Origin of the sequence: Alloalcanivorax mobilis, from assembly GCF_002864685.1 — a bacterium.
Lineage (GTDB): Bacteria > Pseudomonadota > Gammaproteobacteria > Pseudomonadales > Alcanivoracaceae > Alloalcanivorax > Alloalcanivorax mobilis.
Genome location: NZ_NMQZ01000001.1, coordinates 55,247 through 167,574, shown reverse-complemented (window position 1 = coordinate 167,574; position 112,328 = coordinate 55,247). Strand labels below are relative to the sequence as shown.

The 112,328-nt window shown below is 64.3% G+C and carries 106 protein-coding genes (1 of these 106 cut by a window edge); 54 read left to right on the top strand and 52 right to left on the bottom strand.

Annotation, left to right across the window (positions count from 1 at the left end; translation table 11 throughout):
• The 4 genes from CGS25_RS00815 to CGS25_RS00800 all read left to right on the top strand — a co-directional run.
• Window positions 1–518 carry the final stretch of a COG3014 family protein gene (locus CGS25_RS00815; RefSeq protein ID WP_101674245.1) on the top strand. The gene continues 844 nt to the left of window position 1, outside the view, so 518 of the gene's 1,362 nt are visible here — the last part of the coding sequence; the start codon falls outside the window, past its left edge; the stop codon is at window positions 516–518.
• Window positions 515–913 (top strand): YcfL family protein, encoded by a 399-nt coding sequence (locus CGS25_RS00810; protein WP_089033905.1) that lies wholly within the window; start codon window positions 515–517, stop codon window positions 911–913. The genes CGS25_RS00815 and CGS25_RS00810 overlap by 4 nt, the downstream gene beginning before the upstream one ends.
• Window positions 914–942: 29 nt before the next feature.
• Window positions 943–1,536: a penicillin-binding protein activator LpoB gene (gene lpoB / locus CGS25_RS00805; protein WP_089033906.1), complete on the top strand. Its 594-nt coding sequence runs from the start codon at window positions 943–945 to the stop codon at window positions 1,534–1,536.
• A gap of 78 nt (window positions 1,537–1,614) precedes the next feature.
• Entirely contained in the window at window positions 1,615–2,913 is a 1,299-nt protein-coding gene (locus CGS25_RS00800) for a CsgG/HfaB family protein (protein WP_101674244.1), read from the top strand.
• A 23-nt stretch (window positions 2,914–2,936) separates the two neighbouring features.
• Here the strand turns inward: CGS25_RS00800 and CGS25_RS00795 are convergent, their stop codons facing one another.
• Entirely contained in the window at window positions 2,937–3,659 is a 723-nt protein-coding gene (locus CGS25_RS00795; RefSeq protein WP_101674243.1) for a DUF2726 domain-containing protein, read from the bottom strand.
• Window positions 3,660–3,807: 148 nt separating this feature from the next.
• On the opposite strand from CGS25_RS00795, the gene CGS25_RS00790 reads away from it, so the two are divergent.
• Window positions 3,808–5,577: a monovalent cation:proton antiporter-2 (CPA2) family protein gene (locus CGS25_RS00790; protein WP_101674242.1), complete on the top strand. Its 1,770-nt coding sequence runs from the start codon at window positions 3,808–3,810 to the stop codon at window positions 5,575–5,577.
• Window positions 5,578–5,592: 15 nt separating this feature from the next.
• Here the strand turns inward: CGS25_RS00790 and CGS25_RS00785 are convergent, their stop codons facing one another.
• The 6 genes from CGS25_RS00785 to CGS25_RS00760 all read right to left on the bottom strand — a co-directional run bounded on the left by CGS25_RS00785 (window position 5,593) and on the right by CGS25_RS00760 (window position 12,312).
• Window positions 5,593–6,015, bottom strand: a complete 423-nt coding sequence (locus CGS25_RS00785) for an SRPBCC family protein (RefSeq protein WP_089033910.1) — start codon at window positions 6,013–6,015, stop codon at window positions 5,593–5,595.
• A gap of 80 nt (window positions 6,016–6,095) precedes the next feature.
• Complete coding sequence (gene ggt / locus CGS25_RS00780) at window positions 6,096–7,808, bottom strand: gamma-glutamyltransferase (RefSeq protein ID WP_101674241.1); 1,713 nt, start codon at window positions 7,806–7,808, stop codon at window positions 6,096–6,098.
• Window positions 7,809–7,835: 27 nt separating this feature from the next.
• Window positions 7,836–8,327, bottom strand: coding sequence for a pantetheine-phosphate adenylyltransferase (coaD, locus tag CGS25_RS00775; protein ID WP_089033912.1), 492 nt, complete (start codon window positions 8,325–8,327; stop codon window positions 7,836–7,838).
• Between the two features lie 129 nt (window positions 8,328–8,456).
• On the bottom strand, window positions 8,457–10,100 hold the full coding sequence (locus CGS25_RS00770; protein ID WP_332872149.1) for a GMC family oxidoreductase: 1,644 nt from the start codon (window positions 10,098–10,100) through the stop codon (window positions 8,457–8,459).
• Between the two features lie 139 nt (window positions 10,101–10,239).
• On the bottom strand, window positions 10,240–10,806 hold the full coding sequence (locus tag CGS25_RS00765) for a Tat pathway signal protein (RefSeq protein WP_101674240.1): 567 nt from the start codon (window positions 10,804–10,806) through the stop codon (window positions 10,240–10,242).
• 63 nt (window positions 10,807–10,869) lie between these two features.
• Window positions 10,870–12,312, bottom strand: coding sequence for a coniferyl aldehyde dehydrogenase (locus tag CGS25_RS00760; protein ID WP_101674239.1), 1,443 nt, complete (start codon window positions 12,310–12,312; stop codon window positions 10,870–10,872).
• A gap of 118 nt (window positions 12,313–12,430) precedes the next feature.
• Here CGS25_RS00760 and CGS25_RS00755 point away from each other — a divergent pair, with 118 nt between their 5' ends.
• From CGS25_RS00755 to CGS25_RS00725, 7 genes are all read left to right on the top strand, one after another.
• A complete protein-coding gene (locus tag CGS25_RS00755) occupies window positions 12,431–13,126 on the top strand; it encodes a TetR/AcrR family transcriptional regulator (protein ID WP_089033915.1) in 696 nt (231 codons plus the stop codon).
• A 109-nt stretch (window positions 13,127–13,235) separates the two neighbouring features.
• The gene (locus CGS25_RS00750; protein WP_089033916.1) at window positions 13,236–14,024 is read left to right on the top strand and encodes an IclR family transcriptional regulator; all 789 of its coding nucleotides are present in this window, start codon (window positions 13,236–13,238) and stop codon (window positions 14,022–14,024) included.
• A 218-nt stretch (window positions 14,025–14,242) separates the two neighbouring features.
• A complete protein-coding gene (locus tag CGS25_RS00745) occupies window positions 14,243–15,382 on the top strand; it encodes a TAXI family TRAP transporter solute-binding subunit (protein ID WP_101674238.1) in 1,140 nt (379 codons plus the stop codon).
• An 83-nt stretch (window positions 15,383–15,465) separates the two neighbouring features.
• Window positions 15,466–17,415, top strand: coding sequence for a TRAP transporter permease (locus CGS25_RS00740; RefSeq protein ID WP_232802176.1), 1,950 nt, complete (start codon window positions 15,466–15,468; stop codon window positions 17,413–17,415).
• 10 nt (window positions 17,416–17,425) lie between these two features.
• Window positions 17,426–18,109, top strand: coding sequence for a 3-oxoacid CoA-transferase subunit A (locus CGS25_RS00735; protein ID WP_089033918.1), 684 nt, complete (start codon window positions 17,426–17,428; stop codon window positions 18,107–18,109).
• Window positions 18,096–18,740 carry a 3-oxoacid CoA-transferase subunit B gene (locus tag CGS25_RS00730; RefSeq protein ID WP_089033919.1) on the top strand — a complete coding sequence of 215 codons (645 nt, stop codon included), beginning with the start codon at window positions 18,096–18,098 and terminating at the stop codon, window positions 18,738–18,740. Before CGS25_RS00735 ends, CGS25_RS00730 begins: the two co-directional genes overlap by 14 nt.
• A 1-nt stretch (window position 18,741) precedes the next feature.
• Window positions 18,742–20,079, top strand: coding sequence for a diguanylate cyclase family protein (locus tag CGS25_RS00725; RefSeq protein ID WP_089033920.1), 1,338 nt, complete (start codon window positions 18,742–18,744; stop codon window positions 20,077–20,079).
• A 9-nt stretch (window positions 20,080–20,088) separates the two neighbouring features.
• Here CGS25_RS00725 and CGS25_RS00720 read toward each other — a convergent pair whose 3' ends face one another.
• The gene (locus tag CGS25_RS00720) at window positions 20,089–21,084 is read right to left on the bottom strand and encodes a YheT family hydrolase (protein ID WP_101674237.1); all 996 of its coding nucleotides are present in this window, start codon (window positions 21,082–21,084) and stop codon (window positions 20,089–20,091) included.
• Window positions 21,085–21,161: 77 nt separating this feature from the next.
• Between CGS25_RS00720 and CGS25_RS00715 the strand changes: the two genes are divergently transcribed.
• Window positions 21,162–21,881: a 16S rRNA (uracil(1498)-N(3))-methyltransferase gene (locus tag CGS25_RS00715; protein ID WP_101674236.1), complete on the top strand. Its 720-nt coding sequence runs from the start codon at window positions 21,162–21,164 to the stop codon at window positions 21,879–21,881.
• Window positions 21,882–22,219: 338 nt separating this feature from the next.
• Window positions 22,220–23,932 carry an amidase gene (locus tag CGS25_RS00710; protein WP_101674235.1) on the top strand — a complete coding sequence of 571 codons (1,713 nt, stop codon included), beginning with the start codon at window positions 22,220–22,222 and terminating at the stop codon, window positions 23,930–23,932.
• Window positions 23,933–24,681: 749 nt separating this feature from the next.
• Here CGS25_RS00710 and CGS25_RS00705 read toward each other — a convergent pair.
• The 3 genes from CGS25_RS00705 to CGS25_RS00695 all read right to left on the bottom strand — a co-directional run bounded on the left by CGS25_RS00705 (window position 24,682) and on the right by CGS25_RS00695 (window position 26,720).
• On the bottom strand, window positions 24,682–25,641 hold the full coding sequence (locus tag CGS25_RS00705; protein ID WP_089033924.1) for an SPFH domain-containing protein: 960 nt from the start codon (window positions 25,639–25,641) through the stop codon (window positions 24,682–24,684).
• 14 nt (window positions 25,642–25,655) lie between these two features.
• A complete protein-coding gene (locus CGS25_RS00700; RefSeq protein ID WP_101674234.1) occupies window positions 25,656–26,111 on the bottom strand; it encodes an NfeD family protein in 456 nt (151 codons plus the stop codon).
• Between the two features lie 123 nt (window positions 26,112–26,234).
• On the bottom strand, window positions 26,235–26,720 hold the full coding sequence (locus tag CGS25_RS00695; RefSeq protein WP_089033926.1) for an FKBP-type peptidyl-prolyl cis-trans isomerase: 486 nt from the start codon (window positions 26,718–26,720) through the stop codon (window positions 26,235–26,237).
• A 190-nt stretch (window positions 26,721–26,910) separates the two neighbouring features.
• Here CGS25_RS00695 and CGS25_RS00690 point away from each other — a divergent pair, with 190 nt between their 5' ends.
• The 3 genes from CGS25_RS00690 (at window position 26,911) to CGS25_RS00680 (ending at window position 31,678) form a co-directional block, all read left to right on the top strand.
• Entirely contained in the window at window positions 26,911–28,359 is a 1,449-nt protein-coding gene (locus tag CGS25_RS00690; protein ID WP_101674233.1) for a helicase HerA-like domain-containing protein, read from the top strand.
• A gap of 11 nt (window positions 28,360–28,370) precedes the next feature.
• Window positions 28,371–29,285, top strand: a complete 915-nt coding sequence (locus CGS25_RS00685) for a cation diffusion facilitator family transporter (protein ID WP_089033928.1) — start codon at window positions 28,371–28,373, stop codon at window positions 29,283–29,285.
• Window positions 29,286–29,623: 338 nt separating this feature from the next.
• Window positions 29,624–31,678, top strand: coding sequence for a TonB-dependent siderophore receptor (locus CGS25_RS00680; protein WP_101674232.1), 2,055 nt, complete (start codon window positions 29,624–29,626; stop codon window positions 31,676–31,678).
• Window positions 31,679–31,728: 50 nt separating this feature from the next.
• Here CGS25_RS00680 and CGS25_RS00675 read toward each other — a convergent pair whose 3' ends face one another.
• From CGS25_RS00675 to pilG, 10 genes are all read right to left on the bottom strand, one after another.
• On the bottom strand, window positions 31,729–32,754 hold the full coding sequence (locus CGS25_RS00675; protein ID WP_101674231.1) for a lysophospholipid acyltransferase family protein: 1,026 nt from the start codon (window positions 32,752–32,754) through the stop codon (window positions 31,729–31,731).
• A 75-nt stretch (window positions 32,755–32,829) separates the two neighbouring features.
• Window positions 32,830–33,828 carry an MBL fold metallo-hydrolase gene (locus CGS25_RS00670; protein ID WP_101674230.1) on the bottom strand — a complete coding sequence of 333 codons (999 nt, stop codon included), beginning with the start codon at window positions 33,826–33,828 and terminating at the stop codon, window positions 32,830–32,832.
• On the bottom strand, window positions 33,825–34,304 hold the full coding sequence (locus tag CGS25_RS00665) for a chemotaxis protein CheW (protein ID WP_089033932.1): 480 nt from the start codon (window positions 34,302–34,304) through the stop codon (window positions 33,825–33,827). The genes CGS25_RS00670 and CGS25_RS00665 overlap by 4 nt, the downstream gene beginning before the upstream one ends.
• 19 nt (window positions 34,305–34,323) lie before the next feature.
• Complete coding sequence (locus tag CGS25_RS00660; RefSeq protein ID WP_089033933.1) at window positions 34,324–35,340, bottom strand: chemotaxis protein CheB; 1,017 nt, start codon at window positions 35,338–35,340, stop codon at window positions 34,324–34,326.
• A complete protein-coding gene (locus CGS25_RS00655; protein WP_101674229.1) occupies window positions 35,340–41,756 on the bottom strand; it encodes an Hpt domain-containing protein in 6,417 nt (2,138 codons plus the stop codon). Before CGS25_RS00655 ends, CGS25_RS00660 begins: the two co-directional genes overlap by 1 nt.
• A gap of 20 nt (window positions 41,757–41,776) precedes the next feature.
• On the bottom strand, window positions 41,777–42,652 hold the full coding sequence (locus CGS25_RS00650; protein WP_089033935.1) for a CheR family methyltransferase: 876 nt from the start codon (window positions 42,650–42,652) through the stop codon (window positions 41,777–41,779).
• A gap of 32 nt (window positions 42,653–42,684) precedes the next feature.
• On the bottom strand, window positions 42,685–44,706 hold the full coding sequence (locus CGS25_RS00645) for a methyl-accepting chemotaxis protein (RefSeq protein ID WP_101674228.1): 2,022 nt from the start codon (window positions 44,704–44,706) through the stop codon (window positions 42,685–42,687).
• Between the two features lie 67 nt (window positions 44,707–44,773).
• Window positions 44,774–45,325, bottom strand: a complete 552-nt coding sequence (locus CGS25_RS00640; RefSeq protein WP_089033937.1) for a chemotaxis protein CheW — start codon at window positions 45,323–45,325, stop codon at window positions 44,774–44,776.
• 13 nt (window positions 45,326–45,338) lie between these two features.
• The gene (pilH, locus tag CGS25_RS00635) at window positions 45,339–45,707 is read right to left on the bottom strand and encodes a twitching motility response regulator PilH (RefSeq protein ID WP_089034638.1); all 369 of its coding nucleotides are present in this window, start codon (window positions 45,705–45,707) and stop codon (window positions 45,339–45,341) included.
• A 146-nt stretch (window positions 45,708–45,853) separates the two neighbouring features.
• Entirely contained in the window at window positions 45,854–46,231 is a 378-nt protein-coding gene (gene pilG / locus CGS25_RS00630; protein WP_089033938.1) for a twitching motility response regulator PilG, read from the bottom strand.
• A 278-nt stretch (window positions 46,232–46,509) separates the two neighbouring features.
• On the opposite strand from pilG, the gene gshB reads away from it, so the two are divergent.
• From gshB to CGS25_RS00605, 5 genes are all read left to right on the top strand, one after another.
• Window positions 46,510–47,460, top strand: a complete 951-nt coding sequence (gene gshB / locus CGS25_RS00625; RefSeq protein ID WP_101674227.1) for a glutathione synthase — start codon at window positions 46,510–46,512, stop codon at window positions 47,458–47,460.
• A gap of 119 nt (window positions 47,461–47,579) precedes the next feature.
• Window positions 47,580–48,449, top strand: coding sequence for an energy transducer TonB (locus tag CGS25_RS00620; RefSeq protein ID WP_101674226.1), 870 nt, complete (start codon window positions 47,580–47,582; stop codon window positions 48,447–48,449).
• 67 nt (window positions 48,450–48,516) lie between these two features.
• Complete coding sequence (locus CGS25_RS00615; protein ID WP_089033941.1) at window positions 48,517–49,080, top strand: YqgE/AlgH family protein; 564 nt, start codon at window positions 48,517–48,519, stop codon at window positions 49,078–49,080.
• 56 nt (window positions 49,081–49,136) lie between these two features.
• A complete protein-coding gene (gene ruvX, locus CGS25_RS00610; protein WP_101674225.1) occupies window positions 49,137–49,541 on the top strand; it encodes a Holliday junction resolvase RuvX in 405 nt (134 codons plus the stop codon).
• A gap of 64 nt (window positions 49,542–49,605) precedes the next feature.
• Window positions 49,606–50,994, top strand: coding sequence for a Fic family protein (locus CGS25_RS00605; protein WP_101674224.1), 1,389 nt, complete (start codon window positions 49,606–49,608; stop codon window positions 50,992–50,994).
• 28 nt (window positions 50,995–51,022) lie between these two features.
• Here CGS25_RS00605 and CGS25_RS00600 read toward each other — a convergent pair whose 3' ends face one another.
• On the bottom strand, window positions 51,023–51,595 hold the full coding sequence (locus tag CGS25_RS00600; protein ID WP_101674223.1) for a DUF2780 domain-containing protein: 573 nt from the start codon (window positions 51,593–51,595) through the stop codon (window positions 51,023–51,025).
• 78 nt (window positions 51,596–51,673) lie between these two features.
• A complete protein-coding gene (locus CGS25_RS00595) occupies window positions 51,674–51,880 on the bottom strand; it encodes a DUF3565 domain-containing protein (RefSeq protein WP_089033945.1) in 207 nt (68 codons plus the stop codon).
• Between the two features lie 128 nt (window positions 51,881–52,008).
• Between CGS25_RS00595 and pyrR the strand changes: the two genes are divergently transcribed.
• Genes pyrR through CGS25_RS00580 form a run of 3 tightly spaced genes read left to right on the top strand, consistent with a single transcriptional unit; the run spans window position 52,009 to window position 54,798 of the window.
• Window positions 52,009–52,515, top strand: a complete 507-nt coding sequence (gene pyrR / locus CGS25_RS00590; protein ID WP_089033946.1) for a bifunctional pyr operon transcriptional regulator/uracil phosphoribosyltransferase PyrR — start codon at window positions 52,009–52,011, stop codon at window positions 52,513–52,515.
• Complete coding sequence (locus tag CGS25_RS00585; protein ID WP_101674222.1) at window positions 52,512–53,525, top strand: aspartate carbamoyltransferase catalytic subunit; 1,014 nt, start codon at window positions 52,512–52,514, stop codon at window positions 53,523–53,525. Before pyrR ends, CGS25_RS00585 begins: the two co-directional genes overlap by 4 nt.
• Window positions 53,515–54,798 carry a dihydroorotase gene (locus CGS25_RS00580; protein ID WP_089033948.1) on the top strand — a complete coding sequence of 428 codons (1,284 nt, stop codon included), beginning with the start codon at window positions 53,515–53,517 and terminating at the stop codon, window positions 54,796–54,798. Before CGS25_RS00585 ends, CGS25_RS00580 begins: the two co-directional genes overlap by 11 nt.
• 15 nt (window positions 54,799–54,813) lie before the next feature.
• Here the strand turns inward: CGS25_RS00580 and dsbG are convergent, their stop codons facing one another.
• Both dsbG and CGS25_RS00570 read right to left on the bottom strand, forming a co-directional pair.
• On the bottom strand, window positions 54,814–55,374 hold the full coding sequence (gene dsbG, locus CGS25_RS00575; protein ID WP_101674221.1) for a thiol:disulfide interchange protein DsbG: 561 nt from the start codon (window positions 55,372–55,374) through the stop codon (window positions 54,814–54,816).
• A 7-nt stretch (window positions 55,375–55,381) separates the two neighbouring features.
• Window positions 55,382–56,191: a TlpA family protein disulfide reductase gene (locus CGS25_RS00570; protein ID WP_101674220.1), complete on the bottom strand. Its 810-nt coding sequence runs from the start codon at window positions 56,189–56,191 to the stop codon at window positions 55,382–55,384.
• 120 nt (window positions 56,192–56,311) lie between these two features.
• Here CGS25_RS00570 and CGS25_RS00565 point away from each other — a divergent pair, with 120 nt between their 5' ends.
• Window positions 56,312–56,974, top strand: a complete 663-nt coding sequence (locus tag CGS25_RS00565; protein ID WP_089033951.1) for a response regulator — start codon at window positions 56,312–56,314, stop codon at window positions 56,972–56,974.
• The gene (locus CGS25_RS00560; RefSeq protein ID WP_101674219.1) at window positions 56,971–58,296 is read left to right on the top strand and encodes a sensor histidine kinase; all 1,326 of its coding nucleotides are present in this window, start codon (window positions 56,971–56,973) and stop codon (window positions 58,294–58,296) included. The genes CGS25_RS00565 and CGS25_RS00560 overlap by 4 nt, the downstream gene beginning before the upstream one ends.
• On the opposite strand, the gene CGS25_RS00555 is transcribed toward CGS25_RS00560, so the two are convergent.
• From CGS25_RS00555 to CGS25_RS00545, 3 genes are all read right to left on the bottom strand, one after another.
• A complete protein-coding gene (locus CGS25_RS00555) occupies window positions 58,262–58,792 on the bottom strand; it encodes a DUF4136 domain-containing protein (RefSeq protein WP_157933755.1) in 531 nt (176 codons plus the stop codon). The genes CGS25_RS00560 and CGS25_RS00555 overlap by 35 nt on opposite strands.
• Window positions 58,793–58,853: 61 nt before the next feature.
• Entirely contained in the window at window positions 58,854–59,567 is a 714-nt protein-coding gene (locus CGS25_RS18920) for a hypothetical protein (RefSeq protein WP_157933754.1), read from the bottom strand.
• A gap of 37 nt (window positions 59,568–59,604) precedes the next feature.
• A complete protein-coding gene (locus tag CGS25_RS00545) occupies window positions 59,605–60,510 on the bottom strand; it encodes a LysR family transcriptional regulator (RefSeq protein ID WP_089033955.1) in 906 nt (301 codons plus the stop codon).
• A gap of 128 nt (window positions 60,511–60,638) precedes the next feature.
• On the opposite strand from CGS25_RS00545, the gene CGS25_RS00540 reads away from it, so the two are divergent.
• The 3 genes from CGS25_RS00540 to CGS25_RS00530 all read left to right on the top strand — a co-directional run bounded on the left by CGS25_RS00540 (window position 60,639) and on the right by CGS25_RS00530 (window position 63,225).
• A complete protein-coding gene (locus tag CGS25_RS00540; RefSeq protein WP_101674216.1) occupies window positions 60,639–61,265 on the top strand; it encodes an FMN-dependent NADH-azoreductase in 627 nt (208 codons plus the stop codon).
• 81 nt (window positions 61,266–61,346) lie between these two features.
• Window positions 61,347–62,333 (top strand): glutathione S-transferase family protein, encoded by a 987-nt coding sequence (locus CGS25_RS00535; protein WP_101674215.1) that lies wholly within the window; start codon window positions 61,347–61,349, stop codon window positions 62,331–62,333.
• 37 nt (window positions 62,334–62,370) lie between these two features.
• A complete protein-coding gene (locus CGS25_RS00530) occupies window positions 62,371–63,225 on the top strand; it encodes a pirin family protein (RefSeq protein WP_101674336.1) in 855 nt (284 codons plus the stop codon).
• A gap of 17 nt (window positions 63,226–63,242) precedes the next feature.
• Here CGS25_RS00530 and tpx read toward each other — a convergent pair whose 3' ends face one another.
• The 4 genes from tpx to CGS25_RS00510 all read right to left on the bottom strand — a co-directional run bounded on the left by tpx (window position 63,243) and on the right by CGS25_RS00510 (window position 66,609).
• On the bottom strand, window positions 63,243–63,743 hold the full coding sequence (tpx, locus tag CGS25_RS00525; RefSeq protein ID WP_101674214.1) for a thiol peroxidase: 501 nt from the start codon (window positions 63,741–63,743) through the stop codon (window positions 63,243–63,245).
• A gap of 73 nt (window positions 63,744–63,816) precedes the next feature.
• On the bottom strand, window positions 63,817–64,242 hold the full coding sequence (locus CGS25_RS00520; protein WP_089033959.1) for an OsmC family protein: 426 nt from the start codon (window positions 64,240–64,242) through the stop codon (window positions 63,817–63,819).
• A 199-nt stretch (window positions 64,243–64,441) separates the two neighbouring features.
• Window positions 64,442–65,563 (bottom strand): PilT/PilU family type 4a pilus ATPase, encoded by a 1,122-nt coding sequence (locus CGS25_RS00515; protein ID WP_089033960.1) that lies wholly within the window; start codon window positions 65,561–65,563, stop codon window positions 64,442–64,444.
• An 11-nt stretch (window positions 65,564–65,574) separates the two neighbouring features.
• Entirely contained in the window at window positions 65,575–66,609 is a 1,035-nt protein-coding gene (locus CGS25_RS00510) for a type IV pilus twitching motility protein PilT (protein ID WP_089033961.1), read from the bottom strand.
• Window positions 66,610–66,761: 152 nt separating this feature from the next.
• Here CGS25_RS00510 and CGS25_RS00505 point away from each other — a divergent pair, with 152 nt between their 5' ends.
• The 4 genes from CGS25_RS00505 to CGS25_RS00490 all read left to right on the top strand — a co-directional run bounded on the left by CGS25_RS00505 (window position 66,762) and on the right by CGS25_RS00490 (window position 69,326).
• Window positions 66,762–67,457: a YggS family pyridoxal phosphate-dependent enzyme gene (locus CGS25_RS00505; protein ID WP_089033962.1), complete on the top strand. Its 696-nt coding sequence runs from the start codon at window positions 66,762–66,764 to the stop codon at window positions 67,455–67,457.
• Between the two features lie 48 nt (window positions 67,458–67,505).
• Window positions 67,506–68,315: a pyrroline-5-carboxylate reductase gene (gene proC / locus CGS25_RS00500; RefSeq protein WP_089033963.1), complete on the top strand. Its 810-nt coding sequence runs from the start codon at window positions 67,506–67,508 to the stop codon at window positions 68,313–68,315.
• Window positions 68,316–68,366: 51 nt separating this feature from the next.
• On the top strand, window positions 68,367–68,699 hold the full coding sequence (locus CGS25_RS00495; RefSeq protein ID WP_089033964.1) for a YnfA family protein: 333 nt from the start codon (window positions 68,367–68,369) through the stop codon (window positions 68,697–68,699).
• Between the two features lie 78 nt (window positions 68,700–68,777).
• The gene (locus CGS25_RS00490; RefSeq protein WP_089033965.1) at window positions 68,778–69,326 is read left to right on the top strand and encodes a YggT family protein; all 549 of its coding nucleotides are present in this window, start codon (window positions 68,778–68,780) and stop codon (window positions 69,324–69,326) included.
• Between the two features lie 32 nt (window positions 69,327–69,358).
• Here the strand turns inward: CGS25_RS00490 and CGS25_RS00485 are convergent, their stop codons facing one another.
• Window positions 69,359–70,279 (bottom strand): hydroxymethylglutaryl-CoA lyase, encoded by a 921-nt coding sequence (locus CGS25_RS00485; protein WP_101674213.1) that lies wholly within the window; start codon window positions 70,277–70,279, stop codon window positions 69,359–69,361.
• Window positions 70,280–70,505: 226 nt separating this feature from the next.
• Here CGS25_RS00485 and CGS25_RS00480 point away from each other — a divergent pair, with 226 nt between their 5' ends.
• Together CGS25_RS00480 and CGS25_RS00475 are read left to right on the top strand one after the other, a co-directional pair.
• Complete coding sequence (locus CGS25_RS00480) at window positions 70,506–71,426, top strand: esterase/lipase family protein (RefSeq protein WP_232802174.1); 921 nt, start codon at window positions 70,506–70,508, stop codon at window positions 71,424–71,426.
• A 70-nt stretch (window positions 71,427–71,496) separates the two neighbouring features.
• The gene (locus CGS25_RS00475; RefSeq protein WP_089033967.1) at window positions 71,497–71,946 is read left to right on the top strand and encodes an OsmC family protein; all 450 of its coding nucleotides are present in this window, start codon (window positions 71,497–71,499) and stop codon (window positions 71,944–71,946) included.
• A gap of 40 nt (window positions 71,947–71,986) precedes the next feature.
• Here CGS25_RS00475 and CGS25_RS00470 read toward each other — a convergent pair whose 3' ends face one another.
• From CGS25_RS00470 to CGS25_RS00455, 4 genes are all read right to left on the bottom strand, one after another.
• Entirely contained in the window at window positions 71,987–73,168 is a 1,182-nt protein-coding gene (locus tag CGS25_RS00470) for a C4-dicarboxylate TRAP transporter substrate-binding protein (RefSeq protein WP_232802173.1), read from the bottom strand.
• Window positions 73,169–73,468: 300 nt separating this feature from the next.
• A complete protein-coding gene (locus tag CGS25_RS00465) occupies window positions 73,469–74,143 on the bottom strand; it encodes a histidine phosphatase family protein (protein WP_089033968.1) in 675 nt (224 codons plus the stop codon).
• A 28-nt stretch (window positions 74,144–74,171) separates the two neighbouring features.
• Window positions 74,172–74,990 carry an SDR family NAD(P)-dependent oxidoreductase gene (locus tag CGS25_RS00460; RefSeq protein ID WP_101674212.1) on the bottom strand — a complete coding sequence of 273 codons (819 nt, stop codon included), beginning with the start codon at window positions 74,988–74,990 and terminating at the stop codon, window positions 74,172–74,174.
• A 106-nt stretch (window positions 74,991–75,096) separates the two neighbouring features.
• Window positions 75,097–75,750: a TetR/AcrR family transcriptional regulator gene (locus CGS25_RS00455; RefSeq protein WP_101674211.1), complete on the bottom strand. Its 654-nt coding sequence runs from the start codon at window positions 75,748–75,750 to the stop codon at window positions 75,097–75,099.
• Between the two features lie 91 nt (window positions 75,751–75,841).
• Here CGS25_RS00455 and CGS25_RS00450 point away from each other — a divergent pair, with 91 nt between their 5' ends.
• From CGS25_RS00450 to CGS25_RS00440, 3 genes are all read left to right on the top strand, one after another.
• On the top strand, window positions 75,842–76,879 hold the full coding sequence (locus tag CGS25_RS00450) for a phosphotransferase family protein (protein ID WP_101674210.1): 1,038 nt from the start codon (window positions 75,842–75,844) through the stop codon (window positions 76,877–76,879).
• A gap of 49 nt (window positions 76,880–76,928) precedes the next feature.
• The gene (locus CGS25_RS00445) at window positions 76,929–77,708 is read left to right on the top strand and encodes an SDR family NAD(P)-dependent oxidoreductase (RefSeq protein ID WP_101674209.1); all 780 of its coding nucleotides are present in this window, start codon (window positions 76,929–76,931) and stop codon (window positions 77,706–77,708) included.
• Window positions 77,709–77,816: 108 nt separating this feature from the next.
• Entirely contained in the window at window positions 77,817–78,956 is a 1,140-nt protein-coding gene (locus CGS25_RS00440) for an acyl-CoA dehydrogenase family protein (protein WP_101674208.1), read from the top strand.
• A 147-nt stretch (window positions 78,957–79,103) separates the two neighbouring features.
• On the opposite strand, the gene CGS25_RS00435 is transcribed toward CGS25_RS00440, so the two are convergent.
• Window positions 79,104–79,769, bottom strand: coding sequence for a GntR family transcriptional regulator (locus CGS25_RS00435; RefSeq protein WP_101674207.1), 666 nt, complete (start codon window positions 79,767–79,769; stop codon window positions 79,104–79,106).
• A gap of 132 nt (window positions 79,770–79,901) precedes the next feature.
• Between CGS25_RS00435 and CGS25_RS00430 the strand changes: the two genes are divergently transcribed.
• Window positions 79,902–81,050, top strand: coding sequence for an alkane 1-monooxygenase (locus CGS25_RS00430; protein ID WP_101674206.1), 1,149 nt, complete (start codon window positions 79,902–79,904; stop codon window positions 81,048–81,050).
• 316 nt (window positions 81,051–81,366) lie between these two features.
• The gene (locus CGS25_RS00425) at window positions 81,367–81,834 is read left to right on the top strand and encodes a GNAT family N-acetyltransferase (protein ID WP_101674205.1); all 468 of its coding nucleotides are present in this window, start codon (window positions 81,367–81,369) and stop codon (window positions 81,832–81,834) included.
• Window position 81,835: 1 nt separating this feature from the next.
• On the opposite strand, the gene CGS25_RS00420 is transcribed toward CGS25_RS00425, so the two are convergent.
• Complete coding sequence (locus CGS25_RS00420; RefSeq protein WP_101674204.1) at window positions 81,836–83,092, bottom strand: MFS transporter; 1,257 nt, start codon at window positions 83,090–83,092, stop codon at window positions 81,836–81,838.
• 56 nt (window positions 83,093–83,148) lie between these two features.
• Window positions 83,149–83,949, bottom strand: a complete 801-nt coding sequence (locus CGS25_RS00415) for a crotonase/enoyl-CoA hydratase family protein (protein WP_101674203.1) — start codon at window positions 83,947–83,949, stop codon at window positions 83,149–83,151.
• A gap of 260 nt (window positions 83,950–84,209) precedes the next feature.
• On the opposite strand from CGS25_RS00415, the gene CGS25_RS00410 reads away from it, so the two are divergent.
• The gene (locus CGS25_RS00410) at window positions 84,210–85,244 is read left to right on the top strand and encodes an amidohydrolase family protein (RefSeq protein ID WP_101674202.1); all 1,035 of its coding nucleotides are present in this window, start codon (window positions 84,210–84,212) and stop codon (window positions 85,242–85,244) included.
• A gap of 18 nt (window positions 85,245–85,262) precedes the next feature.
• Here CGS25_RS00410 and CGS25_RS00405 read toward each other — a convergent pair whose 3' ends face one another.
• From CGS25_RS00405 to def, 5 genes are all read right to left on the bottom strand, one after another.
• Window positions 85,263–86,714 (bottom strand): TrkH family potassium uptake protein, encoded by a 1,452-nt coding sequence (locus CGS25_RS00405; protein WP_089033980.1) that lies wholly within the window; start codon window positions 86,712–86,714, stop codon window positions 85,263–85,265.
• 106 nt (window positions 86,715–86,820) lie between these two features.
• Entirely contained in the window at window positions 86,821–88,197 is a 1,377-nt protein-coding gene (gene trkA, locus CGS25_RS00400) for a Trk system potassium transporter TrkA (protein ID WP_089033981.1), read from the bottom strand.
• Between the two features lie 21 nt (window positions 88,198–88,218).
• The gene (gene rsmB, locus CGS25_RS00395) at window positions 88,219–89,538 is read right to left on the bottom strand and encodes a 16S rRNA (cytosine(967)-C(5))-methyltransferase RsmB (RefSeq protein WP_232802172.1); all 1,320 of its coding nucleotides are present in this window, start codon (window positions 89,536–89,538) and stop codon (window positions 88,219–88,221) included.
• The gene (gene fmt / locus CGS25_RS00390; protein WP_101674201.1) at window positions 89,531–90,484 is read right to left on the bottom strand and encodes a methionyl-tRNA formyltransferase; all 954 of its coding nucleotides are present in this window, start codon (window positions 90,482–90,484) and stop codon (window positions 89,531–89,533) included. Before fmt ends, rsmB begins: the two co-directional genes overlap by 8 nt.
• 9 nt (window positions 90,485–90,493) lie before the next feature.
• Complete coding sequence (def, locus tag CGS25_RS00385; protein ID WP_089033982.1) at window positions 90,494–91,000, bottom strand: peptide deformylase; 507 nt, start codon at window positions 90,998–91,000, stop codon at window positions 90,494–90,496.
• Window positions 91,001–91,183: 183 nt separating this feature from the next.
• On the opposite strand from def, the gene CGS25_RS00380 reads away from it, so the two are divergent.
• From CGS25_RS00380 to CGS25_RS00345, 8 genes are all read left to right on the top strand, one after another.
• On the top strand, window positions 91,184–92,257 hold the full coding sequence (locus CGS25_RS00380) for a LysM peptidoglycan-binding domain-containing protein (RefSeq protein WP_198588655.1): 1,074 nt from the start codon (window positions 91,184–91,186) through the stop codon (window positions 92,255–92,257).
• A 43-nt stretch (window positions 92,258–92,300) separates the two neighbouring features.
• The gene (dprA, locus tag CGS25_RS00375) at window positions 92,301–93,356 is read left to right on the top strand and encodes a DNA-processing protein DprA (RefSeq protein WP_101674199.1); all 1,056 of its coding nucleotides are present in this window, start codon (window positions 92,301–92,303) and stop codon (window positions 93,354–93,356) included.
• A gap of 112 nt (window positions 93,357–93,468) precedes the next feature.
• Window positions 93,469–94,014, top strand: coding sequence for an L-threonylcarbamoyladenylate synthase (locus CGS25_RS00370; protein WP_101674198.1), 546 nt, complete (start codon window positions 93,469–93,471; stop codon window positions 94,012–94,014).
• 30 nt (window positions 94,015–94,044) lie between these two features.
• Entirely contained in the window at window positions 94,045–94,959 is a 915-nt protein-coding gene (gene hemF / locus CGS25_RS00365; protein ID WP_089033986.1) for an oxygen-dependent coproporphyrinogen oxidase, read from the top strand.
• A complete protein-coding gene (aroE, locus tag CGS25_RS00360) occupies window positions 94,952–95,773 on the top strand; it encodes a shikimate dehydrogenase (protein WP_101674197.1) in 822 nt (273 codons plus the stop codon). Before hemF ends, aroE begins: the two co-directional genes overlap by 8 nt.
• A gap of 265 nt (window positions 95,774–96,038) precedes the next feature.
• Window positions 96,039–97,022 (top strand): lipid A deacylase LpxR family protein, encoded by a 984-nt coding sequence (locus CGS25_RS00355; protein ID WP_101674196.1) that lies wholly within the window; start codon window positions 96,039–96,041, stop codon window positions 97,020–97,022.
• Window positions 97,023–97,205: 183 nt separating this feature from the next.
• Window positions 97,206–99,248: an oligopeptidase A gene (gene prlC, locus CGS25_RS00350; RefSeq protein WP_101674195.1), complete on the top strand. Its 2,043-nt coding sequence runs from the start codon at window positions 97,206–97,208 to the stop codon at window positions 99,246–99,248.
• Window positions 99,245–99,439 carry a YheV family putative metal-binding protein gene (locus CGS25_RS00345; protein ID WP_089033990.1) on the top strand — a complete coding sequence of 65 codons (195 nt, stop codon included), beginning with the start codon at window positions 99,245–99,247 and terminating at the stop codon, window positions 99,437–99,439. Before prlC ends, CGS25_RS00345 begins: the two co-directional genes overlap by 4 nt.
• A gap of 35 nt (window positions 99,440–99,474) precedes the next feature.
• On the opposite strand, the gene CGS25_RS00340 is transcribed toward CGS25_RS00345, so the two are convergent.
• On the bottom strand, window positions 99,475–101,007 hold the full coding sequence (locus tag CGS25_RS00340) for a BCCT family transporter (protein WP_232802171.1): 1,533 nt from the start codon (window positions 101,005–101,007) through the stop codon (window positions 99,475–99,477).
• 125 nt (window positions 101,008–101,132) lie between these two features.
• The gene (locus CGS25_RS00335) at window positions 101,133–102,314 is read right to left on the bottom strand and encodes an FAD-dependent oxidoreductase (protein WP_101674194.1); all 1,182 of its coding nucleotides are present in this window, start codon (window positions 102,312–102,314) and stop codon (window positions 101,133–101,135) included.
• Window positions 102,315–102,641: 327 nt separating this feature from the next.
• Between CGS25_RS00335 and CGS25_RS00330 the strand changes: the two genes are divergently transcribed.
• Window positions 102,642–103,094 (top strand): PA2169 family four-helix-bundle protein, encoded by a 453-nt coding sequence (locus tag CGS25_RS00330; protein WP_101674193.1) that lies wholly within the window; start codon window positions 102,642–102,644, stop codon window positions 103,092–103,094.
• 93 nt (window positions 103,095–103,187) lie between these two features.
• Here CGS25_RS00330 and CGS25_RS00325 read toward each other — a convergent pair whose 3' ends face one another.
• Window positions 103,188–103,964 (bottom strand): ferredoxin--NADP reductase, encoded by a 777-nt coding sequence (locus CGS25_RS00325; RefSeq protein ID WP_089033993.1) that lies wholly within the window; start codon window positions 103,962–103,964, stop codon window positions 103,188–103,190.
• Window positions 103,965–104,075: 111 nt separating this feature from the next.
• On the opposite strand from CGS25_RS00325, the gene CGS25_RS00320 reads away from it, so the two are divergent.
• Complete coding sequence (locus tag CGS25_RS00320) at window positions 104,076–104,960, top strand: LysR family transcriptional regulator (RefSeq protein ID WP_089033994.1); 885 nt, start codon at window positions 104,076–104,078, stop codon at window positions 104,958–104,960.
• Between the two features lie 9 nt (window positions 104,961–104,969).
• Here CGS25_RS00320 and CGS25_RS00315 read toward each other — a convergent pair whose 3' ends face one another.
• Together CGS25_RS00315 and CGS25_RS00310 are read right to left on the bottom strand one after the other, a co-directional pair.
• Entirely contained in the window at window positions 104,970–105,818 is an 849-nt protein-coding gene (locus tag CGS25_RS00315) for an RsiV family protein (protein ID WP_101674192.1), read from the bottom strand.
• An 85-nt stretch (window positions 105,819–105,903) separates the two neighbouring features.
• A complete protein-coding gene (locus tag CGS25_RS00310) occupies window positions 105,904–107,607 on the bottom strand; it encodes an alkyl sulfatase dimerization domain-containing protein (protein WP_101674191.1) in 1,704 nt (567 codons plus the stop codon).
• 50 nt (window positions 107,608–107,657) lie between these two features.
• Here CGS25_RS00310 and CGS25_RS00305 point away from each other — a divergent pair, with 50 nt between their 5' ends.
• Together CGS25_RS00305 and CGS25_RS00300 are read left to right on the top strand one after the other, a co-directional pair.
• Window positions 107,658–108,707 carry an AraC family transcriptional regulator gene (locus tag CGS25_RS00305; protein ID WP_101674190.1) on the top strand — a complete coding sequence of 350 codons (1,050 nt, stop codon included), beginning with the start codon at window positions 107,658–107,660 and terminating at the stop codon, window positions 108,705–108,707.
• A gap of 87 nt (window positions 108,708–108,794) precedes the next feature.
• Window positions 108,795–109,268 carry a sll1863 family stress response protein gene (locus tag CGS25_RS00300; RefSeq protein WP_101674189.1) on the top strand — a complete coding sequence of 158 codons (474 nt, stop codon included), beginning with the start codon at window positions 108,795–108,797 and terminating at the stop codon, window positions 109,266–109,268.
• A gap of 23 nt (window positions 109,269–109,291) precedes the next feature.
• On the opposite strand, the gene recG is transcribed toward CGS25_RS00300, so the two are convergent.
• Together recG and CGS25_RS00290 are read right to left on the bottom strand one after the other, a co-directional pair.
• Window positions 109,292–111,376 (bottom strand): ATP-dependent DNA helicase RecG, encoded by a 2,085-nt coding sequence (recG, locus tag CGS25_RS00295; RefSeq protein WP_101674188.1) that lies wholly within the window; start codon window positions 111,374–111,376, stop codon window positions 109,292–109,294.
• A gap of 14 nt (window positions 111,377–111,390) precedes the next feature.
• Entirely contained in the window at window positions 111,391–112,293 is a 903-nt protein-coding gene (locus tag CGS25_RS00290) for a hydrogen peroxide-inducible genes activator (protein WP_101674187.1), read from the bottom strand.
• Window positions 112,294–112,328: the final 35 nt, after the last annotated feature.

The window sequence follows — 112,328 nt, the reverse complement described above, 5'->3', positions numbered from 1 at the left end:
TGAGCCTGCCGATTCCCACGCCGCACGGCATTTTCGTGGTGTCGTTCCCGACCTACGGCCTACAGGGCAAGCCGGCCCCCTACCCGCTCACGGTGCGCGCCGGCGCGCTCGAGTCGAAAACCCGGGTGCTGGCCGATGTCGGCGGCCTGGCGGCGAAGAACCTGCGGGAACAGGTGCCCGGCCTGTTGTTGCGGCAGACCTTGCGCGCCACCGCCAAGTACAACCTGCAGAAAAAAGCCAACGATGACTTCGGGCCAGTGGGCGCACTGTTTACGCAGTTGTTCAACGTGGTCAGCGAGCAGGCGGATCTGCGTGGCTGGTTGAGCCTGCCCGCCTACGGCCAGGCCACCCGTCTGTTGCTGCCACCGGGGCAGCAAACGCTTATATTGAGCACACCGGGGGGCAGTGCTACGTTGACCGTGCCCGTGGTGGAAGGGGGGCTTACCGTGATTCATGTGGCGGCCCCGCCCGGTCGCCTGTTGACCCGCGTTCTACCCGTTCAGGAGGGAGCTCTATGACGCGCCTGCTTTATACCTTTAATGCGCTGTTGCTGGCGGCGCTGCTGGCCGGCTGTTCGGCCAGCAACATGGCCCAGCTGCAGGATTCCGACGACGGCGAAAGCCTGGTGGTGCATTCCAACAACAGCCTGTTGGGCAACCGCCTGTCGGTGGAGGAGATCCGCCGCAAACGCGTCGGTGATCTGCTCTATGTGCAGGCGACACTGGAAAACGGCTGGAAGTTTGAACTGGACTTCCAATACAAGATCAAATGGTTCGATAACGACGGCTTCGAAGTGGCGCCGGAGTCGCAGCCCTGGCGGCAACTGGTGATGGCCGGCCGCAGCCAGAACAATATTCAGGCGGTGGCGCCCAACGCCAGCGCGGTACGTTTTGAAATCTGGGCGCGCGAATAATGCCGCGTGCCATCATTAAGGAGACAGGAATGGTTCGCGTACTTTCAATGGTGGTGCTGGGCCTGGCCGTGCTGGTTTCCGGTTGTGCTTCCCGGGTCAATTACGGCGACGCCCAGGCGCGGGAAACGGTGACCACCGATTTCGGCTCCACCGATCTGCAGATGATCGCCGCCAAGATGGTCGATGACATGATGGTGTTCCCGCCGATCGTGGCGATTACCCAGAGCCGCCGCCCGGTGATGTTCGTGGATCAGGTCAAGAACAAGACCAGCGAGCACATCGACACCGAGTCGGTGACCGACACCATTCAGAGCAAACTGATCAACTCCGGTAAGTTCCGCTTTGTCGACATGACGGTGGTGAACAAGGTGCGTCAGCAGCTGGAATACCAGCAGGATTCCGGCATGGTGGACCAGTCCACGGCGACCCAGATGGGCCGTCAGATCGGCGCCGAATTCATGCTTTACGGCAACCTTTCCTCGATCGTGAAGCGCGACGACAGCACCAAGGACGTCTACTACAAGTTCACGCTCAAGATGCTCAATATCCAAACCGGCATCATCGAGTGGTCCGGCGAAAAAGAAATTCGCAAGACCCGCAAACGTACCCTGTTCGGGCTCTGATCCACCGCGTGTCTGATTGATCGACTGATTCGTCGAGAGACAGGGGCGCCATCGGCGCCCCGCCAGGGAGGTCCCACCATGTTCAAGCGCTTGTGTTTTGCCGCCCTGCTGGTTGTCGGCGTGTTCGCCGGCGCCGCCCACGCGGCCACCGCCACCACCGAGGTCAGCGCCCGGGGTTACGGTGAAACCCCACAGCAGGCTCTTGCCGAGGCGCTGGTGGCGGCGGTGCGCCAGGCCGGTGGCGTGACGCTCTCGGTGAACCCGGATTTCCGCCGGCAGGTGGCCAACTGGGCGATCCAGCGTGACGGCGACGCCAGCACCTGGATCGGCAGCACCACCTCGGTGGCGGAGCCACGGCTGCCCACCCTGGGCAGCCTGGAGAGCTATCAGGTAACCGCCATGCAGCAAATCGATGACGCCCTCTGGCGCGCTGATGTGAAGGCCCGCGTGCTGAGCGTCAAAGCGCTCGGTCCGGCCCGCTCGCATCTGCCGGCGGTGGTGGTGGCGCCGTTCCAGAGCCGGGCGGCCAGTTATCAACTGGGTAAGGTCAGGATTGAGGCCGCCGAAGCGCGCCGGCGCCTGCAGGCGGATCTGGTCGAGGCGTTCGCGCAGTCCGGCCGCTTCCGGGTACTGGACCGCGCCAACCTGGCGGTGCGCGACGAAGAGCTGGCGATCCTGGCCGAGGGCAGCACCGAACCCGCCGAGCTGGTGCGCCTGGGCAAGAGCAAGGGCGCCGACCTGGTGCTGGTGGGCACCATCGAGGATTTCGACATTGGCGATGGCGAGCGCGAATTCTACGGCGCCAAATTTCAGGGTTACGAGCCGCGCATCCGCGTTCGTTATCGATTAATCGATGTGGCCAGCGGTGAAATTCTCAGCGCCGATCTGTTCGACTGGCAGCGCTCCGAGGCCAGCGTGCGCGAGATCGCCCGGCAACAGAACATCGATGAATGGAATCACCCGGAACGTATTGGCGATGTGATTTATCCGCAAATCGCCCGGGCCATCGCCGGCACGGCCACCGATGTGCTTTACCCGGTGCGTGTGCTCAAGGTGGCCGGTGACACCGTCTATCTGAGCCAGGGCCAGGGGCGCCTGGAGCAAGGTCAGGAGCTGGTGGTGCGCCGCCCCGGCGAAACGCTCAAGGACCCGGACACCGGTCTGGACATTCGTTTGGAAAGCCCTGCCCTGGCGACCCTCGAAGTCACCGAGGTGCGCCCGGATTACGGGCTGGCCCGCATCACCGCGGGCGAAGGCTCACCACAAGCCGGTGACCCGGTGCGCCAGCCGGACAACCGCTCTTCGGCGCGCCCGGCCGCCGCCGGTCACCCGATGACGCCGGGCTCCTCGGAAGCGCCGATCCGCTGGAACGATTGAACCCTGGCCCCATGACCGGCGCCTCAGGCCGGCCGCGCGGTGCGGCACGCAGGGTAACGGCCGCACACCCAAAACCGATCGCTGCCGCTGGCATGACGGACATTGCGCTGTGTCATCCTGGCGCCACAGGTGGGGCAGGCCCGCGTGGGTTCGGCGTCGACCAACGGCGAGGGTCCGCGCTCTGGCTCTGGCTCTGGCTCTGGCTCGGGCATGGGTGTGTCCGTGGTGGGTAACGGCGCGCCGCTGGGCATTGCCGGCAAATGCATCATCAGCATTTCGCGTATCTGTTGCATCGCGTAGCCGGTGCGTGCCGGCACCCGGATCAGTGGCAGGCCGGCGTCGCGGGCCGCGGATTCCACCAGTTGGTCACGCTCGCGGGTTCGCGGGTTCTGGTGGGAGCCATCGTCGAGCTCCACCGCCACCAGGGGGCGGCTGTCGTCCGCCGAGCAGATCAGAAAATCGAAATGTTTGGCGGAGATGCGGTTGAACAGCCGCCACCATTGGCCGCGGTCGCGTTGTTCGGTTGGCGTCAGCACATCGGCAATGCGTACTTTCGCCATCACCAACCCCTGCTCCGCCACCGCTCGCCGTAGCACCTGGTAGAAGGACCACTCCGCCCGGCTCAGCAAGGTGTCGCGGCGCTGGTAAAGGGCCGTGGCGGTGGCGGCACCGCGCCGGCGCCGCCACCGGATCAGGGTGATCAGTAGCACCAGCACCAGCAGTGCAATCAGAAGGTAGAGGGGCATCCTGAATGTCCTTGTCGTTTTCCCTGGCGGTGACCATGATCGCGGCCATATCGTATCCAGCCTGAACAGGCCCTAGTATAAACACAATCCGGTTTGGCGCCCGCGCGGCCCCCTGGGCCGGGCTTCATTGTTGATCAAAGGAATGCCAATGAGTGGTTTTTTCCCCCAGGCCCTGGCCTTGCTGGCGGCGGCGGTGTTGCTGTTGCCCCTGTTCCAGCGTCTCGGCCTGGGCAGCATCCTGGGTTATCTGGTGGCCGGCATCGCCATCGGGCCATTGGGGCTGGGGTTGATTCCCGAAGCGGAGCAGGTGCTGCATTTCGCCGAGCTGGGCGTGGTGATGATGCTGTTTCTGGTCGGTCTGGAGCTGGCGCCCAATCAACTGTGGGCGCAGCGTAAGCGGCTGCTCGGGCTGGGCATGAGCCAGATGCTGCTGAGCACCGTGTTGCTGTGCGGCTTTTTCTGGATCTGGGGCCAGTCATGGCAGCCGGCGCTGGCGGTGGGGGCGACCCTGGCGCTGTCGTCCACCGCCTTCGCGGTGCAGATGCTGGTGGAGACCAATCAGCTGGGTACCCCCCAGGGCCGCAATGCCTTTTCCATTTTGCTGTTTCAGGATCTGGCGGTGATTCCGCTGTTGCTTCTGCTGCCCGCTTTGGCTGGCAATAGCGCGGGCGTCGAGCAGCCCAACCTGGGCCTGGGTGTGCTGGCGCTGGTGTTGATGGTGCTCGCCGGCCGGTATCTGCTTAACCCCTGGCTGGGCTGGTTGGCCAAGCTGCACAACCGGGAACTGATGACCGCCACCGCCTTGCTGTTGGTGCTCGGCGCCGCCGAATTGATGGAGCTGCTGCATCTGTCCATGGGGCTGGGGGCGTTCGTGGCGGGCATGCTGCTGGCCAACTCCCCCTATCGGGAACAACTGGATACCGACATTCAGCCCTTCAAAGGTCTGCTTCTGGGGCTGTTTTTTATTGCCATTGGCATGACCATGGACCTGCATCTGCTGGTGCAGGCACCGCTCGCCATCGCTTTGCTGGGCGTGTCGCTGTTGGCGATCAAGACCCTGGTGCTGGTGGTGATCGGTCTGGTGATGAAAGTACGGCTGCGCAACGCCGTGCTGTTTGGCCTGCTGCTCAGCCAGGGCGGCGAGTTTGCGTTTGTGCTGTTTACCCAGGCACGGGGGCTGGGCCTGCTCGACGCAGAGACGGTGGGCCGGCTTAATCTGGTGGTGGCGCTTTCCATGGGCGCCACGCCGCTGCTGCTGAAGCTGGTGCGGCGTTTGTGGCCCGAGGCCCGGCCCAGCGATGCGCGCAGCATGGACGATGAACCGGCGCCGCACGGCGAGCCCCAGGTGATCGTCGCCGGCTTCGGCCGTTTCGGGCAGATCATCGGCCGTATTCTGGTCAGCCGCCGCATTCCTTTCACGGCGATGGATTCCAACCCGGATCACATCGACACCGTGCGCCGGTTTGGCAATGAAGTGTATTTTGGCGACGTCACCCGGTTGGATTTATTACAGAACGCCGGTGTCGAGCACGCGCGGGTGATGGTGCTGGCGATCGATGATGTGGACGCGTCGCTGCGCGCCGCGCGGCTGATTCGCGAGCATTTTCCCGATCTGATTCTGATCGCCCGGGCGCGGGATCGACACCACGCCTACTCGCTGATGGCCGAGGGCATCGAACACGTGGTGCGTGAAACCCTGGATTCCAGTCTGCGCGCCGCCCAGGTGACGCTCACCCAGATGGGCGTGCCGGAGACCACCGCCATTGATCTGGTGCGCACCTTCCGCGATGTGGACGAACGCTTGCTGCGCGAGCAGTTCGCCCACCGCGACCAGCTCGACAAACTGATCGAGCTGTCCGCGCGTGGCCGTGAAGAGCTGTCTTCGCTGCTGGACGCCAGCCGTGACGGTAAGGACTAAGGCGCCAATCAGGACTTACAGCCGCAGCTTGTTCAGGCCCTTGCGGATGCCGCGCTCCAGCACCGGTTTCACCAGGCCGCCGACCAGTGGCAGTTTACCTTCGAAGACGATGGTGTAACGCAGCCGCGAACCGTTGGCGGTTTCCGAGAACAGCATTTCGCCGTGGTGATTCTTCAGCGGGCTGCCCCGGGTAATCTGGTACTCAATGCGCTGGTCCGGTTCGAACACCGTCACGGTTTCCTGGAACGGCGCGGCCAGTGGCAGGGACAACTCACGCACCGAGCCGACCCCATTGGCCTGCGGCTCGCCGTCCTGGATGCGCCGGACCTTGGCGGGGGCGAACAGCACGGAGAGATTCTCGTGTTGGCTGAGGTAGTCGAACAACGCCGACACGGTGAACGGAAATTCCTTATCGATCTCAATGCGTTGCAAGCCCATGGCCGCTCCAGTCTGATTGGCGAAGGCTGAGTCTGCGGGGCGCGCGCCCCGCTGAACAGGTCCCGACAGGCCAGAGGGTGTTACTTTTCGGTCACCGCTTGCGGATCATTCGTGGCCTTGTTGGCGGCTCGTGGCACGGCGACCCGGGCGGCGCCAATGGCGCGCGGGTCACTGGCGGCGGTGACCCGGCCGTTGTCGGTGTGCCACAGAATCGCCTGCATATTGCCGTAGGCGCGCCCCACGGAGACCACTTTATGGCCGCGCAGGCGCAGGCTTTTCGCCGCCGGGGAATCCATGAACGCGGGTTCGGCTTCCACTTCGTCGGGCAGATACTGATGGTGGAAGCGCACACGTTGCACCCAGTCGTCCACCGGCTTGCCGGCGGCGGCTTCCATCACGCCGAGCATCACCATGGAGATGATGCGGCTGCCACCGGGGGTGCCGAGAATCGCGACCCGATCTTTGAATTCCACGAAGGTGGGGGTCATGGAAGACAGCGGCCGTTTGCCCGGGGCGATGGCGTTGGCCTGGCTGCCGACCAGGCCATAGGCGTTGGGGCTGCCCGGCTTGGCGGAGAAATCGTCCATTTCGTTATTGAGAATCACGCCGGTGCCGGCGGGCATGAAGGCGCTGCCAAACGGCAGGTTAATGCTCAGGGTGGCGGCCACCCGGTTGCCGTCCGCGTCGAGCACTGAAAGGTGGGTGGTGTGGAAGCCCTCCTCCACGCCCACCGGTTCCCCCAACTCGCTGCTGGGGGTGGCCTGGTCCAGATCAATGCTGGCGGCGCGCTGTTGGGCGTAGGATTTACTCAACAGGTTATCCACAGGCATTTGAACGAAATCCGGGTCGCCCAGATAGCGGGCGCGATCCTGATAGGCGCGCTTCATGGCTTCCACGGTAAGATGAGGAAGTAAGCCCTCACTTATCTCGCCGGCATTGAATTCACTGAGAATATTCAGGGCTTCCATCATAACGATGCCGCCGGAGGACGGCGGTGGCGCGCTCACCACCCGGCCACCGCGGAAGTGACCGACGATCGGCGCACGCTCCTTGACCCGATAGTTGTCCAGGTCCTGTTCGGTCCAGATGCCGCCGGCGTCGCGCACTCCTTTGACCAGTTTTCTGGCCACCGCGCCTTGATAGAAACCGGCTCTTCCCTGCTCCGCGAGGGCTTGCAGAGTGCGTGCCAGATCCGGTTGGCGCACCCGGTAGCCGGCCGCCGGCACCTTGCCGTGATCCAGGAACACGGCGGCGGCGGCCGGGTAGCGGTTCAGCACGTCGACCCGGTAACCGGCCAGCGTGCGGTAGTGGTCTTCCACGTCGAAGCCGTCCCGGGCCAGGCGAATCGCCGGGGCCAGGGTGGTGCGCAGGGGCAGCTTGCCGTAGTGCCGGGCCAGGTGAACGAACGCCGCCGCCTGGCCGGGAATGCCCGCCGCCAGCGGTCCGTTGATCGCCTTGTCGCGGATCACCTTGCCGTTGCGGTCCTGGTACATGTCGGCGCTGGCGGCCCCGGGGGCCATCTCCCGGGCATCCACCATGGTCTGTTTGCCGTCGCTCTGGCGATGCAACAGCCAGAAGCCGCCGCCACCCATGCCCGCCGAGTAGGGCTCCACCACCGCCAGCGCGGCCGCCACCGCCACCGCCGCGTCGAAGGCGTTGCCGCCCTGATCAAGGATCTCGAAACCGGCTTCGGTGGCCAGCGGATGGGCGCTGGCCACCGCGGCCCGACCCGGCGCCGGTGTCGCCTGGGCGGCCACGGTGAACAGCAGCGAGAGAGCGATCAACCAGCGCATAGGGTCTCCGGGAGCGATCGGGCGGCGTCAGCCGCCGCGTTGTTGCTTTTTCAGTTCCAGGGCTTCGACGACGTGCGCGGGCACGAAATTACGAACGTCGCCGTCCAGCAGGGCGATTTCACGAACCAGCGAGCTGGAAATAAAGGAAAGGTGCTCCGCCGGTGTCAGAAACACGGTTTCCAGCTCCGGGGCGAGCTGGCGGTTCATGTTGGCGAGCTGGAACTCGTATTCGAAGTCACTCACCGCGCGCAGGCCGCGCAGCAGAATGTTGGCTTCCTGGTCCCGGCAGAAGTGGGCGAGCAGCTTGGAGAAGCCCACTACCTTGACGTTGTCCAGGTGCCCGATGCTGTCCTCCACCAGTTGGACGCGCTCATTGACGGAGAACAATGGCCCCTTTTTTTCGCTGGCGGCCACCGCCACGATCACCTCGTCGAACATCTTCGCGGCCCGCTCGATCAGATCCTTGTGGCCGTTGGTGACGGGGTCAAAGGTGCCTGGATAAACAACACGGTTGGTCATGCTCGGCTCGCTTTGTCCAATTTCAGAGGGCGCAAGCATAACGCAACTGGCGGAGCGAATCAGGCCCCGGCGGTATTTCCCACTGGCGGCGGCCGGGCGGTGCGCCCCGGCAATCGGCGTGAGGCCGGCTCAGGCGTTGTTCGCCACCGGTTTGAGCCGATCCGCCAGGGCACTGGCGTTGCGGGCGCTGAGGCCGTAAATGGTCAACTGCGGGTTGACGCCCAGGCTGGTGGGAAAGACCGAACCGTCGAACACGTAGAGGTTTTCCAACTGGCGGTGGCGGCCGTGGCTGTCCACCACGCAGTGTTGTTCGTCCTCGCCCATGGCGCAGCCGCCCATCACGTGGGCGCTGCCCAGCGCTACTTCCAACGGCTGGTAAGCGAGATCCTTCATGCCTTGCCGGGCCGCTTTCCAGCTCGGGTAATAGGGGGCGCGAATGTGCCCCGGGCGCACCCGTTCAGCGCCGGCGGCGAACTGCATTTCCACCTGGCTGTGCAGGCTGCGCCGGGCACCGTCCAGCAGGTAGTCGCTGAGCGGGTAATCGAGCACCGGCTCGCCGTTGTCGCGCAGTTCCACGGTGCCGCCCACGCTGTCGTCGTGGAAACCGTCGCGCAGCAGGGCAATCGATGCGGCGGTGCGTGGCAGCTCGGTGATGCGCTGGCGGGCCTCCTCGCCGACGCTGCCCAGCAGGGCGGCGGTCAGGCCCGGGTGCAGGGGCATCATTTCCAGCTTGTAGCCGGCCGGGCCAGCGACGCCCTCGGCGAAGGTGAACTGGTCCGAGTGCAGGGATTGCGGCGCCCCATAAAAGGGCGCGATGTCGCGGCCGTAATGGCCGAACGCGAAACTGGTGACGTGCAGGAAGGTGCGCTTGCCGACCCGGCCGTTGGGATCGGGCGCCTCCGAGCGCATCAGCAGGGCCGGTGTCTGGATGCCGCCGCCGGCGGCAATCACGGTGGCCGCCTTGAGCGTCAGGGTGGCGCCGGTGGGCTGCTTGTGCTGATCCAGGGGTCGCACTTCCACCGCGCTGACCTTGCCGCCGTCGTGGATCAAGCGATGGGCCTGGGCGCTGTGGATCAACGTGGCGCCGGCCTCCATGGCCGCCGGCAGGGTGGTCACCAGCATCGATTGCTTGGCGTTGGTCGGGCAGCCCATGCCGCAGTAGCCGATGTTCCAGCAGCCGCTGACGTTGCGCGGAATCACCGACCAGTCCCAGCCCAGCGCCTCGCAGCCGCGTTTGATGATGTCGTTGTTGGCGTTGGGCGGCATTTGCCAGGGGTGCACGCCGAGGCGTTTTTCCATGCGCTCAAACCAGGGGTTCAGAGCGCTTCGCCCGGTGCCCTGAACGCCGTATTGCCGTTGCCAGAAATCCAGGGTTTGTTCGGGGGTGCGAAAGCTGGAGGTCCAGTTCACCACCGTGGTGCCGCCCACGGTGCGGCCTTGCAAAATGGTGATCGCGCCGTCCTTGGTGGCGCGCAGGGCGCCCTCCTGATACAGGTGGCGATAGGCGTCGCCCTCGTCGAGATTGAAATCCCGCGAGGAGCGCAGGCGCCCGGCCTCGACCAGAATCACCTTAAGGCCGCGCTGGCTGAGGATCTCGGCGCTGACACCGCCGCCGGCGCCGGTGCCGATGATCACCACGTCAGCTTCCAGGGTGCGGTCGCGGGTTTGTTGGGCGCCGTCGATCACCTGCCAGCGCTGGTCGGCGTTTTCCCACGGGTCGCGGATGTTGCGGATTTCAAGTTTGGACAGGTCTGGCATAGAGAGGTCTGGCATGACCCGTGCTCCTCATTGCTGTTATTGGCTGCGCATGGCGGTTATTGGCTATGCACAGCTGTTATTCGCTGCGCATGGCGGTTGTTCGCCGCGCTGTTGTTGTTATCCGCTTGCACAGCGGTGGTTCGCGCCACGGCAATCAGACGTTGCCGGTGCGCGGCGGGCCCGGGTAGCCGGTGCTTAAGGCGGCTTCCGGGGTGACGTACCAGGCCATGCCGAGCGGCTGGGTGAGCCCTTTAAAGGCGAGCTGGGCGAAGCCTTCCTTGCTCTGCCACTGCGCCAGGGTAGCGGCGAGTTCGGTGTCGCTCTGATCGGCGAACGCGGCCCAGGTGCCGGTCAGCCACCAGCGCGCGGCGCCCAGTTGCAGCAGGTCCATCAGTTGGAACAACTGATCCCGGGTGCCGGCGTAGCCGCCTTCCAGCAGGCGATCAAAGGCGTGCAGGGCGTCGTCGGCGGTGGCGCCGGGTACCGCCGCCAGGCCGCCGCCAAGCACCGGTTTGACCAGCGGCCGCAGCAGGCTGACGTCGTTGTCGCGCAGGTGGGCAAAGCCGGCGGCCGGGGTGTCGCTGCGGCTGCAGCCGGTGAGCAGCGGTGTCAGCGCGGCGCCGCTGGCGAGCGCCGCGCTGCCCCAGAAGCCGAGCTTGAGAAAACCACGGCGGCCTATGCCGCGGCGGTCGGCACCGCGCCGGTCGATTCCCTGGTCCATAAACGTAGACTCTGTTTCGTTATTGTTGGTATACGGCCGCCGGTTGGGGCGGCCGTCGCCGGTCTATTTCAGCAACAGCTTGTAGACCAGTTTCTGCATGCCACGGCCATAGGGGGGCAGGATGTGCTTGGTGGCGTTCATCTTGCCTTTCTTGTACACGCCCTTGGCTTTGGAAAAGGTCAGAAAACCTTCCTGGCCGTGGTAATGGCCCATGCCGGAGGGGCCGACGCCGCCGAACGGGATATCGTCCACGCCCACCTGGGTGATGGTGTCGTTGAGGCAGACGCCGCCGGAATGGGTTTCGTGCAGCACCCGCTGGCCGTTGTCGGCGTTCCAATCGAAGTAGTACAGCGCCAGCGGCCGGGGGCGTTCATTGACGTAGGCAATGGCGTCGTCGAGGGTTTTGTAGGGCACCACCAGCATGATCGGCCCGAAGATTTCATCGTGGGCGATTTTCATCTCGTCGCTGACGTTGAGCACCAGGGTGTGAGGGATTTTGCGGCTGTTGCTGAAATCCTCGTTGGCGGGATTGATCTCCACCACGCGCGCGCCTTTGTCGTTGGCCTCTTGCAGGTAGCCGGTGAGCCGCCGGTGCTGGCGTTCGTTGATGATGCTGGTGTAATCGGGGTTGTCGAGCATGGTCGGGTAGTGCTTCGCCACCTGGGATTTCCAGGCGTCCACGAACTCATCGACACGCTGCTCCGGGCAGAGGATGTAATCCGGGGCCACGCAGGTCTGGCCGCTGTTCAGGCATTTGCCGAAGGCGATGCGCTCAGCGGCGTCCTTCATGGGAAAATCCTGGCCGATGATGCATGGGCTCTTGCCACCCAGCTCCAGGGTTACCGGTGTCAGATTCTCGGCGGCGGCGCGCATGATGTGCTTGCCCACCGAGGTGGAGCCGGTGAACAGCAAATGATCGAAAGGCAGGCTGGAGAACGCCGCCGCCACTTCGACCTCGCCGTTGATCACCGCCACGTGCTCCTCGGCGAAGGTTTTGCCGATCAGCTCTTCGAGCAAGGCGCCGGTGCGCGGCGTCGATTCGCTCATCTTGATCATCACCCGGTTGCCGGCGGCCAGTGCCGAGAGCAGCGGGCCAATGGCCAGATACAGCGGGTAGTTCCAGGGCACGATGATGCCGACCACGCCGAGCGGCTGGTATTCCACCCACACCTTGCCCGGCCACTGGGCGGCGCCGACCTTGCGCTTGGCGGGCTTCATCCATTTGCTCAGATGCCTGGCGTGGTATTTGATGCCCTCCACGCTGGTGAGCAGCTCGGCGAGCTTGGTTTCATCGGCGGAGCGGTTGCCGAAGTCCGCGTTAAGGGCCTCGATCCAGGCGTCCATGTTGTCCAGCAACATCGGTTTGAGTTGTTTGATGTGTTCGATGCGCTGGGCGGCACCGGGATAGGGCTGCCGGCGCGCCGCCGTCTGTTGGGCGGCGAACACAGCGCGCATGCGCTCGATGTGCTGGTTTTCGGTTTGGAGTTCCTTGATTTCGGCGACCATAATGCGCCTCCCTGGAAGCGTCGTTGTTATTCAGTGATTGATTAGCCACTCCGGGATTTTTAGAGTAAATACTCTAGAGGTCAACACTCCGTTTAACCACAGCGAAATTTGGCTCCATATGACCGGCACCAAAGCACGTATTCTGGACACCGCGCTGGCCCTGTTTAACCGTCATGGCGAGCGCAACGTCACCACCAACCATATCGCCGAGGCGCTGGGCATCAGCCCGGGCAACCTGTATTACCATTACCGCAATAAGGCGGCGATTGTCTCGGCATTGTTCGATCGCTATCAGGAGCGCCTGTTGGAGTGGCTGCCGGCGCCCAGCGGGCCGCTCACCTGGCAGGATAAAATGCGCTACTTCGAGGGGATTCTGGAATCCATGTGGCAAGGGCGCTTCCTACACCGGGACCTGGCGCACTTTCTGCTCCAGGACCCGGAGCTGCGGCGTCGTTATAAGACCTTCGTGGCCGCCAGCCTGGAGCGCGGCCTGTCGATCTACCAGGGCCTGCGCGACAGCGGTCTGATCGCCGCCAGCGACGAAGAGCTGCGCGGCCTGCTGATGAACACCTGGCTGCTGGCGGCATCCTGGCCGGGCTTTACCCATGGCCTGAATCCCGACGCCGCCGGCGATGAAAACCTGGACCGCGCCCTGCTGCGCCAAGGGGTCTACCAGATCATCTGCCTGGAAGCGCCTTACCTGCGCAACGAGGCACTGGATCACCTGGACGCCATGAAAAGCGAATATCGGGCCAGCGCCGCCACCGTGGACCTGTTGTTCACGGACGTCAGCGTGGCGCCCGGCGGTGAGTGACCGGCTGCCCAGGTGTGAATTGGCATAAGCGTTCCGGATGATTTATCGTATTTTGTAATAAAATTACCAAATTACGAGAAGTGTCCGACGGGAGCGGCTCTCAGGGATCATGGCCAAAACTGAAACCTCCGCCAGAAATGGCGCCTCCAGCACCACGCTTGCCAAGGCTTCGTTGTTGTTGCGCACGGTGGCACGCACCTTTCCCACCGGCGGCACTTTGTCGCGGATCGCCCGAGAAGTGGAGATGAACACCGCCACCACCCATCGTCTGCTCAGTGCGCTGGCCCACGAAGGGCTGCTCACCTTCGACCCCTATGTGAAAACCTATCAAGTGGGTTTCGAGTTGCTGCAGATCGCCGAATCCGCCCAGGCGGTGGCTCCGGATCTGCGTTTGCGCCACCGGCTGCGGCCGATGTTGGCGAAAATTGCCCGGCGCACCGAGGAATCCACTTATTTGTCGATTCGCTCCAATCAGGATTCGGTGTGCATCGACGTGGCCGAGGGCAGCTACCCGGTGAGCGCCAATACCCTGCTGGCCGGAGCACGACGGCCGCTGGGCATCGGCGCCGGCGCTCTGGCGCTTCTGGCGTTGCTGCCGGAAGCGGAAGGCGAGCGCATGTTACTGCGCAACCGGGACCGCTATGAGCGTTATTCCGGGATTACCCTGGACGAGGTCAAACAAGGCCTGGCGGAGTGCCGTCGGGATGGCTTCGCCTTTAATAACGGCCGCATCGTGCCGGAGGTGGCGGCGCTGGGCGTGGCGTTTCAGGTGCAGGACACCGGCCAATACGTGGCGATCAGCGTGGCGTCGGTGGTCTCGCGTATGAACCCCGAACGTCGGCAAATGGTGATCGAGGTAATCCGCGACGAAATCCGCTCTCTTCCGGATGTCATTTAATTCATTTTTTTGCAAATAACTGCTTATAAGGAGCGTTTTAGAGCGTGCTCCCTTGCTCATTTTTCCCAATATACAAGAATATTTTATGTTAATTCGGGAAAACAGGTTGACTACCCCCTTGGCGCGAGACTAGCGTTTAAAGCTCCCGCCGATGCCCCGGAAACCGGCATCGCTGCGACGGGCGGGACGCCCAAAACAACAAGACCGTGGAGAACGCTATGATCGCTGTCACCGGCTTACGCCGTGCAATCGCTGCAGCCCTTCTGGGCGGCGCCGTTTCCTTGAGCGCCCCCGCCCTGGCGGAAGGCCTGCCCGACACCATGACCTGGTCAGCCTACGACGTGGGCTCGGCGGGTTACGCCGAGGCTTCCGCCATCGCCGACGCCTTCGGCAAGAAATACGGCACCCGCATTCGTATTCAGCCTTCCGGCTCGGCGATTGGCCGCCTGCAACCGGTGCTGTCCAAACGCGCGGACGTGGGCTTCCTGGCCACGGAGACCTTCTTCGCCGCGGAAGGCGTATACGACTTCTCCGCGCGCCGCTGGGGCCCCCAGGATCTGCGCGCGGTGGCGGGTCGGCCGTCGTCGTTCGGCATCTTTACCGCCGCCGATGCCGACATTCATAACCTCAAGGAACTCAAGGGCAAGCGCTTTGCCTACGTGGCCGGCAACCCGTCGATCAACGTCAAGTGCGATGCCTTCCTGGCGTTCGCCGGCCTTACCCGCGACGACGTCGACGCGGTGATGTTCCCCACCTACGCCAACGCCATGAGCTCGCTGGCCCGCAACGAAGCCGATGCCTCCTGCACCACCACCACCCCCAGCCACGTGTACGAGCTTGAGCAATCGCCCCGTGGCATTCGCTGGCTGGACATGCCCGCCGCCGATAAAGAAGGCTGGAAACGACTGCGTGAAGTCGCGCCGTTCTTCCAGCCCTACACCGAAACGGTGGGCGCGGGCATCAGCAAAGAGAACCCGGTGGACATCCTCGCTTACCGCTACCCGGTTCTGGTGGTGCGCGCGGACGCCAGCGAAGACGAGGTGTACGCCTTTATCAAAGCGCTGGATGAAACCTACGGCATGTACAAGGACGCCACCTCGGTAATGCCGCGCTGGGATCTGAAAGAATCCGGTGTGCCGGCCGCCGACGTGCCGTTTCATAAAGGCGCGATCCGTTATTTGAAAGAGAAGGGCATCTGGACCGACGAAGCCCAGGCCTGGAACGACAAACGCACGCGCCGTTTGAACGTGCTGCTGGAAGCCTGGCCGAAAGCGGTGAAAGCCGGCGAAGGCAAAAGCGATGAAGAGTTCGCGAAAATCTGGGAGCAATACCGCACCAAGGCTTTGGGCACCCTGTGAGCCTGACACGGGGGTGGACGATTGCGCCCGCCCCCGCTGTTCTTTCCCCTCCGTCTTGTCCCCCTGACCATTGAGATTCGACCATGACTTCCTCTCTGGACGCTTCCGAAACCGCCGCGCCGGCGGCCGTGACGCCCACGCGGCTGCGTGGCGTGGCCTACTGGGTGCCGATGCTGTTGGGCACGCTGGGTTTGCTGATGGCGATCAACCAGACGTTCAATCTGGAGCTGCTCGGTTTCAAACCCCTCGGCAACGCCTATTTGTATTATCTGATCGGCCTGTTTCTGGCGGCCGCCTTTATTTGTTTTCCCGCCTGGTCCGGTGCCCGCGACCGGGTGTCCTGGTACGACTGGCCATTGGCGCTGGCGGCGCTGATCAGTTGCGCCTATCTGGGCCAGCACGGCCTGGAGATGATTCAGCAGGGCTGGGAATTTTCCGCGCCGCCGGAAGCCACCGTGACCTCGGCGGTGTTGCTGGTGCTGGTGCTGGAAGGCGTGCGCCGCTGCGGCGGCTGGCCCTTGCTGCTGGTGGCGCTGCTGTTTGGCAGCTATCCGCTGTACGCGGATTCGATGCCCGGTTTTCTGTGGGGCAATCAGTACGGCTTCGGTGAAACCCTGCGTGCCCACGTGATCGGCGTCGAGAGTGTGATCGGTATTCCCATGCAGGTGGTGGCGCAACTGGTGATCGGCTTCGTGGTGTTTGGCGCCGCGCTCACCGCCACCGGTGGCGGTGAATTTTTTATGCGCTTCGCCACTGCGCTGATGGGGCGCAGCCGTGGCGGCCCGGCCAAGGTGTCGGTGCTCTCCAGCGGTATTCTGGGCAGCCTGTCGGGCAGCGTGATTTCCAACATTCTCACTACCGGCCCGATCACTATTCCGACCATGAAAAAGACCGGCTACCCGGCCCATTACGCCGCCGCCGTGGAAGCCTGCGCCTCCACCGGCGGCACCTTGATGCCGCCGGTGATGGGCGCGGTGGCGTTTATCATGGCGTCGTTCCTGGGCGTGCCTTACTCGGAAATTATGATCGCCGCCTTCCTGCCCGCCCTGTTGTTCTATTTGGCGCTGCTGTTTCAGGTCGACAACTACGCCGCCCGGCGCGGCCTTAAAGGCATGCCCGAGGAAGAGATTCCCGACCTCAAGGAAACGCTCAAGGACGGCTGGCCATACCTGTTCAGCCTGGTGATGCTGATCTATATGCTGCTGGTGATGCGGCTGGAAGCCTACGCGCCCTATTACGCCACCGCCGTTCTGCTGGTGATCTCGCTGTTTAAACGCAACCATCGCATGAACGGCAAACGCGCCCTGGGCTTTATCAACGAGCTGACGCTGAGCGTTTCCAATCTGGTGGCGATTCTCGCCGGCATCGGCCTGGTGGTGGGCGGTTTGTCCTACACCGGCGTGGCCGGTGCCTTCTCCCGGGAGCTGTTGCTTTACGCCGACGGCAGCATTCCGCTGATGCTGGCGGCGGGCGCGGTGACCAGCTTCGTGCTGGGCATGGGCATGACCGTCAGCGCCTGCTACATTTTTCTCTCCATTCTTCTGGCGCCGGCGCTGGTCAATGCGGGGCTCAATCCGCTCGCCAGCCACCTGTTCATTCTTTATTGGGGCATGATGTCCTACATCACGCCACCGGTGGCGCTGGCGGCGATCACCGCCGCCGGGGTGGCCAAATCCAACGCCACGCGCACCGGCCTTTACGCCATGCGCCTGGGCGGCATTTTGTTTGTGTTGCCGTTTTTGTTCGTGATCAACCCGTCGCTGATCCTGCAGGGCGAGCTGGGGCCGATTCTGCTCTCCACCGTGACCGCGGTGACCGCCATCTGGCTGCTTGCCTCGGCCACCGAAGGTTACCTGTATAAGGTGGGCGTGCTCTCCCTTGCTCAGCGGCTGGTGGCGTTGTTGGCCGGCGCGGCCTTGATCTATCCGGAAAAAATCAGCGATCTGGTTGGCGTTTGTCTGCTGCTGCTGATCTATCTGGTGCACCGCTTTAGCAAAGGACCGGCGGCGCGGGCCACCGCGCGCGAGCCGTAGAGGATTTATTGTGATTAATAAAGAGTGTGAGTCGTTTCAGGCGGCGGTGGCCGACATCGCCGAGGGTGACGTGGTGATGATCGGCGGCTTCGGCAGCTCCGGTATTCCGGTGCGTCTGATCGATGCCCTGCGCCGCCACGGTGCCGGCAATCTGACCCTGATCTCCAACAACGCCGGCGCCACCGACGAAGATGTGGCGGTGTTGCTGGAGGCGCGGTTGGTGAGCAAGATCGTCTGCTCGTTTCCCCGTTCGGCGGGTTCGGTGTGGTTCGAGCGCCTCTATGAAGAGGGCGCCATCGAACTGGAGCTGGTGCCCCAGGGCACGCTGGCGGAACGAATCCGCGCCGCTGGCGCCGGCCTGGGCGGCGTTTATACGCCCACCGGTTACGGCACCCGCCTGGCGGAAGGCAAGGAAACACGCCTGATCGACGGTAAGGGTTATGTGCTGGAAACGGCGCTGCACGCCGATGTGGCGCTGATCAAGGCCGAGCAGGGTGACGGCTGGGGCAACCTGCGCTACAACACCGCCGGGCGCAATTTTAATCCGTTGATGGCGATGGCGGCGCGCACCACCATCGCCGAAGTGGACACCATTGTGCCGGTGGGTCAATTGGACCCGGAGTGCGTCGCTACGCCGGGCATCTTCGTGGACCGGGTCGTGGCCCGGAAGGGGCAACGACATGACGCGGCTTGAACCGGCGCGGATGGCGCAGCGCCTGGCACAGGACATTCCCGATGGCGCTTACGTGAATCTCGGCATCGGCATGCCGACGCTGGTGTCCAACTACGTCAGTGACGATCGCCAGGTGATCTATCACAGCGAGAACGGCATTCTCGGGGTCGGCCCGGCGCCAGCTCCGGGGCAGGAAAACACGGACCTGATCAACGCCAGCAAACAGTTTGTCACCTTGCTGCCCGGCGGCTGCTATTTCGATAACGCCGAGTCGTTCGCGATGATGCGCGGCGGGCACCTGGATCTGGCGGTACTGGGGGCGTTTCAGGTCGCCGCCAACGGCGATCTGGCCAACTGGGCCACCGACAACGATACGTTCCCGCCGGCGGTGGGCGGCGCCATGGATCTGGCGGTGGGCGCCAGGAAATTGTTCGTGATCATGCGCCACACCACCAAGGACGGCGCTCCCAAGCTGCTCGATCAATGCACCTATCCGCTCACCGGAGCGGGGGTGGTGAAACGCATCTACACCGATCTGGCGGTGCTGGATGTCACCGATCAGGGGCTGCAAGTGCGAGAACTGCACGGCGACAATACGTTCGATCAGGTCCAGGCGTTGACCGGCACCCGCTTGCTGCCGGCCCGCGCCTGACGTGCCGGCTTCGCGGACCGTAGAAACGCGCCAGCGCGCACGCTCATGGCTGACCTACCTGGCGTTGCTGGCCGGCATCATGCCGGCGTGGCCGGGGGTGTCGTTGCTTGGCACCGGCGCCGCCCTGGTGGCGGTGACGCTGGCCTGGCGCGAGCTGCGCGTGGTGGCGCGGTGTTTGCTGACGCTGGTGGCGGTGTCCACGCTGGCGGCGCTGGTCTTGCAGCCGGCCACTCTGATCAGCGCAACCACCGGCATGCTCCGATTGACCGCCTTGATCGTCACCATGATGTTGCTGGCGGCACTGCTGAGTCGCTCGGCGGATTTGCAGCGCATTTCCACCGGGTTGTTTTCCGGTACTCCCTTGAAGCGTTACTACAGCATTACGTTTGGGACTGGCTTTTTGTCGGTGCCGCTCAATTTCGGTTCGGTGGGCGTGATCGGCACCCTGGTTGGCGACCGCATTCGCCGTCACGGCGATTCCGCCATGGCGGGCAATGCCGCCCGTGGCATGTTGCGGGGTTACGGCGCTTCGCCGATGTTCTCGCCGCTGTCGATCTCGGTGGTCACCACCCTGATTTTCCTGCCGACGCTGCACAGTTGGGAATTGTTGGCGGTGAGCTTTCCGCTGGCGATGCTCTACCTGCTTGCCGGTGCTTTGTTCCGGGATCGCGAAAGCGGCCCGATGACACCAGTGGAGGGCGCCGGGGCGTTGTGGCCATGGCTGCGCTTCGCCGCCGTGGTGGGCGGCATCTGGGGCGGCGCGCTGTTGCTCAGCGCGCTCGCTGGTCTGGGTTATTCCAAGGCGGTCACCTTGAGTGGCCTGGTGGCGGTGATCTTGCTGATGCTGGCCCGTCGCGCCGCCGGCGATAAAGCGGGCTTGCCGACCATGGCGCCGCTGGCGAACGAGATCACCATCATGGGCGGCTCGGCTTTTCTTGGTGTCATGGCCAGCGCCGTGGTGCTGCATGTTATGGGCGGCGACATGGCGTTGCCGGGCTGGGGTTACCCGCTGGTCGCGTTCGTGGTGCCCTGGGTGTTTTTCGGCGCTGGCCTGCTGGGCTTGAACCCGATCATCGTCGGCACTCTGGTGGGCGGCGTGTTCGGGCCGATCTGGCCGCCGTCGGCGCACCTGGCGCTGGCCGTGGCGATGGTGTGCGGCTGGGCGCAGAGCGCCGCCGGCACGCCCTACTCGGCCAACTCCCTGCTGTTGGAGCGGCTTACCGGCTACGACGCCCGGGTCGCCGCGCTGCGCTGGAATCTGGGGCTGTCGCTGTGCTCATTGGTGGTGGGCGCTTCTCTGGCAGCGCTGCTCACGGTGTGCCTGAGCGGCCTGATATAGACGCCGCGCTCAACCGATCAGCCCGGCGGCGAACGCCGTCAGCCGTTTCTCCAGCCAGTATTGTGGCCGGCGCGGCGAACCGGCAATGAAACCCACATGGCCGCCATGGCGCGCGATTTCCAGCGTCACACCCGGGCCCAGATCGGCCTGGCTGGGCAGCGTGCGCGCGCTCATAAAAGGGTCGTCCGCCGCCTGGATCATCAGTGTCGGGGTGCGAATCCGGTGCAAACGGGGCCCCGCGGAGCATTCGGCGTAGTAATGGGCGGCGTCGCGAAAGCCATACAGCGGCGCGATGATCTGATCGTCGAAGCGCCAGAAGGAATTCAGCCCGCGCGTGTCCAGCGCCGCCAGGCGCCGTGCCTGATGCGGTGCGACGTGTTGTAAATGCAGACGTTGGCGGCGCAGATTGGCGAGCAATTGCCTGATCAGGTGACGGCGGTAGACCTTCGATATGCCCTGCTCCATGCGGTCAGCGCAGACCGCCAACTGCAACGGCGAGCACACCGCCACCGCCGCGCTCAGCGCACCGCTGTCGCGCTGGGCCAGCCAGTTCAGCAGGCGGCTGCCGCCCAGCGAAACGCCGATCGCCAACAGCGGCCGGCGCGCGGCGCCGCCACTCAGATGCTCGATCACCGCGTCCAGATCGTCGGTCTCGCCGGCGTGGTAGGAGAGCGCGGTGTCATTGGGCCGCGCCGCGCCGCGCGAGTTCATCGCCACCGAGGCAATGCCGGCCTCGGCCAGGCGCGCCTGGGTGCCACGCACATAATGAGAGTCGCTGCATCCCGAGAGCCCGTGAATCAGCAACACGGTGAGCGCCGAAGTGCCGCTGCGCGGTGCCGGCCCGGCGTGGTCGAGCAGCAAATGGTCGCCATCCGCCAGGGGCAGCGTCTCGCGTCGGCGAGACAAGGGTGGCGGGCGGCGCAGCGTCGGCCCCCACAATGTTTGCAGGTGGGCCGAGCGCAACACACCGGAGGGCATGAAGCCGGATTCTATGATTTCGCCCATCGGCGGTGTTCCTGGGGCAGTGCGGTAGGGTCCGCTATGGTAGCCTTTAACGTTTACGTCCGCCCCTGGAGCCTGTGATGAGCCGCCGTTTTTTTGATCCGCAACCGTTTCAGGCCGGCCAGCCGATTGCGCTGGGGACCGGCGCCAGCCAGCACATCGGCCGGGTGTTGCGGATGGCGCCCGGCGACGCCGTAACCCTGTTTAACGGCAGCGGCGGTGAATGGAACGCGGTGATCAAGGCGGTGGATAAGAAAAGCGTAACGGTCACGCCCACGGTCTTTATTGACCGGGATCGCGTTCCGCCCCTGCCGGTGGTATTGGGGCTGCCGCTGATCAAAGGCGAGCGCATGGACTACGCCATTCAAAAGGCCACCGAACTGGGCGTGGCGGAAATCCATCTGCTGGAGACCAGCCGCACCGAGGTACGCCTGAAGGGCGACCGGGAAAGCAAAAAGCGCGAGCACTGGCATCAGGTGATCGTCAGTGCCTGCGAGCAATGCGGGTTGAACCGGCCACCGCGTTTGGCGGGTATTGATACCCTGGCCGCCTTTATCGACCAGGCATCCGGCCTCAGGCTGGTGGCGCACCCCGGTGAGGCGCCGCTGGGCGCCACGGCGCTGCGAGGCACCGAGCGCATTACCCTGCTCACTGGCCCGGAAGGCGGCTTTGCCCCCGACGAACTGGACGCGGCGCTGACGGCCGGCTTCCAACCGTTCGCTCTGGGCGAACGGGTATTGCGCGCGGAAACCGCCCCGGTCGCCCTGCTCGCCGCCCTCTGGACACTGCTCGACCAATAGCCGCACGCTTTTTACTGAACACTGAACACTGAACACTGAACACTGAACACTGAACACTGCCCCCCCCAGCTCCCTTTTGGCGCAAGCCATCACCCCGCGCACCAAAATACATCCATCTTTACCTGTTTTATTGCCTGCATAACCGCCGATAAACCCCGGCGATTCCATGTTCTTTGCCGTGCGCGCCGATGATTTCAATCTGGCATGGGTTTTGAACATTCCCAACTCGTGTTGTCTGGGAACGGGCCGATGTGAATCGGCCACTGGCGAACGGATCGCCCTTCTGCTTTTGCACACCGTTTCGCGGATTGTCTGATTTCTGCCTAAAGGATACTGCTATGTCTGATGCACGATTGCTGGTTGGTTCGGCGATTATCGCCGCTTTGCTGGCCGGTTGTGGGGGTGATTCATCCGATCATGATTCTTCGTCGGGCACGCCTCCGGAAACGGAAAACCCGGTGTCTTTCTCGTTCGTGGAAGCGACCATCGCCGACCTCCATGCCTCATTGGAATCTGGCGGCATTACCTGTGAAGAAGTGGTCCAGGGTTACATTGATCGTATCCATGCCTACGACGACGATGGCACGGAAACCGAATTCAAAAGTGTGGTGGCGATCAATCCGCACGCGCTCGACGATGCCCGGGAAAAAGACCGCGATTTCCCGGTCGACGGTATCGACGGCCCGCTCTACTGCGTGCCCGTTTTGCCCAAGGACAACTTCAACACCGAACAGATGCCCACGTCCGGCGGTGCCTTGGCGTTCCAATACAACCAGCCCACCGAGGATGCCTATACGATTGGCAAACTGCGTGACGCCGGTGCGATTATTATCGGCAAGGCGAACATGGATGAGTTCGCTTTCGGGTTCGTGGGCGAAAGCTCCGTGCGCGGTCTGGTCAAGAACGCCTATGACCTCACCAAGGGCGCGGGCGGCTCCTCCACCGGCACCGGCACGTCGATCTCCTCGAGTTTCGCGATCACCGGCACCGGCAGTGATACCGGCGGTTCGATTCGCGTGCCCTCCGCCCTGGCTGGCCTGGTCGGCATCCGGCCCAGCCTGAGACTGGTCAGCCAGGATGGCATCATGCCGTTGGCCAGCTTCCAGGACACCGGCGGGCCGATGTGCCGCACCGTGCAGGACTGCGCGCTGATGATGGACGCCATGGTCGGCTTTGATGACGGCGCCTACAGCAATCAGCGGGTCAGCTATGAACTGAACGCGCGCCTGATCAACAACCAGGAAGAGTACCAAGAGGTGACCGGCGTGCCGGACACCTATACGAATTTCCTCGACAGCAACGGGCTGCAGGGCGCGCGCATCGGCGTGGTGCGTGACATGTTCAGCTCCGACGATTCGGTCAACAACGTGGTCAACGACGCGCTCGCCAAAATGCAGGCCGCCGGCGCCACCGTGGAAGATGTGGTACTGCCCGACCAGAGCAGCGTACTGGGGGATTACCGGTCGTTGTCCAGCTTCGAGTTCAAGCACGATCTCGAGAATTATCTGAATGCCTGGACCACCGCCATGGACGGGCACATCCTTGACTACGCCGACCTGGTCGCCAGTGGTGGTTATCTGCCCGGCAATCAGCGCAGCCTGGAAAGCCGGGGGGCGTACGATCTTAATCATCTCTCCGACGAAGATCAGGCGATCTACGACAAGAACACCATTGAGCGTCCGGTGTTCGTGCGCGAGCGGGTGATGCGCGCGCTCAACAACGTGGACGAAAACGGCGACTCGCTGGGTGAACCCTATGACGTGCTGATCTACCCGACCATCAGCGGCTTCGCCGGTGACCTGGGACGCAGCCCCACCACTGGCAGCAACAACCGCCTCAGCCCGTTCTCCCAATTCCCGGCGCTGACCATGCCCGCCGGCATGGCTGTCGATAAAGATCCGGTGGTGCCGGTGGGCATGGAAATGCTCGGCCGGGAGTTCGCGGAAGCGACCCTGATCAAGCTGGCCTATGCGTATCAGGAACTGGCGCACCCGCGTCAGGCCCCGACGCTGGCGCCGGAGCTTGAAGAGGAGGATGCCAGCGCGCCATAAAGGGCAAAAATTTCAACTCCAAACTAAAAAAAGCTCCGGCCATTTCTGTTGACCAGGGCTTTTTTTGGATTCATGGAGGTTTAGCGGGAAGCGATTTTTCTCTTGTGACTTGGCAGCTCCACCGGGCACGCGGGACAAGAGTGGTGCCTTCCGGGACCGCTCAAGCCATCCATGGTCGCTGTTAGTTTGGCCATCCCTGGCCAAACAGCTCCCTCCAGGCACCACCCTCGCCCCGCTCAAGGCGCAGCGTCACCGCCACGGGTCATCAATGCTCTTGGTTCAAGCTCCTTCGCCTGATTTTATCTCTGACGGTCGTGGCCTTACCGTACCCTTCTGGAGGGCCTTCCCCCTTGTTGTGTCGCCGAGGCGCGGGAAATTGATAGGGTCAGTTGGCCAGGGACGGCCAACTGAGGCGGCGGACGACAGGATGTCGTCTCGGCGCCGACCCGGCCATCAATTTCCCGCGACTCGGGTACCCGAAGGGCGACAGAACGGGGTGTCCTTCTTTGTCTACTTTCTTGGACAAGCAAGAAAGTAGAACGCCCAACAGGGCGTCAACAGTGATGGGAGAAGCCCCGGTGTAGCCAGATTCCCTCCAATCCGCGAAGAACCAGAAAAAAGCCCCGGCCAGTTCAGTTGACCGGAGACTTTTTGTCTGGTGTTCAGTGTTAGGAGCCGCGTTTTGGGCGATGCCGCCCGACTTCCATTGCCGGTGGCGCCCTGCTCCGGAGAGTGGGTGTCCACAAGGCTCAGGGTTGGGTGGCGTCGATCTTCTTGAGCACCTTCTGCAAGCCGGCGACGGTGCCGCCCACATCGCTGAGGTTGGCGGGCAGCAACAGGGTGGTGGATTCCTTGGCGAGTTTCTCGAAGGCGGCCACGTACTGTTCGGCGATGCGCAGGCTGACGGCTTCTTCGCCGCCGTCCTCTTTAACCGCGCGGGCCACTTCGTGCAGACCGGTGGCGGTGGCCTGGGCGATCAGTTCGATCTGCCGGGCGCGGCCTTCCGCCTCGTTGATCTGCTTGAGTTTCTCGCCTTCGGAAATATTGATCATTTCCTGCTTCTCGCCCTCGGACCGGTTGATCGCCGCCTGACGATCACCCTCGGAGCGGTTGATGGAGGCCTGGCGGTCGCCTTCGGATTCGGCCACCACGGCGCGCCGTTCCCGCTCGGCGCGCACCTGTTTCTCCATGGCGTCCTTGATCGAGGCGGGCAGATTGATGTCCGCGACCTCGTAACGCAGCACTTTGACGCCCCAGGGCTGGGCGGCTTCGTCCACTGCCTTGACCACTTCCAGGTTAATCTCGCCGCGCTCTTCGAAGGTCTTGTCCAGATCGATCTTGCCGATCACCGAACGCAGGGTGGTCTGGGCGAGTTGCTGGGCGGCCATGGTGTAGTTGTCGACACCGTAGCTGGCGCCTTTGGGATCGACTACCTGCAGGTAGAGAATGCCGTCCACGGACACTTCGATGTTGTCCTTGGTGATACAGCTTTGGCGCGGTACGTCGCGGACAATTTCCTTCAGGGAATGCTTATAGGCGACACGATCAATGAACGGCACCAGGATGTGCATGCCCGCTTCCAGCGAGGTCCGGTATTTGCCCAACCGCTCGATCACGAACACGCTACGTTGCGGCACGATCCGAATGGTCATGAACAACACCAGGATGACGCCCAGAGCGAGCACCGCGGAGATAATGATTCCAGTCATCTGACGATCCTTTTTTAATCCTTGGAGGCAGGTGGGGTCCAGGGCTCGACAGTGAGCCAAAGCCCTTGATGTTCGATGATGCGCACCATCTGGCCGTCCTCGAGCGGCCCGCTGGCCTGTGCCTGCCAGCGGGCACCGCGATACAGCACGGTACCAGAGCCCTGGTGGAACGGGCCGGCGACGGTGGCGCGATGTCCGACCAGGCCGGCGCTGTCGCCGCTGTCATAGGCGCGGGTTTCCTTGCCCAACAACCAGCGCCTGAAATAACGGCGCGCCACCGCCAGCAATAGCAGACTGAACAGCGAGAACAGGGCGAGTTCCCAGGCGGTGTCATCAAGCAAGCCCAGAAACACCAACACTCCGACCAACAGCGCGGCGATGCCAAGAAACACCGTCACCAGGCCGGAAAGCACGAATTCGAGGATGATCAGAGCAAGTCCGAGGATAATCCAGTAACTGTATTCAGGCATGGCAACGTCCGGCGGTGATCAAGGAGCCTGCCAGGTCGGCGGCGAACAGCGCCTAACATAGCACTGGCGCGCCAATTTGTCCGGGCACGGCACACAGACCACGTGCATTCGCGTGCTCGGCGGTCAGTGCTGATGACCGCCGGGGCCGTGCACGTGGCGATGGGCGATTTCCTCGGCGCTGGCGTCGCGTACCGAGGCCACGGTCATCTCGAAACGCAGCCGTTGGCCGGCCAGCGGATGATTGGCGTCCACGTCCACGGTTTTCAGCCCGGCTTTGACGATCGTGACCATGCGCGGGCCCTGCTCGGTTTGTACTCTGACCACCTTGCCCGGGGTCAGTTTACCGGCGTGTTTGAGATACTTGGCGGAGAGCCGTTGAAACAGCTTTTCGTCACGCTCGCCATAGGCGTCGCGGGCGTCCAGGGTGACGGTGACGGCGTCGCCTTCTTCCTTGCCGTGCAGGGCTTGCTCCAACGCGGCGAGAATGTTGCCGGCGCCATGAAGATAGATCAGCGGTGCGTGGTCGCCGCTGCGCTCCACTTCGCGGTCATCGTCGGCATTGAACAGCGTGTAGTGCAGCGTCACGACCTTGTTTTTCTCGATGGGCATCGGGCTTTCTCCTGATTGAGGCGGGAATTGTGCGGGCCGGCCCCGGTGCTGGCAAGATCGAGGGCGTGCGTCGCGCCACGGTGCTCTATACTCGAGGCAGCGTCCGCGCCCGGCGGCGGATGGGCGGGCGCCGGAGCTTTCCTTTCCAGTAAACGACCAGTAACGAGCAGGGAACGATGAGGGAACATCGATGAGCGGCATTCTGATAGGCGGGGTGGCGGGGCAACGGCTGTCGATGAACCCGGCGATGGCCAACCGGCACGGTCTGGTGGCGGGCGCCACCGGCACCGGCAAAACCGTGACCTTGCAGCTGCTGGCGGAGGGTTTCTCGCGCCTCGGTGTGCCGGTGTTCAGCGCCGACATCAAAGGTGATCTCAGTGGCATCGCCGCCGCCGGCGACGCGCCGGGCGTGGCCTCGCGGGTGCAGCGCATCGGAATCGCGGATTGGGCGCCGGCGGCCTGTCCGACCCGGCTGTGGGACATTCGCAGCCAGAGCGGCCAGCCGGTGCGCGCCACGGTGGAGGACATGGGCCCGGTGCTGTTCGCCAATCTGCTGGAGCTCAACGAGACCCAGACCGGCCTGTTGCACATCGCCTTCGATTACGCACGCACCGAGAACCTGCCGCTGTTGGATCTGAGCGATCTTGAGGGCGTGCTCAACTGGATCATCGAACAACGCCAGGCGCTCACCGAGCGCTACGGCAACCTGTCCCCGCAGAGTCTGGGTACCGTGCTGCGGCGCCTGTTGGTGTTGAAGACCCAGGGAGGGGAAAGGTTTTTCGGCGAGCCGGCGTTGGACATCAACGATCTGATTCAACAGCAGGATGGCCAGGGGGTCGTCAATCTGCTGGATGGCCGCGACCTGATCCAGCAGCCGCGCCTGTACACCACGTTTCTGCTGTGGCTGTTGGCGGAACTGTTCGAGCGGTTGCCCGAACGGGGCGACCAGCCGCTGCCCCTGCTGGTGTTTTTCTTTGACGAGGCGCATCTGTTATTCGACAACGCGCCGCGAGTGCTGCTGGACAAACTCGATCAGACCGTGCGTCTGATTCGCTCCAAAGGGGTGGGCATTTTTTTCGTTACCCAGTCGCCAGCGGATGTGCCGGACACGGTGCTGGGGCAGCTCGGCAATCGCTTTCAGCATGCGTTGCGCGCCTACACGCCAAAAGATCAGAAAGCGGTGCGCAGCGCCGCCGAGACATTCCGGCCCAATCCGGATCTCGACACCGCGCGGGTGATTACCGAGCTGGGCGTGGGCGAGGCGCTGGTCAGCGTGCTTGATGAGCGCGGCGTGCCGGCGCCGGTGCAACGCACGTTGATCGCGCCGCCGCGCAGCCACATCGGTGCTCTGGATAAAAGCGCGTTGGACACGCTCAAAGCGGCGTCGCCGCTGGCCGACAAATATCAGAACGACCTGGACCGGGAGTCCGCCGGGGAAATACTGCAGGCCCGCCGTGAGGCCCGGCGCGCTCAGCAGCAAGACGCGCCGGAGGCGGAGAAAGCCGCCAGCCTGAAGCGGCCCTCGCGGCGCCAGAGCGCCGGTGAAGCGTTCAGTAAAAGTCTGTTGCGGTCTCTGGCGTCGCAGCTGGGCCGTGTGCTGGTGCGTTTTGTTGAGCAGTGGTTAAAGCGCAAGCGTTAAAAGGAGACAGCATGTCAGGATCGAAAAAAGTGGTGATCGCGGCGCTGATCGGCAACGCGCTGATCGCGGTGACCAAGTTCTTCGCCGCCGCGCTCACCGGCAGTGCGGCGATGATGTCCGAAGGGATTCACTCACTGGTGGACACCGGCAATGAAGTGCTGCTGCTGCACGGCATGAAAAAGGCCAGGCAGCCGGCCGATGAGCGCTTCCCGTTCGGTCATGGCAAAGAGATCTATTTCTGGTCGTTCGCGGTGGCGATTCTGATTTTCGCGTTGGGCGCGGGCATTTCGTTGTACGAGGGCTTTTTGCATATTCGCCATCCGGAGGCGATTGAGAACCCGATCATCAACTATGTGGTGCTCGGTCTGGCGTTCCTGTTCGAAGGCGCGGCCTGGCTGGTGGCGCTCAAGGAGTTCCGGCGCGCCAAAGGCGACTGGGGCTACATCGAGGCGGTGGCGCGCGGCAAGGACCCGACCACCTTCGTGGTGCTGTTCGAGGATTCCGCCGCCCTGCTGGGCCTGATGGTGGCGTTCCTGGGCGTGATTCTCAGCCAGACCACCGGATTACTCTGGTTCGATGGTCTGGCATCGATGCTGATTGGGGTGATTCTGGCGCTCACGGCGGTGTGGCTGGCCCGCGAGACCAAGGGGTTGCTGATCGGTGAGTCCGCGAACGCCCGGGTGGTGGCGGACATCCGCCGTGCCGCGCTGTCGATGCCCAGTATCGAGGCGGTCAATGAGGTGCTCACCATGCACATGGGCCCGGATTTTATTCTCGTGAACATCAGCGTGAAGTTCTCGCCCCGATTGGGCGCCGCGCGCCTGGAAACGGTGATCGCCGAGCTGGACCGTTCATTGAAGCAGCAACACCCGCGCATCAAGCGGGTGTTCGTGGAGGCCGAGGCACCGCCGCTGGAGGTCGCCTAGGCGGCCTCGGCCGGCGGACAGCGTGCGCCCGACTTCATGGCTCTCACGGGAATACAGCCATTCAGGCGAGGCAAATCTAAGCATTAACGAAAATCGTTATTATTTACAAATTGATACCATCTATTCATAATCCCCGGGCTTACCAATACAAACCACAGGACGAGCGGGTCGGGAGCGGTTGCTTTTGGCGCGGCATGTCGGGGTTGCCCGCGTCCGTGGAACAGCATAATGGGGATCGTTAAATGGCTGGCGGAAATTGCAATCAGGGTAACCCGCGCACTGTGCGTGCGCGACGCGGGCATCGGGCCGCGACCACACTTCTCTGCGGCGCGACCTTAATGGCCGCTCCCATGATCGGCACCGCGCAACAGGCCGGTGGCGGTGACCCGGCGAACCAACAGACCTACCGTCTCGCCCCCATCCTGGTGAACACTCACGTGGAAGTGCCGGACGATGACGCCAACTCCACGGTTGCCCGGGAGCTTTCCGTGGGCGGCAAGGTGGCCACCAGTATCGCCGACACGCCCGCCTCCGTGTCAGTGATCACGGAAAAGGAAATCAAGCAGCGAAACGCCACCACCACCGAAGAGGTGCTGCAGTACACGCCCGGGGTTCTTGCCGGTTTTTGGGGTAGCGATGACCGTAATGATTACTTCAAGATTCGCGGCTTCCAGGCGACCACCTATCGGGATGGGATGACGCTCGGCTCAATGCGTGGCGTTCGCGAGGACCCCTATGCCTACGAACGCGTGGAAGTACTGCGTGGCGCCAACTCCACGCTGTTCGGCCCGGCGGACCCGGGGGGGTCGGTGAATTTTGTCAGTAAGCGGCCAAAGTTCAAGCGTTTTGGCGAAGGCTACCTGGGCTATGGTTCGTTCAATCAAAAGGAAGCCGGCCTTGATACAGGCGGTGTCCTGGACGATAACGAGACCCTGGCGTACCGCTTTACCGGAAAGGTCACGGATGGTGATCGTGAGTACGATCACTCCAAGAATAACAATCAGCTTTTCATGGGGGGCTTGACCTGGGAGCCAACGGATTACACCTCGGCGACCGTGATCCTGGATTATTTAAAGCGTGACGACACGCCCAACAGTGGCGGTTACCCCTTCGATAAGGAATACGATCGCAGCGACTTCTTTGGCGAACCGGATTTCAATTATCACGATGTCGAACGCACCAATATTACCGGGCTGCTCACCCATGACTTCAGTAACGGGCTGACCTTCCACGGCAACCTGCGCTACAGCGATCTGACCGACGACTACGGTTACGTGTATTTGGCCGATTCCGCCAGCCGACAAGGCACCACGCTGGACCGTTATGGCCTGGGCTCCGACATCGATTCCCATCAGCTGATCGGCAACGCCATTTTGCAATACGACGCCAGCTTCGGGCCGATTGATAGCAGTACGCTGGGGGGCGTTGAGTATCTGGATTCCTCCAGCAAGGGTATTTCCTCCTACGGTCTGGCGAGCCCGATTGATGTCGCCGACCCGGTTTACAGCGGTGCTCCGGTTGCGCTGGCGCCCTACAGCGCCAATGACCAGGACAACATCACCCGCTCGGTCTTCCTGACGCAGAATCTGTCCTTCTATGACCGTGTCATCGTCACCGCCGGGATTCGCAATGACAGCATGGATCTTTCCAGCAAGGATCTGATCGCCGGCACCACGGAAACCGATGATGTGTCGGAAACCTCCTACCGGGGGGCGCTGACCTACAAATTCAACAACGAATTTTCCACCTATTTCAGCTATGTGGAGTCGATCGCGCCACCGACCATCGGCGTTAAGCCGGAACGTGGCAAGCAGCAGGAGCTGGGTGCGAAGTATGCGCCGGAGGGAATGAATGCGCTGTTCTCGGCGGCCGTCTACGAGCTGAAAAAAGAAAACGAGAGTATCCGTGTGGTGCAGGATGACGGCTCCATCGAGTCGGAGACCGTGGGCAAATCCCGGGTGCGCGGCGTCGACCTGGAAGCCAAAACGGAGTTGACCGACAACCTGAGTCTGACCGGTGGCTATTCCTATATGGACCAGGAGGTGATTCGCGGCACGCTGAGCGATGGCACCTCCATCACCGGAAATCAGTTCGCCACGGCACCGGAACAAACGGCGTCCCTGTGGACGCATTATACCCTGCCGGATACCGGGATGAGTTTTGGTATTGGCGCGCGCTACGTCGGTGCCTATTACTTTAATGCCGACAACACGTCAAAAGGCGAGGCGGCCACGCTTTTTGATGCCGCCTTTGGCTACCAGGTGGTCAGAAACACCGAGCTGACCGTTAATGTCAGCAACCTGTTCGATAAGCAGTACGTGGTCAATTCCGGTACCGCCGATTATTACAATCCGGGGCGCAGGATCACGGCGAAGATAAGCTATCGCTGGTAAGGGGCGGGTTGAGAAACCAACCCGCGGACGCCGCCGGAGGGCGCGTTAAATCAATACGATTTCTGTTCCGACTCTTGCTCCGGGGGTGCGGTGTCGGTGCCCCTGGGCGCCAGCCCCAGCGCTTCCCGGCTCTCGCCGCGCGCCGCCCGTTTCAGTAACGAATAGGATTGCCGATACCAGAGCCGGCGGCCGCCGGGGCGCCACTTGAAGCGTTTGTAGGTCCACTGGTACTGGCTGGGGTTGCGGTGGATGCACGTCTCCAGCTCCCGGTTCAGGGCACTCAACACGCCGTCGCGCCCTTCGGCGGTTTCGATTTGCGGAGCGGGCTCGAAGAGAAGGCGGATATCCTTTACTCCTTTCGGACCCCGGTAGCAGGACACCACGAAAACCCGTGGCCGATAGCGCTGAACCAGTTTGTCCACCAGCGCGGGCGACGGCACCGGATGACCGAAGAACGGGATGTAAGGATTGCTGCGGTTGCCGGGATTATGGTCCGCCAGCATTGCCAGGGTGCCGCCGCTGCGCATCGTCGCCAACCCTTCCTTGACGCCCTGGCTGTTGGTGGGAACCAGACGGCAGCCGGTGCGCTCGCGGGCTGACTTGACCACCGCATCCACCAGCGTGGCCGGGTGCGGCTGATACATCACGGTGGTGTTGCCCTGCCGACCCAGGTAGAGGCTGATGGTTTCCCAACTGCCGTGGTGCAGCGACAACAACAGCACCGGGCGGCTCGGGTCGGCGCAGGCTTTCAGATAGCCCTGTTCGCCCTGGATCGCGGCGATGCGGGCCAGGGTCTGCTCCACCGGGCGATTCCAGACGTGGGAAAACTCGGTCAGCGAACGGCCCAGTTCGCGCATGCTGCGCCGGCCGATGCGGCGGGCGTCATCGAGGCTGAGGTCCGGGTGGGTGGCGAGCAAATTGATCAGTATCACCCGGTAAGCCTTGGCGTAGCGCAGGGGGATGCGGGTCAGTAGCTCACCGACCAGCGCGCCAATGCCGGTGGCCACCGGCAGCGGCAGCCAGGCAAGGCATCGCATCAACCACCACAGGCGTTGTCCGCGTAGCCGTGACGACATTCGAGAGTGTTCCTCCAAATCCTGATGCGCTAACCGTAACACGGGTGGCGCCCGCTGGCGGTGACCGGCGCGGCGTCATTGCGCGCCCACTGGCAGGGTCAGTGTTTGCCCATGGCCGGGCACGCGAAAGGCCCGCGCCGGAACCCCCTGGTCGGCCAGCGCCCGGGCCAGTGCCTGGGGCGGTTCGTCCATGGGCTCATCGGTGAGCACGAAGGTGCCCCAGTGCATCGCCAGGGAATGCCGCGCATCCAGGTCCCGATGAATGCGCACCGCCTCGGCGGGGTCGACGTGCACCGGCGCCATGAACCAGCGTGGCTGGTAGGCGCCGATCGGCAACAGCGCCACGTCCACCGGGCCCAACACCTCACCGATTTCGCCGAACACCGGTGCGTACCCGGTATCGCCTGCGAAGAATAGACTGAAGTCCGGCCAGTTCAAGCGCCAGGAACACCAAAGTGTACGATTCCGGTCACGGGGGCCGCGGCCGCTAAAGTGCTGAGCGGGCAGGCAGAAGGCGTCTACTTCGCGGTGACGTTGATGTTGCCACCAGCTCAGCTCCACCACTCGGGCGACTTTACGGCGCCGCAGCCAGGCGCCCACGCCCTGGGGCGCGAACCAGGTAAGGCGGTCGCCAAAACGGTGGTTGAGGGCCGCCACGGCGTCTTTGTCGAGGTGATCGTAATGGTTGTGGGACACCAGCACGGCGTCGATGGTGGGCAGCTCATCGACCGTCAGCGCGGGCGCCACGGTGCGCTTGGGGCCGAGGAACGAGACCGGCGAGCAGCGCTCGGAGAACACCGGGTCGGTGAGCAGGTTCCAGCCGCGATACTGGATCAGATAGGTGGCGTGGCCGATCCAGGTGAAACGTGGTTGGGGCGCCGGGCTGGCCAGTTCCACCGGGTCCGGGCGCCGCAGCGGGAAAGACATCGGCGCGGCGAAGCGGCCCCGGCTTTGCCGTTGCCAGCGCAGAAAGTCGGCCAGGCCGTGGTCCGGGGTCGGATAGCGATTCAGATACCGTTGGCCGTCGTGGGGCCGTTCCGCCGCCAGTTGCTCAAGACGCGCCCAGTCGGTCATGACGCACCGTCGCTCAGCCGCCCGCTATTCAGGCCCGCCACCACGCGCTCCAGGGCGTCCAGATCCGGAATCACCGCCAGGTCGCCGCCCACCTGCACGTACATCGCTTCCGCCGGGCCGGTATCGCCGGGTTCTTCCACCGGATCGTCCCGGTTGACGCGCAGCAGGCGCGGAATGCCCTGTACCACCACCGCGTAGAAACGTTGTTGCCCGGCCACCGTGTTGATCACCGCGATGCGGGCGTTCTGGCCAATCGTCACCGGCCCGGATTCATTGAGTTTTTCGAACGAGATCAGCGGCAGATCCTGTTCTCGCCAGCTCAACCAGCCGAGCAGCCATTCCGGGCCATGGCCGGGGCGGTCCGGGTGACGCAGTGGAATCACCTCGGCCACCACGATATTGGGAATCAGCCAGGGCCGCCCGTTCATCGGAATCAGCAGGCTGGGAATGTCGTCGGGAATCGGAGCGTCGGACATGCCGCTTTCCTTGCAAGAGTTATCGGGGGGCCGGCACGGCGGCCACTTCCAGGCGGACCTGTTCCACCAATTGACGGGCCAGCTGTTCCGGAGTGCCACTGTAACCGACGCAGCCGGTTTCACGCACGGCATCGGGCTGGCTGCTGACCGCGCAGCTCGACGCCGACTGCGCCCAGATGGCGGTGCCATTGGCGGCCAGCCGGGGAGCCGCGATGGCGCCGTCGTTGCCCATGCCGGAAAACACAATGGCGCCGTGACAGACACCAAAGCCCTCCGCCACATTGCCAAGCAGTTGGTCGATGCTGGGGGCGTAGGGGCCTTCCCAGGGCTGGCCGGTGGCGCGCACCCGGCCGTCGCGGTTGAAACCAATCGCTTGGGTGACCGGGGCGATCAGCAGCCGGCCGTGGCGCAATCGGCTGCCGTCGGTGCCCACTTCGCAGCGCACCCGGCTGTGCCGGCCGAGCACCTGGCGGAGGGTGTCCAGAAAGCCGTCGTCGATGTGCTGGGCGAGCACGAACGCCACCGGCAGGTGCGCGGGCAGGCTGTCGAGAAACAGCTTCACCGCCGCCGGCCCGCCCAGGCTGGCGCCCAACACCCAGACCCGGGTGGCGGCGTCATCGGCAAGCGCCTGGAATTCCCGGGGCGCCGGCAGTGGCGTGGCGGCCGCCGTGGTGCTCACCGTTTCCAGTTTTTCCTGCTGCGCCGGGCGGCCGATGTAATCCACCAGTTTGCTCAACAGGCGGCGTTCCCAGCGCGGGTAATGGGGCGCGGTGCGTGCCGGCGCCTGGCCGTCGCAAAACAGTAAAGGCGCCACCGCCTGCTCCAGCAGGTGATCGAGAAAACGTTGCCAACGGTCCTCGCGGGACAGATCCACCACCCACAGATCCAGAGCGTTGTCACCCAGCCAGCGTGGTTCCAGGCTGTCCGGGTCGGTGCACACCACCACCTGGTAACCCTGGCCCTTGATGGCGGCGGCGAGCAAATGCCCTTGCAGGGGGTCGTCGGCGATCACGCCCACCCGGCCGGGCGCGGCCATCAGTGGCCGGCCTCGTGGGTCTCGCCAAGCAATTCACGCAGGGTGGCGAGCAATTCGCTTTCCTGGAACGGTTTGCCCATGTAGCAGTTAACGCCGATGTCGAAGGCGCGGTCACGGTGCTTTTCGCCGGTGCGCGAGGTGATCATGATGATCGGCACCGCCTTCAGGCGTTCGTCGTGGCGCACATGGGTGGCCACTTCGAAACCGTCCATGCGGGGCATTTCGATGTCCAGCAACAGCGCGTCCGGAGTGTGTTCCTCCAGGGCGGCGATGGCGTCGATGCCGTCCTTGGCGGTGAGCACTTCGAAGCCGCTGCGCTCGAGCAGCCGGCTGGTCACCTTGCGCACCGTCACCGAGTCGTCCACCACCATCACCACCGGCGCGGTGCGCTCGTTGTCCCGTGGTTCCGGCGCGCTCAGCGCCGGCAGGTCGTCGCGGTCGGGCGCGGAACGCTGCACATGCGCCGCGCGAATCAACGAATGGATGTCGAGAATAATCACCACCGCGCCGTCGCCGAGAATGGTGGCGCCACTGATGCCGGCGACGCTGGCCAGTTGCGGGCCCACCGACTTCACCACCACCTCGCGGGAGCCGATCAGGCTGTCCACCACCAGCGCCACGCTGTGATCGGCGCTGCGGATCAACAGCACCGGCAGCGGCTGGGTCTGGTTTTCCAGGTGCGGGCGCGCCACGTCGTGGACGAAGCGGCCCAAATAGCTCAGCTCGTAGCGTTGTCCGGCGTAGCGGTAATCGCCGGGTTGCTCGCCGTCGAAATGCTCGGCCAGTTCAAATGGGCTGGCGCGCACGATGCCCTCGATCTGGTTCAACGGGATCGCGTAGCTGTCTTCACCGACCTTCACCATCAGTGCCCGGTTCATCGCCAGGGTGAACGGCAACCGGATCATGAAACGGGTGCCGTGGCCGGGCCGCGACTCGATCATCACCGAGCCGCCCAGTTGCTTGATTTCACTGGCGACCACATCCATGCCCACGCCGCGACCGGAAAGTTGGGTGACCTGGCTGGCGGTGGAGAAGCCGGCGTGGAAAATGAACTGCTGCACTTCCTGATCGGAAATGTCCGCGTCGCCGGCCAGCAGCCCGCGCTCGATCGCCTTGTGACGCACCGCCGCGATGTCAATGCCACCGCCGTCGTCGGCCAGGGTGATCACCACTTCGCCGCCCTCACGGGTCAGTTCCAGGCTGATCCGGCCGTCGCCGTCCTTGCCGGCGCCCTGGCGTGCCTGGGGGCTCTCAATGCCGTGGTCAACGGCGTTGCGCAGCATGTGTTCCAGCGGCGCCACCACCCGCTCCATCAGCGTGCGGTCCAGTTCGCCGTCCGGGTTGATCACGTCGAAACTGACGCGCTTGCCCACTTCGCCGGACACCTGGCGCACGATGCGCCGCAGCCGGGGCACCAGCCGCGAGAACGGCACCATGCGGGTTCGCATCAGCTTTTCCTGCAGCTCGGTGTTGATGCGTTGTTGCTGCAGCAGCAGGGTTTCCGTGTCGCGGGTGCGATCCAGCAGGGTGTTTTTCAGATCGAGAAGGTCCGAGGCCGATTCCGAAAGCTGTTTGGTGATCTGGTGCAGCTCGGAGTACTGGTCCATTTCCAGGGGGTCGAAGCGGTCGTCGAACACGCCGCGGTCCACGCCCTGTTGGTAGTTGGAAAGAATCTGCGCTTCGGTTTCCACGTCCAGCCGGCGCAACTGCTCGTACAAGCGCGTGACGGTGGCGCTCATCTCGGCCACGTTGAAACCAAACTCGCTGATGCTTTGTTCCACCCGGCTGCGGTTGATGGAGGTTTCGCCGGCCAGATTGACCAGGGCTTCGAGCACGTCCGCGCCGACCCGCACCATCTCCTGGGGTTGCGCCTGGTGGTTGGCGCGACGTTCGTCGCGCGGCGCCGGTTGCGGCTGGTCCGCGACCACCGGAGTAAGCGCCGGCGCCGGCTGCGCGGCGACCGCGCGGCGCAGCGCGGCAAGGGTTTCGTTAAGGCCGTCCAGGGCGGCGAACAGGCTTTGAAATTCCTGGTCGTCCGGGGCGCGCCGCTCGCTTTCCAGCTCGGTGAGCAGGGTCTCGAAGCGGTGGCTCTGGTCGCCCAGCCGCTCCAGCCCGGAAAGCCGGGCGCCGCCTTTCAGGGTGTGCAGGGCGCGCATCAGATCGTCGCTGTAGGCGCGGCTGTCGGGCTGGTCGCGCCAGCCCACCAGGCAGGTGTCGATCACCTCGGTGAGTTCGTCGGATTCCTCCAGAAAGACATCCAGGATTTCCGGGTCCAATTCGTCGGGAAGCGCGGTGGTCTGGCCGTCGGCCGGCGCGGCGTCGGCCGGCGCGCCGTCGTCACCCGGTTGTGGGTCGCCGCTTTCAGCGCTGACGGGCGAAGGCCCGGGGGCGGGATTGTTGGCCGGCTCGGTGGCCATTTTGGGGGCCGGTTCGGGAGCCGGTTCGGAACCGGGTCGCGGAGCCACGCTGATCGCCGGCGCGAAGGCGGCCGGGTCACGCAGGTACTGATGCACGCTGGCGATCAGGTCCTCGGCGCCGCTTGGCTCGTCGCCCGCTTCCACCGCCTCGACCATCTCCGCCAGGCGGTCGTGGCAACGATGCAGCAGATCGTTCAACGTTGGCGCCACCGCCACCCGGTTCAGGCCGAGCGCTTCATAGAGGGTCTCAAGCTCATGGCCGAGGTCCCCGAGCGCGGTGATCTCGGCCATCCGGGCGCCGCCTTTCAGCGTGTGCAGGTCGCGTTGCAACGACTGCAATTCCAGGCTGTTGTCCGGTTCCGCCATCCATTGGTCGAGGCTGGCACCGGCGGATTCCAGGATGTCGTGGGCTTCTTCCAGGAAGATCGCCACCAGCTCTGGATCACGCTCGTGGCTGGCGTCGCCGGCGCTGTCCCGGCGCAGCACTTCGATCACCTCCGGCGCGGGCGCCGGCGCATGGCCCTCACGCAGGGTGTCGAGCATGTCGGCGAGCCGATCGTGGCCGCGATGCAAAGCGTCGAATCGGGACGGGGCCGGATGGGGCTGATCCGGGGCGGCGGCCAGCTCGTAGCGGTTTTCCAGCTCATGGGCGAGCCCCGCCACCGCGGTGACGCCGGCCATGCGGGCGCCGCTCTTGAGCGTGTGCAGGGCACGCTGCAGGGCGCCGAGGCTGCCGCTTTCGCCGTGCTCCCAGGCGCTCAGGTGTTCACTGGCGGAGAGCATCAGCTCTTCCGCCTCTTCCAGGAACAGCGCGACCAGGGCCGGGTCCAGGTCGCCGGGGCCATCGCTGGCGCCGCTGTTGGCCGGCGCGGCCGGCGTTTCCGCCAGATCGCGCAGCGCGTCCACCAGGCCCAGTTCGGCGCGCACGGTCTGGCCGGCGGCCAGGCAGTCCATCATGTTCATCAGCGCTTCATGGCCTTCGCGCACCAGTTCCAGCAACTGGTCGCTAAAGCGCAGACGATCCTGGTTGACCGCCGAATAGCAGCTTGCCAGGGCCATCGCCAGGCCATGAATTTCATCCAGCCGCGCGGTGCGGGCGCTGCCGCCGAGCAGCTCCAGCTCGTCGCGCAGGCGCGCCAACTCCACCGTGTGGCTGGGTTGGGCGGCCCATTGTTCCAGCAGGTTGTCGGCATCGATGATCAGGTCCATGCCTTCGGACAGGAACACCGAAAGAATGTGCGGGTCGGCGCCCTCCTGATGCTGACCGAGCGCGGCCCGCTCGGCGTGCAGCCGTTCAATCAGCGCCGCCGCGCCGGGCAGGTCGGTGAGCGCACCCTGGTCCAGGGTGTTCAGCCCCTCGTCGAGCTGCGCCACGGTGTCGCGGATCAGAGCCACGGTGGCGCGGTTGGCGCGGGCGCCGCCATTGATCAGTTCCTTGACCAGCCGTTCGGCCGGTTCGGCGAGTTCCGCCAGCGGCTCGATCTCGGCCATGCGGGCACTGCCCTTGAGCGTGTGCAAGGCGCGGTGCACCTGATCATCGACCCGGTGTTCGGCGAGGTCGGTGTCCAGGCCATCGAGCCACTCGGTGACCAGGCTAAGATTGTGGCGCGCCTCGCTGCGGAAAATGTCCAGCAGCACCGGGTCGATGCCCTCGGCGCCGGGGTGGGGGGCGTCGCCGTCGCCGTGGCCCACCACCGCTGGAATTTCAAACTCCAGGTGATCCAGATCGGCGAGCGGATCATGTTCGGTCGGGCCGCGTTCGGTCGGGCCGCGCTCGGTCGACTCCGCCGGTGTGGCTGGCTCGCCCACCCGGGGAATGTCCGCCAGCGCTTCGCCGCGCGCCAGGGTGTCGGCGGCGTCACTCAGTGGCGTCACGTCCCAGGGCGGCGGCTGACGTTGGGCGAACGCGGTGACCAGGGCGGGCACCAACCCGTGCACCGCGCGCACCAGCTCGATCAGTTGAGAGCCGGGCTCGATACTGCGATCGATCACCCGGTTCATCATGTTTTCCACCGCCCAGGCCAGTTCCGCCACGGTGGTGGCGCCGACCATGCGCCCGGAGCCCTTGAGGGTGTGGAAGGCGCGCCGGAATTCGATCAGAGCGGTTTCGTCACTGGTGTTGCCGGCCCAGCGCGGAAAGAACTGATCCAGGGCGCCGAGTACCTCGCCGGCCTCTTCGACGAAGATGTCGATGATCTCCGCGTCGATAAGATCGTCGTCCTCTTCGGCGGCGACCTCCGCCGGCGGGAGGGCTTCCGGTGGCGCGGCGGCGGCGGCGTTGTGATCGGCGGGCGCCGCCAAGGCGTCGTTGTGCTCGTCGTGGATCGGATAACCCAGGCTGGCGACGCTGGCGTGGGCCAGCTCAAGCACGTCATCGCGGGTGCGCGGGTCATCGCTGAGCCGCTCTAAATAGTATTCCACCGAGGTGATCGCATCGGCGAGCGTGTCCAGGCTGCGCCAATCCGGTTGCTCGCCGGGTTCCAGCAGGCGCTCTTCGATGTAGCGCACGCATTGGCTCAGCACGCGCGCGGGTTTGTCCAGTTGCACCACCTCCAGGCCGCCGCGCACGGTGGTCAGGCGCGCCGGCACCGGCCGCAGGTGTTCCCGGTTCCAGTGCGAGGCGATGAATTCGACGATGCCGTCCTTGGCCTCTTCCAGACCGGCGCGGCATTCGCGCAGCACCGCGTCCATGGCCTGGCCGACATGGCTGGGCAGGTCGGCGCCATGGGCCGGGGCCGGCCGGCGCGCGTCGCCGCCGATGCCAGCCAGGGTGGCTTCCACGTAAAGCAGCGCGCCGGCCACGTCCATCAGCACATCGCGTTGGGCCGGCCGGCGCCCGGAAACCATCTCTTCGATCACCGTGATCTGTTCGTCCACCAGGGTGCGCGGCTGGCCCAGGCCAAGCATGGCGACGGTGTCGGAGACCTGTTTCAGCAGGCCGATTTGCGGCGCCAGGCTGTCGGTGTGGGCGAGCGGATCGTGGACGAACTGTTCCAGGGCGTCCTTGATCTTGGTGATCTCCTCGGAGAGCGCGCCCACCACCGAACTCATGGCGAGCGCGTCCGGGCCGCTCATGCGTTCCCGTTCGGCGTTGATCAGATCGTCCGAGGGCAGCGCTTCGTCGAGCCGGAAGCGGCCACGCACTTCGGCGATGCGCGGGCTGCTGTGTTCGGCTTTGGCGATGTAATAGAGCAGGTTCTTGATCAGCTCCGCCGGGGCCGGCCGGTCGAGGCTGTCGGCGCCGTCGGCGGCCAGTTCGCGCAGCGCGCGGTCGACCTGGCCGAGCATCTGTTTCACCGATGAACCCAGGGTGATGCTGTCGTGTTGCAGGCCTTCCACCAGAGCGTCGGCGACCCGCCACAGCGGCGCCCGCGCGGCGTCTCCGGTGATCTGCTCCAGCTTGGCGAACACCTTGCGCATGTACGCCAGATCGCGGGGCATGTCCTCGCCGCGCACCAGCCCCACCAGCGCCAGTTGAAACATCTGCCGGATCTTGCGGGTGAGCTGGTCGAAGCGTGGGTCGGTGCGCACCGGTTCGGGCACCTGGCCGCTGCCCCGGGCGTGTTGCATGTCGGGCTTGAACAGCGCGGTTTCCGACAGCAGCGCCTCGCCGCGGGCGGCGCGCAAATCGTTGAGCAGGGGCAGCAACACCACCGGCAGATCCCGGCGGCTGCTGGCGACGCGATCCAGATAGGGCGGCAATTGCAGAATCGCGCGCATCAGCGTTTCCTGAGCGTCGGCGACGTTGCCGACCCGGCCTTCCAGCAGTGCCCGGGAGAGCTTCTCCATTTCTTCGGCGAGCAAGGCGGCGCCATAGAATTCGACCATCTGGAGGGTCCCATAGACCTGATGCAGATGGGTCTGGCAGAAGCGCATGCGCGTGGAATCCTCCGGATTCTCCACGTAGGCTTCCAGGGCCGCGCGGGCCTGGTTCAGCGTCTCCTGAATCTCCCCGCGAACCCAGTCGAGTGCCAGATAGTCATGACGGTCGCTGCTCATAAAGTCTCCCCGGACTTTTGTTATACCCGGCGGCGGAACGCCAGGGTGTCGGGAAACGATACCCGCTCCAGTTCCGGGTGGTGCCAGTCGGTCACCTCCCCCGGGCCCAGCACCAATAACCCCCCGGGTGCCAGACGGTCCGCCAGCCGCGTCACGATTTGACGCTTACGCCAGCGGCGAAAGTAGATCAGCATGTTCTGGCAGAAAATCAGATCCATGTCGTCCATCGGCGCCTGGTCCAGATTGAGCACGTTCAGGTGCGCGAAACAGACCCGCTCACGCAACACCGCATTGACCTGCAGAGTATGAGCGTCGGTGGGCTGAAAATAGGCCTCGCGCAGCAGCGGATCGACCTGCTCCACGCGGCGCCGGCCAAACAACCCGCGGCGCGCTTTGGACAGGGTCGGCAGGCTGATGTCGGTGCCGGTGATGCCGTAAAACAGCTGTTTGTCGCTTTCGGCGAAACGCTCATGGATCAGCATGGCCAGCGAATAGGCTTCCTCGCCGGTGGAGCAGCCAACGCTCCAGACATTCAATGATGTGCCGGCGGCGCGCTCACGGGCGAACTGGGACACGTAATCCTCGACCAGCGCGAACGAACCCGGATGGCGGAAGAAACTGGTTTCCTGCACGGTGAGCCGGTCCACCAGGATCGACCACTCCATGGCGCGCGCTTCGGTGGCCCCCACCACCAACTGCTGATAATAGGTGTCGTAATCCTCCAGCCCCAGTTCGCGCATGCGGATGTTGAGGCTGGTCTCCAGGAACGGCTTGCGCTCAGGCGCCAGCGTCATGCCGGTGCGCTCCTCGAGCAACGCCTGCCACAACTGAAATTGCTCGGCGTTCATCGAAGGGGTGTTCTTGATCGACCAGCGATCTGTCACGGCGAAACCCATGGCGTCATCCCCGGCGTCGGCTCAACGCCGGCTCAGGAGGGTTCCGGCAGGCGGAAGCCGGCCACCGAGTTGCGCATTTCCTGGGCCATTTCCGCCAGATCGCCAATGGATCGGGCGGTGGCGGTGGTGCCCGCGGAGGTCTGCGAGGTAATTTCCTGAATCACGTTCATGGTGTTGGAAATGTGGCCCGCGGACGCCGCCTGCTGGCGCGCCGCGTTGGAAATGTTCTGGATCAGGTCCGCCAGGTTTTTCGATACGTTTTCGATTTCTTCCAGCGCCACACCGGCGTCCTGGGCCAGGCGCGCCCCTTTCACCACCTCGGCGGTGGTGGCTTCCATGGAAATCACCGCCTCGTTGGTGTCGGTCTGAATCGTCTTCACCAGCGTTTCGATCTGCTTGGTGGCGGCGGCGGAGCGTTCCGCCAGGCGTTGCACTTCATCGGCCACCACCGCGAAGCCACGGCCCGCTTCCCCGGCCATGGACGCCTGGATGGCGGCGTTCAAAGCGAGAATGTTGGTCTGGTCGGCGATGTCGTTAATCAGGCTCACGATGTCGCCAATCTCCTGGGAGGATTCACCCAGGCGTTTGATCCGCTTGGAGGTTTCCTGAATCTGCTCGCGGATGGTGTCCATGCCGTGGATGGTGGCCTGCACCACTTCCGCGCCCTTGTTGGCGATCGCCACTGCTTTTTCCGCCACCGCGGCGGACTCGGCGGCGTTGGCGGATACCTGGTCAATCGACACCGCCATTTCGTTCACCGCCGCCGAGGCGCCGGCGATCTCCTGGGCCTGGTGCTCGGAGGCCTCCGCCAGGTGCATGGCCGTGGACTGGGTTTCCTGGGCGGCCGAGGCCACCTGCACGGCGGAGTGGTTGATCGTTTGCACCAGGCTGCGCAGCTGGTCGATGGAATAGTTGATGGAGTCGGCGATGGCGCCGGTGAAGTCCTCGGTCACCGTCGCTTCCACGGTCAAGTCACCGTCCGCCAGATCGCCGAGCTCGTCGAGCAGACGCAGAATCGCCGCCTGGTTACGCTGGTTCTCGCTTTCCAGCTCGTCCTTGCGGCGCGCCGCTTCGCGGTTGCCTTGCAGCATGATCAGGAAGAACAGCAACACCGCGATGATCGAGCACACCGCGCCCAGCCACAATGACGGAAACAGCCCGGTGGTGTTGAGCTCGAACTGTTCGTTGAGGTTGGAAGACTCCTGCAGAAGATCCTGGGAGGTGGTGAAAATGCCGTCGGCGGCGTTGCGAACCTGGAACAGTTCCGGCGCGGTTTCGAGAATCGCGCCGACCGATTGGTTGATGAATTCATCGGACAGCTTGGCGACCCGGTTCAGGTATTTGCGCGCTTCCACGTCGGTGACCTGATTGATGCCCATGGCGGCGTCGCCATTGAGCATGCCCTGCACCACCCGGCTGAACTCGGTGGCGTCGCGACCGAAGTTGTCGGCGGCGATCACCGCGTTGTCATCGCCCTCCAGTACTCGCGAGATGGAGCGCAGCATGCGCTCCGCCAGCCATGACTGGCGCTGGGCAAAGGCGACCTGCTCGGCGGCGGCCTGGTTGTCCACCAGAATTTCCACCACCGCTTTGTATTCGGATTGCAGCTGGGGAATCGCCTGCGCCAGGGAGTCGGCGACCTCGTTCAGCTTAAGCACGGTGGCCTGGCCGGTGACGATGGTATCGGTGTTCTCGCGCACCTGGTTCCAGAGTTTCTGCAGGCGCTGCTTCACCGCCGGCTGGCTGACCGGCTCTTCCTTGACCACATCCCAGGCGCCTTGGAAATCCGACCGGGAGCGCTCCAGCAACTTGAACGCGGCGGCGTTACCGGACGCCGACTCCAGGGCGTTCTTGGCGATCTGCTGGGAGACCACGCGCATCTCCGAGGTCCGGGTAATGTTTTCCTGGGCCTGGTTGGCGCGCGTCGCCGCGAGCAGAAAGTTGACCAAAGCCAGCGCCACGAAAATGGCCAGCCCGATGTATAAGGCGATGTTGAGCGGATTGCTGCCCGCGCGCCCCCGCCCACGCAACAGCTTTCCCGGAATGAACTTCATAGTCTGGCTCCTGGCCTTGTTTTGGCCCTTTTCTTATTTCCCCTGCGTCCCCCGCGCGACCAAGCCCTCAGCCGGTGCGGGCCGCCTGCATAAAGCGCGGGTCCTGCGCCAGCCTGGCAAGGCTGAACACGGACCAGTATTCCCCGTCCCTCTGGTAACCGCCGCTCAGGTAGGGGCCGACATCCGGCTCCTCCCCGGCGGTGGGTGTGGCGACATGGTCGTCCGCCGGGAAGTGCTGCATGCCAAGCACTTCATCGACGATCACGCCGGTGTAAAGATCGTCCCGATCCAGCACCAGCAGCCGCCGCCGTTTCTCTTGCAAGTCCGATGCCTTGCCAAGAAAACGGCTTAAATCCATTACCGTCATCAGGCGGCCGCGCACATTGGCGACCCCCTTCATCCACCCCAGCACCCCCGGTATGCGCGTATAGGCGGGCACCGACAGAATTTCCGCCACCTCGTCCAGCGGCGCCACGAAGCGCCGGCCCTCCAGCGTGAAACCGACGCCGCTCCAATAGTGGACGGCGTCTTCGCGCATCGGCAGGTCGGCGGCGCGGGCCCGGCAGCGCGCCAGATAATCCGCCAGTTTGATAAAGGCGGCGGAGGCGGTGACGCTCATCGGCTTCGGGCTCTCACTGGCCGGCGAGCTGGCGCTCGACGGTCTTTAGCAATACGTCTTCGTCCACCGGCTTGGTCAGGTAGTCGCGGGCACCCTGGCGCTTACCCCACACCCGGTCGGTTTCCTGGTCCTTGGTGGTGACGATGACAATGGGAATGTGCGCGGTGTCCGCCCCCTTGGTGAGCTGGCGGGTGGCCTGGAAGCCATTCAAACCCGGCATCACCACGTCCATCAGCACCAGATCCGGCAATTCGGAGCGGGCCATCGCCACGCCGTCGGCGCCATTGGCGGCCTCCAGCACGTGGTGCCCATGCTTTTCCAGAATCTCCCGCAGCTTATAGGTCTCGGTGGGAGAATCATCGACAATAAGAATGCGTGCCATCTTTTCCTCTTCAGGTTTGAGCACCGCGGCGAGAGCAAGCCCGTGGCCGCGCGCCGGCAAGCCGTGCGCCGCCATTGCCCGCGTTCCAGACATCGGGCTCCGCGCGTGGCCGGGCCACCCGGGCGCCGGCCGTTGGTTCACGTCCGCTACATATACTGGCGGATCGCGCCGAGCAGTTCGTCCTTGGAAAACGGTTTGGTCAGATACTCGTCGGAGCCTACGATGCGCCCCTTGGCTTTGTCGAACAGTCCATCCTTGGAGGAGAGCATGATCACCGGGGTTCCCTTGAACGCGCTGTTGTTCTTGATCAGCGCGCAGGTCTGATAGCCATCCAGCCTTGGCATCATGATGTCCACGAAGATTATGCTCGGCTTGCTATCAGCGATCTTGGCCAGCGCATCGAACCCATCGGTGGCGGTGATCACCTCACAACCCGCTTTTTTCAACAAGGTTTCCGCGGTGCGACGAATGGTCTTGGAATCGTCGATCACCATCACCTTGAGATCTTGGAAGTTGTCAGTCATGGAGAACTGCCTTTAGCCGTGAACCGTTACAGGCCGCAAAGTATTGTAATTATGAGCCTTTTTTATATTGCGATAGGCGGGGCCGGGAACAGCCCGCCGAGCGCTCTGAGGGGCGCCGTGCCGTTGCTCCGTTGGGTGGATCAGCCCAAGCCGGGGTTTTAACATAGATTCTACAATCAATCCATAAGGCCCTGTGAGAGTTGAGAAAACGGTCCCGTAGCGGGCACTTAAGAGCGCTGTTAACATGGCCCGTCATCCCTGTTTCCGGTGGAGTGAAGATGAGCCTTAACGTTGGCGTGGTTATGGACCCCATCGACCATATCAAGCCCTGGAAAGACACCACCCTGGGCATGCTGCTGGAAGCGCAGCGCCGTGGCTGGAGCCTCCACTACATGGAGCCCGCCGACCTGTTCATGCGTGAAGGCCGGGTCTCGGGCATGACCCGCGACCTGAGCGTCGCCGACGACAACCAGAACTGGTTCACCCTGGGCGAGGCCGCGCCCCGCGACCTGGCCAGCCTGGACATGATCCTGATGCGCCAGGACCCGCCCTTCAATGCGCAATACGTCTATGCCACCTACCTGCTGGAAAAGGTCGAGCGCGAAGGCGTGATGGTGGTGAACCGGCCGGCCAGCGTGCGTGACAGTAACGAGAAGCTGTTCGCCACCGACTTCCCCCAATGCTGCGTGCCGACCCTGGTGTCCGGTCGCGGCGATCTGCTCAGAGCGTTTGTAGAGGAAGTCGGTGACGCTGTGATGAAGCCCCTGGACGGCATGGGCGGCTCCAATATTTTCCGCATCGAGCCGGGCAGCTCGAACCTCAGCGTGATCATCGAAGTGCTCACCGAGCACGGCAAAACGCCGATCATGGCGCAGCGCTACATTCCGGACATTACCGCCGGGGACAAACGCATTCTGATGATCAACGGTGAGCCGGTGCCCTACGCCCTGGCCCGGGTGCCGAAAAAGGGTGAGTTGCGGGGTAACCTGGCCGCCGGCGGCACCGGTGAGGGCCGCGAACTCACCGACCGTGATCGCTGGATCTGCGAACAGGTGGGCCCGACGTTGCGCGAGCGCGGTTTGTATTTTGTCGGGTTGGATGTGATTGGTGATTATCTCACCGAGATCAACGTCACCAGCCCCACCTGCATGCGCGAACTGGACCAGATCTACGGGCTTAACATCGCCGGCCAATTGTTCGATACCCTGCTTTCGCTGCGTCAGCAATAGCGGAGTCGGCATGCCAAAATGCGCGGCGGGTCGTGGCGGCCCGCCGGCGAACGGCGGACAATGGCGCCGTTTCGTGGGATTCATTCTGGGGCGACCGGCCCAAGAGCCGGAATAGGATCATGGCTGCACCGCAGGTTACCAGTGCCGACCGGCTCGGTTTTACGTTGTTTCTGGCGCTCGCCGTGCATGGCGTCCTGCTGTTTGGCGTCGGTTTCATGCCGGAGCCGCGCCGCGCCGCGCCGCACACCCTGGAAGTGACCCTGGCCGCGCATCGCTCTGAACAACGGCCCGATCAGGCGGATTTCATTGCCCAGGCCAACCAGCAGGGTGCCGGCGACCAGGACAAAAAGCGCGAACTCACCACCCCGGAACAGGCCCTGTTCAGCGACCCGGACACCCGCCGGGTTCAGCTTGAAGAGCCCACCAGTCGTGCCCCCCAGCCGGTTACCCGGCAGAAGATCATCGTCACCCGCGCGGCCAGCGAGCGCGCCACCGCCAGCCAGCAAAAAGACAAGCGTGAGCCGGACCCGCGCCGGCACGCCGATCACGACAGCATCGATCAGCTCAGCCGCGAGATCGCCAGCCTGCAGGCGCGTCTCGATGAGCAGAAGCAGGCCTATGCCAAGCGCCCCCGGGTGCGGCGGCTGACATCGGTGTCCGCCAAGGCCCATTACGAAGCGCTGTATATCGACAGCTTCCGTCGCCGGGTGGAGGCCGCTGGCACCCGGCATTTCCCGCCCCGGGCGCTGACCAGCAACACCTTCGGGGCGGTGCGTCTGATGGTGGCGCTGAACCGCCAGGGCAAGATCAACGAGATCCGCCTTCTGCAGTCCTCCGGCCACGATTTCCTGGATCAGGCGGCGATTCAAAGCGTGCGTCTGGCGGCGCCGTTTGAACCGTTCGACACGGAAATGCGCGAGCACATGGATGTGCTGGAAATCATCCGCACCTGGAAGTTCGACGCCAACCGCCGCGTTTCATCGCGCTGATCAGGCGCCGCCCGGGCCCGGCCGCGTGCGGCTTGCCCTGCCCGCGCCGGAGCCGGATACTGTCGCCATGGACCAAGCGCAACTGAAACATCAACTGCTGATTGCCATGCCGCAGATGGACGACCCCGACTTCGAGCACACCGTGACCTATCTGGTGGAGCACGGCGAGGAGGGCGCCATGGGGCTGACGCTGAACCGTCCGGTGGCGCTGTCGATCAACGACATTCTCGCCGACATGGAAATCAACGTGGAGGTGCCGCCCTCCGAGCACCACCAGGTGGTGGCCGGCGGCCCGATCCAGCAAGATTCCGGCTTCGTGCTGCACCGCGCCACCGCGCGCCGCTGGGATTCCAGCATCGCCCTGGCGGACGGCCTGTGCCTGACCACCTCCCGGGACATCCTGGAAGCGATTGCCCTGGGCGAGGGCCCGGCCGCCACCCTGGTGTGCCTGGGCTACGCGGGCTGGGATCAGGGTCAGTTGGAACGGGAGCTGGCGGACAACGTCTGGCTCAGCGTCCCCTCCACCCCGGAGCTGGTGCTGGAGACGCCCTTTGGCCAGCGCTGGCGCAGTGCCGCCGCCGGCCTCGGCGTCGACATGAGCCTGATCGCCACCCAGGTCGGCCACGGCTGAGCCGCGCCGCCACCGTTCCCCTCTCCCCCTCAATTCGCCGGATAGCCCGCACCGTGATGATTCTCGCCTTCGACTACGGCACCAAAAAAATCGGTGTCGCCAGCGGCAACGACCTGCTCGGCACCGCCACGCCGTTGCCCGCCCTGCCCTGCAAGGACACCCAACCGGATTGGGACCGCATCGACGCGCTGCTGCGTGAATGGCGGCCCGATTGCCTGGTGGTGGGGCTGCCACTCAACATGGACGGCACCGAAAGCCCGTCCAGTGAGCGGGCCCGTAAATTCGCCCGGCGGCTGCACGGCCGCTTCGGCGCCCGTGTCTGGATGGTCGATGAGCGGCTCTCCACCCGCGAGGCTCGCGAGCGCACCGGCACCCGCGGCCCGGACCCGAAAGTGGATTCGATGGCGGCGGCGGTGATCGCCGAGGGCTATTTGAACGGCGCCGAGCCGCTGGCGCCTTGAGTTTTCTTGACGGCGAGTCACTGCCGGCGTATTTATAACTCAATTTACGAAAATTGAGTTGAAGATGGCAGAAATAAGCCAACCCCCTGACCTAAAACGAATTTTAGAAGAAAAGCAGCCTGCTGTATTGGCTGAAATAGAGCGCCATGGCGCCGTCGACGCAAAAGGGCGCTATCTGCATTGGCACGATTTGCGCCGGCGTCTGCCCGCCTCCCACGATAAAGAGGTGGTGTGGGCGGCGATCAAACTGGCGCGCCGTAATCTGCTGAAACCGCTGTCGTTGAGTACCGCCGGGGGGCAGCCGTTCCAGTTTTGCGTCACCGATATGGCGGAGAGCGTGCTGCACCAGATTGACCGGCTTTGCGCACCTGCCTTGCAGGGCGCCGAGGCCGGCCTTTCCAGCCCGGGCGAGCGTGAGCAGTATCTGGTCGAGACCTTGATGATGGAGGAGGCGATCTCCAGCGCCCAGCTTGAGGGCGCGGCGACCACCCGCAAGGTGGCCCGGGAAATGCTGGTGCGTGAGCGGCGTCCGCGTAACGAAGATGAGCGGATGATTTTCAATAATTATCAGCTGATGCGGGAGGTCAGGCGGGCCCGGGACGAGCCGTTGTCACTGGACCTCATTTTTCGCTTTCATGAATTGGCCACGGCGAGCACGGATCGTGTCGGTGTGATCCCCGGTGAGCCGCGTCAGGGCGACGATGTGGTGGTGGTGGACCGTGACGGGGACGTGGTGCACCAGCCGCCGGACGCTGAGCGGATTCCCGCCCGGCTCGACGCGCTCTGCGGGTTCGCCAATTATAACCACGACGGTCGTGACGGGCGCACGTTCATCCATCCCGCCGCAAAGGCTGTGATTCTGCACTTCATGCTGGGCTACGAGCACCCGTTCGTGGATGGCAACGGGCGAACGGCCCGGGCGCTGTTTTATTGGTACATGCTGAAAGCCGGGTATTGGACCTTCGAGTACATTTCCATCAGTTCTTTGTTAAAGACGGCGCCGATTCAGTATGGCCAGGCTTACCTGTTCACCGAAACCGACGACGCGGACCTGACCTATTTCATTGTTTACCAGCTCGGCGTTGTCCGCCGCGCGATTGATGATTTTCTTGAGTATGTGAAGGTCAAGCACAAGGAGTACCTGGAGCTGCTGGCGTGGCTGGCCGACATGGGATTGGGGAGTCAACTCAACTACCGCCAGGGCTCGCTGCTCAGACAAGCGTTAAAAAAACCGGGCAGCAGCTTTACCGCGAAACAATTAAAGAATCTGTTCGATGTTTCCGAGAACACCGCCCGGGCGGACCTGCGCAGACTGGAAAAATTGCAGGTGCTGGCGCCCTATCGGGTGGGGAAAACCGTGGAATACGTCGCTCGGGCCGACGCCGCTGAGCGGTTGCGCGCCGGCTTTAACGGGGCGAACCGGCGCAGGGCAACGAAAGTCAGACGCCGGTGAGCGCGGCCGCGCTCACCGGAAACCGGATTCAGGCCGCCGGTGCCCACAGGCTTTGCAGGCTGCCGAGCAGATTGCCGGCGACGCCCTCGCTGCCCATGAACTTGAGAATCACCGGGGCGAACTGGCCGATCATGTCCGGGCTCATGCCCAGGGCGCTGAACGCGCTCTGCACACCCTTCAGGCTTTGCACGTTGCCCAGGATCGAGCTGGCCAGGCCGCCACCGCTGCTTTCGCCGCTGCCGAGCAGGCCGGTGAGGCCGGATACCTGGTCGGTGATGCCGCTGAACTGATTGCCGGACAGGTTCGACTTGGCCATCGACAACAGCGCCGCGGTGCCACCGGCGGCCTGGGTCTTGGTGACGCCGAGCTGGTCGGTGAGCTGGCTGACCAGAGAGGCGGTATCGCCGGCCACCTTGAACTGGCCGCTGGCCTGATCAATGGAAGACTGTGCCTTGCCGGTGGCGCTGTTGGCTCTGTCGGAGGCATCGCTGACCGCCTTGTTGGCGGAGTCGGTCAGGCCTTTCAGATCGAAGGCGTGGGCGGGGCCGATGAAAGCAACACACAGTGCCGTGGCGGTGAGGGCTTTGGAGAACATGGACATCCTGGTTCCTTCCTTGACGTTGATGGGCTGTAAAACGCGGATTGTAAACCAAAACGCACCGTGCTTGGGTGCGTGCCGTCACGGCGACGGATGGCGCCCGGGTGGCTCGCAATGCGGGCAGTTCAAGGGCTGGCCCAGCATGCCCGCGCGCCCCGCAGCGGTGCGTGTCCAGGGGCGCTCGCTCCAGGGCGGGCGATCACGCACATGCTGGGTGTGGCCGCAGGCCAGCTCCGCGACCCAGTCGCCGTCGGCGTCACGGTGAAACCCGGTAATCGGTTGTTGCACGCCTTCCTCCTGTGTCGAGCGGTTGCGTCGCTGGCACAGGGTAAACGAGACCGGCCGTTCTGACAGTGGCGTAGCGGCCGCCCGCTTCTGCTACTCTTAGCGGCCTGACCTGTTTGAGGAGAGGCCCGTTGCGTTGGAGTGAAGAACAGATTGAAACCCGGCTCGGGGAGATCGCCGACGCGCTGGCGGCGCTGCCGGGCGAGCCGCCTTGCCTGGTGGGCATTCAATCCGGCGGCGCCTGGGTGGCGGCGGCGCTGAACGAGCGCCTGGCGCAGCCGTTGCCGATCGGTTCGCTGGACGTGAACTTCTACCGCGATGACTTTGATACCCGCGGCCTGAAGCGTTCGGTCAAGCCTTCCGATCTGCCCTTCGAGGTGGACGGCGCGCACATCGTACTGGTGGACGACGTGCTAATGACCGGCCGCACCATACGCGCGGCCATGAACGAGCTGTTCGATTACGGCCGCCCGGCGTCGATCCGGCTGGTGGTGCTGTTCGACATCGGCCATCGGGAATTGCCAATTCGTCCCGATATTTGCGGGGAAACTTTGGCATTGCCGCCCCATCAGCGGGTAGAATTACGCGGACCCGCGCCCCTGGTCGCGGAGGTTAGAACCATAAGGCCCGACGAATGACACTAGCGCCGCCGCCCTCCTCCCGCGTGCAGCTCACAGAAGACGGAAAGCTGCGCCACTTCCTTTCCGTCGAACACCTTTCCCGTTCCCTGCTCGAAGAAATTCTCGACACCGCCGCCAGCTTCGTGGACGTGGGTGACCGCGCCATCAAGAAAGTGCCGCTGCTGCGCGGCAAGACGGTGGTCAATTTGTTCTTCGAATCGAGCACGCGCACGCGCAGCACCTTCGAGCTGGCGGCCAAGCGGCTCAGCGCCGACGTGCTCAATCTGGACATCGCCAAGTCCGCCACCAGCAAGGGCGAGACCCTGCTGGACACCCTGCGCAACCTGGAGGCGATGGCCGCCGACATGTTCGTGGTGCGCCACCAGGATTCCGGCGCGCCGTTCTTTATCGCCGAGCAGGTCACGCCCCGGGTGGCGGTGATCAACGCCGGCGACGGCCGCCACGCCCACCCCACCCAGGCGATGCTGGACATGTACACGATCCGCCATTACAAGGGCGGCTTCGCCGGCCTCAAGGTGGCGGTGGTGGGCGACATCCTGCACTCGCGGGTGGCCCGCTCCCAGGCGCACGCGCTCAATATTCTGGGCGCCGAGGAAGTCCGCTTTATCGGCCCCAAAACCCTGCTGCCCCGCGATGTGGAAGCGCTCGGTGTGACCGTGTTCACCGACATGATCCAGGGCCTCAAGGACGTCGACGTGGTGATCATGTTGCGCCTGCAGAAAGAGCGCATGGACTCCGCCCTGCTGCCCAGCGAGGGCGAATTTTACCGTCTCTACGGCCTCAACAACGACAAGCTGCGCCACGCCCGGCCGGACGCCATCGTGATGCACCCGGGGCCGATCAACCGGGGCGTGGAAATCGCCTCGGAAGTGGCCGACGGACCGCGCTCGGTGATTCTTAACCAGGTGACCTTTGGCATCGCGGTGCGCATGGCGGTGATGTCGATGGCGATCAGCGGCCAGGAGAGCGCCCACGGGCAGCCCCAAGGAGACCTCGATGGCCGGTAAAGCCCATCTTCTGATTCGCAAGGGCCGGGTCATCGACCCCGCCTCCGGCCGCGACGAGATCGCCGATCTGTTGATCGATGAAGGCCGTCTGGTGCGCATCGGCGCCAGCCTGGATGCGCCCGGCGCCGAGATCATCGAGGCCGAGGGCCACTGGGTGCTGCCCGGCCTGGTGGACGCCTGCGTGCATTTGTCGCTGCCGGGCAGCGGCCGCACTGGCGACATCGCATCGGAAAGCCGCGCCGCCGCCGCCGGCGGCATTACCCATCTGGCGGCCCAGCCGGATTGCGGGCCGGTGGACAGTGCCGCGGTGGTGCGCCTGATTCGCGAACAGGCCGGCCACGCCGGCTTCGCGCGGGTGCTGCCGATTGCCGCCATGACTCAGGGGCTGCAAGGCACCCAACTGGCGGAGATGTTCACGCTGGCGCGCGCCGGCTGCATCGCCGTCGGCCAGGCCGGCGCCAAAGTGGCCGATGCTCTGATTCTCAAGCGCTGCCTGGAGTACGCCGCGACCTTTGATTTGCCGGTGATGTTCCGCCCCCAGGACGCCGCCCTGGCCGCCGGCGGTTGCGCCCACGACGGGCCGGTGGCGGCGCGGCTGGGCCTGCCGGGCATCCCGGCGGTGGCCGAGTCGGTGGACCTGGCCCGCGATCTGCTGCTGGTGGAAGCCACCGGCGTGCGCGCCCACTTCCAGCAGATCTCCAGCCGTGAATCCCTGCATCTGCTGCGCGAGGCACGCCGCCGTGGTTTGCCGGTAAGCGCCGATGTCAGCATTCATCATCTGTTGCTCGATGAAGACGCCCTGGAAGGCTTCAACAGCCACTGTCATGTGATTCCGCCGCTGCGCGGCAGCGCCGACCGGCAAGCGCTGCTGGCGGCGGTGGCGGACGGCACCATCGACGCGATCTGCTCCCAGCATCAGCCGGTGGGCTCGTCCAGCAAGGCGGCGCCGTTTCCCGCCACCCGGCCCGGCATTTCCGGGCTGGATACGCTGCTGCCGTTGGTGCTTAAACTGGTCAGCGACGGCGATCTGCCCCTGGCCCGGGCGCTCGATGCGGTCACCGCCGCGCCAGCGCGTTGCCTGGGGATTCAGGCCGGGCAACTGGAAACCGGTCGCCCAGCCAGCCTCTGCGTGCTCGACGCCGGCGCCACCCGCGCCATGGCCAGCCACTGGCTTTCCGCCGGTCGTAACTCCCCCTGGCTGGACGCCACTTTGCCGGGCATCGTTAAGCTCACCCTCTGCCATGGCCGGTTAAGCTGGCGTGGCGGCGACTGAGCCCGGCGGTAACGCTCACTCCACCTGGAACACATAGCGGCGCAGGGCGTCGTCACTGAGCACCCCGGGCGCCACTTGCAGCTTGCCGTCCGGGTCCAGAAACAGCGTCGCGGGTGTCCCCTTCAAGCCCAACCGCATCATCAGAATGGTGTTGCCCTGAATCTGGTTTTCCAGCTCGGCGGGAACGGTTTTCAACGGCGCCGGGCCGGCGCCTTGCTGGCCGTAATGGCGCTCGGCCTGTGCGAAGGTGGCGGCCGGATCATCGGCGGCCAGTACCGCGGCGGCTTTGGGCAGGCTGGTGGGCCGCAGCAGGGCGATCAGAATATGCCGCACCTGGGTGGCATTGTCCTCGCGCTGCAGATACGGCTGCATGGCCTGCCATTGGCGCGCGCAGTAAGGGCAGTTCATATCGGTGAACGTGTACACCACCCGCTCCGGCTGATCCGCGCCCTCCGCCACCCAGGCGGCGTTCTCGAGAAGCGCCAGCACCCGGTCCTGATTGGCGGCGGCGAAGGCCGGCCAGGGCAGCGCCATCAAGGCCGCCACCAGTAAGGCGTTGAAATACGGTTTAAGCATGTCCTGTCTACTCCTTGAGGTGGGGTTGCAAAAAGTGCTGAAGGCCGGCTGCGGACAGTGGCCCGATGTGGTGATCGATGACCTCGCCCGCGCCGTTGAGCAGCACCGTGGTGGGCAAGGCGCCGCTGCCCCAGGCCCGGGCCAGATCGCCGTGGGGGTCCAGGTAAACGCCGTTTAACTCAAGATCGGCATCGCTCAGGTAAGCGGCCATGGTGGCCGCGTCTTCACCCTGGTTGGCGAACAGAAAGCGCACCCGGGGATAGTGATGCTGCCCGGCTTCCAGCACCGGCATCTCGCGGCGGCACGGCGGACACCAGGTGGCCCAGAGATTGACCAGCGTCACGCCCGGGCCACGGGCCTGGTGCAGGCTGACATCGCCGCCGTCGGGGCGATAAAGCGTCACGTCCGGAGCGGGGGTGCCGGCGGGGTTGAGCAACACCACCACCGCCGCCACCGGCACCGCGGCCAAGGCACCGTAGAGGCTGGCGTGCAGGGCCTCGCCCACCGCCGCGCGCCGCCATGCGGCCAGCGCCATACCCGCCGCCAGCCCGGCCAGGGCGCCGGGCCACCAGAGGCCGCCGTCACGCAGGTCGAACATCGCCAGCACGCTGGTGAACTGGTCCTGATAGCGCAGCACGAACGCCGCCCGCGCGCCGATCAGCGCCGCCGCCGCCAGCCAGATAATCAGGGGCTCGGCATCGCCCGGGTGGCCGCGCCGCTTGCGGCGCGCGGCGACCAGGGTGGCGACCATCACCGCCACCAGCCACGGCAATGGCGCCAGCGGAATGGCCAACGGGCCCAGGGATACGGTCGTCATGGGGCCTCTCCAGGTTAAGATTGGGGGTGAGCATCCGGCGCCACTATTAACGCCGGGTTAATCACCGCCGGATTACTCTGTGGCCGATTATCCGAACGATCACGCGACGAAGATTTCCCCATGCATGTGTTGTTGGTTGAAGACGATGCCCTGCTCGGCGATGGCGTTCAGGTGGGCCTGGAAGCGCACGGCTTCACGGTCGCCTGGGTGGAGAGCGCCGCCGCCGCCACGGCGGCGTTGTTGAGCGTGCATTTCGACGCGGTGGTGCTGGATCTGGGCTTGCCGGATGAAGACGGCGTGACGTTGTTGCGCCGCTGGCGGCGCCAGGGCCGCTCGGAATCGGTGCTGGTGCTGACCGCCCGCGATGGCGTCGACCACCGCGTGCTCGGGCTCAACGCCGGCGCCGACGATTATCTGATCAAACCCTTTGACCTCAGTGAACTGGCGGCCCGCTTGCACGCCCTGCTGCGGCGTGCCCAGGGGCGAACCTCGCCGCTGATCGAGTACGGCGAGTTGCGCTTCGATCCGGCGCGTCAGGAACTGTGGCGCGGCGAGCGTCTGGTGCCGTTGCCGCGTCGGGAGCGGGCGCTGCTGCTGGCGTTGTTGCAAAGCCGGGGGCGGGTGTTGACCGCCGATGAACTGGCCGACCGTGTCTACGGCTGGACCGGCGGGGTGGAAAGCAACGCCCTGGCGGTGCACATCCACAGCCTGCGCCGCAAGCTCGGTGACCGGCTGATCGAAACCGTGCGTGGCGAAGGTTACCGGCTGGGCAGCCCGCCATGATCGGCCCGGCACGTCTGCGTGGCCGTTTGCTGGTGGGCATCGGGCTGAGCCTGTCGCTGCTGTGGCTGTTGCTGGCGTTGTGGCTGCATGGCGAGGTGAAGAGCCGGCTGGCCACGGTGCTCGATGAGCGGCTGGCGGCCTCCGCCAAGATGGTGGTGTCGCTGGTGGACGAGCAGGCCGCGCGTGGCGGCATCCAGTTGAAGGATCGTGGCGGCATGCCACTGGGCGGCATCGCCTGCGAGGTGAGCGGCCTGCGTGGTGAGATTCTGGCCCGTTCCGCCGGCGCCCCGCGCGGGCGCCTGGCGACCGCCACGGACGGCTTTGCCGAGCGCCAGGTGGGCGGCGAGCAATGGCGGGTTTACACCATTACCCAGGGCGCGCTGAAAGTGGCGTCGGCGGAGCGTATGCGCGGCCGTACGGATTTCATGCGCCAGGTGGCACTGGTGTTGCTGATCAGCCTGGCCGCCGGCCTGCTCGCCAGCCTGGCGCTGGTGTGGTGGGCGGTGGGCCGGGCGCTGCAACCGCTGGCCGGGCTGCGCCGGCAGATCGCCGAGCGCGGTCTGGACGATGACACACCGCTGAGCGGACCCCGTGGCGCGGCGGAACTGATGCCGATGGTGGCGACCCTGAACGGCTGGTTGGCGCGGGTGCGCGAAGCGTTGTCCCGCGAGCGCCGCCTGACCGACGATCTGGCCCATGAACTGCGCACGCCGCTGGCGGCGATCCGCACCCAGCTTCAGGTGGCCGGCCTCACCGAAGGAGAAAAATCCGAGCGCGCCCGGGTTGCCGCCGAGCAGGCGGCGCTGCGCCTGGGGCGCAGCCTGGATCAACTGCTGGCACTGGCACGGGAAGACGGCGCGCCGGTCAGCGGCACGCCCTGCCCGCCGCTGTCGGAGCTGGTGGCGGGGGTGCTGGCGGAGCTGGCTGGCGTGATCAACGATCACGGCCTGCGGGTGAGCGCGCGCGGCGGTGACGATCTGCTGCCGGCGGCGCCGGAGGGGCTGGTGCGCATCGCGGTGCGCAATGTGCTCGAGAATGCGGTGCGGCACAGCCCCGCCGGGGCGGCGCTGACGCTGCGCTGCGAACCGCTGGGCAAGGACGGCTGCGCGGTGGTGGTGGAAGATCATGGCCCCGGGTTGACCCCTGGACAGCGCCAGCGGGCGCTGGATCGGGGCTGGCGCGGCCGGGGTGGCGGTCAGGGGCTGGGGCTGGCGATTGTCGCCACCATCATGGCGCGCACCGGCGGCCGGGTCGAGCTGGGTGACACCGCCGGCGGCGGGCTGACGGTTACTTTGCGCTGGCCCCGGGCGGGTAGCGTTTGAACATTTCCGTGACCATGGCGTTGATGCGTTCCAGCCGGTGCTGGCTGTTCATTTCCAGATAGAGGGTATCGCGGCTGGTGGCCTGCCAGACCACTTCCTTGCTACCCGGCTCCACCAGTGCCAGTTGCAGGCGATATTCCTTCTCGGTCTCGCCCTCCACCGGGGTGCTGGTGCTCAGGCCATAGTTGTTGCGCCAGAAGCCCAGCCCGAATGAGAAGGTATTGCCGCTGAAGCGCTCCACCGGCGTGAACTGGTAGCGCAGCAGCAGATCCGCCTGATCCTTGTCCGCCGCTTTGAGCGGCCCGTTGGCGAGGGTTTCCTTCACCGCCTGCTGCACCCGCTGGCCGTCCAGGCTGAGCATTTCGCTGTCGCCGGAGGGCGGGTCGATGGCGTAGGTCTGGTAACGGCTGTAGTCGGTGCCGGCACGATGGTCAACCACCACCGGGCTGACACAGCCACTCATGAGCAGTACCAACATCAGGGCGAACGCACGCATGGTCTCTCTCCGTTGGTGATCATTCACCACGCCAGTATAGGTCGCCGCCGCCACGGTGGCGTCAACGGGAGCCGGCGGGAATTTGCACCCACACCGCGTGGGCTTTGGCCAGACAGCGGCCCCGTGGATCAAAGACCGCGGTACCGGCGAACAGTTTCCGGCCATCGCGGCCTTCCGCCCAGCCGAGGATCACATGATCCTCGCCCAGGCGCGGTGCCTCGTCCACCTGCACGGTGAAACTGCCGAGCACCACCCAGTTGCCAGGATCGCGCGCCAGCGCGAACGAGCCCGGGCAATCCAGCGCCGCGTAAAGCTGCGGCAAGGCCACCCGCCCGTGCCCGTCGCCGAGCTCGTTGCCCGGGGTCCAGGCGCAGGCCACCGCGCGCCGGTCGTCCAGCCAGCCGGGAAACAGGCGCAGCCCGTCCTGGCGTTGCGGGCCGCACACGTAGCAGCCGGGGAAGGCGTGCTCGGTGAAGCCGACGAAGTGCTGCTCCGCCGCGCGCGCCTCGGCCAGGGTGGGCGCCGCCGGCACCGTTATGGGCGGCAGCTCGGCGCGGCGGGCGCGGGCCACCGGGCGCTCCCCGTGCAGGGCGAACAGCTCGTCCTGATCGCGTCGCAACGGCAAATCGGTGGCCAGCGGCGGTGGCGCCATCAGGCGCGTTTCCACGCAGGCGGCGCCGGTGTGTTCGGCCAGGCAGCCGCAGATATAGCCGCCATTGGCGGAACCCGGCGGGCCATTGAAGCGGGTGGCAATGTGAATATTGGCGTCGGTCATGGTGGTCTCTGGGTGATGGCCCGGTCGGGGCGGTGAATCAGACGGGGGCGAGCGATTCGGGCAGGCCCTGGGTAACGCCCTCTTTGATGCGATCTCCCAGATAGCGGGCGGCGCGCCCGGCGTACTGGCCCTCGGCGTAGACCAGATAGAGATCGTGATAGCGTTCGGCGCCCTGGCTCAGAGGCAACGGGCGCAGCGCGCCGTTGGCGAGGTCATCGCCGATCTCGGTCTCCGGCACCCAGGCGAACCCCAGGCCGCGCACCAGGGCGGCACGGCGGGCCTCGCCCAGTGAGAAGGTCCAGCGTTGCTCCGCGCCCAGCCAGCCGGAATCGACGCGCCGGCGGCCGGCGTCACGGATCACCAATTGGCGGTGCGGGCGCAGGTCTTCCAGCTCCAGCGGGCCCTGATGGTGCAGAGGATGGGAAGGCGCCGCCGCCGCCACGAAGCGCACGCGCAGCAGGTGATCGCCCATGAAACCCGGCGGCACGTGGCCGGTAATCACCACATCCGCTTCATGGCGCAGCAGCGCCTCTTCGGCTCCGGAGAGCACCGTCTGCAGGAATTCCACCCGCGTCAGCGGGCTCTCGCCGGCCAGTTGCGCCAGGGCGCACAGCACGTAATCGTTGGGAAACAGACCGTCGGCGGTGAGTCGCACCATGGGCTCCCAGCCGTGGCCGAACTGAATCGCCGTTTTCTCGATGCGCCCGGCTTCTTCCACCAGCATTTTCGCCTGACGATAGAGCAGATCACCGGTTTCGGTAAGTTTGGCGCGCCGGCCCTCGAGCGCGAAGGCGCGCACGCCCAGTTCGCTTTCGATTTTCTGCACCGCGTAACTGATCGCGGATTGGCTCTTGTCCAGGGCTTCGGCGGCGGCGGCGTAGCCGCCCTCGTCCACCACGGCGATCAACGCTTGCCACTGGTCCAGGGTGATTTTGGTCGACATATCGAATCAGTTGGCCATATATCGCGAATTCATGCCGTTTTATATCTTCTGATCAGAAAAGACAATGGGGTCATCGCACACTTACCCCCATGCCGGGTCGCGGCCCGGTCAGAACACGGAGAATAAAGATGGCCAGCATTTTGTACCTGCAAAACAGCATTTTCGGTGACCAGGGGCAGTCCAGCCAGTTGGCGCGGCGGTTTATCGAGGGTTATCAGGCGGCGCACCCCGGCACCGGGGTGGTGGTCCGTGACCTGATCACCGACGGCGTGCCGCATCTGGATCTGGAGCGCGCCGGTGCCTTGCGCGGTTTCAGCGACACGCTCAACGACGCTCAGCGGGCGGTGCTGGCACAATCGGACTCTCTGGTCGAGGAGTTGAACAACGCCGACCTGGTGGTGATCGGCCTGCCCATGTACAACTTCAGCGTACCCAGCCAGTTCAAAGCCTGGTTCGACCACATCGCCCGCGCCGGGCTGACCTTCAAGTACACCGAGCAGGGTCCGGTGGGCCTGGTCGCGGACAAGCCGGTGAGGGTGTTCGCCACCCACGGTGGTATTCACCAGGGGCAGCCCCATGAAACCTCCACGCAGTTCGTGAAAACGATCCTCGCTTTTATTGGCCTCACCGATGTGGAATTCGTTTACGCCGAAGGGCTGAACATTGGTGAAGACGTGAAGAACCAGGCGCTGCTGCGCGCCCAGGCGCGGATCGCCGCGCAATTGCAACAGTTCGATGAGAAAACGTCCGCCTGAGGCGGGCTTGACGCACGCACAACGCAGGCACGCACAACGAAGGCACGCACAACGAAGGCACGCACAACGAAGGAGAGCCCTATGGGTTTGCTGGTAGAGGGAAAATGGCAGGATCAATGGTACGACACCAAGAGCACCGGAGGCCGTTTCAAGCGCTCCGAAAGCCAGTTTCGCCATTGGCTGAGCGCCGATGGCGATGATCGCTTCAAGGCTGAGAGCGGCCGTTACCATCTGTACGTGTCCTACGCCTGCCCGTGGGCGCACCGTGCGTTGGTGATGCGCGCCTGGAAAGGGCTGGAACAGCACATACCGGTGTCGGTGGTGGACCCGCTGATGCTGGAAAACGGCTGGGAGCTGGGCGGCGATTTTCCCGGTGCCACCGGCGACCGGTTGTACCGGCTGGACAAGCTTTATCAGTTGTACCTGAAGGCCGATCCCCACTACACCGGGCGAGTCACCGTGCCGGTGCTGTGGGACAAGCAGCGCGAGACCATCGTCAGCAACGAGTCGGCGGACATCATCCGCATGCTCAACACCGCCTTCGACGATCTCGGCGCGCGCCCCGGCGACTATTACCCAGAGGATCTGCGCCCGGCCATCGATGAGGTCAATGCGCTTGTTTATGACACCGTGAACAACGGCGTCTACAAGGCCGGTTTCGCCACCAGCCAGGCGGCCTACGACGAAGCAGTGCAGGCGCTGTTCGACACTCTGGAGCAGCTTGAGCAGCGGTTGGGCGAGAGCCGTTATCTGGTCGGCAACACGCTCACCGAGGCGGACCTGCGGCTGTGGACCACGCTGGTGCGGTTTGACCCGGTGTACGTCACTCATTTCAAATGCGACCGCAAGCGCATTGCCGATTACCCAAACCTGAACGGCCTGCTGCGCGAGGTGTATCAGCTGCCCGGTGTGGCCGAAACGGTGAATATGGCGCACATCCGCAACCACTATTTTCGCAGCCATCCAACGGTGAACCCGCACGGCATCATCCCGATCGGCCCACGGCTGGATTATTCAGCCCCGCACGATCGTGAGCGTTTGGGCGAGCGGCACATTCGCGGCGTTTAAAGCCGCTGCAAGAGCGATAAAAGGCGAGGTGGCAATGATGGAAGAACGTCGTGTACTCAATACCTTCCGGGCGCTGGAAACGTCCGATGGCGCCGGCGTGCGGCTCAAGCGCGCGCTCGGCCACAACCCCAGCGTGCGGCTCGACCCGTTTCTGATGCTCGACGCTTTCTCCTCCGACAATCCGGACGATTACCTGGCCGGCTTTCCGGCGCACCCGCATCGTGGATTCGAGACCGTCACGTATTTGATCGAAGGCCATATGCGGCACCGGGATCATCTCGGTAACGAAGGCGATCTGAAGCAGGGTGGCGTGCAATGGATGACCGCCGGACGCGGCATTATTCATGAAGAAATGCCGCAACAGCAGGACGGCCTGCTGCGTGGCTTTCAATTGTGGATCAACCTGCCGGCGGCGGAGAAGATGAAAGCGGCCGGTTACCGGGACATCGCCGACCGTGAGATCCCGCGCCTGGATCTCGGCGGCGGCGGCCAGATCAAGGCGATTGCTGGCGAGGTGGAGATCGCCGGCGAGCGCCTGGTGGCACCGGTCACCGGTGGCAGCACCGAGCCGCTCTATCTGGACGTGACACTGCGCCCTGGCGAATCGGTGGCGATCCCGGTGACCGCCGGTCACAACGCCTTGCTGTACGTGTTCGAGGGAGATCTGAGCGTGGCCGGCGAGCCGGTCGCCGATCAACACACTGCAACGCTCACCGACGGTGAGCGCGTCACCCTGCTCGGCGGCAACGGCGGCGCCCGGGTGTTAGTGCTGGCCGGCAAGCCGATCAAGGAGCCGGTGGCGCAATACGGACCGTTTGTAATGAACACCCAGGAGCAGCTCGATCAGGCGTTGCGGGATTACCGCAACGGCACCCTGACCGACCCGTCGTAAGAGGTGGGCGGCGCGGTTCAGCTCAACGCTTTTACCGCCGCGTCGTAATCCGGTTCCTGGTCGATGTTCGCCACCCGCTCGCTGTGCAGAACCTTGTCGTTGCCGTCCAGCACCACCACGGCGCGGGCGCACAAGCCGTGCAGCGGGCCGCCGGTAATGGCAACGCCGTAATTGCGCTGAAATTCCGGGTGGCGAAACGTGGACAGGGTGGTCACGTTGCCGAGCCCTTCCGCGCCGCAAAAGCGGCTGGCGGCGAACGGCAAATCCGCCGACACCACCAGCACCACGGTGTTGTCCAGGCCACTGGCGTATTCATTGAATTTACGGGTGGAATTGGCACAGATGCCGGTGTCGATGCTGGGGATGATATTGAGGACTTTGCGCTTGCCGGCGTAGTCGCCGAGCGTCACGTCCTGAAGGTCGCTGTTGGTCAGGGTAAACGGAGGCACCGCCTCGCCAGCCCCGGGAAAGTCGCCATCCACGGGCACCGCTTCGCCATTGAACCGCACATCACTCATCGTTTTTCTCCTCTCCTGTTGGATTCACGCTCTGCCTGGCGCCAGCCCGCTTCGCCGGGCTGGCCAGGTGGCTTCAGTCGGTCAGTTCGGCGTCCAGGGAGATGTCCGCGTTCAGTACCTTGGACACCGGGCAGCCTTTTTTGGCGCCGTTGGCGATGTCCTGGAATTGCTTGTCATCGATACCGGGCACGGAGGCCTTCAGATCAAGGTGGATTTTGGTGATGGCAAAACCGTCACCGTCTTTTTCCAGCGTGACCTTCGCTTTGGTGTCGATGCTCTTGGCGGTGAAACCGGCGTTGCCCAGTTCCAGCGACAGCGCCATTGAAAAACAGCCGGCGTGGGCGGCGCCAATCAACTCTTCGGGATTGGTGCCTGGCTCATCCTCGAAGCGGGTATTAAAGCCGTAAGGCTGTTCCTTCAATGCACCACTGTGGGTGGAAATGGTGCCCTTTCCTTTCTTGATGTCGCCTTCCCAATGGGCGGATGCGAACTTGTTCATAAAGCCTCCTTGTCGGTGGTCGGAACCGTATGACGATGCGAACAACACCCTGCGCCGGTGGGCGTGAAGAGCCCGTTGACGACAAAAGCCCTGGTCATCGCATACGTCTTCATACCACAGCGATTGGTGCGCGGTCCGCCGGCTTCAAGGCGGGATCGTAAAAGATTGGGGAACACACCGGCGCCGGGCCGGCGTGGGGTCACTCGCTGTCGTCGATGCTCAGGCCGCGGGTGGCGTGGTCGAGGCTGGACGCGTCGCTTTCGTTGGCCAGTTTGATCATCAGACGCAGATCGTTGGGCGAATCGGCGTGGGCGATGGCGTCTTCGTAGGTGATTTCACCGGCGTCGTACAGGTCGTAGAGCGCCTGATCGAAGGTCTGCATGCCCTGCTCTCGGGATTTGCTCATCAGCGCCTTGAGCAGGTGCACCTCGCCTTTGCGAATGTGATCGGCCACCAGCGGGGTATTGAGCAGCACTTCGATGGCGGCGCGGCGGCCTTTGCCGTCCGGGGTGGGGATCAACTGCTGGGCAACGATGCCGCGCAGGTTGAGCGACATGTCCATCCACAACTGACCGTGGCGGTCGGCGGGGAAGAAGTGAATGATGCGATCCAGCGCCTGGTTGGCATTGTTGGCGTGCAGGGTGGCCAGGCACAGGTGGCCGGTCTCGGCGAAGGCGATCGCGTAATCCATCACTTCGCGGCTGCGGATCTCGCCGATCAGGATCACGTCCGGCGCCTGGCGCAGGGTGTTCTTCAAGGCCACCTCGAACGATTCGGTATCGATGCCCACCTCGCGCTGGGTAACGATGCAGCCCTGGTGTTGGTGGATGAATTCGATCGGGTCCTCAATGGAAATGATGTGGCCTTTGGAATTGCGGTTACGGTGGCCGATCATCGCCGCCAGCGACGTGGATTTACCGGTGCCGGTGGCGCCCACGAAGATCAGCAGGCCACGCTTGGTCATCGCCAGATCCTTGATGATCGGCGGCAGGCGCAATTCATCCACGTTGGGAATCTTGGTCTCGATGCGGCGCAGCACCATGCCCACCAGGTTGCGCTGGTAAAAGGCACTGACCCGGAACCGGCCGATGCCGCGCGCGGAAATCGCGAAGTTGCACTCGTGGTGCTCAATGAATTCCTTGCGCTGCTTCTCGCTCATCACGTTGAGCACCAGATCCCGGGTCATGTCCGGGGTCAGGGCATTGCGTGTCACCGGCACCACCTTGCCGTGAATCTTCATGCTGGGTGGCACGCCGGCGGTGATAAACAGGTCGGAGCCGCCTTTTTGCACCATCAGTTTCAGCAGGTCATCGAATTCCATAGCGGGGTCCGTCAGATCGAGTCGGGGTTCTTGGCTTTTTCCCGGGCCACTTCCCGGGACACCAGGCCTTTCTGCACCAGCCCTTGCAGGCATTGGTCCAGCGTCTGCATGCCCAGCCCGGCGCCGGTCTGGATCGCCGAATACATCTGCGCCACCTTGTCTTCGCGGATCAGGTTACGGATCGCCGGGGTGCCGATCATGATTTCGTGGGCGGCCACCCGGCCGCCGCCGTTCTTCTTCATCAGCGTTTGTGAAATCACCGCCTGCAATGATTCCGAGAGCATTGAGCGGACCATGGATTTCTCTTCCGCGGGAAACACGTCCACCACCCGGTCGATGGTCTTGGCGGCGCTGGTGGTGTGCAGGGTGCCGAACACCAGGTGGCCGGTCTCGGCGGCGGTGAGGGCCAGCCGGATGGTCTCCAGATCGCGCATTTCGCCGACCAGAATGATGTCCGGGTCTTCCCGCAGCGCCGAGCGCAGCGCTTCGGCGAAGCCGAGCGTGTCGCGGTGCACCTCGCGCTGGTTGACCAGGCACTTCTTCGATTCGTGCACGAATTCAATCGGGTCCTCGATGGTCAGCACGTGCTCGTAGCGGGTGTTGTTGATGTAGTCCATCATCGCCGCCAGGGTGGTGGACTTGCCCGAGCCGGTGGGGCCGGTGACCAGCACGATGCCGCGCGGGAACGCGGCGATGTTCTGGAACACCTTGCCCATGCCCAGATCTTCCATCGACAGCACCTTGGAGGGAATGGTCCGGAACACCGCGCCGGCGCCCCGGTTCTGATTAAAGGCGTTGACCCGGAAGCGGGCCACGCCGGGCACCTCGAACGAGAAGTCGGTTTCCAGGAATTCCTCGAAATCCTTGCGTTGCTTGTCGTTCATGATGTCGTAGATCAGCGCGTGGACCTCTTTGTGTTCCATCGGCGGCAGATTGATGCGGCGCACGTCGCCGTCCACCCGGATCATGGGTGGCAGACCGGCCGACAAGTGCAGATCCGAAGCGCCATTCTTGGCGCTGAAGGCAAGCAGTTCGGTGATATCCATGGGCGTCTGTGTTGTTTTTGAGGTTGGAGAGGCTCCCCGGGGCCTCTGCTATGATGCCGCCAGTCGTGTTGGCGGCGGCTCAGTGGCGGCTCAGTAAAAAGTCGCAGTGAGTAACACCGTTAAAGTAACCGCAGACCCTGAGTCATTCAATCATGCCTGAACCCTCCACCCCCCTGACCTCGATTCGCGCACGAATCCAGGACGCCTGCGCGGCCGCCGGCCGTGATCCCACCTCGGTGACTCTGCTGGCGGTGAGCAAAACCCGTGACGCCGGCGAAATCGCCGCGCTGGCGGATCAGGGCCAGCGGCACTTTGGTGAAAATTATCTGCAGGAAGCGCTCGGCAAGATGCCGGCGCTGGCCGGGCGCGGCCTGGTGTGGCATTTCATCGGCCCGATTCAGTCCAATAAGACCCGCGATATCGCCGCCCATTTCCACTGGGTGCACTCGGTGGATCGGGAGCGGCTGGCCCAGCGTTTGAATGACCAACGGCCGGCGGCGCTCGGCCCGCTGAATGTTTGTATCCAGGTCAATCTGGACGACGAGGACAGCAAAGCCGGGGTGGCCGTGGGTCAGGTGGCGGCGCTGGCGGCCCGCTTTCATCAGTGGCCACGTCTGCGCCTGCGCGGCCTGATGGCGATCCCCCGTGCCGATGCCGAGGACGGCAATCGGGCCGCCTTCCACCGCCTCGCCATGACACTGTCACATTTGCGCAATACAATGCCCGCCCTCGACACGCTTTCCATGGGCATGAGCGCGGACTTTCCGGTCGCCATCGACGAGGGCGCCACCCTGGTGCGCCTGGGCACCGCCCTGTTTGGCCCGCGCCCGGCCAGGGAACCGCACTGACACACCCGCAGCGGTGTGCCGGCGGCACAACAAAAGGACGACACAGGTATGGCACAGCAACTGATCGGTTTTATCGGCGCGGGCAACATGGCCACCAGCCTGACCGGCGGCATGGTCGCCAAGGGCATCCGGCCGGCACGCATCTGGATGAGCGATCCTTCCCCGGATCGCCTCGACGAGGTGTCCCGCCTGCACCGGGTGCACGTCACCGACGACAACCTGGAGGTAGCGCGGCGCGTGGATGTGCTGGTGCTGGCGGTGAAGCCCCAGGTGATGGGCGATGCCTGCGCCGCGCTGCGCGAGATCATCACCGAGCGCCAGCCGCTGGTGATCTCGATTGCCGCCGGTGTCACCGTCGCCAACCTGAAACAATGGCTGGGTGAGGCGCCGATCGTGCGGTGCATGCCCAACACCCCGGCGCTGGTGCAGGCCGGCGCCACCGGTTTGTACGCCGCCGAGGGCGTGAGCGCCGAACAGAAAGAAATGGCCGGCCAGATCCTGGCCGCGGTGGGTTTGACCTTCTGGTTCGACGAAGAGAAAGAGCTGGACGCGGTCACCGCTGTTTCCGGCTCCGGGCCGGCCTACTTTTTCCTGCTCATGGAAGCGCTGATCGACGCCGCCAAGGCGCAGGGCCTGGGCGCCGATGCCGCCCGCCAGCTGGTGCTGCAGACCGCCTGGGGCGCTGCTCAACTGGCGATCACCAGCGAAGCCGGCCCGGACGTGTTGCGCCAGCGGGTGACCAGCCCGGGCGGCACCACCGCCGCTGCGCTTGAGGTGTTCGAGGAAGCGGGCTTCCGCGAGCACGTTCAGGCCGCCGTTGCCGCCGCGCGTGAACGCTCCGAGCAGCTCGCCGAGTAAAGCCAAAACCCGGTGCCGGTATGGCCGGCGCTGGCCGGTTTGGAGAGCACCATGCTCAAGACCTCCGCGTTGTTCATGCTCACCGCGCTGGCGGAAATCCTCGGCTGTTACCTGCCCTGGCTGTGGCTGCGCCAGGGCGGATCGGTGTGGCTGTTGGTGCCGGCGGCGCTGTGTCTGGCCGCCTTTGCCTGGCTACTGACCCTGCACCCATCCGACGCGGGGCGCGTTTATGCCGCCTATGGCGGCGTCTATATCAGCATGGCGATGGTCTGGCTGTGGCTGGTGGACGGCGTCCGCCCGACGATCACCGATCTGGCCGGCGCCGGGCTGTGTCTGTTGGGCGTGGCGGTGATCGTTCTGGGATCGCGCGGCACCACCGGTTGACACCCGTGCACCGGCAAAATTTGAAACCGTTCCGGTTTGCCCCAATACTCTTCGCCAAACGGAGTGTCTGGAGTCCACATGAACCCTCAGGGTGCCGCGGTTTTCCTGATTGATATCGCGTTCAGCGTGTATATTTTCATTGTCATGACCCGCTTCGTGCTGCAGTTGGCACGGGCGGATTTCTATAACCCGATTTCCCAATTCGTGCTGCGCGCCACCAACCCGCTGCTGGCACCGTTGCGCCGCATTATTCCGGGCTACGGTGGCCTGGACGTGGCGTCGCTGGTGCTGATTCTGATCCTGATCGTCGCCAAGGTGATGGTGCTGCTGACCATCCAGTATGGCGGCCTGCCCTCCGGCATCGGTCCGCAGCTGCTGGTCTATACGCTGCGTGAGTTCGCCTCGCTGATACTCAACTTTATCTTCTGGGCGGTGCTGATCCGGGTGATTCTGAGCTGGGTGGCGCCGGACCCTTACAACCCGGTGGTGCGGGTGGTGGTGCAGATCACCGAGCCGGTGATGGCGCCCTGCCGCAAGCTGTTGCCGGCGATGGGTGGGCTGGATTTGAGCCCGCTGATCGTGCTGCTGGGCATTCAGTTGCTGAAGATTCTGTTCCAGATTCACTGAGCCGAGGGGGTGCCCGCCCCCGCGCCGCGCGGTTACAGGCAGACCGTCGTGCCGCGCGTTTCCTGGCTTTCGATCCAACTGAGAATGCGCCCGCCCAGCGGCCGGTCGGTGGCCTGCCGGGCGATGGCCACGACCTCGCGCAGGCGCTGGATATCAATGCCGGTATCCAGGCCGCAGCTCTCCAGCAGATAGACCAGATCCTCGGTGGCCATATTGCCGGTGGCGCCGGGAGCAAACGGGCAGCCGCCCAGGCCGCCCACCGAGGCGTCGAAGCGACGCACGCCCAGATCCGCGGCTTGCCATGCCATCGCTGCCGCCAGCCCGCGGGTATCGTGCAGATGCACGTAGAAGCGCTCGGCGCCGAAGTCCCGGATCAGCGGTGTCATGATGTGCTTCATCTGTAGAGGATTGCCGCCGCCGATGGTATCGGCGATTGCCACCGCGTCACTGCCCGCCTCGAACATGCGTGCCGCCAGGCCTTGCGGCAGGCTCACCGGTACCGGACCGTCGTAGGGGCAGGCGAAGGCGCCGGAAATGTAGGTGCGGGTGGCGACGCCGTCGGCGCGGGCGGCGGCAAGAATGGCTTCGCAGCTTTGCGCGGCCTGCTCCAGGCTCATGTTCAGGTTGCGCTGGTTGAAGGTGTCGGTGGTCGAGAGCACCAGGGCCACGGTGGGGTAACCCGCCTGTCTGGCCAGTTGATAGCCCTTCAGATTGGGCACCAGCGCGGTGTAATGAACGTCCGCTGCGTCGGGCAGTCTGGTGGTCAGCGCCGCCGCGTCGGCCATTTGCGGCACCGCCTTGGGGCTGACGAAACTGACCGGTTCCAGATAGCGCACGCCGGCGTCCACCAGCGCTTGCGCCATGCGCGCCTTGGTGTCGGTGTCCACGGTGATGGGCTGGTTCTGCAGGCCGTCACGCAGCCCCACCTCATTGATAATGACCTGTTCCTTCATGATAAGCGTCTCTTGAAAAGTGCCGGGGGGTGAAAAGTGCCGGGCAGCGGCGCTCAGTGTGCCACGCTGTCCGGGCGCCTGCACTTGCCCGGGGGGGGCCGTCAATGGCCGCAAGTGTCGGACGATCCGACCGGCTGCGTTGAGCGGCCGGCGGGCGCGGGTTAGTGTCGGTGCTCTACCCCGTTGCCGGTTCCCGCCTGGCATGGTCGGACCCTGGAGCTTGCCGATGATCTGGTTACTGATACCGCTGGTGGTGATGGCTTTGATCCCCACCTACGTGACCCTGGCTTTTTTTCTGGTCTGGCATTTTGATCGGCGAAACTTTCCCGAACCGATTCAAGACCAGGAGCCGGAAACCCTCAAGGCGGCGGCGGTGGTGCGCGCCATGCTGTTGGAATCCGCCAGCCTGACTTTTCTGATGGCGACCTATCCGTTGCGTTTGTTTCACGACGCCTCGCCGGCCCGTTCCCGGCGCCCCGGCCAGCGCCCGGTGATCCTGGTGCATGGTTATGGCGGCAACAGTGCCAATTTTCTGTGGATGCAATGGCGTCTGCGGCGCGCCGGATTTTCCAACGTTTACGCGGTGAGCTACACCCCGCCACACATCAACGCCCGCAAGCTGGCCGCCCAGGTGGCGCGTCATGTGGAGCGCATTCTGCGCGCCACCGGCGCCGACAAAGCCGATCTGGTGTGTCACTCCATGGGTGGGCCGTTAAGCCGCTATGCGATCAAGAACCTGGGCCTGGCCGGCAAGATCGATCGTGTCATTACCCTGGGCAGCCCGCATTACGGCACACGCATTTCAGCGTTGTTTCCGGCGCGCGGGGCGGCGGCGCAAATGCGCTATCGCAGCCCTTTTCTCACCGAACTGGCGGAGGGCGGCGATTGCCCGGGTGGCGCCCGCTTCTATTGCCTTTACTCCACCATGGACAACTTCGTTATGCCCGCGGGCACCGCGATATTGGATGACGCCCGCGAGAACAGGCCGATGCCAGGTCTGGGCCATTGCGCTCTGCTGTACAGCCCACGGGTGGCCGCCGTGGTGGCGCAGTACCTGATTCGCGAGGAAGACACGCCCTCGCAAGAACCGGCCGAACAGGAACGCGAAGACGTCACGGTGGCCCCCCCGCGGGCCGGCAAACACTGACACGAATCGGTATTGCCAGCGGCGGTGGCCGGTAGCATGGTGGAACCAGTGCTTGCTAAGGAGAACCGCGATGAGTGATCACACCGCTACGGTGGCCTGGCATCTGGCCCCGGCCGCCCGCTTCGACCATGACACCTTTGATCGGGCCCACGAGTGGACCTTCGCCGGCGGCGAGGTGGTGCAGGCTTCCGCTTCGCCGGATTTCCTCGGCAGCAACAATCGGGTCAATCCGGATGAAGCGGTGATCGCCGCCACCTCCAGTTGCCATATGCTGACGTTTCTCGCCATCGCCGCGAAGAAGGGGCTGAAAGTGCTCAGTTATGTGGATCGCCCCTTTGGCACCGTGCAAGAAGATGCCCAGGGGCGCGTCGCGATTACCCGGATCGAGTTGCGCCCCAAAGCGGTGTTCGATGAGGATGTGGACGAGCAGACGCTGAACCGGCTGCATGACAGCGCCCATCGCAACTGCTTCATCGCCAACTCACTGCGCAGCGACGTCTCGGTGCGGCCGCAACGCTGAGCCGGCGGCGCGCGAGCGCCGCCGGCACCGGGTCAGAGGGTTATTCCATGCCGTAGGTTTTGGCGTCCACCTTGGAGAACACCTGGTCCCAATACAGGGTTTCAAGCTGGTCCAGGCTGTCCACCGGCTGAACCAGCCCGACCCATTTGGTCAGCAGTTCCTTGAAGGTTTTCAGCATTTCTTCACCGCGTTCCACACCGTGTTTGTCCTTGTAATAGGCGATGATGGTGTTGAGATCTTTTTCCGTGAATTCCCGGGAGGCCTGCACCAGCGCCGGGTCGGCCTGGTGCAGCGTGGCGCCGCCTTCCTTGGCGCGCCGCAAGGCTTCCTGCTCCAGTTCCAGATAGCTCCACGGCGTGGCGGCGGTGAAGTACGCGCCGGCGCGCAGAATCGCCTGGCGCTGGTTTTCATTCAGCCCACGCCATTTGCCCAGGTTGAAACTGCCGGCGTTGGCGCCGGCGTAAACGCCGCCGGGCACCGTCATGGTGATGTCGGTGACGGCTTCAAGCAGGCCCAGGTTGATCAGCTCCGGCGCGGACGAAATGGTGCAGTCAATCACGCCCTGGCTCAGCGCTTCCAGGGTGTCGTTGATGGTCATCGACATGGAGGTGGCACCAAAGCGATCAGACCAGCGCGACCAGTGCGAGCCGGCCACCCGCAGCCGTTTCCCTTTCAGTTGTGCCTCATTGGTGACCGGCTTGTTGCACAGCAATCCATAGCTGGAACTGGCCGCGTTGGCGGTATAGATCTGGCCCTGATCCTGATATTCCTTCAAGCATTCCGGGCAGTGAAAGAACGTGAATTCCGCCATCGCCCCTTCGAACGCCAGCGCTCCTTTACCGTTCAACTGGTCCTGATCAAACAACGACAATTGCATTGACGACTCGTTGACCAGATTGGTGTGCGGATACATGGACGGGAAATACACGGTCAGCAGATAGCCGCCGTCGGCGATGCCACTGCGAATACCGTCGGAGGTTTCCGAGGCATTGAGAAGCGACAGCGCATAGACTTTCAGCTTCAGTTCGCCATCGGAATATTGCTCCACTTTCTTTGCGTATTCCTGTGCCGCGTCGGCGGGCAGGGAGCCGGGCGGGTAGCCGGTGGCATAGCGCAGCGTGGTGCTTGCCAGGGCCACTGAGGAGACGCAAAAAAAGCCAAGAGCACACAGCAATACGGTGGCGCGTTTTGTTGTTCTTTGCATGATGAATACCTCAAGCATTTTGCCATTCTTGATGGTCATCCGGAGGAGCGCTCGCCCTCGCCCGGTCGGGTAAGATCGGTTTCCTTTTCAGTCGGAACTTCCTTTATGCACGATAAGGTTTCCGGCTCGCGTTGCTATCGTCGCTTACGACGATTTCCGGGGCGTGCGCTAAATGTCTGGCGGTTATTTAGGTTGGGCAGGTCCGCGCTTCGCCGCGCTGGCGGCGGTTGCCGGCGAGCGATCAGCGGGCCACTGGCCGGGCCGGGGAGGCACTGGCCAGTGGCGGGGTCGGAAGGGAAATCGAAGGGATCGGGACGCTCAGACCGAGGTAATCGCTTGCCTCCGGTCCGGGCGATCCAGATGCGGCAAAGCATTAAAGGTAATCAGGCGGCGCCGCTCGCCGGCGATGACGATTTCGCAAAACGCGGTATTGCGGAACTGAAAATTCAACTCGATGGCGGACAGCGGATCGGTGCGCAGAATGCCGCTGATCGCGGTGCCGATTACGCCGCCGGAGGTGACCAGAAGCAGGTTGTCTTCCCGTGTGGCGCCTTCGCACAGCCGCGCCACGGCCTGTTCGATACGCTCACCAAATTCCCCCCAGCTTTCGTGCTCGCCGCGCAGTTCGTCGGTGACCCAGCCCTGATAGGCCGCGCGGAACGTGCGCCAGTAATCCACCGCGTCCCGTTTCTGATGGGCGGCAATGTCGCTGTTGCCGGTGAAACCGCGATACAGGGCATGGCCGTCGTATTCATTGAGGCCGGCCTCGGTTTGCAGCTCCGGCTCGCCCAGTTCGGTGCGATACAGAATCTCCCGGGCGGTGTCGCGCTGCCGTTTCAGGCTGCCGCTCATGGCGCGTTGAAAGCGGATGCCCCGTTCCGCGAAATAATCCCCCAGCCAGCGTGCCTGCTGGCGCCCCAGATCGGAAAGGGCGTCGTAATCCTCGGCGCCAAAAGAGGCTTGCCCGTGTCGTACCACAAACAGTTTGGCCATGAATCAGTGTCTCCATTGCAGGGCGCGGTCAGCCGCCAAGAACCAGGCCTCCGTCCACTGGCAGGGTCTGACCGATTACGTAACTGGCCAGCGGCGAGGCGAGAAAGAGCGCGGCGCCCGCCATCTCGCCAACCGTGCCCATGCGGCGCAGCGGAATGCGCCGCAGCGCTTTCTCCGTGCGTTCCGGATCGCGGGTGGTCACTTCGGTGAGTTTGGTCGCCACGAAGCCTGGCGCGATGCCGTTAACACGCACGCCGTCACGGGCCCAGGCTTCACCCAGCGTGCGGGTAAGGCCAACCAGGCCGGCTTTGGATGCATTGTAAGCCGGATTGCCGCGAGTGGAATGGAACGCGGCGGTGGAACTGACCGTAATGACGCTGCCACCGGTGCTTTTCAGAAGTGGATAGAAGCGCATGCAGCAGGTCATGACGCTGTTCAGGTTGATCTCGACCACATCGCGAAACGGCGCGCTTTCAAACTCGGCCTGGCCATAACGCACCACGCCCTGGGAGAGCACCAGCACGTCCAGCGCCTCGAAGGGGGCGGCATAGCGCTCAATGGCGCCGGCATCGCTGACGTCCACCTGATCGTAATGCAGGCCTGTCAGGTCTGATCCGGTCTGGCGAGACCCGGTCTGGCGAGACCCGGTCTGGCGAGACCCGGTCTGGCCAGACCCGGCCTGGCGAGGCGCGGCCTGAGCCCGATAGTGCGCCGCGCTGGCACGGGTGCCCCACACATGGACCCGGGCGCCGCGCGCACGAAACGCCTGGGCGATGCCGTTACCGATGCCGCTGGAGCCGCCCACCACCAGCACCGTCTTGCCGCTGAAATCCAAAGGGTCCGACATCGCCTTTCTCCGCTGCGGAGCGGCCTGTGCCGCCCTAGGTCATATGGATAAAATAATTGACCTAAGGATCATTACACAGCTTTTCGCGGCCGCGCAACCCGACCTCTTACAGGCTGGGCGGCGCCTCGAGAATGGCGGTGAGCGTGTGGATAAAGTGGCGGGTGGTGTACTCGGAGGCCCAGCTCCGCTGGGCGCGGGTGTGTTCGGCCAAAGCCGCTTCGCGGGCGGAAATCACCCCGTTGAGATAGACATTGATAAAGATGAATCGCTGGTTGCGCTCCGCGGCCGGGATCTCCGGCATCAAGCGGCGCAGGTGCTCCAGGCAGCGCAGGTAGCCGGAATTGAGGCCCTCTTCAAGGGCCTCCATGAACAACCGGCGGTGGCTCATGCTGAGCAGGGTGATAAAGCGCACATAACCGTGGTCTTCCTCGCCCTGCTCATCGGTAAGGTGGATCGACGGATAGACCAGCACCTCCACCACTTCGCGGATGCCAAAACCGGCCTGCGACCCTTCCAGTTGATCGAGCATGGCATGCCGGCGGAGATTGATCAGGCCGGCGCCATCGGCCACCAGTTCGCGCACCAGCGCCTCTTTGGTGCCGAAGTAATAGCTCAGGGAGCCGTGGTTTTTCTGGCCGGACGCTTCGACGATTTCACGCACGGTGACGCCGTCGATGCCGCGTTCGGCGAACAGGTTGCGAGCGGCGCGCTTGATCTGCTCGCGGGCGCCGGGACGGGGTTGGGGAAGCGATGAGTTCATATTGACAACGATGCCACCGACACGTAAAAAAATACAGCTTATCCAAATGACCTAAAAGGGCCGGCCCGGCACCTATAGCGAGCAACCGCCGATGAATGATCGACTGGCACGGATCGATTTCGACCGCCTGGCGCGCTGGATGGACCAGCAGGGCCTGGGCGAGGGCGCCATTGAAGAGGCCGCCGTGCTGGCCGGTGGCACGCAGAACATTCTGGTGCGCTTCCGCCGTGGTGATCGCGAGTACGTGCTGCGCCGCCCGCCCGCTCATCCCCGGGCCGGCTCCAATGACACCATGCGCCGGGAAATGACCATGCTGGCGGCGCTGGCCGACACCGACGTTCCCCATCCCGGGTTGCTGGCCGCCTGCGCCGGCGAGGATGTGCTCGGCGTATCGTTCTACCTGATGCAACCGATCGATGGCTTCAACCCGACCACTGGCCTGCCGGCGCCGCACGCCGACGATCCGGCGATGCGCCGTCGCATGGGGCTGGCCCTGGTGGAGGGCATTGCCGCGCTGGGCGCGGTGGATTATCGGGCGGTGGGTTTGCAGGACTTTGGCCGCCCGGAGGGTTATCTGGAACGCCAGGTGGATCGCTGGCAACGGCAACTGGAGAGCTATCGGGCGTTCAAGGGCTGGCCCGGCGCCGGCGCCCTGCCCGGCGTGGCACGCATCGCCCGCTGGCTGCAAGACCACCTGCCCGCGCGATTCGAGCCGGGCATCCTGCATGGCGATTACCATTTTTCCAACGTGCTCTACCGACCGCGCAGCGCCGAATTGGCCGCCATCGTCGACTGGGAGCTGACCACCGTGGGCGATCCGCTGCTGGATCTGGGCTGGCTGCTGGCGACCTGGCCGGAGCACGGCGAAGCGGTGGTGGAAGGGCTGACGGTGTCGCCGTGGGACGGCTTTCCCGATGCCGGGGAGCTGGTCAGCCACTATCAGGCGCACTCGCACCGCGACGTTTCGTCGATTCATTGGTACGCGGTGCTGGCCTGCTACAAATTGGCCCTGATCCTGGAGGGCACCTACGCCCGCGCCTGCGCGGGTCAGGCGCCCCGGGAAGTAGGTGAGCGCTTACACCGAAGCACCGTGAGATTGCTGGAGCGGGCACTGAGCTGGATCGATTGACCCCGGCCTGGCGAAGCGGGCACGGCCGGCCGCGACGAGGAGAAAGCCAATGGCGGAAGACACAACGTTGAGCCGGTCGGTGGCCGGCGCGGTGGTATTGATTACCGGTGCGGGCAGCGGCATGGGGCGCGCCACCGCCAGGGTGTTCGCCGAACAGGGTGCCCGGGTGGCGGTCACTGATCGGGACACGGCGCGCGCGCGGGTGGTGGCCGAGGCGTTGTGCGAACAGGGCCATGAGGCGCGCGCCTGGGCATTGGACGTCACCGACGACGACCGGGTGCGCGCCGTGGTCGACGGCGTGGCCAGCCACTTCGGCGGCCTCGACATTCTGATCAACAACGCCGGCGTCACCGGTTTCGCGGCGCTGGAAGACGATCAATACGGGCGGGTCTGGCACAGCGCCATCGCCGTGTTGCTGACCGCCCAGCAGTCGATGGTGCGCGCCGCGCTGCCCCACCTGCGTCAGGCCGCGCACCCGCGTATCGTCAACATCGCCTCCACCGAGGCGCTCGGCGCGACCCCCGGCAACAGCGCCTATGCCGCCGCCAAGGCCGGGGTGGCGGGCTTCACCCGGGCTCTGGCGGTGGACCTGGGTAAACTGGGGATCACCGTGAATTGTCTGTGCCCCGGCCCCATCGACACGGAAATGACCGGCTTTATCGATCCCGCCGACAAGGCGCTGTTCGCCCGCCGGCGCACCGCGTTGCGCCGTTATGGCCGACCCGAGGAGATCGCCCACATGACCCTGAGCGTCTGTTTACCGGCGGCCTCCTACCTGACCGGCGCGGTGATTCCGGTGGATGGCGGCCTGATGGCCAGAAACGCGTGACCGGCCGGTTACGTCTGGCAGGCGACCGCGCCGCCACCGATGGTTACCATAGTCGCCCGGCCGGTGGGAGCACTCCCGCCCACTCCGCTTTCAACGAAAAGGTGAACCATGCTTGATCACAACGAGGTCGAACTGTTCCGCGACAACGTCCGCAAGTTTCTGGAAAAAGAAGTCGCCCCGCATTACGACCAATGGGAACGGGACGAGAAGTTTCCCCGGGAATTGTGGAACCTGCTCGGTGAGAATGGCTTTTTGTGTGTCGACGTGCCGGAACAATACGGCGGCTTCGGCGCCGATTTCCGCCTTTCCGCGGTAATGGTGGAAGAGGCCTCGCGCCTGGGCTTTGGCGCGCTTGCCTCGAACATGTCGGTGCACTCGGACATCGTCGCGCCGTACATTCTGCACTTGGGCAGCGAAGAGCAGAAACAGACCTGGCTGCCGAAAATGGTCAGCGGCGAAGCGGTGGGCGCCGTGGGCATGACCGAGCCGGGCGCCGGCTCCGACCTGCAGGGCATGAAAACCCGCGCCGACAAAGACGGCGACGGTTTCGTGATCAACGGCCAGAAGACGTTCATCACCAACGGCCAGCACTGCGACGTGATCGTGCTCGCCACCAAGACCGACCCCACCGCCGGCGCCAAGGGCGTGACCCTGTTCACCGTGGACGCTTCCCTGCCCGGTTTCTCGCGCGGCCGCAATCTGGAAAAAATGGGTCACCACGCCGCCGACACCTCGGAGCTGTTCTTCGAAAACGTGAAAGTGGGCGTGGACCAGATTCTCGGTGGCGAAGGCAAGGGCTTCTTCAATCTGATGAACGAACTGCCCCGTGAGCGGCTGATTCTGGCGCTCGGCGCGGTGGCGGCCTGCGAGGGAATGATCGAACGCACCGTGCAGTACACCCAGGAACGGCAGGCGTTCGGGCAGTCGATCAGCAAGTTCCAGAACACCCGCTTCGTGCTCGCCGAACTGCACGCCCAGGTACAGGTCAACCGCGCATTCTGCGCCCAGTCCATCGATCAGTACGAGCGTGGCGAACTGAGCACCACCAATGCGTCCATCGCCAAACTCACCACCACCGAACTGCAAGGCAAGGTGGCGGATCAATGCCTGCAACTGTTCGGCGGCTACGGTTATATGAAGGAATATCCGATTTCCCGGGATTTCGTCGACGCACGTATTCAGCGCATCTACGGCGGCACCAGTGAGATCATGAAAGAAATCATTGCCCGGGATATTCTCGGGCGCTGAGGGGCGTTTTGCGTTACTTATGCGCACGCGCTTTGCGCTACACGCAGAAAAAAAACCATCGCCTTTCGGCGATGGTTTTTTTCTGCCAGCGTGCCAGCGTGCCAGCGTGCCAGCGTGCCAGCGTGCCAGCGTGCCAGCGTGCCAGCGTCAGGCTGAGCCACGTTTGACGATCGCCCTTAGTACGATCTGGCGCTGGTTGTCGCCGTATTCGCGGATGTCGGCGGCGGCTTGCTCGGGGTTGCGGTTGAGCACGTTTTCCAGCAGCCGTTGGAAGATTTTCAGGGACACATCGAACTCGGTGGTTTCCTCTTGTAGAGCGATGTACGAGAAGCGCTTGAGCAGAGGCACCAGGTCGGTGATGTCGGCGGCGAGATAGTGGTTGCGGGCAAACCGGTGGGTGGCGATGTCGACGAAGCGGAAGGCCAGCCGGTGGGCGCCACGCATGTCATTGTTTTCATAGTGGCGGGTCAGTTCCGGTAGCATCGCCGCCAGATCCTCGATTTCCCCCGGCTGCCAGTGCCGGGCCGCCTCCGCCGCCAGGTGTGAGAGCAGCAGAAACAGGAACTCATAAAGGTCGTTGACCTGCTCTTCGTTGACCTCGCACACGCGCGCGCCCCGCCGCGGCTGCAGATCGATCAAATGGCGCTTCTCCAAGACACGAAAGGCCTCTCGAAGTGAGTTAGTGCTCACATCAAGCTGCTTGGCCAGGTCCGTTTCCGGCAGCCGTTCGCCGGGCGCCAGCCGCCCCAGAATGATCTCTTCCGCCAGGTGCTCGGCGATCTGTTCGCTGAGGCTCACCGCTTTCAGGGTCATGTCCGCTCCTTGTTGGTCACGCCATTATGGTTGCGGCTTAGAGCAGTGTCACTAATTGAGTTGTTTGACAATTCAGGCAATTCTGATAACTTGCCATTGTTCACTGTCACTTTCCTCGAAGAGGTGAAAGTCATGTTTGCGACCATGCGTTCCGATACCATGCTGAAAATAAAAAAATGGGGGTATCTGGGGTTTTGGGCCCTGGTGTTGCCGTTGCTGCCGTTCAGTGCCCTGGTGGGCCGTGACACCGGTACTCAGGACTACTGGGCGTGGTTCCTGTATTTCGTGGTGTTTGGCATCATTCCGTTGCTGGATTATCTGATCGGCAAGGACCCTTCCAACCCGGACGAGCAGGTCCAGGTGCCCTCGCTGAGCGGCGAGCGGCTGTACACCTTCTTTCTGTTTCTGATGGGCTTTGTCTGGTTCGGCGCGCTGTTTTACGCCGGCTGGGTGTTCGTCAATAACGGCTATTCCTGGTTCGGCGCGCTGGGCTGGATCGTCTCCATCGGCACCGTGGGCGGCATTATCGCCATCAATCTGGGCCATGAGTTCGTGCATAAGGATGCGAAGCTGGAAAACTGGATGGGCGGCCTGTTGCTCGCATCGGTGACCTACGCCGGCTTCAAGGTGGAGCACGTGCGCGGCCACCACGTGCATGTCTCCACCCCCGGAGACGCGTCCTCCTCGCGGTATGATCAGAGTGTGTATCAGTTTTTGCCGCGCGCCTTTAAGCACAACTTCCTGAATGCCTGGAAGCTGGAAAAGCAGTACCTGGAGCGCAAGGGTAAAAAGAACCTGAGCGCCGCCAATGAGCTGATCTGGTGGTACGCTATTTCCGCCCTGTTCACGCTCGCCTTTGGCCTCGCGTTCGGCTGGATGGGCGTGCTGTTCTTCCTGGCCCAGAGTTTCGTGGCTGCCTTTACCCTGGAAGTGATCAACTACATCGAGCATTACGGTTTGCACCGGCGCGTCAACGACAAAGGCCGCTATGAGCGGGTCACGCCGGCGCACAGCTGGAACTCCAACTATCTGTTGACCAACCTGGCCCTGTTTCAGCTGCAGCGCCACAGCGATCACCACGCCTACGCCAAACGCCGCTACCAGGTGCTGCGGCATTACGAGGAGAGCCCGCAATTGCCGGGCGGCTACGCGGCCATGTACGTCCTGGCCCTGGTTCCGCCCTTGTGGAAGCGGATTATGAACCCGCGCGTGGAGGCCTATTACGAAGGTGAATTGGATCAACTGTTCCGCGATGGTCGCCGCGTTAACAACATCGTCTGATTTCGATTCTGCCTTGGCGTTTCGCTCGGCGGCGGGTACTGGCTACCCGCCGCCTTTTTTATTCATGGTCTACTCCCCCCGGCTGCTCCCACGTTCCAGCGCGCAAGCGGCTGATTTCCTGAGCCAAATCGGTAAGCGGCATGCCGTTGGGTCGGCCTGGTAATGTGCCCGTTCTCAACCGCAAATCGTTTCGCCCGGTCTTTGCCTTCGAGTCAAAGACAGCGTCGGCGCGCCTTGATTCCCGCCCCGTCCAGGGGCCAGAATCGCACTTTGGCAGTAACACTTTGGGTGGGTGGAAAGGGAGTGGTGAGCAGCCATGGATAAGGAGCAAGTGATTGCCCTGCGTCCCGCCAGACGGCAGGACGCCAGCGCGATCGCCCGTTGTGTGATGCGGGCCTATCAGCCCTATGTGGCGCGCATGGGCATGCCGCCGGCGCCGATGCGCCATGATTACAAGGCGGTGATCGCGCGCCAGCTGGTATGGGTGGCGGAAGAAGGCTGGACATTGCACGGCGTGCTGGTGGCCGAGGAAGAGGGCGACGCCCTGTTGCTCAATAATCTGGCGGTGGACCCGGATTTCCAGGGCCACGGCACCGGCATGCGATTGCTGAGGCTGGCCGAGGATCTGGCCGCTCAGGCCGGCCTGACCGAAGTGCATATGTACATTAACGAGGCGATGGTGGAAAACCTGGTGTTCTACCAGAAGCGTGGCTACCGGGAGTTGCAGCGCCGCCAGGAGAACGGTTACCACCGCATCTATCTCGGCAAATCCCTGGGCCGGTGATTCAGGCGCCCGGCGTTTGCCGGGCGACATCCTCGATGCGGTTCACCTTGCGCAGCGATGGAAAAGCCCACGCCCAGGTCGCCACCACCGCGAGAGTGCCAACCCCGCCGATCACCGCCGCCGGCACGGTGCCGAACCAGGACGCCGTGACCCCGGATTCGAATTCTCCGAGTTCGTTGGAGGCGCCGATGAACAGCATGTTCACCGCGTTCACGCGGCCGCGCATTTCGTCCGGCGTGGCCAGTTGCAACAGGGTCAGCCGCACATACACGCTGATCATGTCGGCGGCGCCGGCGACGAACAAGGCGGCGAAAGACAGCCAGAAGTTCACCGACAAAGCGAACACCAGATTGGCCACGCCGAACACCGCCACGGCGATGAACATCACCAGCCCGGCGCGGCGGCGGATCGCCCGCATGCCCAGATACAAGCCCATCACGAACGCGCCCAGCGCAATGGCGCTGCGCAGCGCGCCCAACCCTTCGGGCCCGACATGCAGTATTTCGTCGGCGTAGATCGGCAGCAGCGCCACCACGCCGCCGAACAGCACCGCGAACAGATCCAGGGAAATAATGCCGAGAATGATCGGCTTGTCGCGGATATACACAATGCCGGCGGTAAAGCGAGCCCAAGCGGTGCTCTGGGTGGCCACCCGTTCGCCCTTGTACAGCACCCTGACGAAAAACAGCATCACGATGGCGATGGCGAAGCACAACAGCACCACGCTGTAAGAGAGCGTCGCCCCAAAGGTGTAGAGCAGCCCGCCCAGCATCGGCCCGCCAATCACCGAAATTTTCATGATCGAGGAGTTCAGGGCGATGGCCCGCCCCAGCACCGGGGTGGGAACAATCTGCGGCAACAGGCTTTGCAGGGTCGGGCCGGTGAAGGCGCGCGCGGCGCCGAACAACACCAGCACCGCGTAGAACGGGCCGGCGTGCTCCGGTGGGCGCAATGACAGGCCGATCAGCAGGGCGCTGCACAGCGCCTGAACCGCCCAGCTCAGATGCAGCAGCAGGCGCCGATCGACGCGGTCGACCAGATCACCGGCGGGCAACAGCAGAATCACCATGGGCAGAAACTGGGCCAATCCCACATAGCCGAGGGTGAGGGGGTCCTTGGTAATCGCATAGACCTGCCAGGCGACGATGATTGCCTGAATCTGCATCGCCAGCGAGGCGAACAGACGTGCCGTGACAAAAGGCGGGAAGCCGGGTTGGCGATGCAGGGGAATCAGTTCGTCGGTCACTGTCTGGGTCATGGGGGCGATCGTGGGAAGGGGAAGGAGCGGGGCGCGGGGCCCCGCGTGGAAGCCGGTTATTCGCCGGTGAAGCGTGGCTCGCGCTTATCGATGAACGCGGCGATGGCCTCGCCATGATCACCGGTGGCGTGAGCCAGGGCCTGCATCGCCGCGGACATTTCCAGCAGCGCGTCCAGGCGCAGGGAACGGCCGGCCCACAGCAGGCGCTTGGTCATGCGCACCGCGTGGGTGGGGTTGGCGGCGATGCGCGCGGCCAGGGCGCGGGCTTCGGCAAGCAACTGGTCGTCGGGCACCACCCGGGACACCAGGCCGCAGGCCAGCGCTTCCTGGGCGCCGACGCGATCACCGGTGAGCGCCATTTCGGCGGCTTTGGAAAAGCCCACCACCCGTTGCAGCAACCAGGCGCCACCGTCGCCGGGAATGATCCCCAGCTTCACGAAGCTCTCGGCGAACCAGGCGCTTTCGCCGGCGATGCGCAGATCGCACATGCACGCCAGGTCGCAGCCGGCGCCCACCGCCGGGCCGTTGACCGCGGCGATTACCGGCACTTCGAGCTTTTCGAACGCCAGGGGAATGCGCTGGATGCCGTGCTTATAGTTGAGCCGGGTCTTCACCGGCAGGGTGTCATTGAGGCCGCCGGCGGCGCCCATTTTTTTCACATTGCCGCCGCTGGAGAAGGCGCTGCCGGCCCCGGTGAGGATCGCCACGCGGGCGTCGGGGTCGGTTTCCAGGCGCTCCAGCGCCGCCAGCAAAGCCTCGATCATGTCGTGATCGGAGATCGGGTTGCGGGTTTCCGGGCTGTTCAGTGTCAACGTGACGATGCCTTCTTGGCATTGGTATTGGATCAGGTCGCTCATCGGCTGTCCTCGTCATGTGGCGCGGCGGCCGAGCCCGTGAGGATGCTGGACCGGCAAGATACCGCGGAGTATGTTTTTGTGTCGGGCTCGCAGTGGCGGAGAAGCGGACCATGGCTTCCGCGCCTTGGCGTGCGGGGCTGTCCGCCGCCGGGCATGTCAGGGCTGCCATCAAGCGCCCTTCCTGGTTGCGGGTCAAGAGTCTTGCTGTTTGAGAGCAGTCCGAGGCCGCCCAAGGCCGCTATCTACTCCAGGACACCACCATGACCGCCAATAGCGAAAGCCGCAAAGTCATTTTGCCCGCCCCGGACACCGCCTGGCTGGCCCGCCACCGTGAGCCGGTACTTGAGCCTGAGCGGGCGATCATCGATCCGCATCATCATCTCTGGGGGCCGCCGCGCCCGGTGTACCTGGGCGGTGAGATCGAGACCGATCTGAATTCTGGCCACAACGTGCGCGCCACCGTGTTCGTGGAATGCAGCGAAGGGTATTACGCCAGCGGCGATGAGGCGCTGCGGCCGGTAGGCGAAACGGTGTTCGCGCGTGGCTTCGCCGAGGCCAGCCGCGGGCGCGTTTGCGCTGGGATCGTCGGCCATGCGGATCTGCGCCAGGGGGCGGCGGTGGAGACGGTCCTGCAGGCTCATATCGAGGCGGGCAAGGGCTATTTCCGGGGCATTCGCCAGTCCAGCGTTTGGGATCCGGACCCAGCGATTCGCACCACCCGCCGGGTGGTGCCGCCGCAACTGCTGCTTGATCCGGAATTTCGGCAGGGCTTCGCGCGGCTGGCCCCGCTCGGGCTGAGTTTCGATTGCTGGTGCTATTTCCACCAGATCGATGACCTCATCGATCTGGCGCGAGCTTTTCCGGACACCGTGATCGTGCTCGATCACGTTGGCGGCGTGCTCGGTATTGGCGACTACGCGGGCCGCTCGAAAGACGTCTTTCAGCACTGGCGCGGATCAATCGAGACCCTGGCCGGTTGCCCCAATGTGCGCATCAAGCTGGGCGGGCTGGGCATGCACAGCTGCGGTTTCGCGTTCAGTGAGCGATCGGCTCCGCCGGACTCGCAAACCTTGGCGGAGCTCTGGCGGCCTTATATTCAGGTGTGCGTGGAGGCGTTCGGCGCCGAACGGGCGATGTTCGAGAGTAACTTCCCGGTGGATCAGGTGTCCTGTTCGTACGGGGTGCTGTGGAATGCCTTTAAACGACTTGCCGCCGACGCCAGCGAAAGCGAAAAGCGGGCTCTGTTCCACGATACCGCCGAGCGCACCTACCGGTTGGCGCCGCCGGCTTGCTGACGTTTATTGGCGCCAGAACTATTGTCTCCAAAACATGGGCATGAACAGCACCAGAATAGTGAATACTTCCAGGCGGCCGAGCAGCATGTCCACGCACAGCACCCACTTGGTTACCGTCGGCAAATCGCCGAAGTTGCCGCTGATGCCGGCGATACCGGCGCCCATGTTGTTGATGCTGGCGGCCACCGCCGACATGGCGGTGGTGAAATCCACGCCGCTGGCGGTCACGGCGATCACCGACAACACCGAAATGGTGATGTAGACGCCGACAAAACCCCACACCGCCTGCAGCACTTTGTCGTTCACCGAGCGCGCGCCGAAGCGCAGTACGAAAATGCCGGATGGATAGATCAGGCGGCGCAGTTCGCGCTGGCTGTGATGAAACACCAGCGCCGCGCGCACCACTTTCATGCCACCGGCGGTGGAGCCGGCGCAGCCGCCGATGAAACTGGAAAGAATCAGCAGGAACGGCACGAACGTCGGCCAGGTGCCGATCGACGCACTGACGAAACCAGTACCGGTGGACAGCGACAGCACTTGCAAAATGGCATGGTGCAGCGCGGTGCGGGAATCGTCATAGGTGCCGTGGGCAATCAGGGCCAGTGTCACCACCGCGATGTAAACGATCTCCAGGCCCAGAAAAAAGCGGAATTCCGGATCGCGCATGAATGAGCTCAGGGAGCGGTCTTTCCAGGCGACAAAAAACAGCGAGAAATTGAGCGCGCCCAGAAAAATAAAGCCAGCGGCGATGATGTTGATCAGGCCGCTGTCGAAGTAACCGATGCTGGCGTCGTGGGTGGAAAAGCCGCCGGTGGCGAGAGCGGAAAAACTGTGACAGATGGCATCGAACCAGCTCATGCCGGCGAAGTGAAATGCCACCGCGCAGGCGGCGGTCAGCGACACATAGATGTACCAAAGAGCCTTGGCGGTTTCGGCGATGCGCGGCGTCAGCTTGGCGTCCTTGCTGGGGCCGGGAATTTCCGCTTTGTACAGCTGCATGCCACCAATGCCCAGCATTGGCAGAATCGCCAGCGCCAGCACGATAACCCCCATGCCGCCCAGCCAGTTGGACAGCGCGCGCCAGAACAGCAGTGACCGGGGCAGGTAATCGAGCCCCGAGAGCACGGTGGAGCCGGTGGTGGTGAAGCCCGATATGGATTCGAAGATGGCGTCGGTGAAGCTCAGATTGAGCTCCGGGCTGAGCATAAACGGCAAGCCGCCGATCATGCCCAGCACGGTCCAGTACAAGGTCACCACCAGGAAACCGTCGCGGGGCTGAAGCTCCGCCCGGGCACGCAAAAACGGCAACCACAACGCCAGCCCGCACAGAAAAGTGATCGCGAACGAGCTGATAAACGGCGTCATACTGCCGTCCTGATACCAGAACGCCACCCCCGCTGGAATCAGCATGGTAAAGCTGAACAGCATCAGCAACAGGCCGAGGATTTTTGAAATCAGGGCGAAGTGCATGGAATAACCCCGCGCTGACACGCTGCACGCTGCACGCTGGCACGCGCGACGTCACGCAGTGGGGTTGCGTGTCGCGTGTTGCGTGTTGCGTGCAAGCGTGACTTCATCAGAAGAAGGTAAACCCAACCTGAAACAGTTTTTCCACATCGCGGATGCGGCGTTTGTCGATCAAAAACAGAATCACGTGGTCGTTCTGTTCGATCACGATGTCGTCGTGGGCGATCAGGACTTTTTCGCCGCGCACCACGGCGCCAATGGTGGTGCCTTCGGGCAGGTCGATGTCTTCAATCGCCCGGCCCACCACCTTGGAGGATTTGGCGTCGCCATGGGCGATCGCCTCGATGGCTTCGGCGGCGCCGCGCCGAAGGGAATAGACGTTGACCACGTCGCCACGGCGCACATGGGTGAGCAGACTGCCGATGGTGGACTGCTGCGGCGAGATGGCGATGTCGATGTCGTGGCCCTGCACCAGATCCACATAAGCCGGGTTGGCGATCAGGGTCATCACCTTGCGGGCGCCGAGTCGCTTGGCCAGCAAGGACGCCATGATATTGGCTTCGTCGTCGTTGGTGAGCGCGCAGAACACGTCGGTGTTTTCGATGTTGGCCTTGAGCAGCTCGTCGCGGTCGGTGCCCGGGCCTTGCAACACCACGGTGTGTTGCAGTTTTTCGCCGAGCCATTCGGCGCGCGCCGGTGAACGTTCGATGATCTTGACGTTGTAGCGGTGCTGGATGCTCTTCGCCAGCCGGTAGCCGATGTTGCCGCCACCGGCGATCACCACGCGCTTGTAGTTATGCTCCAGGCGCCGCAGTTCGCTCATCACCGCGCGGATGTCGTTCTTGGCGGCGATGAAGAACACCTCGTCGTCCGCCTCGATCACCGTGTTGCCCTCGGGAATGATCGGCCGGTTGCGGCGGAAGATCGCCGCCACGCGGGTGTCCACGTTGGGCATGTGCTTGCGCAGTTCGCGCAGCTCGTTGCCCACCAGCGGGCCACCGTAGTAGGCGCGTACCGCCACCAGTTGCACCCGGCCGCCGGCGAAGTTCACCACTTGCAGAGCGCCGGGGTGTTCGATCAGACGTTTGATGTAATCGGTCACCACCTGCTCGGGGCTGATGATCACATCGATGGGGATGGCGTTTTCGTTGAACAGTTTGTCCGCGCGGGTGGTGTAGTGGGCGGTGCGGATGCGGGCGATTTTGGAGGGCGTGCGAAACAGGCTGTAGGCGACCTGGCAGGCGACCATGTTGACTTCGTCGGAGTTGGTGACGGCGATCAGCATGTCGGCGTCTTCGGCGCCGGCTTCCTTGAGTACCCAGGGGTAGCAGCCCATGCCTTGCACCGTGCCGATGTCGAGCCGGTCGCCAAGTTCGCGCAAACGTTCACCGTCGATGTCGATGACGGTAATGTCGTTGCGCTCCCCGGCCAGGTTTTCGGCCAGGGTGCCGCCCACCTGGCCGGCGCCCAGAATGATGATCTTCATGATCGCTGGTGGGTCACCCCGTTATGCTGTCGCCTCCCGCTTGCGCAGGCAGGCCAGATAAAAACCGTCGGGCCCGTTGTCTTCGGGCAGTAACTGCCAGCCCGCGGAGACCGCCGGCGCGTCCGCCGGGCGCGGCGTTTCGTCCACGGCGTCGCCGGTGCGGGCCAGGAACGCCGTGATCTGCTGGTCGTTTTCCGCCCGGATCATCGAGCAGGTCGCGTACACCAGAGTGCCCCCGGGCCGTAGCAGCGGCCATAGTGCATCCAGCATGCGCGCTTGTAAATCCGCCAGTACCGGCAGGTCTTCGCGGCGCCGGTGCCACTTCACGTCCGGTTGCCGGCGCAGAATACCGGTGGCGGAACAGGGCGCATCGAGCAAAATGGCATCAAACGGCTCGCCATCCCACCAGCCGGCCGGGTCGGTGACGTCGCCGCGCACCAGTTCGGCGCCGGCGCCGAGGCGGGTCAGGTTCTGCGCCACCCGCGCCAGGCGGGCGCCGGAGAGATCCAGGGCGGTCACGCGGGCGCCGGGCCAGGCTTCGAGAATCTGGCCGGTCTTGCCGCCGGGGGCGGCGCAGGCGTCCAGCACCCGGCCCTGATCGGGCACGTGCAGATACTCCGCCGGCAATTGGGCGGCTTCGTCCTGCACCGAGAAATCGCCTTGCTCGAAGCCGGGCAACGCCGCCACCGGTCGCGGTGGGCTCAGATACAGGCTCCACGGCGCCAGCGTTCCGGCGCGAGCGCCCTCCCCCAGCGTCGCCAGCGCGTGTTCGCGAGTCAGGCGGAGCCGGTTCACGCGCAAGCCGAACGGCGGCGGCGCCAGGCTGGCCTCGCCGATGGCCGTGGCCTGGTCGGGCCAGTCCTGTTGCCATTGTTTCCACAGCCAGCCGGGCAGCGCCAGCCGCACCGGTTCCTTGTAGTCGGCGAACGCCTGCTCGGCGGTCAAGCGGCTGGCCTTGCGCAGCAGCGCGTTCACCAGGCCGCTGGCCCAGGGCGCCTGCAGGCCACGGCACAGCTCCGGGTAGGCGTTGACCACCGCGTGGGCGGGGCGCTCGCTGAACCACAGCTCATAAAGACCGCACAGCAACGCCAGCCGTACCGGTTGGGCGCTGGCTTGCAGGGGCTTTTGCAGTTGCTCGTTGAGCCATTGATTGAGGGGCCGCAGGTGGCGGCAGACACCGAAGCACAGATCGCGCATCAGACCACCGGCCTGGCCGCCCTCAAGGGGTTGGGCACGCAGTACTTCGCGCAGGCTGGCGCCGTCGCCGCTGCCGGGCAACACCCGGTTGAGCACGCGCACCGCCGCCAGGCGCGGGTCCAGGGCCTTGGGTTCGTTAGACAAGGGCGGCCCCCGGTTGAAACAGGTCCGGGTGGCCACGGCGTACGTCGGCCACGCTCATGGGCCGCTTGCCGGGCAATTGGATGTGGGTCAGCAGAATCTCGCCATCGCCGCAGGCCACTGTGATGCCAGCGTCGCTGACGGTGAGAATACGGCCCGGCTCTTGCTCGCCGGGCTGGTCGTCGGCGCGATGCTCGCGTGCCTCCCAGACGCGCACGGTCTGGCCGGCCAGTTCGGTCCAGGTGACCGGCCAGGGGTTAAAAGCGCGCACCCGGCACACCAGGGCCCGCCCGGGCAGGCGAAAATCCAGCCGCGCTTCGTGCTTGCTCAGTTTGTGGGCGTAGGTGACGCCCTGCTCCGGCTGGGTCTCGGCGCCGGCCAGATGGCCGGGCAGGTCTTCCAGAACACGGCTCAGCAAGCGCGCCCCCTGGCTGGCGAGGCGGTCGTGCAGTTGGCCACCGGTTTCGTGCTCGCCGATGGGCAGCGTTTCGTGCAACAGCATCGGGCCGGTATCCAGGCCGGCGTCCATTTTCATGATGGTGGTGCCGCTTTCACCGTCGCCGGCCATGATCGCCCGTTGAATCGGCGCCGCGCCGCGCCAGCGTGGCAGCAGCGAGCCATGCACGTTGACGCACGCCAGCCGGGGCAGATCGAGCACCGCCTGTGGAATGATCAGGCCATAGGCGACCACGATCAGGGCATCCAGCTCCAGCGCACGCAACTCGGCGAGAGTGTCGTCGCCCTTGAGGTGGCTGGGTTGCAGCACCGGGATGCCGTGGTCCAGGGCGAGCTGTTTCACCGGGCCGGGCGTGATTTTTTTGCCACGGCCAGCGCCGCGATCGGGCTGGGTGAGCACCGCCACCACCTGGTGGTCGGTCTCAAGCAGGGCTTGCAGGCTGACAGCGGCGAAATCCGGCGTACCGGCGAAGGCAAGACGCAAAGGTTGCAAAAGGGGGCCTCAGACGCGTTGACGCTGCACTTTCTGCAGCTTTTTCTTGATCCGGTCCCGTTTCAGCCGGGACACATAGTCGACGAACAGCTTGCCGTCGAGGTGGTCGATCTCGTGCTGAATGCAGGTGGCGAGCAGGCCGTCCGCTTCCATTTCGAAGGGTTCGCCGTCGCGGCCCAGCGCCTCGATGCGCACCCGCGCCGGCCGTTCCACTTTCTCATAAAAGCCCGGCACCGACAGGCAGCCCTCTTCGTAGGGGGCCAGATCGCCGGTCAGCGGTGTGATGCGCGGGTTGATAAAGACCAGCGGCTGGTTGCGCTCCTCGGAGACATCGATCACCAGCAGCCGCTGGTGCACATCGACCTGGCTGGCGGCCAGCCCGATGCCCTGGGCGTCGTACATGGTTTCGATCATGTCGTCGATCAGTTTGCGAAGCGCGTCATCCACGGTCTCCACCGGTTTTGCTACGGTGCGTAACCGGGGGTCCGGGAATTCCAGTATTTCCAGCTTTGCCATGTGAATCCTGGGTTAATGCCTTTCAGACGGGACGGTTTTTTGCAGCCGCTCGACCTGGAGTAGCATCTTAGCTTTGGTTGCTAAATATATGATCACGTTGCTAATATCCAGTAACGACTGTGTTCGATCTGGGGGCGCGTTTGCGCATGTGCGAACGCCTATAATGATAAAAGGAATCCGCTGATGATGAAATCGCTGCAGCGAATCCTGGTCGTGGGGATATGTCTGCTGGTGGCGGGGGGCGCGCTGGCGGCGGTCGATTTGCGCGATAACCATCCCGACGTCTACTACGTGAAAAAGGGCGATACCCTGTGGGATATCAGTGGCCGTTTTCTGGAGAACCCCTGGCAATGGCCGGAACTCTGGCACGATAACCCGGGCATCGACAACCCGCATCTGATCTATCCCGGCGACGAAATCCGCCTTTCCTGGGTGAATGGCCAGCCACGGCTGACCGTGAACCGGGGCGAGGCCGCCAAGACCCGGCTCGCCGACGGCACCGTCAAGCTGACACCGAGGGTGCGTGAGCTGGATCGCGAAGACGCCATTCCGGCGATCCCGATGAGCGCCATCCAGAGCTATCTCAAGGAAGGTCTGGTGGTGGAGCGTGATGACATCGCTCAGGCGCCCTATGTGGTCGGTGGGCAAGATGGCCGGGTCGTGTACGGCATGGGTGACACCATCTATGCGCGCGATCCGGTGACCCTCTGGGAGCAGATTGAGCGCCGTTACGGGCTGTATCGGGTGGGCGAGGAATACGTCGATCCGAACACCGACGAGGTGCTCGGCTACGAGGCCCGCCAGGTGGCGCTGGCCAGCGTGCAGGACCACGAAGAGGACATGGCCACCCTGGAACTGGTGCGCTCCTCGGAGGACGTGCGCGTCGATGACCGGCTGTTCTCCCGCCCGGACGGCAAGGTGCGCGCGGTGCTCTACCCGCATGCCCCGAACGACAAAGTCACCGGCCGGATTATCCGCTTCTTCGATCGCATCAACAGCGTCGCCCGCAACGAGGTGGTGGTGATCAACCGGGGCGAGCGCGAGGGCATGGAACCCGGCCACGTGCTGGAGATCTATCAGGAAGGCGAACTGGTGCGTGATCGTCAACGCGACGAAATGGTCCGCCTGCCCCGCACCAAAGCGGGCACCCTGGTGCTGTTCAAGGTGTTCGAGAAGGTCAGCTATGCACTGGTGATGACCTCGACACGGCCGGTGCACATGAACGATCTGGTGGAGAGCCCGGCCGGCAGTTACTGAACCGGTCAACGTTACCGATGACCACCGCACAAGGAGGTGCGCGATGGACGATTCACTTCTCAGGCTGGCCCTGTGCGCCGCCTTCACGCCCGATTCCGCCCGGCTCGGCCGGGTGCTGCGGGACCATCCCCCCGGCACCCTGCCGATCGGCGAATACCGGCGCCATCTGCCGGCCGGCCGGGACGCCACCGTTTTGCTGGAACCCGGCCGCCTGAGCGAGGCGCATGACACCCTGCGGCGCCAGGGCTGGCGATGGCTGGCGCTTGGCGATGCCGACTATCCGCCCTTGCTGAGCGATTTGCCCGACGCGCCGGGGGTATTGGCGGTGCGCGGCGAGGTGGCCGCGCTGAGCCGGCCGCAACTGGCCATGGTCGGTGCCCGTGGCGCGTCGGCGGACGGCCTGGACAACGCGTTTCGGTTCGCGCGCACCCTGGCCGGCGCCGGGTTCGTGATCACCAGTGGCCTGGCCCTGGGCGTGGATGGCGCCGCCCACCGGGGTGCGCTGGCCGGTGCCGGCGCCACCGTGGCGGTGCTGGGCGGCGGTCCGGATCGCATTTACCCGCCCCGCCACGGTGGCCTGGCCGATGCCATCGTCGAGGGTGGCGGCGCGCTGGTCACCGAATTCGCGCCCGGCAGTCGTCCGCGCCGCGAGCACTTCCCGCAGCGCAATCGCATCATCAGTGGCTTGAGCCTCGCCACCCTGGTGGTGGAGGCCGCGTTGAGAAGCGGCTCACTGATCACCGCGCGCACCGCCGCCGAGCAAGGCCGGGAGGTGTTCGCGATCCCCGGTTCGATCCACAATCCGCTGAGCCGGGGCTGCCACCGGCTGCTGCGCGACGGCGCCAACTGGCTGGAGAACGTTGACGATCTGCTGCGCGCGTTCGGCGATTTCCAGCGCTTGATCGACGACAGCCCGGCGCTGGCCGATGAGCCCGCCTTGCTGAAACACTTTACCGGTGGCGTCAATAACCTGGATGCTCTGCAGGTGCGCTCCGGATTGTCGGCGGCGCAGCTTGCCGATCAGCTCGCCGAACTGGAGCTGGAGGGCCGCGTGGAGCGCCTGGCCGGCGGTTACGCGCGCCGCTCCGGGCTTGCCTGACGCCCAGCGCTTGGGTACCTTCCGCGCTGTGCGCCCGTGGGGCGCTCAATGCCACCCCTGACCGGGCCCGCCAGGCGCTGGCCCGTTCCCTGCGCCGAGCGCCGGAGCGATCATGAATCAGCATCTGCAGAGTGCCGCCCGTATCATTCAGGCCGGCGGCGTTGTCGCTTACCCCACCGAGACCGTCTACGGGTTGGGTTGCGACCCGTTCAACGAACAGGCGGTGCGGCGGCTGCTGAAGATCAAACGGCGGCCGGCGGAGAAAGGGCTGATTCTGGTGGCCGCCGACTTGCGGCAGCTAGAGGGCCTGGTGCGGCTCAGTGAGGCCGAGCGGGCCGAGCTGGCGGCTCGCTGGCCGGGGCCGGTGACCTATCTGCTGCCCGCCCTGCCCTCGGTGCCGGCCTGGATTACCGGCCACCACGACCAGGTGGCGGTCAGGGTGAGTGGGCACGGCATCGCCCGGGCACTGGCATCGGCGGTGGGCACGCCGATCGTCTCGACCAGCGCCAACCGCGCCGGCGAGCCGCCGGCGCGCAACGCGTTCAATGTGGCGCGCCGGCTGGGCGGCGAACTGGATTTCGTCGTCAACGGCGACACCGGCGGGGGTAAGCCCTCCACCATCATCGATCTGGACAGCGGGCGCGTGGTACGCGATTGACCGGCTGCCGACACGGGCAAGGTTGCCAATATGAGTGAGACAGCGCCGCAGGCGGTTAAGAAATACCTGTTGGATCTCCAGGAGCGGATTTGCGCGGAATTGGAGAGCGAAGACGGCACTGGCCGCTTCGTCGAAGACGCCTGGCAGCGAGCCGAAGGCGGCGGCGGCCGCAGCCGGGTGCTGGCGGACGGCGCGGTGATCGAAAAAGGCGGGGTCAATTTTTCCCATGTGTTCGGTGAGCGCATGCCGGCGTCCGCCACCGCCCACCGCCCGGAGCTGGCTGGCCGCTCGTTCCAGGCGATGGGCGTTTCCCTGGTGATTCACCCGCGCAATCCCTACGTGCCCACCAGCCACGCCAACGTGCGTTTCTTTATTGCCGAGAAAGACGGCGAAGCGCCGGTCTGGTGGTTCGGCGGTGGCTTTGATCTGACCCCCTACTACGGTTTCGAAGACGACGCGCGAGCCTGGCACCGGGCGGCCCGTGACGCCTGCCAACCGTTCGGCGCGGAGCTCTATCCCGAGTTCAAAAAATGGTGCGACGATTATTTCTTTATCAAGCACCGCAACGAGCCCCGCGGGGTGGGTGGCCTGTTCTTCGACGACTTCAACCGCCTCGGCTTCGAGCAGAGCTTTGCCTTTATGCGCAGTGTCGGTGACGCGTTCATTCGCGCCTACCGGCCGATCATGGCCGCGCGCAAGGCGCTGCCCTACGGTGAACGCGAGCGCGACTTCCAGCTTTACCGTCGCGGCCGTTATGTGGAGTTCAACCTGGTCTATGATCGGGGCACGCTGTTTGGTTTGCAGTCCGGCGGGCGCACCGAATCGATCCTGATGTCCCTGCCGCCGCTGGTCCGCTGGGATTACCACCGGCAACCCCAGCCGGGCAGCGAAGAAGCGCGCCTCCATGAGGAATTCCTGATTCACCGGGAGTGGCTTGATGACTGATCGTTACGCGGTGTTCGGCAACCCGGTGCGCCATTCCCGTTCGCCGGACATCCACCATGCGTTTGCCGCCCAGACCGGCGACGATCTGGTCTATGAGCGTATCGAGGCACCCCTGGACGGCTTCGCCGAGGCGGTGGCCGGGTTCTTCGATAGCGGCGGGCGCGGCGCCAATGTCACCGTGCCCTTCAAGGAGCAGGCGTTCGCGCTGTGCGACCGGCTCACCGAGCGGGCCCGCCAGGCCGGCGCGGTGAACACCCTATGGCGCGAGCAGGGCGAGCTGCACGGCGACAACACCGATGGCCCGGGCCTGGTGGCCGACCTGCGTGATAACCTGGGCTGGCCGCTGGCCGGGCAACGGCTGCTGATTCTGGGCGCCGGCGGCGCGGTGCGCGGCGTGCTTGGCCCGCTGCTCGCCGAGCGCCCCGCCGATGTGGTGATCGGCAACCGCACCCTGGACAAAGCGCGGGCACTGGCCGAGCGCTTCGGCGGCGCCGCCATCGCGGTGCGCGGCTGTGCCCTGGAGCAGGTGCAAGGGCGGTTCGACGTTGTCATTAATGCGGTGTCCGCTGGGTTGCACGGGGAAATGCCGGCGTTGCCACCGGGTTTAATCGCCCCCGGCGCGCATGCCTACGATATGGTCTACGGCGCGCAAGCCACGCCATTCATGATCTGGGCCCGGCAACAGGGCGCCGGTGAGATCCGTGATGGCCTGGGCATGCTGGTGGAACAGGCGGCGCAGGCATACCGGATCTGGCGGGGCCGGCGGCCCCACACCGGCCCGGTGCTGAGCGCTCTGCGCTCTCCTTCGCGTTGACCACCGGGCGCCCGCGTCGGTTTTACAAACTTTATCGCGCGACGCTGGCGGTGGCCCCCGATATGCATGGAGAATAATCGGCGTTCGCGGAACGATCTTATCGAGCCCACGGGGGTGGCCTCGTTCTCTTGTCCTGCCCTGTTCAGGTTCCAACGCCTTACGCGCTCCGCGAGTCACGCCGCTGATTTTTTGTTTTGGGCGATTCCGCCGTCACGGACCGCCTCTCGGGGGAGATCTGTATGTTGTTGTGTCGTGGGAGAGATCTATGAGGTTCCTCTATCTTGCCGCCTTGATGTTCGGGGTGCTTGCCGGGCCATATGCTCAAGCCGATACCCTGGGGTTTTCCTGGGATAACGATGTTTTTCTGGGACAGGATAAGAACTACACCAATGGGGTGCGATTCAGCTGGGTGGACGAAGGACACACCCAGTGTGAGAGCGAGAGCGGCCTGACCTGCGGCACCGCCCGGCTGCTTGATCCTCTGCCCGGGATTTCCGCCGCCAGCGAGCGCCACGCGTTCACGGTGAGCCTGGAGCAGATCATGATCACGCCCAACGACATCAAGCGTGAAACCCCGGATTACAACGACTTGCCCTACGTGGGCTACACCAACCTGGAACTGGGGCTGTTCAGCTGGGACGCCGACAGCCTGTACGGGTATGGCGTGCGAATCGGGATAGTCGGCCCGGATTCCGGCGCCGAGGAAAGTCAGAAGATCGTGCACCGCATCACCGGCTCCAACGAGCCGGAAGGCTGGGACAACCAGCTCGGGCAGGATCTGATCGGCGGGGCCTACTTTATCAACGCCCACCGGCTGTTCCGGCACACCAGCGACGGCGGCTATCAGACCGAACTGGGCTATGCCTGGGGCGTGGACGCCAATAACTTCGACGGCAACGCCCAGGCCGGCGGCTTCGTGCGCTTCGGCTGCAATCTTCCCGGCAACTTCATTCCCGATTACGCCGGCATCGGCACCGCCGGCTCCCTGGTCGGTCTGTTCGACAACCCCGGCTTTGGCTGGGAGGTATTCGTCGGCCTCTCCGGTCAATATGTGGGCTACTCCTACATTGAGCGCAAGGGTGACGATTACGATGTGCAAGCGCGTGATTACATTGGCACCGCCGTGGCCGGGTTTGGCCTGCACACCGATGGTTTCAGTTTCACCATGACGGTCCAGAACTCCACGTCGCCGATCCGCGACAGTGACCCGCTCAGCTTTGGCAATATGTCTTTTATGTGGGCACTCTGAGATTTTTGTCGGCGCCGCTTCCCCCGGCGCCCCCTCTTCCACCGTGCTCGCCATGGAAGGGAGATCCCGCCGCAACGGAGCCCCGCGGTGCCCTGAGTTCCCTTGTTTCGGCGGCGTCGAATCCCCATGTTTTGAGCTCTGAGATTTAAACCCATTGCAGGAGCGGTTTAACCGCGATTGACCATGACCAACAATCCCCTGATTGATTATCCTGATCTGCCCCCCTTCGCCGACATTCGTCCGGAGCACGTGAAGCCGGCGGTGGAGGAACTGGTGGCGGCGGGTCGGCAGCGTATTCACGACGTTCTGGCGGCGCGGGATTTCAGTTACCGGGCCCTGGAGATGGCCCTGGCGGAGGAAGACGACCGTCTGAGTAAAGCGTTCGGTCCGGTCGGTCATCTCAACGCGGTGGCCCAGAACGAGGTGCTGCGCGAAGCCTACAATGGCTGCCTGCCGCTGCTCAGCGAGTACGGCACCGAGGTGGGTCAGAACAGTGCCCTGTTCGACGCCTACCAGACGTTGCACGACAGCGAGGAATTCGCCCGCTTGACGCCGGCCCAGCGCAAGGACATCGACAACACGCTGCGCGACTTCCGCCTGTCTGGCGTGGCCCTGCCGGACAGGCGGAAGCGGCAATACATGGAAAACGCCAAGCAGCTCTCCGAGCTGACCACCCGTTTTGAGAACAATCTGCTGGACGCCACCCAGGCCTGGAAAAAGCACGTCACCGACGTTGCCGAACTGGATGGCCTGCCGGACACGGCTCTGGCCGGCACCGCTGACCGGGCCGCCGCCGAGGGCTTGGAGGGCTGGCTGCTGACCCTGGATTTCCCGGTCTATTTCGCGGTCATGAGCCACGCCACCAACCGGGCACTGCGCGAAGAAATGTATCGCGCCTTCACCACCCGCGCCTCGGACCAGGGTCCGCAAGCCGGTGAATACGACAACGCCGACGTGATGAACGAAATTCTCCGCCTGCGTCATGAACAGGCTCTGCTGCTTGGTTTTAACAACTATGCGGAAGAGTCCCTGGCCACCAAGATGGCCCGTGATGTGGACGAGGTGATGACATTCCTCAACGACCTGGCACGCCGCGCCCGCCCCCAGGCCGAGCAGGAACTGCAAGCGTTGCGCGCGTTCGCCGCCGAACAGGGGGCCGGCGAATTGCAGCCCTGGGACCTGGGCTATTGGAGCGAGCGGTTGCGCGAGGCCCGCTATGATTTGTCCGACGAGGCTCTGCGGCCCTGGTTCCCCGCGGAGAAAGTGATCGCGGGCATGTTCTCCGTGGTCGGCACCTTGTTTGGCATCCGCTTCCGCCAGCGTGACGATGTGGCGCTCTGGCACCCGGACGTGCGCTTTTATGAGTTGATTGACGACGACGGTGGCGTACGCGCCGCGTTCTATCTGGACATGTACGCACGCACCGGCAAACGGGGTGGCGCCTGGATGGACGACGCCCGCCTGCGCCGCCGCCGGTTGGACGGCTCACTGCAAACCCCGGTGGCCTATCTCACCTGCAACTTCGCGCCGCCGGCCGGGGGTAAGCCCGGATTGTTGACCCACGATGAAGTGGTCACGCTGTTCCACGAGTTTGGCCACGGCTTGCACCATATGCTCACCGAGCAGGAAGTGGCCGGCATATCCGGCATCAACGGGGTGGCCTGGGACGCGGTGGAATTGCCCAGCCAGTTTCTGGAAAACTGGTGCTGGACCGAAGAAGGCCTGGCGCTGATTTCCGGCCATTACGAAACCGGCGAGCCGCTGCCCAAGGAAACCCTGGAAAAAATGCTGGCGGCGAAAAATTTCCAAAGCGCCATGGGCATGATGCGTCAGCTTGAGCTGTCTTTGTTCGACATGCGCTTGCACGCCGAATACCAGCCCGGCCTTGATATTCAAGGCGTGCTCGACGAAGTGCGTGAACAGGTGGCGGTGGTCAAACCACCATCGTTCAATCGCTTCCAGAATGGCTTTGGCCACATCTTCGCGGGCGGCTACGCCGCCGGTTACTACAGTTACAAATGGGCGGAAGTGCTGTCCAGCGACGCCTATTCCCGCTTCGAAGAGGAGGGGCCCTTTAACGGGGAAACCGGGCGCGACTTTCGCGCCAAGATTCTCGCCCGTGGCGGCAGCGAAGAGCCGATGGAATTGTTCAAGGCGTTTCGTGGCCGCGAGCCCAGCGTCGAACCGCTGCTGCGCCACAGCGGCATCGCTCAGGAGCCGGCATGAGCAAACGGCAGTTTATCGCCGGCGCCACCTGCCCGGCCTGTGGCGCCATCGACAAAATCCAGCGCTGTGAAGAGCAGGATAATGTCTGGATGGAGTGTATTGCCTGCGGCATGGTCCGCGACCTGGACGCAGCGCCACCGGCGGCCGACGCCAATGTGCAGACCGTGGAACTGAAGTTTCCCAAAAAATAACGTCTGAAGGGTGCATGGCGGAAGCGCTCCGCCGTTCACCGCTTAAGCCGGCGCGTTTGCAGCATCATCAGAATCAACCCGCCGGCGCTGCCCAGCACGATGAACAGCCCGGGCACGCCGGCCAGATTGGCCAGCATTTTTATGCCGTCCACGCCCAGATAAGTGGCACTGCCCCACCCCACCGCGCCGATCACCAACGCCCACAAAAACTTGATCGCGAAAGGCGAATTCATTTCGCCGGCGGTCACCGCCCGTGTACACAGACCGCCAATCACATCGGTGTTGGAATCAGCGGCGGTAATGAAAGAAATCAGGCAGGCGAAGATAAAGAACAGGCCAAGCAGAAAACTACCCGGAAGGTAGCTGAAAAGCTGATATGCCATCGCCGCCAGCCCTTCGGTTTTGTAAATCTGGTACAGCGCGCCATGATCCTGAACGTCATAAAAAAGCGCCGATGCGCCGAACGTGGAAAACCAGACCACGCTGAACAGCGAGGGCAGCAGCAGATTCACCAGAACAAACTGGCGCACGGTGTAGCCCCGCGCGATTTTTCCAAGAAACAGGCAGGACAGCGGCGCCCAGGCGAACCAGCTGGCAAAAAAGGCGGTGGTCCACCAGCCGGACCACCGACTGGTGGCGGGTTCGTGGCTCATCAGGTGGCGCGCGAAAAAATCGCCCAGATAGTCGCCCAGTGATTCCCCGCCCAACCGCAGGATGAAGGCGCCGGGGCCCACCGCCAGAAGATAAATCAGCAGCGCGATAAACAGCACGGTATTGAGGCGCGCCAGCAGCTGAATGCCGCCGCGCAGTCCGCTGCTGGCGGAGAGCAGCGCGGCGCCGACGATAAACGTGGAGATCAGAGCGTAAACCAGCGGCGACTTGGGCTGGCCAAACAGCACCCGCAGGCCGTCGCCGATCAACAACAGGCCGCCGCTGAGCACCGCCGACATGCCGACCACCACGGAAAACAACACCAGCGCATCCACCAGCTCGCCGGTGCGACCGCCGAGACGATCGCCGAACAGGGGCCGCAACAGGGCGTCCACGGAAAAATCGTAGCCGCGATTGTGGAAACCCAGTGCGAAGGTCAAAGCGGTCACGGTGTAGATGGCGTACGGAGCCAGTGTCCAATGCACGAACACGGTGGACAAAGCAAAGTGCAAGGCCGCGTCGCCGCCCGGGCGCGCCCCGGAGAAACCGGGCGGCTCATGAAAATGCACCACCGGCTCCGCCACCGCCCAGAACAGAATGCCCATGGCGATCACGGCGGTCAGCGACACCGAGAACCAGCGAAACGGTGAATAGATGCGGGTCGCCCCTTCGCCGCCGATACGGACCCCGCCCAGCGGTGAGAAAAACACCACCACGCACAGCAGCAACAGGCCGAGGGCGGTATACAAAAACAAAAAAGACAGACGGTCAATCAACAGCGCGTTCAGCGCGGCGGTGATTTGCACGAAGCGCGCCTGATCCACGGCGATCAACGTCAGCGCTGATAACATGGCGATCAACGCCGGCCAGAAAGTGATGTGCTTCAGGGTTCCCGGCTGGCTCTGAGTGTGGGTCACATGCTCCCCCTGTGAAGACGCCGGCGCGGGCCGGGGCGATCGCGCATCTTGTGAGCGGCGTTATGGTTTGTGCACAGGATAACCGTTTGCCGCGAAGCGCACCCGGGGAGTTATTCAGAGGTTCCTTAGCGCAGCAGTCCGCTTTTCAGGCCCGCCACGGTGCGGGCCATCTCGCGGCGCAGCCAGGGTACGCGATCCATCAGCGGGAACAGAACGTCGCGCAGGCGGGGCGCCAGCGTGCCGTGGGATTGGAACACCGGCGTCAGCCAGCGACTCATGCTCTGATAGAAACGTATCGACGGCGCCCGGGCGCGATGGAAATCCCGCCAGACCGCGCGCCAATCCTGGTTTGCCGCCACCGCCCGGGCCAGGGCCTGGGCGTCCAGCAGGGCCATGTTCGCGCCCTGCCCCAGTTGCGGGCTCATGGCGTGGGCGGCGTCGCCGAGAAAGCCCAGCCGGCCGTCGCCCCAGCGGCGCATGATCACGTCCCGATAGGTGGCCGACAGCATGTGCTCGTGCTCAACGCTGGCCAGCGCCCCTTCCAGGGCTGGCCACAAGCTGGCGGCGCTGTGCTTCCAGGCGGGGAAATCGAAGTCCGACGCCTGCCAGGAGGCCATGCTGCTCACCGGCAGGCTCCAGAACACACTCAGTAAGCGCTGTGACGACCCGTTCGGGGTCAGCCCGGTGGGCAGCAGCCCGGCCATGGTGTGCGCGCCGTCATAGCATTGGCGCAGGCCCTGGTCATCGTGGTCGGTGGGTACGATCGCCCACATGGCGCCCCACGGATAGAGCCGGTCGTAACGCACCCAGGCGGGCGGCCGCAGGCGGCTGTGGCTGCCGTTCGCCACCAGCACCGCGTCGAAATAATGCCGGTCGGCGCCTTCGTGTTGCAGCCAGGCACCGCTGGCGTCGTGGCCGACGGCGCTGATCTCGCTGCCCATGCACAGCCGCACCGGCAGGTGGGTCAGGCCGTCCGCCAGCACATGGCAGAGGCTGGCCCGGTGCACGCCCAGGCCCTGCAGATTCGCGGCCAAGTGACGGTATTCGGTGCGCATGATGACGCGGCCCTGGCGTGTGTGGCCATAGAGCCCGTGAATCGGCTGGCCATAGCGACGCATGTCGCCGCCCAGGCCCATGTCATCGAGCGCCGCCAGCCCGGAAGGCTGCAATAGCAGCCCTGCGCCCACCGGTTTGAGTTCTTCGGCCCGTTCAAACAGGGTGACATCGTGGTGTTGCCCGGCCAACAGGCGGGCGCTGGCCAGCCCGGCGGTGCCGGCACCGATAATGGCGATGGATTGAGGGCGCATCGGGGGTCCTGACGGGAAACTCAGGCCTCACCATACAGAGTGAACGCCGCCGTGCAAGAATCGGGGCTCAGGCTGCGTGGGTTGGCGGGTTTATCCGTGGGATGAGACGCGCTTGACGATGGCGACGCCCTCTTCGCTTTTCGCAATTCCAGGTTTTTCCGCCAAAGCAAAAAACTATCGTGAAAAAAATGACGTAAATCTTGTCGCTTGACGCTTTGGTTTTATGCCTTGAGATCGCAATGTGGTAGCTCCACATCGGCTCGCCAAAGTCGAACGACGGCGGCAAGGTTGATGTGACGTTTTGTGTACCGGAAAAGGAGTTTTCCAATGAGCAGCGATGACGTAGTGTCCGTACTGAATGATCTCATCGAAACCAGTAAAGACGGTGAGAAAGGGTTTCGTGTTTGCGCCGAGGACCTGAAGGATCCGAAGTTGAAATCCAGCTTTGCCCAGCGCGCCGAGGAGTGTGCTCAGGCGGCCGCCGAGCTGCAAGGCATGGTGCGTGACCGCGGTGGCGATCCGGAGAAGCACTCCAGCATGGCCGGTGAACTGCACCGCCGCTGGGTGGACCTCAAGTCGATGGTGACAGGCAAGAGCGACGAAGCGATTCTCAATGAATGCGAACGCGGCGAAGATGTGGCCAAGAAGAGTTATCAGAAGGCGCTGGAGAACGAGCTGCCGGCCGATGTGCGCGCGGTGGTGGAGCGTCAGTATCAGGGTGTTTTGCGCAACCACGATCAGGTCAAAGCACTGCGCGACGCGGCCCGTGCCGGCCACTGAAATTTCTATTTATTCTGAAAAACCATAAAGAAAGCCACGCGCCGAAAGGTGCGTGGCTTTTCTTTTTGGGGCCTTGTTCGGAACGCTTTACCGTTACTTCTCGACGAAGGCCCGTTCAATCACGTACTCATGGATGTGGCCGCCACGGGATTCGCGGAATCCCCAGCCATCCAGAATCTCGGTGAGATCCTTGAGCATGGCCGGGCTGCCGCAGAGCATAAAGCGGTCTTCTTCCAGATTGGGTTTGGGGACGCCCAGATCGTCGAAGATTTTGCCATCATTCATCAGGTCGGTCAGCCGGCCTTGATTGCGGAACGGCTCGCGGGTGACCGTGGGGTAATAAAGCAGCTTGTCGCGGATCAGTTCGCCGAAGAACTCGTTATCGGGCAGTTCGCTTTCGATGATGTCGCGGTACGCCAGCTCGTTGGTGTAGCGCACCCCATGGGTGAGAATCACCTGATCGAATTTTTCGTAGACTTCCGGGTCCTTGATGATGCTCAGGAACGGTGCCAGGCCGGTGCCCGTGGAGAGCAGCCACAGGCGTTTGCCAGGCAGCAGATGATCCGCCACCAGGGTGCCGGTGGGCTTGCGGCTGACATAAATTTTGTCGCCGGGCTGGATTTTCTGCAGCTGTGAGGTAAGCGGGCCGTCCGGCACCTTGATGCTGAAGAATTCCAGCTCTTCCTCATAGTTGGCGCTGGCGATGGAATAAGCGCGCAGCAGCGGCCGGCCGCCGTCCTGCTCCAGGCCGATCATGGTGAAATGGCCGTTTTTGAAGCGGAAACCGGGGTCCCGACTGGTGGTGAAGCTGAACAGCGTGTCGTTCCAATGACGGACACTGGTCACGGTTTCAGTATTCAAATTAGACATAAGCTAATGCGCCTTTATTCCAAAATTCTCCAATTGGTGAGAATGTAACCGTTTCTCTCATATCGGTAAAATGGGATGTTCCGATATTTGATATCGATTATGGTGATAACGATGCGCTACACCCTTCGCCAATTGGAAGTGTTTCTCGCCACCGCCCATTTTGAAAACGTGAGCCGGGCGGCGGAGCACCTGAGTATGTCCCAGTCCGCCGCCTCCGGCGCGCTCAAGGAACTGGAAAGCCAGTTTGGCATCAAGCTGTTCGAGCGCGCCGGCAAACGCCTGCGTTTGAACGAGCTGGGCCGCCAGCTTTGGCCCCGGGCGGAAGCGCTGCTCGGGCAGGCGCTGGAGTTGCAGGTCAGCCTGCTCTCCCATCACGACCTGGGTCCGATCAAGGTGGGGGCGACCCTTACCATTGGCAACTATCTGGCGGTGAGCATCATGGCGCGCTATATGGCCGAGCAGCCGGACGCGCGCGTCAAACTGGAAGTGGCCAATACCAGCGCCATTGTCGAGCGGGTGCTGGGCTTCGACCTGGACGTGGGCCTGATCGAAGGCGAGATCAATCACCCGGACCTGGATCTGCTGCCCTGGCGCGATGATGAGCTGGTGGTGTTCTGCGCGCCGGATCATCCGCTGGCGGCCAAGAAAACCTTGGACGATCACGATCTGCGCGCCGCCACCTGGATCGTCCGTGAGCCGGGCTCGGGTACCCGGCAAACCTTCGAGCGTGCCATGCACGGCCTGCTGCCCAGCCTCAATCTTTTGCTGGAGCTGGAGCATACCGAGGCGATCAAGCGGGCGGTGGAAACCGGGTTGGGCATCAGTTGCCTGTCCCGGGTGTCGTTGCGCGAGGCGTTTCGGCGCGGCTCCCTGGTGCCACTGGCCGTGCCGGAGCGGGATTTCAGCCGCCAGTTTTATTTTGTGCTGCACCGGCAAAAACACCGCAGCCCGGGGGTGGAGCGCTGGCTGCAGCTGTGTCGGGAATCATCGGGCTGATGCGCGCTCTCAGGACGGTTTGTCGGCGCTCAGGTAGCGCTCTTTCACGATGCCGCTGAGCTGCTCACGCGGCAGGGTCAGTTCCGGCATGCCCATCACATAAGGGCCGATGGTGTAGGCGCCGTATAAAAGCACGATGCCGTCGTCGGTGATCCGGAAGTCACTGGTTTTCTGAAACGGCCACGCCTTGCGGAAGTCATCGTCGGCGTCCGCTTCGTCCTTCAGCCATTGGTCGTGGGCCTGTTCAGCGAGCGCCCAGAACGCGTCCTGCTGGCCGGGCTCAATGACATCGGCGAGGCGGACACGTTGATTGGCGGCCAGGTCCCAGTTGAGCCAGTGCGTGGCGGGCATGCCATGGGCGCCGCCGGTGAATTCGTAACTGTCGATCTTGATGGTGGCGAGCGAACCGCGCTGGTCGAGCAGGCCGGTTTCGCCGGTCAGCTCCCAGCCGTTGGCGCCCTGGTCGGGCAGATTGGCGGCATCGGCGATAAAGCCGGCGGCCACCGCCTCCAGCGACGTGGCCTGGCTGCCGTCGTCCTTGCCGTTGCCGGCCAGTTGGCGAATCAGTTGCGCGCGCACTGCCTGGTTCAGGGCGTCTTGCTGGGCGTAGACCTCAAGATCGATATCGACCTTGGGGCACTCTTTGCTCTGGCATTGGTCGGGCTGACGCTGCAGCGTTTCCGACTTGCCTTCCAGCCTGGCCTGCGGCGGGGCAGGGCTGGCCGGTGGCTGGTGGGAAGATTCGCTCTGCTCGCTTTGCGCCGGCGCCTGGGGCGCCTTGTCGGCGTTGTCGTTGCCGTTGTCGCAACCGGCCAGGGCCAGCAGCAGGGCCAGGGCGGTGAAAAGGGATAAACGCATGGGCTCGTTCCTTGGCGGCCTGGTCTGAGGTCGCTTAAGCGTGCCTGTATTCGCGGGACCATGCAAAGCCGCCGGCGGCGTGTTGTCACTCGACCTTTTCGAAGTAGCCGAGAATCCGCAGGGCGTCGAGCTTGCCGCCGCGAATGTCCAGGTCGTCGCCGGCCAGCGCGGCGGCGGCGTTGCGTTCGCCGGCGGCGATCGCCTTCCAGGTCGGTTCGGTGGTGTCGATCACCGCCACCGTGTCCGCCGCCAGGCCGTCCAGCACCACCGCCACGCCGCGGCGGATTTCCAGGGTGAAATCCCGGTTGCTGTCGCGGAAGTGAAAGCCCAGCTTCTGGTGCACGTCCAGAGTCTCTTCCGCTTTCAGGAAGGCCGGCATGGCGCGCAGGAAATTGCCCACCGGCAGGGTGGCGAGAAAGCCCTCCGGCGGGTGGGTGCGAAAGCCCGGTTTCAGGCCATCGGCCACTTCCCGGGCGGCGGTGAAGTAGTAATTGCGCGCCGGCGGGTTGGCCTCGGCGGTGGCCAGCGTGCGCAGGGCGCTGGCGCGCAGATCCTTGACCGCCTGTTGGTCGGGTTTCAGCAGCAGCAGGGCGTCGCTGAGCGACAGTGCCCATTGCGCGCGGCCTTCATCAAGCGCCGCGCGCGCCTTGTCGAGCAGGGCGTCGGCGCCGCCGGCCAGTTCCGCCAGATTGCGTGCCTGTTGCAATTCGGGCAACGGCTGCAGGGTGCTCGGGTTGCCGTCGAACCAGCCCAGGTAACCTTCGAACACCGAGCGCACCGACCAGGATACCTTGCCGTAGAACTCCTGCAGCCAGGGGTTGTTCGCCAGATGGGCGGGCAGGTGCACGCGTTCGACGATCTGGTCCGGCGTCAGGCCCTGGTTCATATAGCGCAGGGTCTGATCGTGCACGAACTGGATCGCGTCCCGGTAGTCGGTGAGGGTGCGCTCGATGTGCTCGTGGCCGCTGAGCGGACGGGTATGGCTGGGCACCATGTATTCGGCGTCCAGCGCGCGCATCAGGTCGAGGCTGTGAATCCACTTCTGCACGTCGCGGTAGTAGGTGCCGCGAATGGTGTAGAGATTGGGAAAGGCGCGATACAGGTTGTCGCCGCTGAGCAGCACTTTCTTGTCCGGCAGCCAGACGAACAGCTGGTCTTCGGTTTCGCCGGGGGCATGCACCAGTTGCAGGCGCACGCCGGCGATGGTGACTTCCATCCGGTCGTCGAAGGTGTGATCCGGCGGCAACGCGAACAGGGTGCTGTCTTCGTTGACGCCCAGTTTGGGGCCAATGCCGTCGTTGATCAGCTCGCCGTCGGGCAGGTGATGCCCGAACATGCGCATCGAGCGCGCGGTAATGATCGGCCGGATCTGGTTGACCACCCGGTTGATGTAATAACTGGTGCTGCTGTGGGCGTACACGGGCACGGCGCCGGGCTCGGCGAAGGCGCGGGCACCGAACACATGGTCGGTGTGATTGTGGGTATAGATGATGGCGGTCACCGGTTTGTCGGTGATGTTGCGAAATTCCGCCAGCACCTGGCGGCCTTCTTCCACGGTCTCCATGGTGTCCACGATGATGATGCCGTCATCGCCTTCCAGCATAATGGAGTTGGCGAGGCCGTAGCCGATGGCCACATAGACACCGTCGGTAACGCGGACCACGCCTTTTTTGAACTCCTGGCTGTGTTCGCGCAGGGCGTCCGGCGCCAGGGGTTTGGGGGCGCCGGTGTCGGTCTGATCACCGCAACCGGCGATCATGAAAGCCAGAAAAACAAAAAGGTATCGCATGGTGTGTTGTCCTGATTCGTTATTGCTGGCAAGGCTAGGCGGGTGCGGTCATGGCGCCAAGGTGGCAAACGGCCAGCGGGCGGTCGGTGGTGGCCAATAAGCCGTTTGTTGCGACCACCGTGGCGGCCTGGCCGCTGGCGCTGATCGATCTGCTTGAAGAGCGCGGCCTGGATGCCGTCGCGGCGCTGGCCGAGGCGGGGCTGAGCGCGGCCACGTTGCGCGCCAACCCCGGCGGCCGGGTGGACACCGCCGCCATGACCCACCTGTGGCGGATCGCGGAACGAATCAGCGGTGACCCGGCCATTGGCTTGTGGGTGGGGCAGCGCGCCCATCCGATGAACCTGCGGGTGATGGGGCTGCTGCTGCAGACCGCCCCGGATCTTGCCCATCTGCTGGCGTTCACGGTGCGCTTCCAGGCACTGATCTCAACCGGCGTGACCACGTCACAATACCACCGGCCCGATGCCGTGGGCCTGGCGATCCAGACGCTGCCGGACGCGCCGATACACCCCTGTGCCCTGGATGCGTTTATTGCCGCCCATGTGGTCAGTTTGCGGCGGGTTGCCCGGCCCAGCCCGGTGATTTCAGTGGCTCTGTCGCGGCCGGCGCCGGCGGACATCGGCCCGTGGCGGTGCGTTCTCGGCGCGCAGCCGGAGTTCGCTGCCGAGGTGGACGTCATCTGGCACCAGCGCCACAGAATGCATGAGCCGCTGCCCTTGGGGGACGCGCGCCTGTCCGATCAGCATGTGCGGCTGGCCGAGCAGGCGCTGGCCGAACTCGACCACACGCCGCCGCTGGTGCGTACCCTGCGCGATTTATTGCGTGCCCGCCCGCAAGCGCCGCCCTCGCTGGGGGAGCTGGCGCAAGCGGTGCGCATGAGTGAACGTTCCCTGCGCCGCCGGCTGGATCAGGCCGGCAGCGGCTACCGGCAGTTGCTTGAAGAGCAGCGCGCCGAGAGCGCCGCCGAGCTGCTGCGGCGCAGCGATGCGCCGCTGGCGGTGGTGGCGCAGCGGTTGGGTTTTTCCGATGCCAGTAATTTTGGCAAGGCCTTTAAGCGTTGGTACGGCGTCAGCCCGGACCGCTTTCGCCACAGCCGTTGAGCAGGCTTGTTTTTCAGGATTTTTCACCCATATCAAAGGAGAGGGCGCACACTTTTGTTGCCGAACAAAAAACCGGAGACTCCCCCAATGCGACATTCCCTGCTTGTGGCCGCCACCTTTATGCTTGCCACCACGTCGTCCAGCTGGGCGCAGGACGCCACCGAAGGCGTTCCCAACATCAAGCAGCCCGACCAGGAAAATGTGCAGGCGCAACAGCGCGACACCATGGAGGATATCCGCCAGTACAGTGCCGAGCAGAAAGAGCAGGCGATGCAGGCGGCGCGCAACGGCCTGGAGCGGCTCGATGCCCGCATTGATGACGCCTCGGACAGCATTAATGACGGTTGGAAGGAACTCTCCCAGGAAACCCGCCTGAAGAAACAGCAGGCACTCGCCAACCTCAAGGAGCAGCGCGCCGAACTGCAAGCGGATTACCAACGCCTGCAAGACGCCAGCGCCGACAACTGGGACGCCGCCAAGGTGCGTTTTGGCAACGCCTGGGATGCCACCAGGCAGGCTTGGCGTGAACTGACCGCGCCCACTCCGGCGCAGGATCAATAAAGGCTGGCCGCGACGCACCACCCTCACACGTCGGCGAAATCCTCGCCGCCACGCAGCCAGCGGCGCAGCAACCGCTCGACCCGATCCGGGTAACTCTTCAATAACGATTCACCGACCGCGCGGGCCGGGCTCATCAGGGCCTCATCGCGCACCAGGTCAGCGATCCGGAACGCCAGCTCGCCGGTTTGTCGGGTGCCCAGCCATTCCCCCGGGCCGCGTAATTTCAGGTCTTCCTCGGCGATCACGAAGCCGTCGGTGGTCTCGCGCATCACCGCCAGGCGCCGGCGCGCGGTCTGCGACAACGGTGTCTGATACAACAACAGACAATAACTCTGGGCGCTGCCTCGCCCGACCCGGCCCCGCAACTGGTGCAACTGCGCCAGGCCCAGACGCTCGGCGTTTTCCATCACCATGAGGCTGGCGTTGGGCACGTCCACCCCCACTTCGATCACCGTGGTGGCCACCAGCAATTGCGCCGCGCCGCTGGCGAAGCGCGCCATCCGTTCGGCCTTTTCGCGGCCCTTCAGGCGGCCGTGCACCAGTTCAATGGTGAGTTCCGGCAGCGCCTGCTTGAGGGTCTCGAACGTGGCCTCGGCGGCCTCCGCCTGCAGCTCGTCGGATTCCTCGATCAGGGTGCACACCCAATAGGCCTGGGTGCCGTCGCGGCAGGCGGCGCGGATGCGTTCCACCACCTGATCGCGCCGCGACACCGGCAATGCCAGGGTCTGAATCGGCTTGCGGCCGGGCGGCATTTCATCAATCGCCGAGGTGTCCAGGTCGCCGTACACGCTCATCGCCAGGGTGCGAGGAATCGGCGTGGCGGTGAGGGTGAGCTGGTGCGGCACCTGATTGCCGAAACGGCCTTTCTCGCGCAGAGCCAGGCGCTGCTGCACGCCGAAGCGGTGTTGTTCGTCGATGACGATCAGCCCCAGGCGCTGGAAGCGCACCGCCTCCTGGAACAGGGCGTGGGTGCCCACCACCATGGCGCCGTGGCCGTCCGCGAGGGCGGCCAGGGTATCGCGGCGCGCCTTGGCGCCCATGCCGCCGGCCAGCCAGTGCACATCGATGCCCAGCGACGCCAGCCAGTGGCGGAAGTTGGCCAGGTGCTGCTCGGCGAGCAGTTCGGTGGGCGCCATCAGCGCCACCTGGTGGCCGGCTTCGATGGCGATCAGGGCCGCGCAGGCGGCCACCAGTGTTTTGCCGGAGCCGACGTCGCCCTGGATCAACCGCAACGCCGGATGGCGGCGGGCCAGATCGGCGCGGATCTCGCCAATCACCCGCTGCTGGGCGCCGGTCAGCGTAAACGGCAGGTTCTCAAGCAGCCGGCGGGGCAGGGTGTCGCCGCGCAACGGCGGCGCCGCCAGCGCTTTCTGGCCGGCCCGTTTGGTCAGCATGCCGAGTTGGTGGGCGACCATTTCTTCCATCACCAGCCGTTTCACCGCCGGGTGCTGGCCGTCGAGCAGCAGATCCACCGGACCATCCGGCTGCGGGTGATGCAATTTGGTCAGGGCCGCCGCCAGGCCGGGCAGGCCGCTCTGATCAAGCAGGGCAGGGGGGATCAACTCCTCGGGGGGATGGCCTTGCAACCAGTGCAGCGCCTGGCCGGCCAGGTTGCGCAGCAGTTTCTGGCTGACCCCTTCGGTGGTCGGATACACCGGCGTCAGTGCCCGCTCCAGCGGCGGCAGGTCCGGGCCGGTCTGGTATTCCGGGTGGTAGAATTCCAGGCCGGCGGCGCCGGGGCGCGGTTCGCCATAGACGCGGATCGCCCGGCCTTTCTCCAGGCTGTTCTTCTGCGCCGCACTGAAGTGATAGAAGCGTAGTGCCACCAGGCCGGTGCCGTCCGCCACTTTGCACAGCAGCGAGCGCCGCTTGCCGAACACCACGTCGGCGGCCATCACCTCGCCCTCGATCACCACCCCCTGTTCCGGGCGCAGAGCGCCGATTGGCGTAATGCGGGTGCGGTCTTCGTAGCGGAACGGAAGGTGGAACAGCACGTCTTCCAGGGTGATCAGGCCGAGCCGCGCGAGCCGCTCGGCGGCCCGCGGGCCAACGCCCTTGAGGCGGGTAATGGCGAGCGACTCGAGAGTGTCGGCGGCGGGCGGACTCATCGCGGGAAAGGCCGCTAAGCGGCCAATCCCTGGCGGGGCACCGACTGACGCAGAACCTCAATGGCTTTGGGCCGGGGGAAGCTGTCCCGCCATACCAGGGCGATGGTGCGTGAGGGCACCGGCGCGGTGAACGGGCGCACCGCGAAAGTATCCTTGTCGTAACCGTGCTGGTAGAGCGCGGAGTCCGGCAAAATGGTGATGCCCAGCCCCGAGGCCACCATATGGCGCAGGGTTTCCAGGGAGCCGCCCTCGATCTGCACCAGATTGCGCTGGCGTTCGGAGGTGATCGCCGGGCACAGCTCCAGCACCTGATCGCGGAAGCAGTGGCCCTCGCCGAGCAGCAGCAGGGTTTCGTCGAGCAGCTGGTCGGGCTTGATGTGGGTCTGTTTGGTCCAGGGGTGATCGCCCGGCAGCAGCACCGAGAACGATTCCTCGTACATTTTTGCGCGCACCAGACCGCCGCCGGAAAAAGGCAACGCCACGATGATCGCGTCCAGTTCGCCACGCTCCAGTTTGCCGCGCAGCACGTGGGTGTAGTTCTCTTCAATGAACAGCGGCATCTCGGCGGCGGCGGCGCGCACTCGCGGTACCATGGTCGGGAACAGATACGGCGCCACGGTAAAAATGGCACCCACGCGCAACGGCGCGCCGAGCTGATCACGCTGGCTCATTGCCATCTGCTCAAGCAGATCGGCCTGCTCCAGCACCCGCTGGGCCTGGGCGACAATCGGTTCCGCCTGAGGCGTGACCACCACTTCCCGAGGCCGTCGCTCGAACAGCGGCATGCCCAGTTGCTCCTCCAGCTTCTTAATGGCGGCGCTGAGTGTTGGCTGGCTGACATTGCACACCTGGGCGGCGTGGCCGAAATGACGCTCGCGGGCGAGGGCGACCAGATAGCGAAGTTCTGTTAGGGTCATAAGCGCAACTTATTTTCTCAATGAGAGATCGTGCT

Coding starts and splice junctions, on each gene's coding strand:
- CGS25_RS00810 (WP_089033905.1), top strand. CDS start 515: ATGACGCGCCTGCTTTATACCTTTAATGCGCTGTTGCTGGCGGCGCTG.
- lpoB (WP_089033906.1), top strand. CDS start 943: ATGGTTCGCGTACTTTCAATGGTGGTGCTGGGCCTGGCCGTGCTGGTT.
- CGS25_RS00800 (WP_101674244.1), top strand. CDS start 1,615: ATGTTCAAGCGCTTGTGTTTTGCCGCCCTGCTGGTTGTCGGCGTGTTC.
- CGS25_RS00795 (WP_101674243.1), bottom strand. CDS start 3,659: ATGCCCCTCTACCTTCTGATTGCACTGCTGGTGCTGGTGCTACTGATC.
- CGS25_RS00790 (WP_101674242.1), top strand. CDS start 3,808: ATGAGTGGTTTTTTCCCCCAGGCCCTGGCCTTGCTGGCGGCGGCGGTG.
- CGS25_RS00785 (WP_089033910.1), bottom strand. CDS start 6,015: ATGGGCTTGCAACGCATTGAGATCGATAAGGAATTTCCGTTCACCGTG.
- ggt (WP_101674241.1), bottom strand. CDS start 7,808: ATGCGCTGGTTGATCGCTCTCTCGCTGCTGTTCACCGTGGCCGCCCAG.
- coaD (WP_089033912.1), bottom strand. CDS start 8,327: ATGACCAACCGTGTTGTTTATCCAGGCACCTTTGACCCCGTCACCAAC.
- CGS25_RS00770 (WP_332872149.1), bottom strand. CDS start 10,100: ATGCCAGACCTCTCTATGCCAGACCTGTCCAAACTTGAAATCCGCAAC.
- CGS25_RS00765 (WP_101674240.1), bottom strand. CDS start 10,806: ATGGACCAGGGAATCGACCGGCGCGGTGCCGACCGCCGCGGCATAGGC.
- CGS25_RS00760 (WP_101674239.1), bottom strand. CDS start 12,312: ATGGTCGCCGAAATCAAGGAACTCCAAACCGAAAACCAGCACATCGAG.
- CGS25_RS00755 (WP_089033915.1), top strand. CDS start 12,431: ATGACCGGCACCAAAGCACGTATTCTGGACACCGCGCTGGCCCTGTTT.
- CGS25_RS00750 (WP_089033916.1), top strand. CDS start 13,236: ATGGCCAAAACTGAAACCTCCGCCAGAAATGGCGCCTCCAGCACCACG.
- CGS25_RS00745 (WP_101674238.1), top strand. CDS start 14,243: ATGATCGCTGTCACCGGCTTACGCCGTGCAATCGCTGCAGCCCTTCTG.
- CGS25_RS00740 (WP_232802176.1), top strand. CDS start 15,466: ATGACTTCCTCTCTGGACGCTTCCGAAACCGCCGCGCCGGCGGCCGTG.
- CGS25_RS00730 (WP_089033919.1), top strand. CDS start 18,096: ATGACGCGGCTTGAACCGGCGCGGATGGCGCAGCGCCTGGCACAGGAC.
- CGS25_RS00720 (WP_101674237.1), bottom strand. CDS start 21,084: ATGGGCGAAATCATAGAATCCGGCTTCATGCCCTCCGGTGTGTTGCGC.
- CGS25_RS00715 (WP_101674236.1), top strand. CDS start 21,162: ATGAGCCGCCGTTTTTTTGATCCGCAACCGTTTCAGGCCGGCCAGCCG.
- CGS25_RS00710 (WP_101674235.1), top strand. CDS start 22,220: ATGTCTGATGCACGATTGCTGGTTGGTTCGGCGATTATCGCCGCTTTG.
- CGS25_RS00705 (WP_089033924.1), bottom strand. CDS start 25,641: ATGACTGGAATCATTATCTCCGCGGTGCTCGCTCTGGGCGTCATCCTG.
- CGS25_RS00700 (WP_101674234.1), bottom strand. CDS start 26,111: ATGCCTGAATACAGTTACTGGATTATCCTCGGACTTGCTCTGATCATC.
- CGS25_RS00695 (WP_089033926.1), bottom strand. CDS start 26,720: ATGCCCATCGAGAAAAACAAGGTCGTGACGCTGCACTACACGCTGTTC.
- CGS25_RS00690 (WP_101674233.1), top strand. CDS start 26,911: ATGAGCGGCATTCTGATAGGCGGGGTGGCGGGGCAACGGCTGTCGATG.
- CGS25_RS00685 (WP_089033928.1), top strand. CDS start 28,371: ATGTCAGGATCGAAAAAAGTGGTGATCGCGGCGCTGATCGGCAACGCG.
- CGS25_RS00680 (WP_101674232.1), top strand. CDS start 29,624: ATGGCCGCTCCCATGATCGGCACCGCGCAACAGGCCGGTGGCGGTGAC.
- CGS25_RS00675 (WP_101674231.1), bottom strand. CDS start 32,754: ATGTCGTCACGGCTACGCGGACAACGCCTGTGGTGGTTGATGCGATGC.
- CGS25_RS00670 (WP_101674230.1), bottom strand. CDS start 33,828: ATGACCGACTGGGCGCGTCTTGAGCAACTGGCGGCGGAACGGCCCCAC.
- CGS25_RS00665 (WP_089033932.1), bottom strand. CDS start 34,304: ATGTCCGACGCTCCGATTCCCGACGACATTCCCAGCCTGCTGATTCCG.
- CGS25_RS00660 (WP_089033933.1), bottom strand. CDS start 35,340: ATGGCCGCGCCCGGCCGGGTGGGCGTGATCGCCGACGACCCCCTGCAA.
- CGS25_RS00655 (WP_101674229.1), bottom strand. CDS start 41,756: ATGAGCAGCGACCGTCATGACTATCTGGCACTCGACTGGGTTCGCGGG.
- CGS25_RS00650 (WP_089033935.1), bottom strand. CDS start 42,652: ATGGGTTTCGCCGTGACAGATCGCTGGTCGATCAAGAACACCCCTTCG.
- CGS25_RS00645 (WP_101674228.1), bottom strand. CDS start 44,706: ATGAAGTTCATTCCGGGAAAGCTGTTGCGTGGGCGGGGGCGCGCGGGC.
- CGS25_RS00640 (WP_089033937.1), bottom strand. CDS start 45,325: ATGAGCGTCACCGCCTCCGCCGCCTTTATCAAACTGGCGGATTATCTG.
- pilH (WP_089034638.1), bottom strand. CDS start 45,707: ATGGCACGCATTCTTATTGTCGATGATTCTCCCACCGAGACCTATAAG.
- pilG (WP_089033938.1), bottom strand. CDS start 46,231: ATGACTGACAACTTCCAAGATCTCAAGGTGATGGTGATCGACGATTCC.
- gshB (WP_101674227.1), top strand. CDS start 46,510: ATGAGCCTTAACGTTGGCGTGGTTATGGACCCCATCGACCATATCAAG.
- CGS25_RS00620 (WP_101674226.1), top strand. CDS start 47,580: ATGGCTGCACCGCAGGTTACCAGTGCCGACCGGCTCGGTTTTACGTTG.
- CGS25_RS00615 (WP_089033941.1), top strand. CDS start 48,517: ATGGACCAAGCGCAACTGAAACATCAACTGCTGATTGCCATGCCGCAG.
- ruvX (WP_101674225.1), top strand. CDS start 49,137: ATGATTCTCGCCTTCGACTACGGCACCAAAAAAATCGGTGTCGCCAGC.
- CGS25_RS00605 (WP_101674224.1), top strand. CDS start 49,606: ATGGCAGAAATAAGCCAACCCCCTGACCTAAAACGAATTTTAGAAGAA.
- CGS25_RS00600 (WP_101674223.1), bottom strand. CDS start 51,595: ATGTCCATGTTCTCCAAAGCCCTCACCGCCACGGCACTGTGTGTTGCT.
- CGS25_RS00585 (WP_101674222.1), top strand. CDS start 52,512: ATGACACTAGCGCCGCCGCCCTCCTCCCGCGTGCAGCTCACAGAAGAC.
- CGS25_RS00580 (WP_089033948.1), top strand. CDS start 53,515: ATGGCCGGTAAAGCCCATCTTCTGATTCGCAAGGGCCGGGTCATCGAC.
- dsbG (WP_101674221.1), bottom strand. CDS start 55,374: ATGCTTAAACCGTATTTCAACGCCTTACTGGTGGCGGCCTTGATGGCG.
- CGS25_RS00570 (WP_101674220.1), bottom strand. CDS start 56,191: ATGACGACCGTATCCCTGGGCCCGTTGGCCATTCCGCTGGCGCCATTG.
- CGS25_RS00565 (WP_089033951.1), top strand. CDS start 56,312: ATGCATGTGTTGTTGGTTGAAGACGATGCCCTGCTCGGCGATGGCGTT.
- CGS25_RS00560 (WP_101674219.1), top strand. CDS start 56,971: ATGATCGGCCCGGCACGTCTGCGTGGCCGTTTGCTGGTGGGCATCGGG.
- CGS25_RS00555 (WP_157933755.1), bottom strand. CDS start 58,792: ATGCGTGCGTTCGCCCTGATGTTGGTACTGCTCATGAGTGGCTGTGTC.
- CGS25_RS18920 (WP_157933754.1), bottom strand. CDS start 59,567: ATGACCGACGCCAATATTCACATTGCCACCCGCTTCAATGGCCCGCCG.
- CGS25_RS00545 (WP_089033955.1), bottom strand. CDS start 60,510: ATGTCGACCAAAATCACCCTGGACCAGTGGCAAGCGTTGATCGCCGTG.
- CGS25_RS00540 (WP_101674216.1), top strand. CDS start 60,639: ATGGCCAGCATTTTGTACCTGCAAAACAGCATTTTCGGTGACCAGGGG.
- CGS25_RS00535 (WP_101674215.1), top strand. CDS start 61,347: ATGGGTTTGCTGGTAGAGGGAAAATGGCAGGATCAATGGTACGACACC.
- CGS25_RS00530 (WP_101674336.1), top strand. CDS start 62,371: ATGGAAGAACGTCGTGTACTCAATACCTTCCGGGCGCTGGAAACGTCC.
- tpx (WP_101674214.1), bottom strand. CDS start 63,743: ATGAGTGATGTGCGGTTCAATGGCGAAGCGGTGCCCGTGGATGGCGAC.
- CGS25_RS00520 (WP_089033959.1), bottom strand. CDS start 64,242: ATGAACAAGTTCGCATCCGCCCATTGGGAAGGCGACATCAAGAAAGGA.
- CGS25_RS00515 (WP_089033960.1), bottom strand. CDS start 65,563: ATGGAATTCGATGACCTGCTGAAACTGATGGTGCAAAAAGGCGGCTCC.
- CGS25_RS00510 (WP_089033961.1), bottom strand. CDS start 66,609: ATGGATATCACCGAACTGCTTGCCTTCAGCGCCAAGAATGGCGCTTCG.
- CGS25_RS00505 (WP_089033962.1), top strand. CDS start 66,762: ATGCCTGAACCCTCCACCCCCCTGACCTCGATTCGCGCACGAATCCAG.
- proC (WP_089033963.1), top strand. CDS start 67,506: ATGGCACAGCAACTGATCGGTTTTATCGGCGCGGGCAACATGGCCACC.
- CGS25_RS00495 (WP_089033964.1), top strand. CDS start 68,367: ATGCTCAAGACCTCCGCGTTGTTCATGCTCACCGCGCTGGCGGAAATC.
- CGS25_RS00490 (WP_089033965.1), top strand. CDS start 68,778: ATGAACCCTCAGGGTGCCGCGGTTTTCCTGATTGATATCGCGTTCAGC.
- CGS25_RS00485 (WP_101674213.1), bottom strand. CDS start 70,279: ATGAAGGAACAGGTCATTATCAATGAGGTGGGGCTGCGTGACGGCCTG.
- CGS25_RS00480 (WP_232802174.1), top strand. CDS start 70,506: ATGATCTGGTTACTGATACCGCTGGTGGTGATGGCTTTGATCCCCACC.
- CGS25_RS00475 (WP_089033967.1), top strand. CDS start 71,497: ATGAGTGATCACACCGCTACGGTGGCCTGGCATCTGGCCCCGGCCGCC.
- CGS25_RS00470 (WP_232802173.1), bottom strand. CDS start 73,168: ATGCTTGAGGTATTCATCATGCAAAGAACAACAAAACGCGCCACCGTA.
- CGS25_RS00465 (WP_089033968.1), bottom strand. CDS start 74,143: ATGGCCAAACTGTTTGTGGTACGACACGGGCAAGCCTCTTTTGGCGCC.
- CGS25_RS00460 (WP_101674212.1), bottom strand. CDS start 74,990: ATGTCGGACCCTTTGGATTTCAGCGGCAAGACGGTGCTGGTGGTGGGC.
- CGS25_RS00455 (WP_101674211.1), bottom strand. CDS start 75,750: ATGAACTCATCGCTTCCCCAACCCCGTCCCGGCGCCCGCGAGCAGATC.
- CGS25_RS00450 (WP_101674210.1), top strand. CDS start 75,842: ATGAATGATCGACTGGCACGGATCGATTTCGACCGCCTGGCGCGCTGG.
- CGS25_RS00445 (WP_101674209.1), top strand. CDS start 76,929: ATGGCGGAAGACACAACGTTGAGCCGGTCGGTGGCCGGCGCGGTGGTA.
- CGS25_RS00440 (WP_101674208.1), top strand. CDS start 77,817: ATGCTTGATCACAACGAGGTCGAACTGTTCCGCGACAACGTCCGCAAG.
- CGS25_RS00435 (WP_101674207.1), bottom strand. CDS start 79,769: ATGACCCTGAAAGCGGTGAGCCTCAGCGAACAGATCGCCGAGCACCTG.
- CGS25_RS00430 (WP_101674206.1), top strand. CDS start 79,902: ATGTTTGCGACCATGCGTTCCGATACCATGCTGAAAATAAAAAAATGG.
- CGS25_RS00425 (WP_101674205.1), top strand. CDS start 81,367: ATGGATAAGGAGCAAGTGATTGCCCTGCGTCCCGCCAGACGGCAGGAC.
- CGS25_RS00420 (WP_101674204.1), bottom strand. CDS start 83,092: ATGACCCAGACAGTGACCGACGAACTGATTCCCCTGCATCGCCAACCC.
- CGS25_RS00415 (WP_101674203.1), bottom strand. CDS start 83,949: ATGAGCGACCTGATCCAATACCAATGCCAAGAAGGCATCGTCACGTTG.
- CGS25_RS00410 (WP_101674202.1), top strand. CDS start 84,210: ATGACCGCCAATAGCGAAAGCCGCAAAGTCATTTTGCCCGCCCCGGAC.
- CGS25_RS00405 (WP_089033980.1), bottom strand. CDS start 86,714: ATGCACTTCGCCCTGATTTCAAAAATCCTCGGCCTGTTGCTGATGCTG.
- trkA (WP_089033981.1), bottom strand. CDS start 88,197: ATGAAGATCATCATTCTGGGCGCCGGCCAGGTGGGCGGCACCCTGGCC.
- def (WP_089033982.1), bottom strand. CDS start 91,000: ATGGCAAAGCTGGAAATACTGGAATTCCCGGACCCCCGGTTACGCACC.
- CGS25_RS00380 (WP_198588655.1), top strand. CDS start 91,184: ATGATGAAATCGCTGCAGCGAATCCTGGTCGTGGGGATATGTCTGCTG.
- dprA (WP_101674199.1), top strand. CDS start 92,301: ATGGACGATTCACTTCTCAGGCTGGCCCTGTGCGCCGCCTTCACGCCC.
- CGS25_RS00370 (WP_101674198.1), top strand. CDS start 93,469: ATGAATCAGCATCTGCAGAGTGCCGCCCGTATCATTCAGGCCGGCGGC.
- hemF (WP_089033986.1), top strand. CDS start 94,045: ATGAGTGAGACAGCGCCGCAGGCGGTTAAGAAATACCTGTTGGATCTC.
- aroE (WP_101674197.1), top strand. CDS start 94,952: ATGACTGATCGTTACGCGGTGTTCGGCAACCCGGTGCGCCATTCCCGT.
- CGS25_RS00355 (WP_101674196.1), top strand. CDS start 96,039: ATGAGGTTCCTCTATCTTGCCGCCTTGATGTTCGGGGTGCTTGCCGGG.
- prlC (WP_101674195.1), top strand. CDS start 97,206: ATGACCAACAATCCCCTGATTGATTATCCTGATCTGCCCCCCTTCGCC.
- CGS25_RS00345 (WP_089033990.1), top strand. CDS start 99,245: ATGAGCAAACGGCAGTTTATCGCCGGCGCCACCTGCCCGGCCTGTGGC.
- CGS25_RS00335 (WP_101674194.1), bottom strand. CDS start 102,314: ATGCGCCCTCAATCCATCGCCATTATCGGTGCCGGCACCGCCGGGCTG.
- CGS25_RS00330 (WP_101674193.1), top strand. CDS start 102,642: ATGAGCAGCGATGACGTAGTGTCCGTACTGAATGATCTCATCGAAACC.
- CGS25_RS00325 (WP_089033993.1), bottom strand. CDS start 103,964: ATGTCTAATTTGAATACTGAAACCGTGACCAGTGTCCGTCATTGGAAC.
- CGS25_RS00320 (WP_089033994.1), top strand. CDS start 104,076: ATGCGCTACACCCTTCGCCAATTGGAAGTGTTTCTCGCCACCGCCCAT.
- CGS25_RS00315 (WP_101674192.1), bottom strand. CDS start 105,818: ATGCGTTTATCCCTTTTCACCGCCCTGGCCCTGCTGCTGGCCCTGGCC.
- CGS25_RS00310 (WP_101674191.1), bottom strand. CDS start 107,607: ATGCGATACCTTTTTGTTTTTCTGGCTTTCATGATCGCCGGTTGCGGT.
- CGS25_RS00305 (WP_101674190.1), top strand. CDS start 107,658: ATGGCGCCAAGGTGGCAAACGGCCAGCGGGCGGTCGGTGGTGGCCAAT.
- CGS25_RS00300 (WP_101674189.1), top strand. CDS start 108,795: ATGCGACATTCCCTGCTTGTGGCCGCCACCTTTATGCTTGCCACCACG.
- recG (WP_101674188.1), bottom strand. CDS start 111,376: ATGAGTCCGCCCGCCGCCGACACTCTCGAGTCGCTCGCCATTACCCGC.
- CGS25_RS00290 (WP_101674187.1), bottom strand. CDS start 112,293: ATGACCCTAACAGAACTTCGCTATCTGGTCGCCCTCGCCCGCGAGCGT.